Consider the following 111,014-nt stretch of genomic DNA (forward strand, 5'->3'; position numbering starts at 1 on the left):
TGCGGGCGGGGTCGTCCCTGAGGGCCTGGGTGTTGTCGGTGGCGATGTAGCCGGGGGCGAGGGCGTTGACGTTGACGCCGTGCGGGGCCCACTCGTTGGCCAGGGCCTTGGTGAGTCCGGCGATGCCGTGCTTGGCGGCGGTGTAGCCGGGCACGGTGATCCCGCCCTGGAAACTGAGCAGTGACGCGGTGAAGACGACCTTGCCGCTGCCCCGGGCGACCATCGCGGCGCCGACGGCGCGGGTGAGGGCGAACTGCGCGGTCAGATTGACCTGCAGCACCAACTCCCAGTCCTCATCGGGGTGTTGTGCGGCCGGCGCGCGGCGGATGGTGCCCGCGTTGTTCACCAGGATGTCCACCGGGCGCTCCCGTCCGGCGAGATCTTCGCCGAGAGCGCGGACGGCGTCGGGGTCGGCGAAGTCGGTGCGGATCGCTTCGAAGGAGCGGTTCGCGGCGAGGACGTCCTTCTCCACCTCGCTGCCGGACTCCTCCAGCGTGGCGCTGACGCCGATGATGTCCGCGCCGGCCTCGGCCAGCGCCCGTGCCATGGCCCGGCCGATCCCGCGCCGGGCACCGGTGACCACCGCGAGCTTCCCGGTGAGGTCGAAAGAGGAGGGGGTCATGCGGTGGCTCCCTGAGTGGTGTCGTCGGTGGTGTCGGTGCAGTCGACGAGGATCTTCATGACGTCGCCGCCCGCCTCCAGCGCCTCGAACGCGGCGGGAGCCTCGGTGAGGGGCACGACCTTGCTGATCAGCCGGTCGGCCGGGATCGTGCCGTCGGCGACGAGGACGACCGCCCGCTCGAAGTCGGAGCGGGCGTACAACCGGGCCCCGACGAGGGTGAGCTCGCGCCAGAAGAACCGGTGCAGGTTGATCTCGCGCGGCCGGGGATGGATCGCGACCAGGCACAGCCGGCCACGCACCCCCAGCACCTCGACCGCCGTGTCCACGCCGCCCGCCGCGCCGGACACCTCGAAGGCGACCTCGGCACCCGCGCCGCCGGTCCACTCACCGACCAGCGTCGGCACGTCCTCGGCGGCCGGGTCCCAGGTGCTCAGCCCCACCTCCTCGGCTAGGGCTCGGCGGTGGGCGCTCAGCTCCACCACCCGCACCTCGGCCCCGGCCGCCCGCGCGACCAGCGCGATGAGGACACCGACGGGCCCGCCGCCGACCACCACGACCTTCTCCCCCTCGCGTACCGCGGCGCGGCCCACGTCGTGCACGGCGACCGCCGTGGGCTCGACGAGCGCGGCCCGGTCCAGGGGGACGGAGGCGGGCAGCCGGATCAGGGTGGAGGCGGGCACGGTCCAGCGCTGCTGCATCGCGCCGGGGGAATCGATGCCGATGAAGTCGAGGTTCTGGCAGACGTGCCGGTGGCCGGCCCGGCAGGCGGGGCAGGTGTCGTCCCAGCGCAGCGGCATCACGGTCACCGCGTCACCGGGCGCCCAGTCCTCCACACCCGGGCCGACGCGCACGATCCGGCCGGACATCTCGTGCCCGAGGACGGCGGGGGCGGCGACCCGGGCGTCCATGTCGCCGTGAAAGATGTGCAGGTCGGTGCCGCAGATACCGACATAGGCGGGCGCCAGCTCCACCTCACCCGGGCCGGGCGGCACATCGAGCGCGGGAGCCGTGTCCAGGGTGCGGGCGGCCGTGTAACGGACAGCGAGGGTCATCGTGTACTCAGGGTCCCTTCAGCGCGGACGCCGATGGTCAGCAGCAGGTTGGCGTAGGTGCGGGTGTCGGCGGTGACGATCGCCAGCGCCAGGTCGGGGGAGCGGGCGGCGTCGTAGAACTCGAAGCGGCCGAGCGTGTCGACCGGGACGGGCGCCAGCCGGGTGCGGTACTCGGTGATGGCCGGGGGTTCCGGTTCGCCCTCCGGCGGCACCATCACCTGGGCCGACTCGACGGGCAGGGCGTTCAGCAGGACATCGAGGACGGTGGTGACGTCCAGCAGGCCGGGGGTCAGGTTGAGGTGGACGGTCCGCGCGCGGTCCCCGGTGGCGGTGCTCGCGGGGTAGTGGCCGTCGGCGAGCAGGACGCGGGCGCCGTGGCCGGCGCCGGCGAGGGCTTCGAGGATGCCGGGGTGCAGCAGGTCGGTCAGGAGCACGGTGTTTCCTCCTTCCTCTCCAAGGGCTTCAGCGGCTGTCGAAGGGCTTCGAGGGCTTCAAAGGGCTTTCTGGGCAGGGCAGTCGAGGCGGTAGAACTGGGTCGCGGTGCCGGCGAGGACCGCCTCGGTCTCGGCGGCGGAGCTGTCGCCGAGCAGGTCCTCGACGGTGGCGGCCCACTTGTTCCAGCCGCCCGCGAGGACGCAGACCGGCCAGTCCGAGCCGAACATCAGCCGGTCGGCGCCGAAGGCGGAGAGCAGGACGTGCCACACCGGACGGATGTCGTCGGTGGCCCACGTCCGGTGGTCGGCCTCCGTGACCAGCCCCGAGACCTTGCAGCGCACCTGCGGGTGGCCGGCCAGCCGCCGTACCTCCTTCTCCCACGGCTCCAGCCCGCCCGAGGCGATGGGCGGCTTGCCCGCGTGGTCGAGGACGAGCGGCAGACCGGGGAAGCGTTCGGCGAGCAGGACGGCCTGGCCGAGCTGGTGGTCGCGTACCAGTACGTCGTATGCCAGCCCGCGGTCGGCCACGGCCCGCAACCCCCGTTCCACGGACGGGCGTTGCAGCCACCCGGGGTCCGACTCGCCCTGGACGAGGTGCCGTACCGCCCGCAGGTACCGGCCGCCCGGACCGGCCCGCAGCTCGTCGAGGACGTCGCCGGTCGCCGGCGAGGTGAGGTCGGCCCAGCCGACGACCGCCCCGATCAGGGGGTCGTGCTCGGCCAGGGCGAGGAGTTCGCGTGTCTCCGGCACGGAGGCGACACACTGGACGACGACGGTGGTGCCCGGCGTCCGGCCGGCGATCGGCCGGGTCGCGGCCGTGCGCAGGTCGTCCGCGCCGAAGGTGCGGCGGATCGGTTCGTGTCCGGGCTCGTCCAGCCACGGCTGGGGCCGGTGGTCGAGGTCCCACACGTGGTGGTGGGCGTCCACCAGTCGCCGGGCGTCAGACACGGGAGGACCAGACCGGCCCGTCGGGGTAGGTGTACTCCTTCAGGGACTCGGGGTGCATCTCCGCGCTCAGACCGGGAAGCTCGGGCGCCAGATAGTGGCCGCCGGCGATGCGTACCGGGTCGACGAAGTGCTCGTGCAGGTGGTCGACGTATTCGATGACCCGGTCCTCGGTCGTGCCGGACACGGCGATGTAGTCGAACATCGACAGGTGCTGGACCATCTCGCACAGGCCGACCCCGCCCGCGTGCGGGCAGACCGGCACGCCGAACTTCGCGGCGAGCAGCAGGATCGCGAGGTTCTCGTTGACGCCGCCGACCCGGGCGGAGTCGATCTGCACGATGTCCACCGCGCCCGCCTGGAGGAGCTGCTTGAAGACGACCCGGTTGGCGACGTGTTCGCCGGTGGCGACCTTGATGGGGGTCACGGCCCGGCGGACGGCGGCGTGGCCGAGGATGTCGTCGGGGGAGGTGGGCTCCTCGATCCAGTACGGGTCGTACGGGGCGAGGGCGCGCATCCAGTCGATGGCGGGCTGGATGTCCCATCTCTGGTTGGCGTCGACGGCGATGCGGATGGAGTCGCCGACGGTCTCGCGGGCGGTGCGCATACGCCGTACGTCGTCCTCCAGGTCCGCGCCGACCTTCAGCTTGATCTGGGTGAAGCCGTCGGCGACGGCCTCGCGGGCGAGACGGGACAGCTTCTCGTCGGAGTAGCCGAGCCAGCCGGGGGTGGTGGTGTAGGCGGGGTAGCCGCGCTCCAGCAGAGCGGCCATCCGCTCCGGGCGGCCCGGTTCGGCGCGGCGCAGGATCGCCAGCGCCTCCTCGGGGGTGAGGGCGTCGGACAGCCAGCGGAAGTCGACCTGGGCGACCAGGTCCTCGGGCGACATCTCGGCCAGGAAGCGCCAGACGGGCCGGCCCGCACGCTTGGCGGCGAGGTCCCAGGCCGCGTTGACGACCGCGCCGGTCGCCATGTGGATGGCGCCCTTCTCCGGTCCCAGCCAGCGCAGTTGGGGGTCGTGGACCAGGGAGCGGGAGAAGGCGCCGAGGTCGCCGCAGACCTCGTCCACGGAGAGGCCGACCACATGGGGGGCGAGGGCCGCGATGGCGGCGGCCTGCACGTCGTTGCCGCGTCCGGTGGTGAAGGCCAGCGCGTGGCCCTCCAGTCCGTCACCGGCGTCGGTGTGCAGGACGACGTAGGCGGCCGAGTAGTCGGGTTCGGGGTTCATCGCGTCCGACCCGTCCAGATGCTCGGACGTGGGGAAACGTACGTCGAGCACGTCCAGGGCGGTGATGCGGGGGGAGGAGGACTCAGCGGAGGACATGGCAACTCCTGTGCGAGCGGGGGACGATGGGCCCCTGCGACGAGATGGGGGAAGACCGGGGTGCGGCGGCCGGGCCGGCACGGTGGGTCGGGCGACTGCCCGCCCGGAGTCACTCCTGGACCTTGCCGCCGGTGATGCGGGAGATCATGAGCGCGACCAGGATGATCAGGCCGTTGAGGGCGCCGATCCACTGGGCGGGTACACCGGCCAGGGTGAGCACGTTCTGGATCATGAACAGCAGCAGGATGCCGCTGAAGGCGCCGAACATGGTGCCCTTGCCGCCGTTGAGGCTGATGCCGCCGATCACGGCGGCGGCGAAGACGGTGAAGATGTAACCGTTGCCCTGTGCGGAGGCGACGGAGGCGAGGCGTCCGGAGAGCAGCAGTCCGGCGAGGGCGGCGAGCAGGCTGCCGGTGACGATGACGATCCACAGCACCCGGTCGGTACGGATGCCGGCCGCCTTCGCCGCGTCGACGTTGCCCCCGATGGCGTACAGGGAGCGGCCGAAGCTGGTCCAGCCGAGGACGACGATGGCGACGGCGAACAGGGTGAGGCAGAGCCAGATGGAGGCGGGCACCCCCAGCCACTGGGCCGTGCCGAGGTAGAGCATCGACCCCGGCAGTTGGAAGAAGGTCTGGCCGCCGGAGATGCCGGTCAGGACACCGCGCAGCACGATCAGCATGCCGAGCGTGACGATGAACCCGTTGAGGCCGAAGCGGATGATCAGCAGCGCGTTGATCACGCCGATGAGTGCGCCCACGATGAGGGTGACGGGGATCGCCCAGGCGCCGGGGAGGAGGCCGAGACCGTGTCCGGCGCCGGTCGGCACGACCAGCCAGGCCGCGACGCCGGGCGCGAGGCCCATCGTGGACTCCAGCGACAGGTCCATCTTCTTGACGATCAGGATCATCGTCTGGGCGAGGACCAGCAGGGCGATCTCGGACATGGTCTGCAGGACGTTGACGAGGTTGTCGCCCTGGAGGAAGACCGGGTTGACGATCTGGCCGACGATCGCGATGACGACGATCGCGGGGACCAGGGCGAGATCACGCAGCCGGGCCAGCGGGATGCGACCGCCGAGCAGCGCGGCCCCCTTGGCCCGGGCCTTCTCGGCCTTCGGCGCGGGTGTGTCCGCGAGGACGGTTTCAGGCATTGAGGTCCACTCCTTCCATCGCGGCCACGAGGTCGTGGTCGTGCCAGCCGCGGGCGATCTCCGAGGTCACTCGGCCCTGGAACATCACCAGGACCCGGTCGCACATGCGCAGGTCGTCGAGTTCGTCGGAGGCGATGAGCACTCCGGTGCCGTTCTCCGCGGTCTCCTCGACCTTGCCGAGGAGGAACTCCTTGGAGCGCACGTCCACGCCCGCGGTCGGGTTGATCAGGACCAGCAGCCGGGGGTCGTCGGCGAGGGCGCGGGCCATGACGACCTTCTGCTGGTTGCCGCCCGACAGGGAGGAGACGGGCAGTTCGGGTCCGGGGGTCTTGATCGCCAGCTTCTCGATCATGCCGTCGGCGAGCCGGTCCCGGGCGCGGCCGCTGAGGAATCCGTTGTGCCCGATCCGGTGCGGCACGGACAGCGTGGCGTTGTCCGCGATCGACATGTCGGGGACATAGCCCTGGTGGTGCCGGTCCTGGGGCACGAACCCGGCGCCCGCGGCGAGCGCGGCGGGGACGCTTCCCGGACGGGGACGCGTTCCGGCGATCTCGACCCGGCCGCCGTCGGCGGTCCGCAGCCCCACCACGGTCTCGGCGACCTCGGTACGGCCGCTGCCGGCCGCCCCCGCGAGCCCGACGATCTCCCCGGCGCGCACCTGGAGGGTGACCCCGTGATAGGCGTCGCCGTCCAGGTCGCTGATGTCCAGGGCCGCGGTGGTGCGCGTGTTCGGTGAACTCGGCCGTTCCTGGCGGCGGTCGGCGGCCGCCTCGCCGGTCATGGCGGCGACGAGTTCGGTGCGGGGGAGTTCGGTGACCGGTGCGGTCAGGATGTGCCGGGCGTCCCGGAACACCGTCACCATGTCGCAGATCTCGTAGATCTCCTGGAGGTGGTGACTGATGAAGAGGAAGGTGACGCCCTGGCGTTGCAGGTCGCGGATGCGGTCGAAGAGCCGGTTGATCGCCGCGCCGTCGAGCTGCGCGGTCGGTTCGTCGAGGATGATGAACCGTGCGCCGAAGGACAGGGCGCGGGCGATCTCGACGAACTGGCGCTGTTCCACGTCGAGTTCGCCGGCCGGTGTCTGCGGGTCCACGTCCACCGACCAGGTCGACAGCAGTTCCTGCGCACGTCCGCGCACCCCCTGCCAGCTGATCAGCCGGTGCCGGCCGTGATCGTGCCGGTTCAGGAAGAGGTTCTCGGCGACGGTCAGTGTGGGGATGATCGTCGACTTCTGGTAGACGCAGGCCACGTGCCGCCGCCAGGCGTCACGGTCCGAGAGCCGGGGCGCAGGGGCGCCGCCGAAGGTGACCGTGCCCTCGTCCGGGGCCTGGAGTCCGGTGAGGACGGACACCAGGGTCGACTTGCCGGCGCCGTTGCGGCCGACGAGCGCGTGGGTCTCGCCGGGCCTGATGGTGATCCGGGCGCCGTCGAGGGCCACCGTCGGACCGAATCGTTTGACTATGCCCGTCGCCTCGACGACGGCCGGACCCGCCGGGGCCCGTCCGTCGTCCGCCGGGGCGGGCACGGGGGTGACTGTCCGCTCCCCGTCGCTCATCTCAACCGCCTTGTGTTCGTGAGCCGTCGCGTTCGCCGGAGATCCGTCAGCCGAGGTTGTTGCCCCACAGCGACGAGTCGTCGCTCTTGACGCTGGGCACGCCGCCGTAGGTGCCGCCGTCGGCGGTCACGAGCGGTGCGGAGAGCTGGTCCTCCAGCAGACCGTCACGGACCTGGATGATCGTGCTGTCGTGGTCGGTCTTGCCGGGCTTGAACTTCTTCCCGTCGATCGCGGCCTTCAGGTAGTACAGGGCGTACTTGGCGTAGAGGTCGGCCGGCTGGGAGACGGTGGCGTCGATCTTGCCCGCCGCTATCGACTTCAGCTCCTCGGGGATGCCGTCGTTGGAGACGACGAAGACGTGCTTCTTGTTCTTCGGGTCGACCAGCAGGCCCTTCTGCTTGAGGACCTGGAGGGTGCCGGACAGGGCGAAGCTGGACTGCATGTAGATGCCCTTGATGTCCGGGTTGGCGGTCAGGTCCGTCTGCAGCTTCTGCGCGGCGACGGCGCCGTCCCAGTTGGTGGCCTCACCGAACACCTTGATGTCCGGGTAGTCCTTCTTCATGCACTCGTTGAACGCCTCGGTGCGGTCACGGCCGTTGATGGAGTCCAGGCCGCCCTGGAGCATGACGACCTTGCCCTTGCCGCCGAGCTTCGTGCCGAGGTACTGGCACGCCTTCTCGCCGTACGCCCGGTTGTCGGCGCGCACGACCATGTAGACCTTGCCGCTGTCGGGGCGGGTGTCGACGGTGACGACCGGGATCTTCTTGGCCCCCAGCTGCGCCAGGGTGGGCGCGATGGCGGCGGTGTCCTGCGGGGCCATCGCCAGGCCCTTGACGCCCTGGCTGATGAAGGTCTGGGCGTTGGCGGTCAGCTTGGCGACGTCGTTCTGCGAGTTGGTGGTCTTCAGGGAGAGGCCCAGTTCCTTGGCGTACTCCGGCGTGTACTTGATGTACGAGTTCCAGAAGTCGGCGTCGGAGCGCGGGTAGTCGACGCCGACCAGCGGCTCGGAGTCGCTCGACGCGGTGGTGCCGCCGGATCCGCCGCAGGCGGTCAGCAGCGCCAGGGCGGAGAGGGCGGAGGCGGCGGAACAGAGGACGGTTCTGACTCTCATCGGTGATTCCTCACGCTGGTCCCGGAGCGGGAGATGTTTCGTGTGGGCGTCGACTGTGTGTCGACGTCGAGGGAGAGATGGGATGTATTTTTAGGCCGGGAGCGATCCTGTGTCTAGCCCCTCGTATGTTTTGCCGGTAAATGCCGGTTGATCGCGCGCTTCTGCGCCGAGGGGGTCGTGGGGGTGAATGAATCCATCCCATTAATCGTGGTCGGTTCGTGATGTGGCCGAAACAGGCGGGCCCGTCGGCGCGTGCGATGCCCTGACGGGACGAACGCGAGCGGAAGGCACTGGTCGACGCGAGCGGAAGGCACTGGTCAAGCGGGCATGGCGGAGGTGACGCGGGCGCATACCTCTGAGGCTCGCGCGCCCGCCGTCGACCCCGTTCGCTCGCGCCCCCGCCGTCGACCGCCGTTCGCCCGTGTCTCGCCGGCCCCTCGACGTGCGTGCGTGTCGGCGGTCCGGGCGGGGGAGAATGGGTGCCGAACCCTACGGTCGGCCATTGCGGAGGAGCGGGACATGCAGGACGCGCGAGCAGGGCAGGTCGCCGGACCCGAGGATCTCGTCGACGTGGCCCGCCTGGTCACGGCGTACTACGCACTCCACCCCGACCCGGCCGAGCCCGGACAACGGGTGGCGTTCGGCACCTCCGGACACCGCGGCTCGTCCCTCGCGGCGGCGTTCAACGAGGACCACATCGCCGCCACCAGCCAGGCCATCTGCGAGTACCGCACCGCGCAGGGCACCGACGGCCCCCTCTTCCTCGGCGCCGACACCCACGCCCTGTCCGAGCCCGCCCGGATCACGGCACTGGAGGTGTTCGCCGCCAACGACGTGACCGTCCTCATCGACCAGACCGACGGCTACACGCCCACCCCGGCGGTCTCGCACGCCATCCTCACCCACAACCGCGGCCGCGCCTCAGGCCTGGCCGACGGTGTGGTGGTCACCCCCTCGCACAACCCGCCCGCCGACGGCGGCTTCAAGTACAACCCGCCGAGCGGCGGCCCCGCCGGGTCCGAGGCGACCTCCTGGATCCAGGACCGGGCCAACGAGATCATCAGCGGCGGCATGAAGGACGTCCGGCGCATCCCCTGCACCCGCGCCCTGGCCGCGCCCGGCACCGGCCGCCACGACTTCCTCGGCGCCTACGCGGCCGACCTGCCGAACGTCCTGGATCTGGACGCGATCCGGTCCGCCGGCGTTCGCATCGGCGCCGATCCGCTCGGCGGCGCCTCCGTCGCCTACTGGGGCCGGATCGCCGAACAGCACCGACTCGACCTGACGGTGGTGAACCCGCTCACCGACCCCACCTGGCGCTTCATGACGCTGGACTGGGACGGCAAGATCCGTATGGACTGCTCCTCGCCGTACGCCATGGCCTCACTCATCGAGCGGCGCGACCGGTTCGACATCTCCACCGGCAACGACGCCGACGCCGACCGGCACGGCATCGTCACGCCGGACGGGGGCCTGATGAACCCCAACCACTATCTGGCCGTGGCCATCTCCTACCTCTTCTCGCACCGGGAGCGGTGGCCCGAGGGCGCCGGGATCGGCAAGACGCTGGTGTCGTCCTCCATGATCGACCGGGTCGCGGCCGACGTCGGCCGCCCCCTCGTCGAAGTTCCCGTCGGCTTCAAGTGGTTCGTGGACGGACTGGCCGACGGCACCCTCGGCTTCGGCGGCGAGGAGTCGGCCGGCGCGTCCTTCCTGCGCCGCGACGGCTCGGTGTGGACCACCGACAAGGACGGCATCATCCTGGCCCTGCTCGCCTCGGAGATCACGGCGGTCACCGGCAGGACCCCGTCGCAGCACTACGCGCAGCTCACCGACCGTTTCGGTGCCCCCGCCTACGCGCGCGTCGACGCCCCCGCCACCCGTGAGGAGAAGGCGCTCCTCGCCAAGCTCTCCCCGCGCCAGGTCACCGCCGACACCCTGGCCGGCGAGCGGGTCACCACGGTCCTCACCGAGGCCCCCGGCAACGGCGCCGCCCTCGGCGGCATCAAGGTCGTCACCGACAACGCCTGGTTCGCGGCCCGCCCTTCGGGCACCGAGGACGTCTACAAGATCTACGCGGAGTCCTTCCTCGGCCCGGACCATCTGGGACGTATCCAGGAGGAGGCCAGGTCGGTGGTGCTCGCCGCGCTCAGCGCGTGACGCGGACGAGTCCCCCGGTCCGGGCGGCGTCGCCCAGGACGGGTCGACATTCTTTCAAATACCGTCAGGCGCAAGGGTGTTGACGGTCATCTTCCGGTAGCGAACGGGCGCACGCACGTCCTCCCGAGGTGTAGCTTCTCCCCGTCAGTAGGGGCTTGAGCAAGGGTGGACGTGTGGTTGCCTCTCCGCATGCGGACAAGTTTGCCGCCTGCCTTCGGATGCTGAAGGACCGCAGCGGCCGGGGCTACGACCGCCTCGGCAAGGAGGCCGGAGTCAGTGGCTCCAGCCTGCACCGGTACTGCTCCGGCCTCAGCGTCCCGACGGACTACCGGGTGGTGCACGCCTTCGCCAAGGTGTGCGGGGCCAGCGCGGAGGAACTGCGCGAGGTCCACCGGCTGTGGGCGCTGGCGGACACCGACCGGGACACGCCGGCCGTGACCGAGGAGGCGGACCCCGGCCCCGCGGAACCTGCCGGGCCCGAGCCCCTCGCGACGGAGCCCGCGCCGGACGACATCACTCCGCCGGAGCCTGTCCCCGGCGAGCCCGCGCGGCCTCGCCGGTTCCGGGTGCCGGAGACGCTGACGTCCCGTTTCGCGGTCCTGGCCGCGGCGGTCGTGGTCACACTGGTGGCCGGCTTGGTGTGGCTGCCGGCGGGGGCCCCGGCCGGTGCCTCACCGGCGCGCGACGACAGGCTGCTGTACTCACCCGCGTGCGAGTCGGTGAGCATGGGACAGCACGACGCGTGCGTACGCGAGGTCCAGACCCTGCTGACGCGGGCCAAGGGCAGGCTCGCCGTCGACGGCGACTTCGGGCCGGAGACCCTGCGCAGACTGACCGCCTTCCAGGTGCTGGCGGGCGTGCCGGCCAGGAGCGTCGTCGACGACGCCACCAAGAAGGCGCTCTACGGGCACACGGTCAGCATGGCGACCTGGTCGCCGGCCAGGGTGACGAAGCGGATCCGTGCGGTGTTCGTCGAGGATCCCGACACCGCCGTGGCCATCGCCCGCTGTTCGTCGTTCCTCGACCCGCTGTGGGTGCTGCCCAACACCAACGGCAGCCGCAACTGGGGCGTGTTCCAGATCTCCGACGCCAGTCTGCGGGAGCTGGACGGCACACCGCTGCGGGCGTTCGACCCCGAGTGGAACATCGAGGCGGCCCACCGACTGTGGAGCGTGCGGCGCGACTTCCACGACTGGCCCTCCTGCGAGGCGGCGCTGAAGGACACTCCGAAGCACTGAGGCCACAAGGCCCGGGTGCCGCCGCCGCGGCACCCGGACCTCCCTGATCACGGCGGCGACGTCAGACCGTGCCGCTCTCCCACCACCAGTCGCGGCCCAGGTCGGCACGGCTGTCGACGTGCTGGTGGTCCACGGTGTACCGCTCCAGCCCGGAGAACCCGCAGGTCTCCGCCTTCTGGTAGACGGTCTTGGTGGCGACGCCGGGCACGTCGAGATCGGCCGCGGTGCCGTACAGGTGCATGCTGTCGGAGGCTCCGCCGATCTCGGCGTTGTGCGCGATGCTCCGGAAGCCGGAGTCGACCGTGATCGGCTTGTCGCCCAGCTTCTTGCGCAGCGCCTCCAGCTTGTACATGCAGCGGCGGGCGTTCTCCTTCACCTGCGCCGCGCTCGCCTTGCCGCCGTTGAAGGCGCCGCTCGACTGGTCCACGAACTCGCTTCAGTCGAAGTGGGCCGTGGAACCGTCCGACTGCTCCAGCGCGTTGAGCTTCGCCTGCGTGTTGGGGCCGGCGACGCCGTCGGCGGTGAGACTGTACGCCGCCTGGAACCGGCGTACGGCCGCGGCCGTGCCGGGACCGAAGTCCCCGTCGATGCCGACCCGGCTGTGGCTGGGGCTGTCGGCGGCCCAGCCCGCGACCCTGATCTGCACCGGGTGGTGTGTGATCAGTAGGCGATCTGGAACGTGACGTTCTGCGCGTCGGTGTCGTAGGCGTGTACGCGCAGGACGAAGTGGGTGCCGTCCCGGACGTCGGTGGCGACGGTCGCCCAGGCGGTGCCCTGGGTGGAGTACGTGTCGCCGTGGTTGCACCGGGTGGTGTGGTCGACGAACACCACACAGGCGTCCAGGTACACCCCCGGCTCGTCCGTGATCAGACGCATGTTGATGTCCCCGCACCGCGAGGACGTGGTGTAGGTGCCGTACTCCCTGGCCGCAGCGGAGTAGCGGTACGTCAGGGTCTTCGCGCCGCCGTAGCAGCTGACGGCGGCGGTCGAGGACTGCGCGGAGGCGGGTGCGACGCCCGCTCCCAGCAGTGCGGCGGCGGTGCACAGAGCGGTGGCGAAAGCCTTGCTGCGGATCATGGTGGTCTCCGATGGGTGGGGGTGTCAGAAGGCGATCTGCAGGACGGCGTCGTCGCCCTCCAGGGGCACGCCGGCGACGACCGTGCACCTGCTGCCGTCCAGGACGTCGGTGGCGATGGTCGTCCAGCCACGGCCGACCCTGGTCACGCGGTTGCAGGTGCCGGAGTGCGCGAACTTCACGCAGGCGTTCACGTGGTCGGCGGTTCCGCCGGTGACGCGCAGGTTGATGTCCTGGCAGCGGCTCGTGGTCCGGTAGGGGCCGAATTCGAGCGCGTTCCCGTAGCGCACGGTGACGGCGCCGCCGTAGCAGGAGGTCGCCGCGGCGGCCGAGGCGGGAGCGGGAACGGTGAAGCCCAGGGCGACGAGCAGCACGACGAGGAACGCGCGTGCGAAGCGGAGGGTCATGCGGTTCTCCTGTGGGCGAGCGGGCTCAACGATTGGCCAGACGGTCCAGATCGGCCTGGGTGCCGTTGAACACGTCGGCGGTCGCCGGGGCCTGGATGCCGGGGAAGATCGCGGCGTCGGTGTACTGCCACATCGCCCAGGTCGTCGAGCCGTTCGGCAGGGGCGGCTGGGTGATCGACTGGCGGTAGTCCGCGAGCTGCAGCGGATAGCGGGCGAAGGCGGTGGTCGACCCCAGGCAGTCGTCGAGGAAGGACTTCTGGGTGTAGATCATCGGAGTGCGGCCGAAGGCCGCCTCCACCCGGTCGAGCCAGGCCTTGGCGTCGTCCACCGTGCCGTAGGTGGGGCAGTTGCCGCTGCCGTCGTCCATGCGTTCCAGGTCGAAGACCGGCGGCAGGTCGCCGGCCCGCTGCCCGGTGTAGCCGGTCGCCCGCACAGCGGCGATGAACCGGTCGGCCTGCGCGCCGCCCGTGTCGGGCACCGTGCCCGTGTAGAAGTGGTACGGCGCGACGGCCAGTCCCGCCGCCCTGGCTCCCTGGAGGTCGGCGGTGAGGTAGTCGTCCGTCACGTTCATGCCCCGGGTGGCCTTGACCGTCGCGAACTCCACGCCCGAGGCCCGTACGGCCCTCCAGTCGATCGGCGCGCCGGCCGGGTGCTGGTACTTGGCCGTGTCCAGGCCGTCGATCGGGTAGCCGGCCGGGCGCGGCGGCGTGCAGTACGCGCCACGGCTGGACCAGTCCACGAGCTTCGCCCAGGTGTTCGGGCCCACGACGCCGTCGGCGCCGAGGTTGGCACAGTGCTGGAACTCGACGACCCGGGACTCCGTCCCGCCCCCGAAGTCGCCGTCGATCGACAGCTGGGGATAGTGGAACGGCTCCATGGCCAGGTTCAGCCGGCACTGCACCTCTTTGACCTCGACGCCCTTCGCGCCCCGTCGCAGCGACGGCCGCGTGTCGGTGTGGCCGCACAGGGCCGCCTGCGCGGTGCCCGAGGTGCCCTGGTCGGCGCAGGTGCGCGGTTGGGCGGCCCAGGTGTTCAGCGCGGCCCAGGTGTTCGGGCCGAGCACGCCGTCGACGCCCAGCCCGGCGCACCGCTGGAAGTCCTTGACGCGCGTCTCCGTCGCCGCCCCGTACGAGCCGTCCGCCGCGATCGGCGTGTACCGGCTCGGCTTCGTCGCCAGGTTCAGCTCGCACTGCGCCTCGAACGTCGAGGCACCTGTCGATCCCCGCTGCAGCGTGGGCTGTGCGCTCGTGTGCCCGCAGACCGCCACCGCGGTGACTGCGGACGGCGCCGCCTGCACCGCCGTGGGCCCGTACAGGGGCAGGACCGCTGCCACGGCGAGGGTCAGGCCCCGCAGAAGCGTCCTCTGTGCCATCTGGTGTTCCCCTCTGGTGAGAGGCCGGAGGTGCCCGGCCGCCGGTCATGCTGGCAAGGGCCGCCCCGGGGCAGGAGCCCTCGCCGACAGGCTGGGACGCCGGGACGGCCGCGCACCCGTGAGCTGCGACCACGGACTACCGCTGGGACGCACACGGGACACGGGGGGCGTGGTCCCCGGACGCCGGACAGGAAGCCGGCCCGTCCCTTCGGAACCGATCCGGCGGCATGCGGCGACCGCTGCTGAACCGTGTAACCGTTCGAGACGTACTTCTGGGCGAACGGATGGCCGCGATCTTCCGGCGCGGGCGTTGAGCGCGGAGCCGCGGACGGCCGTATCGAGCGTACGGAACAGGGAGGGGACCGGATTTCATGGAAGGTGCTCCCGTGGTGGTGGCTCCGAGTCGCGGAGGAGAGCGCGTGACGCCCGGAACGGATGCCGGCTTCGAGCCGGCCGAGCCCCCGGAGTTCGCTCGGACAGAGCCCCCGGAGTTCGCGCGGACCGAGTCCCTGGACGGCGAACGTGGAGCGGGGGTGCCCTCGGCCGGTGAACTGCTGGCGCTGCACGGCCCGTCCGTCCTGCGCTACGCGACACTGTGCGCGGAGCCGAACCGGGGCGCCGCGGAACGGCTGGCCGGGCTGGCGTTCCGCACCACCTACGGCGACGCGGCGGCACACGCCGGAGCCGACTTTCCCTGGCGGCCGCGACTGCTCGCGGCGGTCCTCGACGCCGCCCGGGAGTGGAGCGCGGACGACAGGCGTTCGTCCCTCCACCCGGACCTGCGGGGCGACGCGGCCGGTGGGACGCGCCGCGCGGTGTCCGGCAAGGACCGGGGGAGCGCCGCCAGGGGCCTGGTTCTGCGCGCCTACCGAGACCTGCCGCACCGCACGCAGGCGCTGCTGTGGCACACCGTGGTCGAGGACGAGGACATCGAGGTGGTGGCGCCCCTGCTCGGCGCGGAACCCTCTCTGCTGAACCCCGAGCGCGCCCGCACGCTCCTGCGCGACGAGTGCGTACGGGTCCACCTCGACCGTGCTCCCGACGAGCGCTGCCGCCGCCTCAACCGGCTCATCGACGTCCACGCCCGCCGGGGGTCCGCCGAGATGATGGCGGAGGTACGCGACCACCTGGACGGCTGCGTCTACTGCGAGGCGGCCGTGGACCAGCTCGACCAGTCCCCCCAACGGCTCCCCGTGCTGCTCGCGGAGGCGGTCCTGGGATTCCGGGCGGCGGACTACTTCGCGACCCGGCCCGGCCGTCAGGCCCGGGCGCGGGCGGCGGTTCGCGTGCCGTCCGAGCCCGTCCCGCGGCCCGAGGAGGCGGAGCCCCGGCCGGCGGGCGCGCGCCAGCCCGTACCGCGACGGCCCCGGTGGCCGTTGCTGGCCGCCCTGGGGGTGGTGCTGTGCGGAGTGATCGCGGCGTCACCCATGGCCCTCAGCGGAACGGAGGGCGACAGCGAGGCGGTGGGCGGCTCGGTGCCCGGACGAACCGCCGGCCCGACCGCGACCGCCTCCGCGCCGTCCGCCCGATCCGTTCCCCCGTCTTCCGGCACCTCCCCGGGCGCCGACGCGGCCCCGGTGACGCGGCTGCGCAACGTGCGGACGGGGCTCTGCCTGGACCTGCGCGCTTCGGCGGCGGCGCAGGGCACGCCCGCGGTGACGGCACGGTGCGCAGCGTCGGCGAGCCAGCTGTGGCGGTTCGACCGGAGCGGACACCTGCGCAACCAGGCGGCTCCCGAACTGTGCCTGAACGCCGAGCCGCAGGGCACCATAGCCCTGCGGCCGTGCGCGGCCACCGACGACGCCGAGGAGTCCGGGGAGACGCGCTACGCGTTCGCGTCCGACGGCCTCCTCACGCTCGTCGCCGAGCCCGGCGTGGCCGTGACGCCCGTCCGCCGGGCCGCGGGGGCGATCATCCTCCTGGAGCCCGTCCCGCTGGACCGGGTCCGCCGATCCCAACGCTGGCTCACCGACGAGGGGTTCACCGGCGCGGTCTCGTGAGCGCGGTCTCGCGAGCGCGCTCTCGTGAGCGTGGACTCGGTGCGCGCTGTGCCTCGTCAGTACACGCCCGGGGCGCGCTCGGATAAGCGACCGGTCTCCCGCGCCCTTAGCGTTCCGGTGTGCCGGGCGGGAGCTTCCGTACCGGCCTCTGATGGTCGCGGTGCGGATGTCACCCGTGCACCCCCGTCACCCCCGGTTCTGAGGAGATCCACATGTCTGCGTTCACCGAGCCGGTCGTACCGGTCCTGGAGCCCGCCGCCGCGGCGTTCGCCGAGGCGACGGCGAATCCGCCGTACCTGTTCGACCTCGGCCCGGTGGAGGGCCGCAAGGCCGTCGACGAGGTGCAGTCCGGAGAGATCGACAAGCCCGCCGTCGACGAGGAGTGGGTCACCGTCTCCGGCGGCCCCACCGGACAGGTGCGCGCCCGCCTCGTCCGGCCGGCCGGCGCCACCGGCACCCTTCCGGTGATCCTCTACATCCACGGCGCCGGCTGGGTGTTCGGCAACGCCCATACGCACGACCGGCTGGTGCGCGAGCTGGCCGTCGGCGCGAACGCCGCGGTCGTGTTCCCCGAGTACGACCTCTCGCCCGAGGCCCGCTATCCCGTGGCCATCGAGCAGAACTACGCGGTGGCCCGCTGGATCGTCACCGAGGGCGCCGGCCACCGGCTGGACGCCGGGCGCATCGCCGTGGCCGGTGACTCCGTGGGCGGCAACATGACCGCCGCGCTGACCCTGATGGCCAAGGAGCGGGGCGATGTCCCGCTGGTCCAGCAGGTGCTCTTCTACCCGGTGACCGACGCCGGGTTCGACACGGCGTCCTACCACCGGTTCGCCGAGGGCTACTTCCTGCGCCGCGACGCGATGCAGTGGTTCTGGGACCAGTACACGACCGACGAGCGGCAGCGGGCGGAGATCACGGCGTCCCCGTTGCGCGCCACGACCGAGCAGCTGACCGGTCTGCCGCCGGCGCTGGTCATCACCGGCGAGGCCGACGTGCTGCGCGACGAGGGCGAGGCGTACGCCAACAAGCTGCGCGAGGCCGGTGTCCCGGTCACCGCGGTCCGCTACCAGGGCGTCATCCACGACTTCGTGATGCTCAACGCCCTGCGCGGTACCCACGCCGCGGAGGCCGCGATCCACCAGGCGGTCACCGCGCTGCGTACCGCCTTCACCGCCTGACCCCGAGAAAACGGGCCCGCATGGGCCTGGCGGCTTTGGCGGCTTTGGCGGCCTTCGCGGACAGCCGCGAAGGCCGCCGGGCGGACGCGTGGTCGTCCCGTGGCGCCGCCGCCCATGCGCTACCGCGCGCTCTTCGACGCGCCCCATCAACGCACCGTTCAAGGAGTTCACCCATGACCCGAATCCCCACCGCCCGGCTCGCGCGGCACAGAGGCCGCACCGCCGTGGCCACCGCGACCGTCGTGGCGGCTCTCACGGGGTTCGTGACGCTCTCCGGGACGGCCGGAGCGACGGCCTCGGCTTCGAAGACGGACCGGCCGAGGCCGACGATCGTGCTGGAGCACGGAGCCTTCGCCGACGCGGCCGGCTGGACCGGTGTCATCAAGCGGCTGACGCGAGCGGGATATCCGGTGGTGGCCGCCGCCAACCCGCTGCGAGGACCGGCGTCCGACGCCGCGTACCTGGGTAGTGTCCTCGACCGCGTCGAGGGATCCGTGGTCCTCGTGGGGCACTCCTACGGCGGCACCGTCATCAGCGAGGCGGCGGTGGGCCGGGAGAAGAAGGTCAAGGCCCTGGTCTACGTCGCCGCGTTCCTCCCGGACCGGGGCGAGACCTCACTGGGGTTGTCGAACAAGTACCCCGGCAGCACGCTCGGCGACGCGGTCGACGCGGTGCCGTACGTCCTGCCGGACGGCGGCCAGGGGCAGGACCTCTGCATCAGGCCCGACAAGTTCCGCGGTCAGTTCGCCGCGGACGTCTCCCGTGACCAGGCGGCGATCATGGCCGCCACACAGCGGCCCATCGCCGCCGCCGCGCTGGAGGAGCCGTCCGTCGGGGCCGCGTGGAAGCGCATCCCGACGTGGTCCCTGATCGCCACGCAGGACTTCAACATCCCGCCGGCCGCGCAGCGATTCATGTCCGAGCGCGCCCACGCCCGTACCGTCGAGGTCAAGGCGTCCCACGCCGTCGCGGTGTCCCACCCTGCCTCGGTCGCCCGCCTCGTCCGCCAGGCGGCCGACGCCACGGCTCGCTGACCCGGTCGGTCGACCTCCCGGCGGGGAAGTCCCCGACTTCCCCCTCGGATTGACGGATTCACTCCCGTCACATCGGGGGAAGGGGCAGATAATGTCATGAGCACGACTGCCCCTTCCCCCACGAGGAGGTCGATCATGCACCTACGTACGCTGACCGGTGGCCTGGCCGCCGCTCTGGTCGTGTCCCTGTCCCTGACGGGTGGCCAGGCCGTGGCCGCTCCCGCCGACACGGCCGAAGTCTCCGCGGCCGCCCGTGTCTTCACCTACGACGCCAGTGGTTCGGCGGAGTTCAGAAGCGCGGTCGACCGGGGCGCGGCGATCTGGAACGAGAGTGTCGACGCCGTCGAACTGCGGCCGGTCACCGCCGGGCAACGCGCGAACATCCGGGTCCTCGCCGACAACGGCTGGCCGCGTGCCCTGCCCACGACCCTGGGCAACGGGACCGTCTACATCGGCCGCCAGGCCGTCGACCAGGGCTACAACACGATCCGCATCTCGTCCCACGAACTCGGGCACATCCTGGGGCTTCCCGACCGCAAGCCCGGGCCGTGTTCGAGCCTGATGTCCGGATCCACCGCGGGTACCGCGTGCACGAACGCGTATCCGAACGCGGCGGAGAAGGCAGAGGTCGAGGGGAACTTCGGCGGACTTCTCGTCGGGCGGGCCCCGGCGGCGCGCACCGGGGTGATCGTGGACTGAGGCGTGCCGCACCACCGCAACCGAGCGACGCCCGGCGCCCGTTGGCGCCGGCAGGCCGAGCCGGACGCCCGCCTGTGTGCCGCAGGCGGGCGTCCGCGCGTCGGGCCTCCCGCAGGGGCAGCGCCTGCCGAGGCCGTCCGGCGAGGCTGACCGGCGGCCCCGCTACGCGACCCAGCAGTACCCGCCCAGGCCCCGCCGTCGGCCGTCGCCGACGAGCGCGGCCACGTCACCCACGATCAGCTCGGCGGTCTCCGCGTCGATGACCTCGCCGTCCGCCGCCCGCAGCCCGGACCACGCGACGGCGACGTCCCGCAGCGCCTCCGGCCCGGCGTCGGCGAGGGCGGCGGACAGGCGTGGCGAGACGACGAGGACGACACACTCACCGTCGTCCCGGTCCGCCACGACGCGCGGTTCGCCGGCCTCGACGAGTTCCTCGAAGGTGCTGCCGGTGAGCAGGCACTCCCACGCGATCACGGCCTCCTCGGGATCGAAGTTGCCGAAGGACAGCGACTCGTACGCCCCGCGCGGCCCGGTCGGCACAACGGCACCCGCCGCGGTGTCGTCCGGTGCCAGGAAGAACTCGACGATGGTGCTCATGACGACATCATCCCCGAGGACCCCCGAGGACCCCCGAGGACCGATGTCGCGGGGCCGTCGGTGGCCGCTCAGCGGGCGAACACGTCCGCGAACTTCCGGCCCGCCACCACCGGGTAGCCGAAGTCCGTCGCGTTGAACGAGGTCGCCGACGTGGTCGTCAGACCGGCGGACGCGCCCCGCAGCACCCAGGCCGCCCCGTCGTCGTAGCCGTCCGGCAGGATGTCCTCGCCGTCCGCGCCGATCGCCAGATCGGCCTTGCCGTTGCCGTTGATGTCGCGCAGGCGGAGCGAGGAACCGAAGTGGTCCCCGGCCTCCGCCGCACCCGGCACCCCCGCCGTGGCCTGGTGGAAGGATTGGGCGCCGGCCGTGGTCAGGCCGTTCGGACCGCCCTTGAGAAGCACGACGTTGCCCACGTAGCGCTTGCCGTTCACGGTCTCGTCCGGGACGCCGACCGCGAGGTCCGCCCGGCCGTCGCCGGTCACGTCGCCCAGGGCGAGCGCCGCGCCGAACCTGTCGTAGACCTCGTCGGTGCCCGGGACACCGGGGCTGTCCTGGTCGTACGTGCGGCCCTTCTTCGGCAGCCCGGACGCCGAGCCGTACCGCACCCTGATCGAACCGCCCTCGGCGCCGGCTGCCTCGGCGGTGACCAGGTCCTCGTATCCGTCGCCGTTGATGTCGCCCGTCGCGACGGACGCCGACCGCCAGGCGGCGGAGCCGGTCGTCCCGTCGTCGCTGAGGACACTGTGGGAGGAGCCGATGTCGCCGGGGCCTCCGCGCAGCACACCCACGTAGTCGGGCAGCGGGAAGCCGTCCTTGTCGTACTGGCGGCCGTGCAGGATGTACTCGAAGCCGTTGCTGCCGTCCTTGGACGAGAAGTGGCCGGCCACGATGCCGTCCAGCTGGACGCCGTCCGGCAGGAAGTCCACCTCGGGGCCGAACGCGCCGTCCTGGGTGGGCCCGCCGTCGCCGTACCACCAGAACGTGTCGTTGCCGACGACGGTGAGCTGGGGGCTGCCGTCCCCGTCGAGGTCGGCGAAGGCCGCACCCTCGCCGAAGCCGGCCGCCTCGCCGCTCGGCGCGGTCAGCGCCATGCCACCGGAGGTGAACGGCTTCGCGCCGCCCCAGACGATCGTCACCGAGCCGCGCGGCTTGCCGGTGACCTCCTCGCCGGGCGCGCCGACGATCAGGTCGGCGTAGCCGTCGCGGTTCACGTCGCCGCTGGTGACGTTCTCGCCGAACCTGTCCACGCTCTCCGAGGCGCCGGGCACGCCGGGGGTGTTCTGGGTGACGTTCACGAACCGGGTGTGGCTGACGCCGGCGGCGGAGCCGAAGAGGACGGTGACCGTGCCACCGCTCGCCTTGGGCGTGCCGATGGCGAGGTCGCGGTAGCCGTCGCCGTTGAAGTCGTCCGCCGGACCGGAGGGCGCCGCCACGGCCGCGGGCACGCCGAGCCCGGTGACGGCAAGGGCGAGGGCGGCGGTGGCCGTGGCCGTGGCCACGGCCAGGGTGCGTCTGCGCAACGTAATGCTCCCGTCTGAGAATCCGACGCCCCTACGACCCTCTCGACGCACAAACGGTTGTACGGGGCGGATGACGAGATGAACGGCGGCGCCCGACCGGAGGATCGGCCGGGCGCCCCCGACTCATGAGCGGGGCCTTGCTCAGCGCACGGTGACCGAGGCCGTGGTCGCCGACCCGTCGGTCCAGCCGTACCGCTTCGCCGTCACCTTCGCGGTGATCTTGTGGCCCTTGTCGGCCTTCGCCGGTACGTACGTGGACCTGGTGGCGCCGGTGATGGTCCGGCCGTCACGCTTCCACACGTACGTGTAGGAGGTGGCCGTCGGCGACCAGGTGCCGTGCGCGGCCGTGAGCCTGTAGCCGGTCCTGTCCGTGCCGGTGATCGCGGGAGCCTTCGTGGCCCTGAGCGCGGGGCCGACCGCGACCGTGGCGGCGGCGGAGGTGGAGCGGACCGACCCGGCGTTGTTGGTGACCGTGGCCCGGCAGGACACCTTGTGCTTGTAGTCGGCGGCGGTCAGGGTGCGGGTCCTGCCGGTGGCGCCGGAGACGACCGTGCCGTCGCGCAGCCAGGACCAGGCGGTCTTGGCGCCGGTACCGGTCCAGGCGGCGTCACAGGTGACCTTGGAGCCCGTACGGACGGTCCCGCTCAGCGTGGCCTTCGAGGTGATCACGGGCTTGGTCAGCAGCGTCTGCCACTGGACCGACACCTGGCTCGTGTAGTCACCGCTGCCCACGGCCTCGCGGGACAGGACGGTGGCCCGGCCGTCGGGACCGGCCGCGACCTCACCGGACAGCGCCTCGGTGCTGGAGACGTCGGGCACAGGCTCGCTGTTGAGGGCCGTCGCCCTGCTCCACGTGCCGTCGGCGCGGACGGCCCACTGGAGGTAGTGGTCGTTCCCGTTGTCGATGCTCGGCACCTGCGGCCAGACGACCTGGACCGTGCCGTCGGCACCGATGGAGGCGTCCACGTCCCAGGTGACGTACCCGGTGGACAGTGTTCTGGGCGCGGACCAGGTGCCGGTGCTCGCGTTGCGGGTGACGGACCGTACGACGGGCTCGCCGTCGGCGCTGCTCCAGCCCACCCATACGTAGGTGAGGTCGCCGTCGGGTGCGGTGAGCGGGTCGCTGCCGTCGTCGTAGGAGAAGCCCGGGACCGCGGTCTGCACACCGCCCCAGTTCGCGGACGAGGAGGTCCGGGTGACGGACTTGAGGTCGGTGCCGGTCCCGGCGGCGTTCGCGCCGCGCCACAGCACGGTGGTGGCGCCCTTGGCGTCCGACGTCACCTGCACGACACCGTCGGTGAGGCCCACGCCGGGCAGCACGGTTCCCTCACTCCAGCTCCCGTCGGCCGTGGCGCGGGTGGCGGTGAAGACGGTGTGCTGGTTGCCGTCGGCCACCTGGTCGTAGACGTCCCACACGGCGGTGGCCGCACCGTTCGGGGTGACGGTGACGGCGAGGTCGTAGACGGACCCGGTGGTGACGGCGGCGAGCGGCTGGGGCGTGGACCAGGTGCCGGCCCCCGGGGCGCGGGTGGCCGTCATGACCTTGTAGTCGTCGAACTCGCCCTGGTCCCATACGGCGGTGAGGGTGCCGTCGGCCGCCGAGGCGAGCCGGGGCAGGCCGAGATAGGTGCCGTTGGGGTAGGTGGCGAGGGGAACCGGCTCCGACCAACTGCCCCCGCTCCAGGTGGCGGCGACGGCGGCCAGGTCCCCGTCCGGGCCCCGGCCCTCCACCCAGGTCACGACGCCCTGCCCGGTGGGTGTCACGGTCAGGACCGCCGGGGAGGTGCTCGCCCGGCCGGTGGCCAGGGTGTGGGAGGCCCCCCAGGTGCCGCTGCCGGCGGCCTTGACAGCGATGTCGAAGTCCCAGTGGGTGCCGTCGGCCGCCCGGTCGCGCCACAGCGCGAACGTGGTGCCGTCCCCGGCCGTCTTGGCGTCGATCAGCGTCTGGCGCCCGTCGGCCCCGGTCAGCGCGGTGGTGGCGCTCCATGGGCCGGCCGTCGTGGCGTAGCCGGCGGCGGCCGCCGGAGTGGCCGTGACCACGGCGGAGACGACGGCCACCGCCGTGCCGAGCGCCAGGGCGACGGCTCTCGGCCGACGCGTGCGAGGTGCCTGGGTGCGGGATGCGTGTGTGCGGGTCGTACGTATGTCGGTCGTACGCGGGGCAGGTGTGCTCGGTGCCACGACGGCTCCTGTGTCGGTGGGTGTCGCTGGTGGAACTCGACGTGGGGGGAAGTCCGTGGTGACGGTACCTGGCCTGGTGGAACGCCCGGCTGTCGGGATGGTCTAGGGATGATCAAGGTTTCACCAGGCGTCGACCGGGTGGCCCGGGGGCCGGCTCGGCGCGTGTTCGCCGGAGGGGCCGGGTGTGGTGGACGGGGACGACGTCGGTGATGGGCGGGAACGTCAGTGGTGGGCGTGGACGACGGCGTGGCCCTTGCCGCGGCCGATCATCCACTTGTTCACGGGCGTGGTGATCAGGAAGGCGACCGCGAACCCGCCGAGGAGCGCCGACCAGAACAGGCCGTCGTCGACATGGGCGTCCATCGCTCCCGGGGTGAGGGCGATGATCACGTTGTCGACCAGCTCCATCACGGCGATCGAGACGGTGTCGGCGGCCAGGGCCACCTTCAGCGCGCTCTTCCAGTCCAGTCCGGCCCGACGCACCGCGAAGAGGGTGAACGAGTAGCCGAACACGAACGCGAGCGCGATGGCCAGGACCATGGTCGGGACATTGCCCCAGCTGAGTGCGGTGCCGATGACCATGCCGAGGATCTCGCCGAGGGCGCACCCGGTCAGACAGTGCAGTGTCGCCTTAGCCGCCATGGGCCAGGAGGCGCCGCCGTGTCCCGGCCCAGGGGGCGCCCCGTGCGTGGAGTGGTCGTGGTGGCCCGCGCCGGCGGTGTGGTCCTGCCCGGCGCCGTCGTGGTGAGCGCTGTGGTCCATACCCGTCATCCCTGTTCTCGTCGGTGTCGACCTGTGCCTCGATCAGCGACAGCATATACCCCTGGGGGGTATATGGCGAGGATGGCGCGACCGCTCTCCCTCCGGATGCCACGCGCACCCCGCTGAGTCGGATCCTGGACCAGCACGTACTAAGTAGATACGTAGTGATCGACGAGCGGTGAGCCGAGATCCGGTACCGCGAAGGGGTGGTGACATGACGGGACATCTTCTTGGCTGGACACTGGCGGTGCTGGGTGCCGGGGTGGCCGTCGGGAACCTTGTCCGCATCCGGCTGGTCAGCGGCCGGGCCCGGTTCGAGGCGGGGACCGAGGTCGTCATGGGCGGCGGCATGGCCGTGATGGCGGCGCCTCCGACGGCGGCCCTCTACGGGACGTACGGCATGTGGTGGGCGACGGTGTTCGCCGTGCTCTGTCTCGTAGGCGTGGCTCTGTCCTTACGGCACGCCGCCCGGAACGGGGCTCGGCATCTCGGGCACGCCGCCCATGTGGTGATCGGCAGCGCCGCCATGGTGCTGATGACACTGGCCATGCCGGGCGCCGCATCGGGGCCCACGCTCGCCCTGGCCGGCTCGTCGGGGCACGGGCACGGCGGTACGGCCGGGACGGAGGCCATGAGCGCCGGCCACGGCGTGACCGGGGCCGCGTCCGGCTCCGCGCTCCTGTGGAGCGTCGCCTTCTGGGCGCTCGCCGCCTACTTCGTGGTCTTCGTGGCTCTGGCCGTACGCGCCCGGATGCGGGACTCGGGCGGACCGTCCGCTCCGGTCGCGGCGAAGCCCCGCCACCGTCGAGCCACCCGCGTCCCCGCCCTGTTCTGCGTACCGAACGCGCGGCTGGCCGGCCATGTCGGTATGGGGGGCTCGATGGCGACGATGCTGATGATGATGGCCGCGTGACGGTGGCCGGGTCATGCCGCCCGCGCGGTGGGGGCACCCCGAGCCGCCCCCACCGGAACTTCATAGGGGGGAACCCGTCAGCCGGCGCCGAGCGGGCAGGCGACGAGCAGGGGTAACAGAACGACGGCCGCGCTCGCGGTGACCATGACGCTCCGGAGGGCGGGATGCGGAGCGGTGCGCGGCCCGAGGATCCGCCGCATCCGGATCAGGACCGTCCGGCCTCCCGCGGCGAACGCGCCCTTCGGGGTCCGGGCCGCCGCCATCTCGTACATCGCGGTGGCCAGGGCGTCGTCGGAGTGGGCACGCAGGGCCCGGTCGTCGGCGACCAACTCCAGCAGGAGCGCCGTCTGTTCGCGGGCGTGGCGGGCCAGGGGGAGCAGGGGAAAGACCGAGTGGAACGCCGCCGTGGCGGCGAGCGCCAGATGATGGCGGCCGGCGATATGGGCCCGCTCGTGCTCCAGTACGGCCGCGAGCTGCTCCGGCGCCAACTCCCGTACGGCCGCCTCGCTGACCACGATCCTGGGCCGGCGGCCGGGCAGGCAGTAGGCGGCGGGAACGTCGTACGGCAGGACGGTGGCACCCAGCCGGGCGGAGCGGCGGCCCACCAGATCCACCGCCTTCCGGTGCCGGGACCTCGCGCGACGCGCTCGTGCGACCTGGAAGGTGAAACTGCCCGCGAGGACGGTCCCCAGCGCTGCGGGAAGGGCGACGGCGAGACGCCCAGCGGTGTCGGGGGCGGGGCCGCCCGCGCCCAGGTCGAAACCGCAGGAATGCAGCAGTCCGAGCAGCCCCTCGTGCGCGTGCCGCATGGGCATGGGCATGAACAGGTGGGAGGCGGTCAGTGCGGACCCGAGCGCGAAGGAGAGTGCGAGAGCGTGCCAGACCGTCAGGGCCAGAGCGGGTGCGCGGTGCGTCCAGCCGGCCCGCAGGAGAAGATACGGGGCGGCGCAACCCACGAGCAGCGTGTAGGTGCCGAGGGCGGCAGCCGCGTTCACGACTTCGCCTGCCGTTGTACCGCCCGCAGGGCCTTGCGCAACGCGGCCTGCTCCTCCTCGGTCATGTTCTCGACGAAGTGGACCAGCGCGGCCGGGCGGTCCTTGCTCGCGCCCAGACCGTCCTCCATCAGCGCGGCGGCGTACGCCTCCCGGCTGCGCACCGGCGAGTACAACCAGGCGCGACCTTGCTTGCCCCGCAGCAACCAGCCTTTGTTGTAGAGGATGTTGGTGACGGTCATCACCGTGGTGTAGGCGACCGGGCGGGTCCTGTTGAGATCGTCCACGACCTCGCGCACCGTCGCCGGACGGTTCCATGTCCAGAGACGGTCCATGATCTCCGCCTCCAGTTCCCCCAGCCGCCGCATGCCCCTGACTCCCTTTCGCCGCCGACACGCGCAGTGAATACGCAAGGGCATAGTAGATGGCTCGGCCGCGAGGGGAATCGTGCGTGTGTACGTGACTCCGGGGTGCGGGGTGCGCGGGCGCGTGGGGGCGGGTGCGCAGGCAGGTCGGAGCGGCGCGAGCCGACCGGAGAAGGCTCGCGCCGCGGGTGCCGTCAGAGCCGGTCGAGGATGCCCTTCAGCTGCTCGACCTCGGCGGACTGGCCCTTCACGATGTCACCGGCCATCGCCGTGGCGTCGGTGTTCTCACCGTTCTTCTGCTCGTCCCGGGCCGTGTCGATGGCGCCGTTGTGGTGCTCGATCATCATCTCGGCGAACATCTTGTCGAACTCGGCGTCCTTCAGGCCCTTGAGGTGTTCCATGTCGGAGGGGGTCATCATGCCGTCGCCCTTGCCGTCGCCGTGTTCCATACCCGGCATCGACTCGACGCCGGTCGGCTCGTTCCAGGACTTCAGCCATCCCTTCATCGTCTTGATCTCGGGGTCCTGGGCCTTCTCGATCGTCCCGGCGAGGTCCCTGATCTCCGCGTCGGAGGCCCGGTCGTCGGCGAGGCGGGCCATCTCCAGGGCCTGCTCGTGATGCGGGATCATCATCTGCGCGAACGCGACATCGGCCGCGTTGAATCCGGCGGATCCAGCCTTGTCGGAGGCGGACGTGGTCGGGGTCGCTGTCGATGCCTCGCCGCTGCCGTGGTCCATGCCGTTCATGTCGTTGCCGCAGGCGGTGAGGAACAGGGCCCCGGCTGCGAAGAGGCCGGCTGTGACGGCGCGTCGGACGTGCTTGCGGTGCCGGGCGTGCGTGAGGGCGGTCATGTCGATTCACCTCGTGGTGTGGGTTCTCTGGCGGTTCGAGAGCAGGCGAAGCCGCGGGTCCGCGCGTGCCGCGCGTTCCGCGGGAGCGGTTCGGCCTACAGCCGCAGAACTGACAGACGGGTGAGATCGGGTGTACGTGGCGGGTGCTCCTGCCGCGCGGCGGCAGCGACCTGGGCGAGGACGCGCGCCACCCGTTCCCGGCGGCGCGCGAGGGCCGACCGGAGAAGCGCGGTCAGCACCCGGACGCCGAGCAGGACCGCCACACAGAGCGACAGCATGTCCATGGCCATGGAGGGCCCGTGCGAGGACGACGGATCCCGCGCGTCCGTGCCGTGGCCGCCCGCGACGCCGCCGACGGCGACCCCCGTCGGATCGTCGCGCGAAGCCGGCACGGTCGACGAGTCCATCGCGGCCGTATGGGGCGCGGCACTCATGGTGGAGTGCGACGGCTCACGGGGATGTCCCATGCCATGCATCGCGAAGACCCCCAGAGCGAGCACGACGACGAGCAACAGCTGCCCGAGGGCACCTCCCGCGCGCACGCACCTGCTCACCCACATACGGGACTCCTCAACTGCAACGGCCGGGTCGACATCTCGCGCTCCGACCGTACCCAGTGGGAGTCGGCTCTGCCGGGGGAGTGGTCGATTTCTACTGATCTACTAAGTGGTTTAGTGAGCAACCTCACTGTGCACGACGCCCGACCGCGCGAGACGAGGCTCAGGATGCCCGACCGTCGTGGTGGTCCAGCAAGCGGAGGAGCAGTGCCACGAGTTGGTCGCGTTCCGTCGGGGTCAGTGGCGCGAGCAGTTCGTCGTGGACGTCGTCGAGGATCTTGTCGAGGCGGAGCAGGTACCGGTGGCCCCGAGGCGAGATGGTGATGATGTTGCGGCGCCGGTCGTCCGGATCGGGTGCCCGTTCGACGAGGTCTCGCCCGGCAAGTTCGTTGAGTACGCCCACCATGTCGCTGCGGTAGACGCCGGTGCGCTCGCTCAGTGCCGCCTGGCTGGCCGGGCCGATGTCCCGCAGTGAGGCGAGTACGGCGTAGTGCCACTTGCGGGCGTCGACGTGGGCCAGCCCCTCGTTCACCAGCCGGTCCGACCGTACCGACATCTGTGACAACAGGCGGCTCGCCCGTCGCCTCAGCCTGTCGGGCGTGTGGGTCGCGCCGGGATGGGGGCTGTCTCCGGTTCGGTCTCTCGTCACGGTCCCCTGCTGTCCGTTGCGTTAGTCCGACTAACGATATACGTTCACCCCGTCCGAGAATGTTAGTGACGCCAACGATCGTCGAGTGAACTCCAGGAAGGAAACCCTTGCCCGTCAGGACATTGCTGATCCCCACCGCGGACGGCCACGCCGACGCGTTCGCCGCCTTCCCCGACCACGGCGGGCGGTCCCCGGGGGTGCTGATGTACCCGGACGGCTTCGGCATCCGGCCCGTACTGCGGGAGATGGCCCGCGAGCTGGCCGGGCACGGGTACTACGTACTCGTGCCCAACCTCTTCCACCGGCACGGCCCGGCACCGGTGATCGAGCTTCCCGAACACATCGGAGCAGACGAACGGCCCGCGCTCATGGCCCGTGTGCCCCTGATCGAGGCACACACCACCGAACGTGTCCTCAGCGACGCCGATTCCTACCTCAGGTTTCTCACCACTCGACCCGAGGTCGGCGCAGGCCCCGTCGCGGTGACCGGTTACTGCATAGGTGGCCTCCTGGCGCTGCGCATCGCCTCGGCCCATCCCGGCCAGGTGGCCGCTGTCGCCGGATTCCACTGCCCCGTGGTCGCCGACGGACCCGACGGCCTGCACCGACTCCTCTCCCCACTCACCGCGCAGGTCCATCTCGGCCACGCGGCAACCGACATGACGCCCGAGGCGCTCGGTGAACTTGACCGGGCACTGGATGCCGCGGGTGTCGATCACACCTCCGAGATCTACCCCGGCACGGTCCACGGCTTCACCATGGCCGACACCGACGCCTTCGACCCCGTCGCGCTCCAGCACCACTGGGATCGCCTCCTTCCCCTCCTCGAAGGAGCCTTGGCCCACGGCTGACGTTCCGCCCTGACCCGGCCTCCGCCCGGTCGTGCCCGGTCCACCGCCCTGACCGGCCAAAATGGACGCATCATGTGATTCTGCGGAGACTCGGGGAAGAAGTTGCGACAGCCGACGGGAGGTTGTCGTGAAGGGTGGAGATCTAGAGCTGGGTGAGTTGTTGGCCGCCGCGGAGGCGGCCCCGCCCGGTGAGTCTGTCGATGTGGTGGCACACGATCTGCAGAAGCGGTTCGGTGCGGAGCGGGTGTCCTTCCTGTTCGTCGACCTCATCGGTCAACGGCTGGTACGGCTTGCCGCGGCAGGCGAGGACACGGTGGACGTCACCGTGCCCCTCGCCCTGCAGGGCAGCGTCTACGACAGCGTCCTGCGCAGTCAGCGGCAGCACGTGGAAGCGGACGGTCAGGGCGGACGGCGTGTCATCACGCCGGTCAGCAACCGCGGCGACTGCATCGGCGTCCTGGAGGTGACCCTGCAGTCCGCCGACGACGACGTACTCCAGCAGGTGCGCGACGCGGCGCACGCGCTCGCCTACATCATCGTCACGGACGGCCGCTTCACCGACCTCTACCACCTGGGCAGGCGCACCACCGAGACCAGCCTGGCCGCCGAGATCCAGCACCAGCTGCTTCCCTCGGCCTCCTGCTGCGAGGCGCGGCAGTTCACCCTCGCGGCCGGACTGATCCCGGCCGACGACATCGGCGGGGACACCTACGACTACACCCTCGACCGTGACACCCTGCATCTGTCCATCACCGACGCCATGGGCCACGACACGAACTCCGCCCTGCTGGCCACGCTGTTGGTCGGCGCGCTCAGACGCGCACGCCGCAGCGGCTGTGACGCTCTCAAGCAGGCGAACTACGCCCACCAGGCCCTGCTGCGCCACAGTCGGGGCCTGGCCACCGGACAACTCCTCTGCGTGGAACTGGAGTCAGGCCTGTGTGAACTGGTCAACGCCGGCCACCCCTGGCCACTGCGACTGCGTGACGGCGTCGTCGAGGAGGTCCGGCTCGCCGTCAACCTGCCCTTCGGCGTGGCGGCACCCACCCCGTACCACGTCCAGGAACTGCAACTGCGCCCCGGCGACCGCCTGATCCTGCTCACCGACGGAATGCAGGACCGTGGCGCCGCGGCCGCCGATCTGGTGTCGATCGTGCACGACACCCGCGCGCTGCATCCGCGAGAGGCCGTCCGGAGCCTGACGAGCGCAGTGCTCGACGCCTGCCACGGCAACCTCAAGGACGATGCCACCGTACTGATACTGGACTGGCACGGCAACCCCGACCGGTCGGCCCCCACCCCACGGGAACCGCGCCGCTGAGCCACCGACCGGCCGGGGCCCACGGGCCCCACAACGGCGTTTCGGCCGCCTCCAGATGCCGGTGAGGCGTCTGGAGGCGGCCGGGCGGGCCAGGGGGTGGCAGAGCAGGGGGCGGCGTCCGCGCGGCCCAGGTGCTGAGCAGGCGCATGGGGGCACAGGACGCCGGAGAACCAGGCGTCCACAGGTCTGCACGGATCGTCACGGGCGGCGCGCGGACGGGCGAGCCGCGAGCGGCGCGTACCGTCTCGGGTCACGGGCGGTGCGTACGGGCGAGGCGCCGGCTCCTCATCAGGGCTGTCACGGTCGTGCCGCGACTGCCGCTGCACCCCGGTCTCGGCGCGCGGCCGACGCCACCGGGGTCACGGGACCCCGGCACCGGGCGCCGGCTAAGGGGAAGGCGTGCGCAGACGAAGGTGCGCGACGACCTGTTTGCCGGTCTTCAGGGCGACGGTCTGCAGGTGGTCGCACAGCCGGGCGACCAGGTACAGCCCGTGGCCGCCGACGCGGCGGGCGTCGTGTGCGCGCAGTTCCGGCGGGCGAGGGGAGCTGTCGCGCACGGCGATGCGCAGCAGGGCGGCGTCGGGCGCCACCTCCAGCGCCAGCCCGCCAGGGCCGGGGGCGTGGCGCAGGGCGTTGGTGACCAGCTCGCTGACGACGAGCTGCGCGTCCTGGCTCGGGCGGTGGCCGGGGTCGTGACCGGCGCGCGCCAGCAGCGTGCGCACGGCCGTGCGGGCGTCGGCGATCGAGGTGTCCGCCGTGTCCCAGGCGGCGCTGTAGCGCAGGGGCACGGTGGATCCCTCTTCGTCCGTTGCCCGATCTTCAAGCGGGGTGACCATAGAACTCTTCCCGTGGGTCGTTCCTTGTCGTTCATCACTGGTTGCCGGTATCGCGTTGTTCGTCTACCCGCTGCAGACCTGTTCATGAGGCACTTCTCTCCATCGGGCACTCACGGGGCACTCCTCGGGACCTGTAAGACTGGCCCGATGGACATCGGCCGCAGGAACAACGTCAGCGTCATCGGCAACCCACAAGGGCGCACGGTGGTGCTGGCTCACGGCTTCGGCTGTGACCAGAACATGTGGCGGCTTACGGTGCCGGCGCTGGTGGACACGTACCGGGTGGTGCTGTTCGACTACGTGGGGTCGGGCCGTGCGGATCCGTCCGCCTTCTCGGAGAGCCGCTACGCCTCGCTCGACGGATACGCCCGGGACGTGGTGGAGGTGTGTGAGGCGTTCGACGTGCGCGACGCGGTGTTCGTGGGCCATTCCGTCAGCGCGATGATCGGGGTACTGGCCGCCGGCATGGCTCCGGAAAGCATCGGGGCGCTCGTGATGGTCGCTCCGTCACCGCGGTACATCGACGACGACGGCTACCGGGGCGGGTTCAGCGCCGAGGACATCGACGAACTGCTGGCGTCGCTGGAGTCGAACTACCTGGGCTGGTCGGCGGCGATGGCGCCGGTGATCATGGGCAACGCGCAGCGGCCCGAGCTGGGTGAGGAGCTGACGAACAGCTTCTGCGCCACCGACCCGGACATGGCGCGCGTCTTCGCGCGGACCACGTTCCTGTCGGATTCGAGGGACGACGTGAAGTCCGTCCGGGTGCCGACGCTGGTGCTGGAATGCACGCAGGACGTCATCGCGCCGCGCGAGGTCGGGGCCTTCGTCCACCAGGTCATCCCCGGCTCGACGCTGGTCACCCTGGACGCGACCGGACACTGCCCCCACCTCTCCGCACCGGAGGCCACCAACGAGGCGATCACCGACTTCCTGGCGGGCCTGCGTTGATGTGCCCAATCGGGCAGCAGCCCGACCCGCGCGGCAGGGGCGACGAGGAATCCACGAACGGGGCGTTCGCCGCGCTGCTGGAGGACAGCGCCGAGGAACTGTACGAGAGCGCGCCGTGCGGTTACCTGTCCACGCTGATGGACGGCACCATCGCGAAGATCAACGCCACACTGCTGGGCTGGCTCGGCCTGGAGCGGGAGGCGGTGGTGGGCCGGCTGCGGTTCACCGACCTGCTGACCATGGGCGGCAAGCTGTACCACGAGACGCACTTCGCGCCGTTGCTGCGCCTGCAGGGCGAGATCGGCGGCATAGCCCTGGAGATCCGGCAGGGCGACGGCGGACGCATGCCCGTCCTGGTCTCCTCCGCGGTCAAGCGCGGCGGCAGCGGCCAGCCGGTGCTCATCCGCACCACCGTCTTCGATGCCCGGGACCGCCGGGCCTACGAGGAGGAACTCCTGCGCGGCCGGAAGGCCGCCGAAGAGGCACGCAAACAGGCGGAGGCCGACCGCGCCCGTCTCCAGGACGCCCTCGCCGTGCTGCAGCAGTCGCTGCTGCCCGCCGCCCTGCCGGCCGTGCCCGGGATGGAGACGGCCGCCTACTACCACACCGCCTCACCCGACCGGCTCGGCGGCGACTTCTACGATGTGTTCCCCGTCGACGGCGAACGCTTCGGATTCTTCCTCGGCGACGTCTGCGGCAAGGGCCCCCAGGCCGCCGCGATCACCTCGCTCACCCGCTACACCCTGCGCGCGGCAGCCCTGCACGACCCCGGTCCCGTCTCCGCCCTGTCGACCCTGAACCGGGTGCTCCACGAGCGGTACGCCGAGGGCGGCGACCCGCGCTACTGCACGGTTGTCTTCGGGACACTCGAACCGGATCCCGCGGCGGGCAAGGTCGCCGTCCGACTCGCCTCGGGCGGTCACCCCCCGGCCCTCGTCCTGCGCGCGGACGGCACGGCGGAGTTCCTGCCCACCCCGGGCGGGCTCCTTGTCGGAGTCGTGCCCTCCGCGCCCTTCGCCGGCGCCACCACGGTCCTCGCCCCGGGCGACACCCTGCTGCTCTACACCGACGGCATCACCGAGGCCCGCACCGGCGCGGACCGCACCACCCTGTTCGGCGACGAGGCGCTCCTGACGTTCGCTGCCGACCATGCCGGTCTGCCCGCGCGAGCCGTCATCGGGGCCCTGACGGACCTGCTTCACGGTTTCGGTGACGGCCTCGACGACGACACCGCCCTGCTCGCCCTCGGCGTTCCCGCCCTCGACCCACACCCGACGAAGCCACGATGAGCCCGCTGAAGATCACTACGCGAAACGCAGCCACCGGTCCCGTCGTGGAGATCGGCGGCGACCTCGACCACACCAGCGCATCCGAACTGCGCGTGCTGTTGAGCACACTCACTCTGCGACCGGGCCGGCGTCTCGTCCTGGACCTGGCCGGCATGGAGTTCTGCGACTCCAGCGGTATCACCGCGCTGCTCGCGGCCCGCAGCCTCGCCCTCGCCGCCCGGGCGGACATCGCGCTCGCCGCCGTCCCGCCGCACACACTGCGTGTGCTGCGCATCGTCGGCCTCGACCAGATCTTTCCGCTCCACCCCGACAGCCACTCCGCCACTCAGCCCTGACCGCGGCGGTGTGCCGCACCGCACACGGCGTTCCGCACCGCACACGCGTCCCGCACCACACACGGCGTTCCGCACCACACACGGCGTTCCGCACCACACACGGTGTCCCGCACACGGTTCGAGGGCCGCCCCGGAAGACTTCCGGGGCGGCCCTCGAACCGTGTGCGAGGCGTCAGTGCTTGAACGCGTCCTTGGTCTTCTCCTTGGCCTCGCGCGCGTCACCCTTGCTCTGCTGCGCCTGGCCCTCGGCAGCCATGCGGTCGTTGCCGAGCGCGCGCCCCAGGGCCTCCTTGGCCTTGCCCTCGGCCTGCTCGGTCTTCGCCTTGGCCTTTTCGCCGGCACTCATGGAACATGCCTCCTCGTGACGTTGGGTGCCGCTGTCGCGGTAGTGCTGCTAGTGCCCTGGGCAGGCCTTCACAAACAAGGAGATTGCGAGGAATGGAGGCGCATAGGCAGGGCAAACGGAGCCGCAGGAGGTTGATAATTATGGTTCCCCTGCTTCTGGTTCTGCTTCTCGCGGTGATCCTTTTCGGCGCGGGCTTCGCGCTGAAGATCCTGTGGTGGGTCGCCCTCGCCGTGCTGGTGCTGTGGCTGCTGGGCTTCGTCATGCGCTCCACCAACGCGGGTGGTGGCCGCGGCCGTTGGTACCGATGGTGATCTGAACCGCACCACACCCACGCGTGGGGCCCGGCCGTCGTGACGGCCGGGCCCCACGCGTGGGCCCACCGCCCACGTTTCCGCCGCACGTTTCGGGTTAAGGGATGTCATGACCAGTACGCATGAACCGTCCGAGCTGATTCCCCGTGTCCCCGGGCAGCCGGACGCACCGTCCGTCGAGTACCGGGTCACGCGGATACGCCGACGTCTGGAACGCCTGATAGGGGTCGCCGCGACCGAGGGCAACGCGCTCGTCCCGTTGCGCAACGGCGACGAGATCTTCACCGCGATGCTGGCCGCGATCCGCCGGGCCGACCACACCGTCGACATGATGACGTTCGTGTACTGGCGGGGAGACATCGCCCGCGAGTTCGCCCACGCCCTCGCGGAACGTGCCCGCGCCGGTGTGCGGGTGCGACTGCTGCTCGACGGGTTCGGCAGCCGGCTCATCGAGACCGAGCAACTGGAGACGATGGAGCGGGCCGGCGTGCAGGTGGCCTGGTTCCGCAAGCCGTTGTATCTCTCCCCGCTCAAGCAGAACCACCGCTGTCACCGCAAGGTCCTCGTCGTCGACGAGGAGATCGCGTTCACCGGCGGGGTGGGCATCGCCCAGGAATGGTGTGGCGACGCGCGCGACGAGAACGAGTGGCGTGACACGCATGTCGAGGTCCGCGGGCCCGCGGTGGACGGCGTGGCCGCGGCGTTCGCGCAGAACTGGGCCGAGTGCCACGACGAACTCTTCGACGAACGCGACCGGTTCGTCGAACACCGCCCGCAGGGCAACGCGATCGTGCAGGTGGTGCGCGGCTCGGCCAGCATCGGCTGGCAGGACATGCAGACTCTGATCCGCGTCATGCTGGAATCCGCCGAGGAGCGCTTCCGCCTGGCCACCGCCTACTTCTCGCCGGACGCGTACTTCGTCGAGCTGCTGTGCGCCGCCGCCCGGCGCGGGGTGCTGGTGGAGATTCTGCTGCCGGGCCCCCACACCGACAAGCGCGTCTGCCAGTTGGCGGGCCAGCACCACTACGAGCAGCTCATCGCCTGCGGAGTGAGGATCTACCAGTACCAGCCGACGATGATGCACGCCAAGGTCATCACCGTCGACGGCGTCGCCGCGCTGATCGGCTCGACCAACTTCAACCGCCGTTCCCTCGACCACGACGAGGAGATCATGCTCGCCGTCCTCGACGAGGAGTTCACCACCACTCTCGACGCCCACTTCGAGGCGGACATCAAGGTGAGCGAACCGATCCGGGCCGGCCGCTGGAAGAGACGTTCCGTACTGCAGAGAACCCGGGAAATGGCGGTGCAACCCATCCGCCGTTTCCTGTGACACCGCCCCGAGCCGGGGTAGAGGGATGCCGATCCGGCTCCGTGGAGGGAGCCGAACCCGTGGAGAGAGAGCCGAGCATGACCGACGACGCCTACCTGTTCCTGCTCGACGACGTGTCCGCGCCGCTCGGTGTGGCCCCCGCCGCCGTCGACGGTCTCGCGTGCATGGAGACTCCGGCGGTACGCGCCTGGCTGGACGCTCAGGAGAGCGCGCCGAACTCCCCGCACCTGCGCCTGCTGCCACCGGAGGAGACGGCCGCCATTCCCGAGGGGGCGCAGCGGCTGCCCGTCCCGTTGAGCGACGAGGAACTGAGCCGGGTACGCCACCTGATGACACCCGAACCGCTCGCCCGGGTCGAGGAGGAACTGCTCGCCTACCGCGACAGCGCGGACGGCCGGGACGGTCTGATCGCACGCGCCCTGGCCGCCGGTGTGCCACCGCACCGCATCGTGGAACTGACCGGGGTCGACCCCGCCACGGTGACGGCCGCGGCGAGCGGCTGACGCGCCGGACCCGAGTGTGGGCCGGGTCGTCCGGACGCCGGGCCACGTTCGTACCCGTGGGAGCCCCGGCGGGCTCTCGTGGCGCGCCGACCGATCCGTGCGCGACCTACGAACCCGCTGGGCAGATGTCTTCGAGCGACAGGTGTACGCGCCCCGCGTCGACTTCGACGGCGACGATCCGCACCGACACGTCCTGGCCCTCGCGGACGGCATCGGCCATGTCCGCGACCCCCCCGCCGACCGGTACGAGCCCCTCCACACAGTCGGCGATGCGCACGAAGCAGCCGATCGACGCGATCTTCGTGACCGTTCCCGCGACGACCTGGCCGACGCGCCCGGCGAACCCGGGAAGCGGGTCCTCGTGCTCGGCCCACTCACGGAGTTCGATGCCCACCTGGTGATGGTGCTCGGCATGCCAGACCACCTCGCCGGTGACGAGTCGACCGACGGGCGGCAGTTCCAGACACCGGGGCATCCTGTCGATGCGGGCCAGACCCATGGCTTCGGGGTGGCCGTCGACGGAGAGGAAGGCACCGAAGGGCTGTCTGCCGATGACCGCACCCGTGACCGGCGTCCCGACGGGCAGGGAACGGACCGTCGCGTTCCAGGCCGCTGCGCCATCGGTCGGCGGGCGCCGACCGTTCTCGGACGGCCAGGAGTACTCGGACATGGGCTGATCATGACACGCGACCGCAGCCCCCGGCGCTCCGCCGACGTCGGGCGCCGCTGCCGAGGGCGGGCTCGCCGTCAGGCGCCGGCTCGGGCGAAGCGGAGTGTCGCCGTGATCGTCGCCTGGCCGCGCATCATGCCCAGTTGGTTCCAGGTGATGCCGAACTGCTCGCGGTCCACGGTGAATTCGGTCTCCAGCGTGAGCCCTTCGGCGGTCGCCTCCGTCAGGCGCGCGGTCAGGGAGCGTGACCTGCTGATGCCGCGCACGGTGAGCTGACCGACGACGTGCACCGTGTCACCGTCCCGGAGTTCGGCGCTGCGGACCGCGAAGGTGATCTCGGGGTGGCGTGCGACGTCGAAGAAGTCGGCGGACCGCAGGTGCTCGTCGCGCTTGGCGTTCTTGGTGTCCAGGGAGGCGGAGTCGAAGGACACGGCACCGACGGCGGAGCCGTCGGGCCGGACCTCGCCCTGCCCGCGGACGGTGCCGAAGACGCCCTTCACGGTGACGAGACCCCACATGGTCCTGTGCTGCACGGCGACGGTCGAGGCGGTGGTGTCGAGCTGCCACAGTCCGGTCTCCACGGCAACGGTCATGGTTCTTCTCCACTCGGTGAGGTCGTCCAAATTTGTATGACTGAAGCTAGCCGGTTATCCAAACCTGGACAACCCATGTTCTCCAAAAATGGACAACAGTTACACTGGGTCCATGGCCGACCTCGACAAGGACCCCTCCCGCCTGCCCGAATGTCCGTCCGCGCGGGGCGAGGGGCTGCTGCCCGCCGAGCTGCACGCCTGGATGCTTCTGCTGGCCGCGACGGGTGCCGTGGAGCAGCGGCTGCGCACGGTCGTGAAAGAGCGGCTCGGGGTCTCGCACGACGAGTTCCTGATCCTCTGCCTGCTGGCCGCGCAGCCCGAGGAGGGGCTGCGGATGACCCGGATCGCGGAACTGCTGGGCCGGCCCAAGACCCGGCTCACCTATCAGATCGCCTGCCTCGGCCATGCCGACCTCGTCACCCGCGAATCGGTGTGCGGCGACAAGCGCGGCATCCAGGTCGCTCTCACCGACAAGGCGCGGCGCCTGCTGAAGGAGGGCTCCGGCCCACTCGCCGAGACCGTCACCGGCGCGCTCGGTCAGTTCATGGGGCCGGCCCAGCGTGAGGCGCTGCGGGGTCTGCTGCCGGACCTCGTCCAAACGCCTTCCGCCGAGCCGTCGGGCCCGGTGCCCGCGTGACCTGAGCCGGCCCGGAAGTTCCCCGCCCCCGGTCACATAGGAAGAACCTGACGGGGAACTCGTATGCTCCCGACCAGTCAAGGGAGAATATTCGTGATCATTGCGGCAGTTGTCGGAGTATGTGTCGTCCTGGCCGTTCTGGCCTTCTTCGTCCCTCGCCTCTCTCGGCACCCCGAGCGCGGCACACAGCGTTCGCTCGGTGCCGGGTCCCGGGTCGGCGGCAAGGCGCCCGGCGTCCTGGGCAGGCTGTTCAGCAAGCCCTTCCAGACGAGTTCCCGCGCCGTCGGCCGCAGTGGCTCGGCGGGTCGTCGTACGCGCGGCCGCATGCCGTTCTGATCTCGGCGGTGCCATGCCGACCGGTGTCACGGAGTACTCGGGCTCACGCGGGAGTGGTGCGATGAACGCTGACCATGCCGACAGGCTGCTGGACGGGCTGACGGTGGACACCAGCCGGGAGGAGCGGCCGGTCCTGCTGGACGGGGCCGGCCGGCCGCTGAAGACGTGGCGCGAGAACCACCCGTACGGCCGCAAGGTCGGCCGCCAGGAGTACGAGCGGCGCAAGCGGGTCCTGCAGATCGAGCTGCTCAAGCTCCAGCGCTGGGTCAAGGACGCCGGCGCCCGGGTGATCGTGGTGTGCGAAGGGCGCGACGCGGCCGGCAAGGGCGGCACGATCCAACGTCTCACCGAGCGGCTCAACCCGCGCGGCGCCAGGGTGGTGGCCCTGGACAAGCCCACCGAACGGGAGACCGGGCAGTGGTACTTCCAGCGGTACATCGCGCACCTGCCGACGGCCGGGGAGATCGTCTTCTTCGACCGCTCCTGGTACAACCGGGCCGGCGTGGAGCGCGTGATGGGCTACTGCTCGAAGGACCAGTACGAGCTGTTCCTCGAACAGTGCCCGGCCTTCGAGCGGATGCTCGTCGACGACGGCTTCCTGCTGTTCAAGTTCTGGTTCTCCGTCTCCCGCGCCGAACAGCGCACCCGTTTCGCCATCCGCCAGGTCGACCCGGTGCGCCAGTGGAAGCTGTCGCCCACGGACCTGGCCTCACTGGACCGGTGGGACGACTACACGGAGGCCAAGGTCGACATGTTCCGGGCCACCGACACCGAACGGGCCCCCTGGACCGTCGTCAAGAGCAACGACAAGCGTCGTGCCCGGCTGGAGACCATGCGCAGCCTGCTGTCGCGCATCGACTACGGCAACAAGGACCCCGAGGCGGTCGGCACCCCCGACCCGCTCGTCGTCGGCGCCGCGAACACCCTCCTGGAACCCGGCGAGGAGGACACGGCCCTCTCGCCGACCCCCCTCTCCCATCGCACCGACGGGCCGGGCAGCCACCCCGAATCCACCTGACGCCGACCGCCGCGGCGGTCGGCGGTACGGTTCTCCGGGCCGCGAGATCACGTTCTCGCCCGGCCGCGGGAACGACAGGAGGAGACGTACTCGATGGGGACCGTGGTGCACGTCCCGCAGACGCGGGACATGATCGGGGAGGAGCTGTCCGGCGACGAGGCGCTCACCGCGCTGCGGCACTACGGAGGCCGCCGGCTGCTCCTGGACGCGTTCGCCCGGTTCCGTTACGCCGACGGCTTCACCAACTCCCGTTCACTCGCGTTCCAAGTGGTCCTCGGACTGGTGCCGTTCACCATCGCGCTGGTCGGCGTGGCCACCACCGTGCACACGGAGAGCGTGGGACGGATCATCGAACTCACCCTGGGCCAGATCGTGCCGGGCGCGAGCGCGCGCCTGGTCGAGGACGCGCTCGACGGCACCGCGCGCAGTGCCGGTTCCGGAATCTGGAGCGCCGTCGCCATGTGGGTGGGACTGGCCTTCGCCGTCCTCAACCTCGCCTCGGCGATGGGGCAGGTCGAACGCGGCGCCAACCGCATCTACGGCATCGAACGCGACCGGCCGTTCCTGGGCAAGTACGGCCGGTCCCTGCTCCTGGCCCTCGCCGCGGGCATGCCGATGGTGCTGGGGTTCCTCGTGCTGGTCGCGGGCGACGCCGTCGGGAACGCGGTGGTGCAGGCGCTCGGCTGGCCCGAGAACCGGCTGGACTGGCTGCGTCCCCTCGAAGTGCCGCTGGGCGTGGTGCTGGCCTGGGTCGCCTCGGCGGTGATCTTCCGCTGGGCACCGCGCCGGGACCAACCGGGCTACACCTGGCTCGCGTTCGGCTCGGCGGTCCACCTGGTCCTGTGGGTCACGGCCACCTGGCTCCTCGCCCTCTACGTCGCCGAGAGCGGATCGTTCGGCACCGTGTACGGACCGCTGACGGCGTTCGTCGCCCTGCTGCTGTGGGCCAACCTGACCGGTGTGGCCCTGTTCCTGGGCATCGCCTTCGCCGCTCAGCTCGAAGCGGCCCGGGCCGGCATCACCGAGGCGGTGCGTCCGGACCCGGGACCGGGGCCGTGACGGGCCCCGGCCACCGGACGCGGCATGCGGCGGTGCCTCAGCCGCGCCGCAAAAACTCCTTGCGCCACTTGGTGATCTGGCGCGAGGGATCGCCGGTGTACGACCACGGCGTACGCGTGGCGCGCTGCCCGACGATGTTGAACAGCGAACCGGCGATGTCCGTCAGCCCGGCCGAACAGGCCGCGTGGGTCAGGTAGTTGAGGTCGCGGACTTCGCCCGGGGGAGGGGGGCCGTCCGGCCGCCCGGTGATCCAGCGCTGCCAGGTGCGCCGTACGTCGCTGGCGGCGCCGTCGTGGCTCCAGTGCTGCCCGATGCCGATACCGGTCTGACGCGCGTTCTCCTCCCGCAGCGCGCGGTACTCCTCGACCCGGGCGTACTGCACCAGCACCGGCAGCGGCGAGCCCGGTGGGGCCACACCGGCCGCGTCCCGGGCGAAGTCGTACATCAGGCCGTGCGAGCCGTGCCAGCGCGAGGAGTAGTAGTGCAGCACCTGGAGGTGGCCCTCCACGCTGAACGGGTCGCGGTCGTACAACTCGTCCCACCAGCGCGCCAGTTCCTGGCGGCGCACCCCTCCGCCGTAGAGCCGGGCCACCGAGATCAGGGAGATCCAGGGCGTCGGGTCGTCGGGGTAGGCCTCGGCCGCCTCGAAGCAGGCCACCGCCGCGCTGTCGATGCGCCGCGGGTCGATGGGGACGCCCCGGCCGGCGGTGATGGCCAGGTTGAAGGCCCGCGCCGTCTCGGTGGCGGCCCGCAGCACCAGGGCGTCGGCGCTGCGGGGCTCGGCGGCCAGCCAGGACTCCACGGTCGAACTGCCCGCGCACGCCTGAGCGAGCATCCGGATCCGGTGGCCCCGGGCCACCCACGCCGGGCCGGTCATGCGCAGCAGCTCGCGAGGGCCCTGCCAGCGGCCGATGACGATGTCCTGCCGGGCCGCGGTCAACGGCGCGTCACCGCAGTCGGAGTCGAAGTCGGGGGTGAAGCGTTCTCGCGCCATCGGGTCCCTCTCAGAAGTCGGTCGGGAGACCCTCATGGGCATGGGAGCGTTGGGCCGCCGCCGCGGCGGCCGCGGCGTCACCCGACGCGGCATCCGTCTCGACGGCCTCGGCGGCGTCGAGCGGGGCGGGCCGGTAGTACTCACTGCCCTTGCGCCAGTACCAGAGCATCGGGATCACACCGACCGCCAGGCCGCCGAGCCCGATCGCCACGGACGCGCTGCTCAGCTCGCCGAGCGACTCGACGAGCACCCAGAACATGAACAGGGCGCCGAGCAGCGGCCACAGCCCGCCGAAGACGAAGTTCGACACGGACTTCAGCAGCATCCTGCGGTAGGCGACGACCACCGCGAGCCCGGCCAGTCCGTAGTAGACGGCGATCTGCAGGCCGATCGCGGAGATGGCGTCCGCGAGGATGTCACCGACCGACCCGAGGGCGTTGGAGGCCACGAACATCACCAGCGCCACACCGCCCACCACGACGATGGCCACGTAGGGGGTGTTCCAGGTGCGGTGGACGCGGCCGAGCGCCTCGGGCATCGTGCGGTCGCGGCCCATCGCGAACAGCGAGCGGGTGACCTGGATGAGGGTGGTCTCCAGGGTCGCGATGGTCGACAGCATCACGGCCACGATGAGCAGCTTGCCGCCCAGCCCGGGCCACACCTCCTCGCCGAGCACCGCCAGGACGTTGGCGTCGTTCTGCTGGATCTGGGTGTCGGTCAGGATGACGTTGACCGCGATGGTGAAGACCTCGAAGAGAAGGAAGACGATGCCGACGCCGATCAGACCGGCGAGACCGGTGGTGCGCCGGCTGTCGCGGGTCTCCTCGCTGAGGTTGCTCGTGACGTCCCAGCCCCAGTAGTAGAAGGCGGCGATCAGCGCACCCGAGGCGAAGCCGCTCACTCCGTCGAAGTGGCTGAAGCCCAGCCAGGACCATTCGAAGGAGCGGGCGCTGTCGCCGTGCAGCAGCGCCAGCACGGCGAACAGGGCCAGGATGACCAGTTCCACGCCCGACATGATGAGCTGGGCGCGGACGGTGAGGCGGGCGCCACCGAGGACGACCACCAGCATGACCACGAACCAGAAGGCGCCGACCGTCGTGGCCAGCGCGGTGTTGTCGGCCAGGTCCTCGTCGAACAGGGACAGCGTCATCGCGCCGGCGGGCAGTGAGCCCGCCACCATGAAGATGGTCGCGGAGATCACCAGGGCCCAGCCGCTGAGGAACCCCAGGAAGGGGTGGAGCGTGCGGCCCACCCACGAGTAGCTGGCGCCCGCGTTGACGTCGATGCGGCTGAGGTAGCTGAAGGCCAGGGCGATGCCCAGCATGGGTATCGCGCAGTACAGCAGTGCCGCCGGGCTCGCGAGGCCCACCGCGCCGACGAGGACGGCGGTGGTCGCGGCGATCGAATAGGCGGGCGCGCTGCCCGCCACCGCCATGACCACCGTGTCGAACGTGCCGAGGACATTGGCCTGCAGCCCTCTGCCCCTGTTGTTGCTCATCGATGCGCTGCCTTCGTGAGGGCACGACGGACGGGCGCCTGGGCCGCCGGCGTGGAGGACTCGGGGGATGATGCTGCCTCGGGCCCGGAGGGGGAGGTCTTCGGGCCCGGGGCGGGAACGGGGGAGCGCATCGTGCACCGGCAAGTCGGCGAGCGAATGATCACACCGTGTGTGCGAGTGATGATATCCGCGCTGTTTGAGGGTTCAAGATTGACTGGTGGGTAATCTTCCGAGTTGGCGAAAATTTACATCGCACCGGCGATCGGCCCGTGCGAGCGGCCACGACGGCCAGGTTCCGCTCCGGCGAAACCAGGGCTTCCGGCTGCTGTGGATCGGTCAGCTGCTGTCCGACACGGGCTCGCAGATCAGCGCGATCGGCTATCCGCTGCTCATCCTGGCCCTGACCCACTCGGCGGTGCTCGCCGGGCTGGTCGGCACGGTACGGGCCGTCGCCCTGCTGTGCCTGCAACTCCCCGCGGGAGCGCTGGCGGACCGTTTCGACCGGCGGCTGACGATGATCGTCTGCGACGCCGCACGCGCCGTCCTGCTCGCTCTGCTCGGCGTCCTGGTCGTGCTGGATCTCGCGTCCTGGCCGGTGATCCTCGCCGTGAGCCTGATCGAGGGGGCCGCCGGTGCCCTCTTCAACCCCTCGGCCGCCGCCGCGCTGCCGGCCGTCGTGCCGGACCGGCAGCTCGAACAGGCCTGGGCCGCCACCGAGGGCCGGACCTACGGGGCCGGCCTCGCGGGCCCGGCGCTCGGCGGCCTGCTGTTCGGGGTGGGCCGGGCCGTCCCGTTCCTGGCCGACGCCCTCTCCTTCGCGGTCTCGTGCGGCATGGTGAGCCGGATCCGCGGGCGGTTCCGGCCGGAGAACGCGGCCGGGCGGACGACGTTGTGGCGTGAGGTGCTGGACGGTCTGCGACTCGTCTGGCAGGTGCCCGTTCTGCGGGCGGCGCTGATCCAGACCCCCTTGGTGAACTTGGCCTTCAGCGGCGTGATCTTCGCTCTCACCCTCACACTGCGACAAGGCGGTGTCTCCACCGCGGTGATCGGTCTGGTGCAGGCCGCCATCGCGGCCGGCGGACTCCTCGGCGCCGTCGTCGCTCCCCGGCTGCAAGGACGCGTGCGGCTGGCGACGCTGGCCACCACCATCACCCTGGCCGGGGCCGGGCTGTTCGGCACCGCGGCCCTGCTCCTGCCGTCACCGCTGGTGGCGGCGCCGGTCGCACTGGCGCTGCTGCTCGCGCCGGCCGCGAACGGCGCGCTGGTCGCCGTGGTGCTGCGCAGCGCGCCGGAGCACATGCGCGGCCGGGTCATCAGCACCGTGGTGACGGCGGCGACCGCCCTGGCGGCCCTGGCGCCGCTGAGCGCCGGCCTGATCGTCCAACACGCCTCCGGGGCCTGGGCGGTGGGCGCCTTCGCCGCCACGACCGCCGTAGCGGCCGTCCTGTGCCTGATCCTGCCGGGTTTCCGGCACGCGGAGTCCGCGGCGACCGCACCGGGCTGAGGACGTGCGAGCGGACCGGGCCGCGTACGTGCGAGCGGACGGCACGGCACGGCACGGTGAGGTGCGGTGCCGTGCTGGGCGCACGTCGCGCCCGGTGGGGACGCCGGCGCGACGCGCGGGGCGGGGCGCGACGGGGCGGTGGATCTCAGGCCGTGTCCGGGAGTGTCACCGGCCCCGGCTGCGGCCGCTTCGCCGAGCGCCCGTCGCCCGACGAACGCCCGCGCAGCCGCCGCCACAGCCACGGCCCGAGGAAGTCCACGGCCCAGCGCACCTCGACACCGACGGCCCGCAGCGCGGGGACCGGCGGCCGGGCAGGCAGCGGCTCGGCCCATCCGTCGTGACCGGGCAGACCGAGGGTGTGGGCCATGCCGGAGGCGATCCGCGCGTGGCCCAGCGGGCTCGCGTGCAGCCGGTCGTCGGCCCACAGGCGCGGATCGGTGGTGACCGGGTGGGCGAAGACGTCCAGGACGAGGACGCCGTGACGCTCCGCGGTGGCGCGCAGGCGGGCGTTGAGGTCGAGGATGCGGGGCAGCACCCGGCGGGCGAGCGGCGAGACCTTCCCCAGGTCCGGGAAGTTCACGGTGGCCACCTGGGCGCCCGACGCCGTGAGGCGGACGAACATCTCCTCGATGTCGGCGACGACCGACGCGGCGTCGAAGCCGGACCGCACCAGGTCGTTCATACCGGCCATCACGGTCACGAGGTCGGGTTTCAACTCCAGTGCCGGCTCCAGCTGTTCGGCCCGGATCTGGGCCGCCGTCCTGCCGCGCACGGCGAGGTTGGCGTAGGACAGGCCCGGCCGCCGCTCCGCCAGGGCCTCGGCCAGCCGGTCGGCCCAGCCGCGGTGCCCGCCGGCCGGATCGGGGTCGCCGAGGCCCTCCGTCATGCTGTCGCCGATCGCCACGTAGCGCAGGTAGGGGTGAGGAGCCGTCATGGCGAGCCACCCTACCCAGGCACCTCGGCCCGGGTGCTGGGGTGGTCGTGGGCGGAGCGCAGGAGGGCGGCGGCGCCGCGGACGGCCGCGGTGTGCGGACCGACGACGGTCCGCACCGGAACACGCAGCCGTTCGGCGAGTCCGGGGCCGACGTGCGGGCGCAGGGCTCCGCCGCCGGCCAGCAGGACGCCCCGTCGCAGCGCGTCGTGGGTCCGGGACGTGTGGTCCTGATCCAGCATCGCCGCCGTCATGGCGGCGATCGCGTCGGTGATCCGGGCCGCCGGGGTGCGCCGGCCCGCGTCGCCGGTGCCCAGGACGGTGCGGCGGGCGTCGGTCACGGCGCCGTCGTCGAGAAGGACGACGTCGGTGACATGGGCCCCTATGTCGGCCACGAGCAGGGGCCGGGTCAGGTCGGCGGCCGCGGCGACGGCCACGGCGCGTGCGGCGGGAACGGTGAGGACGGTGTGCGGCCGCAGGATCTCGGCCGCGGCCCGGGCCTCGGCGCGGAAGGCGACACCCCCCAGCGCGGGTGTGGTCAGGATGAGCAGGGGGTGGGCCGTGCCGGGCAGCCGATGGCCGAGCAGACGGTCGAGCATCCGGGCGGTCGCGGCGGTGTCGACGATGGTGCCGCCCCTGACGGGGTGCACGATGCCGTCGCCGAAGGCCGTCGTGGGCACGTCGAAGAGGGGTCCGCCGCCCGAACTCCAGGCACGCGTACGGGCGCTGCCCAGATCCAGGGCGATGCCGCGGCACTGCCGGCACCAGGGCCATGGCCGGTGCCGGAGGCCGCCGGAGCGGGGGCGGGCCGCGGTCACCGGCCGGCCTCCCTGAGGTGCTGGCAGCGACCGCAGTAGCGGGCCTGCGGCACGACCGTCAGACGCTCACGGTCGATGGGGCCGCGGCACAGATGGCAGGTGCCGTAGCGGCCCTGGTCCATGCGCTCCAGGGCCGCCTCCACGTCGGCGAGGACCATCCGGGCGGACGCGGCGAGCTGGACGCGGACCTCGGTCTGCGACGCGGCCCGGCGGTCGAGCAGTGCCTCGGTACGGGGCACGGCGGGGGCCGTGAGCTGCTGGATCTGTTCGCGGCGGAACGCGCGCTGCTCGTTCAGGCCGTCGCGCAGCGCGGCGAGGTCCTCGGCCGACAGGGCCGTGCCGCGTGCGGGTATGCCGATGGTCTGCTGGTTCACCACTTCACCCCTCGGGCGGTCAGGGAGACGAGAAGGTCCGGCCGGCGGTCGTCAGACCGCGTCGCGCTGGCAGGGAACGCACCACCCCGTGTAGGGCAGGATCTCCAGCCGCTCGACCGGGATGGGCTTGGAACAGCCCTGGCACGTGCCATAGGTGCCGTCCTGGACACGGGAGAGGGCCGCGTCGATCTCCTTGAGGACCCGCTGGATGGTGTCCCGCTGCGCCGACATCAGCTGTTCCTCCGCCGTGTGTCCGGCCTCGGCGAGGGCCCGCAGCTGCGTCAGGCGGGTGTCGCGTTCGTGCGCGAGGCGCTGCCGGGCCTCGTGTGCGGGCAGCCCTCCGGGCCGGGACGCGGTCCGTATGTCGGTCCGGGGCGTATCGAGTGACATCGCGGTTCCTGTCTTCCGCACGGTGGATGGGGGCATGACCCCACCGTGGCCGATGCGCCGCGCGAAACCCATCGGGCGCAATACCCATTCGCCGCCGCGGGGGGTCTACGGTGAAGTGGGCCGACCGGGAGCGGAAATGGGCATCGGAGCCCATCGACGCGGCCCCCCGGGTGCGGGCAGGCTGGCACGAGCCCGGCCCGCGGCGGCGGGACGCGGCACCTGGACCGGGTCGCGCGGCGGCCGTGGAGGAGACACAGGCCGTGTCACGGGCAGGAAGGAGGGCTTCGTCGCCGTGTCCCTGTTCTGGCGGATCTTCGCCCTCAACGCCGTGGTGCTGGGGACCGCGACCGCGCTGCTGCTCTGGGCTCCCGTGACCGTGTCGGTTCCGGTGGTGCTGACCGAGGCGATCATCCTCGTGGCCGGCCTGGTCGTCATGCTGATCGCCAACGCCGCCCTGCTACGGATCGGTCTCGCTCCCCTGGAGCGGCTGACGAGACTCATGACGACGGTCGACCTGCTGCGGCCCGGGCAACGGCTGCCGGAGCACGGCAGGGGCGAGACCGCCGAGCTGATCAGCACCTTCAACGCCATGCTGGACAGGCTCGAACACGAGCGGGCGTCGAGCAGCGCCCGCGCGCTGCTCGCGCAGGAGGACGAGCGGCGCCGTATCGCCCAGGAACTGCACGACGAGGTGGGCCAGAGCATGACCGCGGTCCTGCTGGGGCTCAAGCGCGCGGCGGACGACGCGGAGGAGCCGCTGCGCGGCGAGCTGCACCAGGCACAGGAGATCACCCGTGAGAGCCTGGACGAGGTCCGCCGCCTGGTGCGCCGGCTGCGACCGGGCGTCCTGGACGATCTCGGTCTGGTCAGTGCCCTCACCTCGCTGACCACCGAGTTCGCCACCCACACCGGGCTGCGCGTCGTCCGTCGCTTCGACGCCGGTCTGCCCGCACTCGACCAGGAGACCGAACTGGTGCTGTACCGGGTCGCTCAGGAGGCCCTGACCAACGCGGCCCGCCACGCCGAGGCCGGGCGCGTCGAGGTGAGTCTGGGCCCGGCCGACGGCGCGGTCGTGCTGGCCGTCGAGGACGACGGCCGGGGGACAGGGGTGGCCCGGGAGGGCGCGGGGATCCGCGGGATGCGCGAGCGGGCCCTGCTCATCGGGGCCAGGCTCGACGTCACCTCCCGTCCGAGGGCCGGTACGCACGTCCGGCTGACCGTACCCGTCCCCAGGAAGCAGCCATGACCCCCACCGAGCCGACCGTGATCCGTATCCTCCTCGCCGACGACCACGCGCTGGTGCGACGTGGTGTGCGGCTCATCCTCGACGGCGAACCGGACCTCCGGGTCGTCGCCGAGGCCGGGGACGGCGCGGAGGCCATCACCGAGGCCCGTACCCACGAGGTCGATCTGGCGGTGCTGGACATCGCCATGCCCCGGATGACGGGTCTGCAGGCCGCCCGGGAACTGATCGCGCTGAAGCCGGACCTGCGGGTGCTGATGCTGACCATGCACGACAACGAGCAGTACTTCTTCCAGGCCCTGAAGGCGGGCGCCAGCGGATACGTCCTGAAGTCGGTCGCCGACCGCGACCTGGTCGCCGCCTGCCGGGCCGCCATGCGCGACGAGCCCTTCCTCTACCCGGGGGCGGTCACCGCGCTGGTCCGCAACTACCTCGACCGGGTCCGCCACGGCGAGGAACCACCCGACCAGGTCGTGACACCCCGGGAGGAGGAGGTCCTCAAGCTCGTCGCCGAGGGGCACTCCTCCAAGGAGATCGCCGAGATGCTCTTCATCAGCATCAAGACCGTCCACCGGCACCGGGCGAACCTGCTGCACAAGCTCGGCCTGCGCGACCGCCTGGAACTCACGCGCTACGCCATCCGCGCCGGCCTCATCGAACCCTGACGCCGCCCGACACGCACCCGGCCGGAACTCCCGTACCGGGCAAGCGCGTTGGCACTGACGAGACACTTACTTCAGACACCGGGAACGTGGAGGGGACGGCACATGGCACGCGGCCTGCCCACCGTCCCCCGCGGGGGTGCCCCCGGCCTGGGCCCGGCGACGGTGCTCGCCGTCCTGGTCGCCGTCCTCACCGCCCTGCTCCTGCCGCCTGTGTACGGCGGCGCGCCCCGCGTGCCCGACCGCGTGGCGTCGGCCGTCGAGGGCCGGGTCGTGTCGGCCTTCGAGGTCGCGCGGGCCGACAGCGGGGCACCGGCGGACGACGGGCACCGCGCCGTCCTGCTGCGAAGCCCGCGCGATGTCCCCGGCGAGAGGCCGGCGCCGCCGGTCACGGTCGCCGTCGCCGCGCACCGCGCGACCGTCGGCCCGCCGTGGCTCGTCCGCACGACCTCCCCGGCCGCGGCGACCCCGCCGGCCGCGCCCCCTCCGACAGGCCGCCACCAGGGGCGCGCACCACCTTCGGCACCAGGCACCTGAGCGTCCCTTTCTTTCCGTCGACCGCGGTCATGCCTGGCCGCGGTGTGCCTGCCGGAGGCCTCCGTTGACCCGCGCCCCGCGCATCCGAGGGCTGCTCGCCCTCGCCGCTGTCGCCCTGTCCCTGTACATCGCCCTCACCACACCCGTCCATCTCGGACTCGATCTGCGAGGCGGCACCCAGATCGTGCTGGAAACCCGCCCCACCGACACCGACACCGACACCGACACCGACACCGACACCGCCGCCGACGACGGCGAAGCCACCGACCGCACCCTGGAGGTGCTGCGCGGCCGCATCGACGCCCTGGGCGTCGCCGAACCCACCCTCGCGCGCTCCGGCGACAACCGGATCGTCGTCGAACTGCCCGGAGTGCAGGACCCGGCCGAGGCCGCCGAGGTCCTCGGCCGCACCGCACAGCTCACCTTCCACCGGGTCCTCGGCACGGCGACCGCCACCGGCGACACGGACAAGGACGCGCCGAAGCAGCCGCGCGAGCGGGTCCTCGCCGACGAGTCCGGTCAACTCCTGCGCCTCGAAGCGGCCTCGCTGACCGGTGAGAACGTCGAGGAGGCCGCCGCGCGGATCGACCAGCAGACCGGCGCCGGATGGCATGTGACCGTCGACTTCGAGGGAGCCGGCCGCGACGGCTGGGCCCGCCTGACGGGCGAGGCCGCCTGCGCCCCCGCCGGAGACCCGGCCCGGCGGGTCGCCATCGTCCTCGACGACAAGGTCATCACCTCGCCCCAGATCGATCCCTCGGTCGGCTGCGGCGCCGGCATCAGCGGTGGCTCCACCCAGATCACCGGATCGTTCGACGCCGACGAGGCCAAGGAACTCGCCCTGCTCATCAACGGCGGCGCCCTGCCCGTACCGGTGGAGAACGTCGAGCAGCGCACCGTCGGCCCCACCCTCGGCGCCCAGGCCATCGAGGCCAGCGCTTGGGCCGCAGCGGTGGGCACCGCGCTGACCGCGCTGTTCATCATCGCCGTCTACCGGCTCATGGGCGTCCTCGCCACCGTGGCGCTGCTCTGCTACGGCCTGATCTCCTACGCCGCGCTCGCCGCCCTGGGCGCCACCCTCACCCTTCCCGGCCTCGCCGGATTCGTCCTGGCCATCGGCATGGCGGTCGACGCCAACGTCCTGGTCTTCGAACGGGCCCGCGAAGAGTACGCCTCCCACCACCGGCCCAGCCCACGGTCGGCCCTGACGGCGGGATTCCGGGGCGCTTTCAGCGCGATCACCGACTCCAACGTCACCACCCTCATCGCCGCCGGGCTGCTGTTCTTCCTCGCCTCCGGACCCGTACGCGGCTTCGGTGTCACCCTGGGCATCGGCGTCCTCGCCTCCATGTTCAGCGCCCTGGTCATCACCCGGGTGCTCGCCGAACACGCCGCCTCCCGGCCCGGGATACGCCGCCGCCCCCGCCTGACGGGCATCGACCGGACCGGTGCCGTCCGCGACCGCCTCACCCGCACCCCACCGCAGCTGATGCGCAGGCCCCGGCGGTGGCTGGCCGCCTCCGCCGTGCTCCTGGCCGTCGCCGTGGCCGGGATCGGCGTACGCGGCCTGGACTTCGGGATCGAGTTCACCGGAGGCCGCCTCGTCGAGTACTCCACCGCCACACCCGTCGACGCCGACCGGGCGCGCGCCGCGCTCGCCGACGCCGGATTCCCCCGAGCCGTCGTCCAGATCTCCGGCGACAGCCGACTCACCGTCCGCACCGACCGGCTGACCGACGCGCAGGCGGCAGCCGTCACCGACACCATCGGCACGCTGACCGACCGCGCCGACAAGGTCCGCGACGAGGCCATCGGCCCCAGCCTCGGCAAGGAACTGCGCAACGGCGCCCTGATCGCCCTCGTCGTCGCCCTCGGCGCCCAACTCCTCTACCTCGCCGCCCGCTTCCGCTGGCTGTTCGGCACCTCCGCCGTCGCCGCGCTCGCCCACGACGTGGTGATCCTCATCGGCGTCTTCGCCTGGCTGGGCAAGCCCGTGGACAGCGTCTTCCTCGCCGCCCTGCTCACCGTCATCGGCTACTCGGTCAACGACTCCGTGGTCGTCTTCGACCGCGTCAGGGACCTGAGCCGCGCCGACCGGACCTCACCCTTCGCGGCCGTCGCCAACCGGGCTCTGCTGCAGACGCTGCCCCGCACCGTCAACACCGGCATGGGAGCCGCCTTCATCCTCACCGCCCTGGCCGTCCTCGGCGGTGACTCCCTCGCCGACTTCGCCCTCGCCCTGCTGATCGGCCTCGCCGTGGGCACGTACTCCTCCATGTTCACCGCCACCCCACTCGCCATCGAACTCCACCGACGCCGCTGACACGATGGGCGCGCGGTCGACGACCTGTCGGCCGCCGTCGGGCACGCGCTCACGCCGGGGGCGAGCGTGGCGGAGTTCCGGAGGGAGGGGACGCAGGCCCCCAGGGGTGAGCCGGGGGCCTGCGTCGGCTTCAGCGGGTCGTGGTGTGCGACCCGGGTGCGATCAGTGGCCCACGGACCGGGGCGATGGTGTCTTGTCCCCCTTCGTCGCGAGCGAGCCGCCCATCGTGGTGAGCGCAGCCTGGTAGGCCGCCTTCTTGTTGCCGTTGCGGTCGAACAGCAAGGGGTTCTCCCCGCTGCGCCAGGAGTCGCTGTCGCGGATGCCCCACACGGTGATGCCGGTGCAGCGCGCCACGTTCATACACGCCCGGACCGTGTTCGCGTACGCGGACCCCGGAGCCTGCGCGATGTCCAGCTCGGTGATCTGCACGTCCACACCGAGCGCGGCGAAGCTCGACAGCGTGGTCTGGAAGCTGCCGGGGGGACCGCCCGCGCCGAAGTGTGCCTGGAGGCCGACGCAGTCGATGGGCACACCCCGTGACTTGAAGTCGCGGACCATGCGGTAGACGCCCTGGGTCTTGGCGGCGTTCCAGTCCTCGATGTTGTAGTCGTTGTAGCAGAGCTTGGCCGCCGGATCGGCCGTGCGGGCGGTGCGGAACGCCTGCTCGATGAAGCCGGTGCCCAGCACGTCCCGGAAGACCGAGCTGCGCATCTGGCCGCTGTTGCCGTCGGCGAAGGCCTCGTTGACCACGTCCCAGGAGTGGATCCTGCCCTTGTAGTGGTTCATCACCGTGGTGATGTGGTTGTTCATCACGCCGCGCAGGGTGTTCGCGTCCCGGATGGAGCTGACCCAGCCGGGGAGCTGCTGGTGCCACACCAGCGTGTGGCCGCGCACACGCTGGCCCCGGGAGGCCGCGCGGTTCATGATCTGGTCGCCGCTGCCGAAGGTGAACTGGCCACGGTTCCGCTCGGTCGAATCCCATTTCATCTCGTTCTCGGCCGTGACCGAGTTGAACTCGCGGTCCAGGATGCCGGTGTACTGGCCGTCACCGAGCCGTCCGGCGGCGACGGCGGTTCCGAAGTACCGCCCGGACTGGGCGGCCTGGGCGCCCAGGGTGGAGGCCTTGACCGCCTTCGGCGCCGCGTCGGTGGCGGCGCCCGGTACCGTCTCCGGCGCACCGGTGGCGATGCCGGGTGTGACCAGGGCCATGACGGCTGCCAGGCCCAGTACCGACGCCTGGCGTCGGCCGAGCCGTTTCATCGGGTTCATCGTTCTCCTCGTACGGTCGGGTGCGAGTGATGGTGTGCTCGTGATGCGGGTGCGGAGGCTTCAGGGAGTGCAGGCTTCAGGAGGTGGAGGCTTCAGGGGGTGGTCAGCTCGAACCGTGTGACGCGGACCGAGCCGCCGAGTGCCTGCGTGGCGTGGTTGAAGAGGGCGAACCGGTAGCCCATGAAGAAGCGCCAGTCGTTGCCCAGGGAGAAGGCGGGCCCGAGGCGGGTGAAGCGGATGCCGTCGGTGCTGTAGGAGAAGGTGCCCGGCCGGGGTGATCCGGGGCGGATGTCGGCGTTCGCCCGCAGCCAGACGCGACCGCCCGGCACGCTCGCGCTCGCCCGTTCGACGCCGGTGCCGGTGGTGTTCCAGCTGCCGTCCATGGTCAAACCGTCGACCATGACCAGCCGTGTCGCACCGCCGTCGCGCTTGAGACCGATCCACGCGGAGGAGTCACGCAGCAGCGCCAGTCCCGCCCGGTCGCCGTCCCGCATGGCCGAGGGGTCCAGCTGGACCGTGGCCGTGGAGGTGGGGCCCTGGATGCGGTGGGTGAGGGTGTTGCGGGCCCAGTACAGGTCGCCCGTGACGGTCGCGGTGCGCAGGGTCAGGCCGTTGTTCACCGACCACTTGGTGTTGTCCGGGTTGTGGTTCCACTCCCACTTCGGCTTGAGGGCCGTACCGTCGAAGGTGTCGACCCCGGTCATGGGCGTGGTCGGGCGGGGTGGGGCGGGCACTGCCGGCGCGGGGTACGAGGCGCCCCAGGCGCCGTTCACGAGCTGCACTACGGGCCAGCCGTCCGAGGTCCAGGTGACCGGTGCCAGGGCGGGTACCCGGCCGCCGGGGTACGCGTCCACGAAGGCCAGGTAGTACCAGGCCCCGCTCTGCGTCTGCACCAGTCCGCCCTGGTGCGGGACACCGCCGCCGGCGATCGGCCCGCGCAGGTCGAGCAGGACCTGCCGCATCGTGTACGGACCGAAGGGGCCGCTCGACGACTTCAGGATGTACTGGCCGTTCGCGGGACGGGTCAGGAAGATGTAGTACTGCCCGTTGATCCGGTAGAAGCGGGAGCCCTCCAGGGTGCCGACGCTCGGCGGTGTGGTGAACACCTGCTGGGTGCGGACCTGGGTGCGGCCGTCCGGCGAGAGCTGGGCCACGCTGATGGTGGAGTTGCCGTACGCCACGTACAGGGTGTCGTCGTTGTCGACGAGCAACCCCGCGTCGTAGTAAGGCGTGTTGATCGTGGTGAGCCTGTTCCACGGGCCCTCGACGGCGGTGGCGGTGTAGACGTACGTCCGGGCGAAGTCGATCTGGCCGAGCCAGTAGAAGCTCCCGTTGCTCGGGCGATGGGCCAGTGACGACGCCCAGATGCCGCGGACGTAGCCACGGCCGCCGTTCAGGTCGTACTTGGCGCCGAAGTCGAGGGTGGGCACCGCGTGACCGGCGATCTCCCAGTTCACCAGGTCGTACGAGCGCAGCACGGGAGCGCCCGGCGAGTAGTGCATCGTGGAGGCCGAGGCGTAGTAGGTGGCGCCGACGCGGATGATGTCGAGGTCCGCGAAGTCCTGCCAGACGACCGGGTTGGTGAAGTCCGCGGCGGCCGGGACGGCCGGCCCCTGTGCCGGACCGGGGGCCGCGACGCCACGCGACGCTCCGGCCAGGGGGAGCAGGGTGCCCGTCACCAGACCGGTGGCTGCGGTCAGCGCGCGACGGCGATCCCAGAAATGATCAGGCCATGACATATCCATGTCGTTCTCCTTGCGCGGCCGGGCCGTCGTGGGTGGCGCGTGGAGCCGCCGTGCCTCGGGACCGAGGGGCGGGTGCTGGTGCCGACGTACGTCGTAGGGGGTGCCGTGACTCGGCGCGGTCCGCCGTGCCAGGGCCTGCCTGTCCTGCCTGGTTCGTGATGTCGGACACCGATCGGCGCATCGAGCACTTTGGATGATAGGAGCCCGGTGTGCCCCGTCAATACCTCTCGCATGATTCGGCGTTCAGGTCGAAAGATTTCGTTCGCATCGTGCGTCGGGATCTCTCGCTTTCGCCGAGTTCCGAAGGCTCCCATGCCTGGTCCACGCCAACTCCGGTGTCAGTCGCGGCCGTCGGAACCGGTGGAACGCCGTGTGTTGACATGTTCGCCTGCCTCTCTATAGTCCGGGACTACCTGGCGACCGGGTGGAGTTCGATCGTGAACGTGGCCGAATCTTGCGTTACGGCTGGGTGTCAGGTGCACGACATTCATGGGATCGGGTTGCCGGAAAGGGAGTCACATGATCACGAGGACCAGAACCCTCTTATGGCCCGCTATCGTCGCGCTGCTCGTCCTGGCCCTGGGGGGCACGACGCTCGCGGCCTCGGGCACGGCCGTCGCCTCCGGGCGTGCCCCCGCCGCCACGACCCCCGGCTGCGGCAAGGCGCCCGCGCTGACGAGCGGTACGCACACGATCCAGAGCGGCGGCAAGAACCGGAGCTTCATCCTGCGCGTCCCGGACGGCTATGACCGCAACCGTGCCTACCGGCTGGTGTTCGGTTTCCACTGGCTGGGCGGCACCTCCACCGACGTGTCCACGGGCCGCACCGTGGAGACGGGCACCTGGGCCTACTACGGGCTCCAGCGGCTGGCCAACAACAGTGCCGTCTTCGTCGCACCCCAGGGCCTCAACAACGGCTGGGGCAACGCGGGCGGCGAGGACATCACCTTCGTCGACGACATGATCCGGCGGCTCGACGCGAGTCTGTGCATCGACACGACCCAGCGCTTCGCTCTGGGATTCAGCTACGGCGCCGCCATGTCGTACTCGCTCGCATGCTCGCGGGCGACGGTCTTCCGCGCGGTCGCCGTCCAGAGCGGCGGGCAGCTCAGCGGCTGCAGCGGCGGTACGCAGCCCATCGCCTACTTCGGGGTGCACGGGCTGCGGGACAACGTCCTCGGAATCTCCGGTGGCCGGTCGATGCGGGACAGGTTCGTCAGGAACAACGGCTGCACCCCCCAGAACCCGCCCGAGCCGGCGCAGGGCAGCCTGTCGCACCGGGTCACCACCTACTCCGGGTGCTCGGCCGGGCACCCGGTCGCCTGGGCGGCGTTCGACGCGGGACACATCGCGGCTCCCCAGGACGGAGCCACCGGCGACAGCGGCTCCAGGACCTGGCTGCCGGCCGAGGTGTGGCGGTTCTTCAACCAGGTGTAGCACGCCTGGAACTCCGTCGTGCCGCACGGAACCTCGGCCGTCCGGGCAGGGCCGGCCCGTGGCGGGGCGGCTGACAGTGCAAGCGGTTCACCCCGGCGGTTGCACCGCCGGGGTGCTGCCGTGCCCGCGCCCGCGGCGTACCGCGCGCCGGCGGGACGGGACCTGCCGGTCACCTCGACCGGCAGGCGGAAAGCGGCAGTTGCCCGATGGCGGGGCGCCGTCGGGCACTACGCTGCCGTGTCGTGCAGGAGACACGTCTCGACATCGCCCGGATCAGGGCTGCCCGCCAGGTCATCGACCCGGTCTTCCTCGACACCCCGCTCTACCGCTGCGAGGCCTTGGAGCCCCACCTCGGATGCGCGGTGAGCGTCAAGCTCGAAACCGCGAACCCGGTGCGCAGCTTCAAGGGCCGCGGCACCGAGGTCGTCGCGACCCGGCTCGCCGGCGGTGGTCATGGCCCGCGAGCCGTGGTGTGCGCCAGCGCGGGCAATCTCGGCCAGGCCCTCGCCTGGTCCGGTCGCGGCCGGGGCCTCGAAGTGACCGTCGTGGCCTCCCGCTTCGCGACCGTGGCCAAGCTCGACCGGATCCGCGCGCTGGGCGCCCGGCTCGAACTGGTCGACGGCGACCACGAGTCGGCCCGGGAGCGGGCGGCGGCCGTCGCCCGCCGCGAGGGCATCAGGCTGGTCGAGGACAGCCTGGACATCGAGACCTGCGAGGGCGCGGCGACCATCGGCCTGGAACTGGTCGACACCGCACCGGAGTTCGACACGGTTCTGCTCGCTCTCGGCGGCGGGGCGCTCGCCACCGGCGTGGGGCATGTGCTCAAGACCCTGGCACCCGAGGTCGAGGTGATCTGCGTCCAGCCGCTGGGCGCACCGGCGATGACGCACTCGTGGCATCAGCGGCGGGTCGTCACCACCGACGCGACCGACACGATCGCCGACGGGGTCGCCGGCCGGTACCCCCTCCCGGAAGTCCTGAACGACCTCCTCCTGGTCGCCGACGACGCCGTCCTGGTCCGGGAGGCGTCGATCATCGCCGGTGTGCGGTTGCTCCACGACCACGCCGGCCTCGTCGTCGAACCGGCGGCCGCGCTCGGTATCGCGGCGGTCCTCGAAGACCATGACCGCTTCGCCGGCCGTCACGTCGTCACGGTCGTGTGCGGCGGCAACGTCGACAGGGACGCTCATCACCGCTGGATCGGTGCGGTTCCCCCTCGCGGTCCCTGACGGCCGAGGGGCCCTGGTCGGCGCACCACGTCGTCAACCGGTGCCGGGCGCCCGTGCGGCGCCCGGCACCGGTCGCGCGCGTCACGCCCGGGTGCAGGCGGTCCCGTTGAGGCTGAACCCGCCCGGCGCGGTGAAGGCGCCGCTGTAGGTGCCCTGGAAGCCGAACGTCTGGCTTCCACCGGGGGAGATGCTCGCGTTGTGCGCCAGGGCGCTCGCCGTGACCGATCCCGAGGACGGGGAGAGGGAGGCGTTCCAGGCGCTGGTGACGCTCTGACCGGAGGGCAGGGCGAAGGCGAGGCGCCAGGCGTCGACGGGTGCGGAACCGGTGTTGGCGACGGTGACGTTCGCGGTGAAGCCGCCCTGCCACACGTTCGTGGTGTACGCCACCTGGCAGGCGGCGCCGCCGGGACCACCGGGGCCACCGCCACCGGTGTTGACGCTGGACGAGAACGAGTTCACGGTCAGCCCCGTACCGTTCTGCCAGGGCTCGAAGCCGGCCTGGACGCTCGTCAGATACCAGTTGTTCTGCGCCAGTCCGCGGGCCACGGCCTGGCGGACGAAGTCCATCACGTCGAAGCTCCAGCCGGTGATCGCCGACGGGGCCACGAAGGACAGCACGTCGTTGGTGCCGTTGCCGCCCGACCACACCTGCCAGGAGCGTCCGCCCACGGTGGCCGTGCCGACCTGCGAGCCGATGGGCTGGATCGGGCCCACCTTGTTGAACCAGATCATGATCTCGGTCCGGTTCACACCGTCGGTACGGGGCGTCGGGTCCAGCCAGATGTCGTACGAGGCGTTGTAGACGGCGTCGCCGACGTAGCCGTACGAGATGCTGCTCGGCGCGCTGGAGATGTTCGACAGCTGGGCCGGGAGGCTGGTTCCCGGGGAGCAGTTGGTGTAGTGGCAGCCGTTGAACACGGACGGGTAGGACTTGGGCGCGCCGTTGGTGGGGACGGAACCGTCGGCCCGGCCGAGCCGGAAGCCGGTGTCGGTGGCGGTGACGCACTGGGGGTCGTTGGTGCCCCAGCGGTTGTTCTGGACGACATAGCGCCCCTGGACGACGGTCGAGCCGAACTGTTCGCAGACGGTCGTGTCGGCCTGGGCGGGTGGCGTGGCGGCGAAGAGTGCCGCGATGGTCGCGAGCGCGGTGAGGAGCGCGCCCAGCGCGCCGCGCACGGAACGCGACAGAGGTGGATACGGCGACGGTCGCATGGGGGCCTCTTTCGGAGGTACGGCCGGGAGGTGGGGGGTGGTGCCAGGCGCTCCCTGCATCCTCCGCCTTGGGAGCGCTCCCATTTCCGTTCTGCCTTGGACTGTAGAAGCGCGAGCATGCCCCTGACAACCCTGCTGCGGTGACCGCGGCGCCGTGCGGAACGGGGGCCCGGCGCGATGCGGGACGGCGCCGGAGCGTCGTCCACAGCCCGCGCGGCGCCCGTCCGGCACACCGCCCACGATCTGGCCCGCGGCCCCGGCCTGTGCCGGACGTCCGGTCATGCGCCGCGGCTCTGTGTTGGCGGTGCTCGCGTGGATGTCGGCGGTCCGCGGTCCGCTTGTCGTGGTCGACGTCTAGCCCGACCGGCGCTGTTCGCCACCCTGCGCGCGGCGCGGCAAACGCCGGCGTCCGCCGCACAGGGCTGAGCGGACGGTCCCGGGTCGTCGCGGCGACTTCGGGCGGGCCGGGGGAGAAGGCTTCGGACGGGCAGAGGGAGAGGACCGGACCCACACCCACACCCACACCCTCGGCCGCTGACCGCTGACCGCTGACCGCTGACCGCTGACCGCTGACCGCTGACCGCTGACCGCCGTCCGCCGTCCGCCGTCCGCCAGTCGTCCGAGCCGGGCACGGTCACCAACCCGCGCCGCCCTACCTCGGGCGCACCGATCACCGGCTCCCGGGCGTGATCACCGGCTTCCGGGCGCCGGGTGCCCCATGGCAGGATCCCAGGACCCGCACACCACGGCCCGCGCGGCCGGCACTCCAGGCCACACCGGAGGAACCCGTCATGACCGCCTCGTTCCACGTCCTGACCACCGGCTACGCCGACACACGGGTGGCGGGCACCGTCACCCTGCTCGTCGACGGAGCGACCGTCGCGGTCGTCGATCCCGGGATGGTCGCGGACCGCCGGCTCATCCTCGACCCGCTGACGGACCACGGGCTGACCCCCGAGGACGTCACCGACGTGGTCTTCAGCCACCACCACCCGGACCACACACTGAACGCGGCCCTGTTCCCCGAGGCCCGCTTCCACGACCACATGGCCGTCTACCGCGACGACATCTGGGAGGACCGGGACGCCGACGGCTACCGGCTCTCCTCGTCGATCACGCTGATGACCACCCCGGGCCACACCGACGAGGACGTCAGCACCCTGGTGACCGCGGCGGAGGGCCTGGTGGTCCTGACCCATCTCTGGTGGACCGCCGAGGGACCGGCCGACGACCCCTTCGCGCCCGACCGCGACCGGCTCCGGGCGGCCAGGGAGAAGGTCCTGGCCCTGAGCCCGGCCCTGATCATCCCGGGTCACGGGGCCCCCTTCGTGCCGTCGGCCTCGACTCCTCTCTGAGCCCGCCGCACGCGCGGGCCCGTCCGGGGCCGGTTGAGCGGGCCGGGCCGCAGCGGGATGCTGGAGTCAGCGCCCCGCGAGGGGCGACCCAACGCCCGTGCCCGGGCGACGCAGGGGACGAGGTCGGTACACGCCCATGGACAACGAGCCCGACACCACCACAGCGGTACCCGACGACTTCGCGGTGGTCATCGACGCCCGCGGTGCCGTCATGGTGTGGAGCGCGGGAGCCGGACGGCTCCTCGGGTACGGGCCCGAGGACGTGGTGGGCCGGCCCGCCTCGGCCCTGCTCGCCGGAACGCTGCCCTTCGCGACCCGGCGCCACCTGGCCGCCGCCGAGTCGTGGACGAGCGATCTGGCGCTGCGCGGGCGCGACGGGGACCGCGTCACCGTGCGGCTCCGGGGCACCCCGCTGACCGACACGGGCGACAGCACGTACTGGGTCCTCACGCCGGCGGTGGTGACCCATGCCTCCGGACCGACGGATGTGGCATCCGCGCAGCTGTGGGACCTCACGCTGGCACAGCTCCCGCTGCCCGTGGCCATCTACGACAGCGAGGCGCGGTTCGTCACCTGCAACCAGGTCATGACCCAGGCCATGGGGCTGAAACCCGACGAGATGCGGGGGCGGACCCTGTGGGAGATCTACCCCGCCCCGCCCCTGGACGAGATCGACCGCCTGCAGCACCAGGTGGTGCGCACCGGCGAGATGGTCTTCCGCGAGGAGCAGCCCTTTCGAGCCTCGGGCGAGGTCCGCGATCACGCGTGGTCCGTGTTCCTCTCCCCGCTGAAGGACCCGGCCGGCGGGGTGCTGGGGGTGTCCGCGCTGGTCATCGACATCACGGAGCAGTACTGGGCCCGGCGCCGACTGGCGGTGCTGAACGACGCCAGCGTGCGCATCGGCAGCACCCTCGACGTGACCCGCACGGCCGAGGAACTGGCCGAGGTCGCGGTGACGGGGTTCGCCGACTTCGCCACCGTCGACCTGCTGGAGTCCGTAGTCCAGGGGCATGAGCCGCAACCGGTGCCGCCCGACACGCCGGTCGTCTGCCGCCGCACCGCGCAACGGTCGGTGCTCGCGGGCTGCCCCGAGTCCGTGGTTCCCACGGGTGACACCGACGTCTACCCTTCCGGCTCACCCCCTGCGCAGGCCCTGATCACCGGGCGGGGGACCCAGTACCGCGCGGGCGACCCGCAGTTGCGCGCGTGGTCGACGGCCTCCCCGGCCCGGGCCGTGAGCATGCGCCGGTTCAAGATCCATTCGGTGCTGATGGTGCCCCTGCGCGCGCGGGGGGTCACGCTCGGCGTCATGCACCTCATGCGGCACCGGACCGCGGACGCCTTCGGCCCGGACGACCTGGTCCTCGCCGAGGAGATCGCCGCCAGGGCCGCGGTGAGCATCGACAACGCCCGCCGCTACACCCGTGAGCGCCGTACCGCGCTCACGCTCCAGCGCAGCCTGCTGCCCGAACGGCTGCCGGAGGTGGCCGCCGTGGACCTCGCCTACCGCTACCTGCCCGCCGGGCCCGGGGACGAGATCGGCGGGGACTGGTTCGACGTCATCGAGCTGTCGGGGGGACGCGTCGCGCTGGCCGTGGGCGACGTGGTGGGACATGGCGTGCGTGCCTCGGCCACGATGGGCCGACTGCGCTCCGCGGTACGGACCCTCGCCGACGCCGACTTCACGCCCGACGAGCTGCTCACCCGTCTGGACGACCTGGTCATCCGCCTCGACCGGGAGGAGGGCCCGGACGCGCGCGGGCAGGCGGAGGAGGCCTCGGGGGAGGTAGGGGCCACCTGCCTCTACGCTGTCTACGACCCCGTCGCCGGCCACTGCGACCTGGCTCGGGCGGGGCATCCGCCGCCCCTGCTGATGACGCCCGACGGCACGGTGCGGGTACTGGACCTGCCCGCCGGGCCTCCGCTCGGCCTCGGTGGACTGCCCTTCGAGGCCACCCGGATCGACATGGCCGAGGGCAGCGTGCTCGCTCTCTACACCGACGGTCTGATCGAGGCCCCGGGCCGTGACGTCGACGTCGGGCTGGACCTGCTGGGTGAGGCACTGCGCCACCCCGCCGCCGGCCTGGAGGAGACGTGCGAGGAGGTGATGCGCAAGGTGCGGCCCGACCCCCCGGCCGACGACATCGTCCTGCTCCTGGCCCGCACCTTCACCCTCGGCGCGGAGCAGGTGCGCACCTGGCAGCTGCCCGCCGATCCGGCCGCCGTCGCCGGAGCCCGCCGGTCGGCGAGCGAGCAGCTGACCGCCTGGGGACTGACCGAGCTGGAGTTCGCCACCGAGCTGATCGTCAGCGAACTGGTCACCAACGCCATCCGCTACGGCACCCCGCCCATCCAGCTGCGACTCGTCCGCGCCGACGCGCTCATCTGCGAGGTCTCCGACGGCAGCAGTACCGCCCCGCATCTGCGGCGGGCCCGGACCTTCGACGAGGGCGGACGCGGACTGCTCCTCGTCGCCCAGGTGGCCGAGCGCTGGGGCAGCCGTCACACGTCCGCGGGCAAGACGATCTGGGCCGAGCAGGCCCTGCCGGACGAGGCCGCCGGCGCGGGGGACCGCCGTCCGGCGTGAGCCCCTGAGGGCGCCGGCGGGACGCGCGGACACCCGTCGGCCTTCGTCCACGCCACCCCGCAACCGCGAGGGCTCCCGCCGCGTGTCGCGCCCCGGCGGGTCGTTCAGGGGGAGGCGAGCCTGCGGAGCACCGCGGCGGAGACGGATGCGGGCAGGGTGCGCAGTGTGCGGACCAACGCGGCCGTGGGCCAGGGGAAGTACGCCTGGGCCGGTTCGCGCTCCAGAGCGCGCACGACGTGCCGCGCGGCCCGCTCCCGACTGATCTGGAAGGGCTTCGGCAGGCCGTCCCCGCTGATGCGGTCGGTGGCGACGAACCCCGGGTGGATCGAGGTGAACCGGATGCCGCGGGGCGCCAGTTCGACGCGCGCCGCGTCGATCAGGGTGCGCGCGGCGGCCTTCGCCGCCGAGTACGGGCCCTGACGGGGGATGCCCATCAGCCCGGCGAGGGAGTTGGTGTGGGCGATCAGGCCGCCGTGCCGCTGGGAGCCCATCCGGTCGATCAGCGGGACGAGGTAGTTGACGACCGTGTCGTAGTTCAGCGCCATGATCCGGGCCACGTCCGCCACGCTCACCCGGTCCATGGACATGTCCGGTCCCTGGCCCGCGTTGAGCAGCGCCACGTCGATCGCCCCGAACTCCGCGACCCCGGCCGCGACCACCTCGGCCGCCGCCCGGGGATCGAGGGCGTCGGCGACGAGATCCAGGCAGGCGCTTCCCGCCGCCCGCACCTCCTCGGCCACGCGCGCCAGTTCGGGGGCGCGCCGTGCCGTGAGGACGAGGCGGTTGCCGTCACCGGCGAGTTGGCGTGCCACCTCGGCGCCGATGCCCGAAGAGGCGCCGACGATCAGAATCGTGCGGTCGGTGATGCGCGCCATGGTCCTCCTTCGCTGCGAGCGGGACCTTCACAGCACGTCCCGATGCCGGTCACCCTACGGGGGCGTCCCACGGCGCCGAACTCCGGCCGGTGGGGTGCGCGCGGGTGGCCCGGCCGTGCCGGACGACCGCTTCTTCCGGCCGCCGCAGACAGGGACGGTTCCCCTCCCTCACTGGTTCCCGCATCCGACTGTGTCACCCAACACAATCGCTCGACATTGTCAGTCGACAATGTCGGTCGTATGGTGGTGCCCGTCCGTGATCCCGGTCAGCGCGGGGACGGGGCTCGCGCCCTTCCGGGGCGCGGTCCTCGCCCGTCACCACGCGCGCTCCACCGGAACGCTGCTGTGCTACTTCGGCTGCGACCACCCGGACGTCGACTACCTGCACCGTGCGGAGTTCGAGGCGGCCGAGGCCGCCGGGGCCGTCAGCATGCGGCCCACCTTCTCCTGCGCCCCCGAGGACGGAGTCCGCTTCGTGCAGGACCGGATCAGGAGGGAGAGCGACGAGGTGCGGGCGGTGCTGGAAGCGGGCGGACGCGTCCACGTCTGCGGTGACGGCCGCCGGATGGCCCCGGCGGTGCGCGAGGCGTTCATGGCGATCCACCGCGAGCACACCGGCGCCGACGAAGCCGGGGCCACCGCGTGGCTGTCCGCCCTGACCGAGTCCGGCCACCACGTCGAGGACGTCTGGGCCGGCTGACCGAGCACGGCGGTGCGGCGACGACACAGCGCCGCACCCGCCTCCGGCGGGGCCTCGGACGTCCCCGCGTCCGAGGCCCGCTTCGAGAACCCCTCCCTCCCGCCCCGAACTCGTGAGGTTCGCATGTCTGTTGCACGCTCGGCGCTCCGCCGAGGACCGACCGTCCCGCCCGGACACCACCGGAGCGGACGGTGAACGCGCGAGGGGGCTCCGCCCTCACCCTCGACGTGGCGGTGGCACTCGTCGCCGGAGTGACCCTGGGCAACGGCGGAGCGAACGTGATGCCGATCTTCGTCGACGACTTCTCCTCGCGCTTCGCGTTGTCGGACGCCGGCGCGGGACTCGTCGCGGCGGCCCAACTGACGGCGACCGCGCTCGTGACCCTGCTGCTCGCCGGGCGAGCCGCGCGGCCGGGGCGTGTGCGGATGGCACGGCTGGGCCTGGCCGCAGCGGGGGCGGGCTTCGTGGGAGCACTGGTGGCTTCCGGACCGGTGGTCCTGATCCTGGCCAACCTCGTCGTCGGAGCCGGACTCGGGGCGGTCTACGCCTCGGCCACCGCGGCCCTCGCCGCGACCGACGACGCCGACAGGACCTCGGCGGTCGCCGTCTCCGGCACCGTCTGCGCCACGGCGCTGCTGCTCATGGGCGTCGCCGCCGCCAACCACGACGTGGGGGAGGGTACCGGCTTCCTGCTCATGGCCCTGGGCTGTCTGCTCGCCTGGCCGCTGCTGCGCGGACTCCCCGACGGTCCCGGGGCGTCCGGCGGTGGACCGCCCGCCGGGCCCGAGCCCGCTTCGGCGAGGCCGTCGCTGGTGCTGCTCGGCGGAACCGCCCTGTTGTGGTCCGTCACCCAGGGGGCATGGTCGTACACCTCCGTCCTGGGGCGCGAGCACACCGGAATGTCCCCCTCGCTCGTGTCGGCCGTCCTCGCGGCGGCCAGTGTGGTGGCGCTCGTCGGCGCGGTGGTGGGCCCACCCGCCGCCCGGTGCTTCGGGCGCATGCGGTCGATGGCGTTCTTCGTCACCCTCCAGGCCCTGGCGATGGCGGTCCTGATCGTCACGCACGACCCGGTGCTCTTCGTCGTCGCGGCCGTCCTCTGGCAGACCTGCCAACTGGCGGTCCTCGTCCAGATGCTGGCCGCCGCGGCGCTCATCGACGCGAGCGGACGGCTGGTGGCCTCGCTCAGCGGGGCGGGTGCGCTGGGCACGGGTGTCGGACCGCTGGCCGTCGGTGCCCTCCTCGACGGCGCCGGGGCGGGCGTCCTGGGCACCGTCCTCGCCGTCGGCACGTTCGTCGCCTCCGTGCCTCTGCTGCGGATGACGGTGGACGGCGCGAGGGCTTTCGGCGATCGCCGGCCCGCCCCTGCGGCCACGGTCTGATACGGCCACGGTCCGATACGGCCACGCACTGACCCGTCCGTGGTCGCACCACGGTCGCCGTCCCTGCCCGACGAGGGAGGACGGCGACCGTTTCGGCGTGCGGAGCCGCCGTGGAGGGGGCGGCTCCGGCCCTCGCCCGTCAGCTCGCCGGTACCGTGACGAGCTCCAGTCGCCCGCCCGCGAGGGCCACGACGGCCGAGACCAGCGCGGTCAGGCCGACGCGCTCGGCTTCCTCGTCGGGCAGGGCGAGGTGCTGCACGGACAGCCCGTCGAAACCGGCGAGGAAGAACCGCGCCAGGTTCTCCGCCGGCTGGGCCAGGTGGTGGCCGGTGCGTTCGGCCGCCTCGGTCACCAGCTTCGTCGTCGAGGCCGTCACCTCGGCGTAGTGGCTCTGGAGGGCCTCCTGCAGCCGGGGCGTCCGCAGGGCGAACATGGACAGCTCGGTGAGCAGCTGATGGGTGGTCGGCTGTTCGCGCAGGGTCTTCCACAGGGCGGCGGCGAGGCAGGCGATCGTCTCCTCGAAGCCGCCGTCCGACGGGGCTGCCTGCCGGACCTGGGTGATCAGGTCATGGGTGAGCTGCTCCATGACGGCGCGGTACAGATCCTCCTTCGTGCCGAAGGTGTAGTGCACGGTCGCCTGCGCCACCCCCAGCTCGGCGGCGATGGCACGGGTGCTCCCGGCGGCGACGCCCTCCCTGGTCATGAGGTCGATGGCGGCCTTGATCAACTGGGGGCGGCGCTCGGCCGCGGACACATGAGCCATACGTCCATCATATGACTCAGTCGAGCGATCAAGTCGGTCGGTTGCGACACTCCCGGCGGGCGGGTGCCGACCCGCTCAGGCCCCGAGGCCCCCGAAGAAGGTACGGACGTCGGTGACGAACGCCTCGGGCTGCTCCAGCGACAGGAAGTTGCCCCCGCGCTCCAGTTCGCTCCAGTGGGTGATGTTGTGGTCCCGCTCCGCGAAGCGGCGGATGGCGACATCCGTGCTCAGGGCCACGGCCACGCCGGTCGGGACGGTACCCCGCTCCTTCGGCGCCCAGGCGGCGGCGTCGTGGGACGTCTCGTAGTACAGGTTGGCCGAGGAGCCGGCCGTCCCGCTGAACCAGTAGACGCTCACGTTCGTCAGCAGGCGGTCACGGCCCACGGCGTCCTCGGGGAGTTCCGCGGCCGCGTCCGTCCACTCCTTGAACTTCTCCACGATCCAGGCGAGTTGACCGACCGGTGAGTCGTGCAGACCGTAGGAGAGGGTCTGCGGGCGGGTGGACTGGATGGCGTTGAAGCCCATCTTGTCCTGCTGGAATTCCTCCAGCCGCGCCAGCCGCTCCTGCTCCGCCGGGGTCAGCCCCTCGAACTCGGCAGGGTCCCCGGAGGGGAAGGTGATCAGGCCGTTGACGTGCACACCGACGACCCGGTCGGGTGCCTGCCGTCCGATCTCGCCGGCGATCCAGGCGCCACCGCCCGTCCCCTGGACCCCGTAGCTGCCGTACCCGAGCCGCCCCATCAGCTCGACGAACGCGCCCGCTATACGGCCCGTGTTCCAGCCGGCCTCGCCGAGCGGACCGGAGAACCCGGTGCCGGGCGTCGAGGCCACCACCACGTGGAAGTCCTCCGCCAGCGGCCGGACGACCTCCACGAACTGGACGAAGGAGCACGGCCAGTCGTGCAGCAGAAGCAGCGGTACGGCCGCAGGGTTCTGCGAACGGACGTGCAGGAAGTGGATGTTCTGCCCGTCGATCTCGGTGGTGAACTGGGGGAACTCGTTCAGCTCCGCCTCCGCCTCGCGCCAGTCGAAACCGTCCGCCCAGTACGCGGCCAGGCCCTTGAGGTAGTCCGTGGGCACCCCCCGGCTCCAGCCGGTGCCGGGGATCTCGCCGCCCCAGCGCGTACGGGCCAGCCGGTCGCGCAGGTCGTCCAGTTCCTCCTGCGGGACGTCGATGCGGTACGGGCGGATCCGGGCGTCGGTGCTGCTGCTGGTCTCCATGAGGAAAACACTATGCTCCATATAGGCACGCTCTCTTCCTAATGGCACCACAGGCTGGATTCCATGCCGGACACTTCCGCGCGCATGCTGCGTCTGCTCTCCCTGCTGCAGACCCGGCGAGCCTGGCCGGGATCCGAACTGGCCGAACGGCTCGGGGTGAGCGGCCGCACCGTGCGCAACGACATCGACCGCCTGCGCGAACTCGGTTATCCCGTGGACGCCACCCGCGGCGCGGCCGGCGGCTACCGGCTGGGCGCCGGAGCGGCGATGCCTCCGCTGCTCCTGGACGACGAGGAGGCCGTGGCGGTGACGATCGCGCTGCGCACCGCCACGCAGGGCGCCGTCCCCGGCACCGAGGAGACCGCGGTGCGGGCGCTGACCAAACTGGAGCAGGTGCTGCCGTCGCGGCTGCGCCGCCGGGTGCGGGCCCTGCAGACGTTCACGGTGGCGGTGCCGGCCGACCGGCCCGCCCCGGCCGTCTCCGCCGACGTGCTCACCACCTTGGTGTCCGCCTGCCGCGACCGGGAACGGCTGCGCTTCGACTACCTGGACCACGCGGGCTCTCCCACCAGGCGCCTCGTGGAGCCCTACCGCGCGGTCAACTGGGGACGGCGCTGGTATCTGGTGGCCTGGGACGTCGAGCGCGAGGACTGGCGTACGTTCCGGGTCGACCGGATGCGGCCACGGACCCCCACCGGACCGCGCTTCACACCGCGCGAACCGCCCGGCGGCGACATCACCGCGTACGTCTCCCTGCGGGTGTCCAGCGCCGCGTGGCGCCACCACGCGCGCGTGACCGTGCACGCCCCGGCCACGGCGGTGATCGAGCGGATCAACCCCGCGGTCGGCACGGTCCAGCCGCTCGACGCCGACACCTGCGTCCTGACCACCGGCGCCGACACGGTACAGACGCTCGCCGCCCACCTCGGCATGCTCGACTTCGACTTCGACGTCACCGAGCCCGTGGAACTCGTCGACCACCTGCGCCGGCTCGCCGACCGCTACGCCCGCTCGACACCCCGGCGCCCCCCTTCCCCGGACGACGGAGAGTGCGTCTGAATCCGGCCCGGTGGTGCCGGACGGGCGTCCCTCCTCCGGTCGCGGTTTCCCCGTGGCACTGCGGTCACACTCCGGTCACGGCGTCCGGATGGCCACCTGCAGGGGCCGTCGCGGCGTGGCGTTCGAGGACGAGGCGGGCCGTGACGGCCATGGCCTCGTCGACCATCTCGCCCTCGAACGTCACGGCGCCCCTCCCGTCCCTCTGCGCCGCTTCGACCGCCGCGACCAGCTCCGCGCAGCGCGCGAGTTCGGCGGGGCCGGGGGAGAACACCTCGTTGATCACCGGGACATGGGAGGGATGGATCGCCATCATGCCCTCGTAGCCGAGGGAGCGGTTCTGCTCGGCGAAGGCACGCAGGCCCGGCAGGTCACCGACGCGCGTCCACACCCCGCTGACCGGGCACGGGACTCCGGCCGCCCTGACGTCCAGCAGAACGCGGGAGCGCAGGGCCGTCGTCTCGGTTCCCTCGGGGCTCCAGCGGTAGCCGACGGCGCGTTCCACGTCACCGCCGGGCGCGCTGAGAGCGCCCAGGTAGGCGATGCGCGGGGCGGCTCGCGCGATGTCGTAGGCCTCGCGCAGGCCACGCGCCGTCTCCAGCAGCGGCACCAGGGCGACCTGTCCCGGCGGCAGTCCGTGTTCCCGTTCGCACCAGCCCAGCAGCCGGTCGGCGAGCCGCACGTCCTGGGCGGAGCGGACCTTGGGAAGGACGACGCCGGCGAGTCCGGGCCGTACGACCGCCCGCAACTCCTCGGCCCCCGCCCAGCCGTCCAGCGGGTTGACCCGCACGAACAGGGCCATCCGGTCCGCCTGGTCCGCCGGCGTGGCGGCGGCCCGTGCGACGGCCTCGGACACCTCGGCACGTGCGCGGAGCCTGTGCGCGGCGGGTACCGCGTCCTCCAGGTCCAGGACGGCGGCATCGGCGCCCGCCGCCCGTGCCTTGGGCAGCCAGTCCGTTCGGGTGCCGGGGACGAAGAGCAGGGAGCGCAGCGGGGGACGGCCGGCCACTCCCGCGCCGGCCCCGGCAGGAGCCCGCGGGGACACCTCAGATGACATCGTTCTTCTCCAGGTCGGCCAGTTCGTCCTCGCCGAGCCCGAGCCATGTCCCGTAGACCAGGCGGTTGTCCTGTCCGAGGGCGGGGCCCGTCCGCCAGATCCGGCCGGGGCGTCGGCGGAAGTGGGGGAGCGCCGCCTGCATACGCACCGGGCCGAGGTCGGGGTCGTCGACGGTGACGATGTCCTCGCGTTCGGCGTACACGGGGTCGGTCGCGATGTCCGCCGCGTCGAACACCCGCGATGCCACGACCTCGGTACGGGCGAACTCCTCCAGACACGCGCCGCTGTCGCGCCGCGCCACCCAGTTCCGCAGGCCCTCGTCCAACTGCTCGCGGCGGTCGTACTGTTGCCGGGCCGTGGTGAACTCCTCCTCGGGGAGTCCCAGCAGGCGGGCGATGTTGCGGACCGAGCGCAGCGTCGCGGAGGTCACCGTGATCCACTCGCCGTCGCGGGAGCGGTAGGTGTTGATCACGGCTCCGGGTGCGACGGCCAACCGGTTGCCGGAGCGTGCGGGGACCTGGCCCAACTGGTCGTGGACGATGACCTGCCACTCGACCAGACGGAACAGGGACTCGAAGAGGGCGAGGTCGATCCACTCGCCGTCGAAGCCGGGGTCGTGGTCGCGGCGGTGGAGGGCGGCGAGGACGGCGTAGGCACCCATCAGGCCCGTCACGGCGTCACCGTGCGAGAAGCCGGTGTGGACGGGCGGGCCGTCGGGGAAGCCGGTCAGATGGACGACTCCGCTGCGCGCCTCACCGACCTTGCCGAAGCCGGGGGCGTCCGCCTGCGAGGAGGTGGCGCCGAAGCCGGAGATCTGCAGCAGCACGGCCCGGGGGTTGAGCCGGTGCACGGAGTCCCAGTCGAGCCCCCAGTCCCGCAGGCGTCCGGCGCGCAGGGTGACGATGACGACGTCCGCCCAGGCGACGAGCCGGTGGGCGACGCGCCGACCGGGCTCGCGGTGCAGATCGAGGGTGACCGAGCGCTTGTTGCGGCCGGCGACCTTGAACCACAGGGGCACGCCGTCGCGTCGGGGCCCCATGCCGCGGGCCGCGTCCCCGGCGCCGGGGGGTTCCACGTGCACGACGTCGGCCCCCTGGTCGGCGAGCATCGAGCCCGCCAGCGGGCCGGCCACCACATGGGCGAACTCGACCACCTTGAGCCCGCGCAACTGTCCGCTTCCCGTGGGGTTCCGCTCCTCGTCCGACACCGATCGCGCTCCCTCGCCCGTGCGGTTCGCGTAGGCCACCGACCGAGTCGCCCCGCATGGGGTGCGGCACGGGCGTCGCCGTCCGGGTCCTCAGAGTGCCGGAGTCGGTAAATGCCTGTCGAGCAACAGAAGGCCATGAATCCATGCGGAAAACGCATCAATCGATCGAACGAAGGCCGGCCGTCGACTCAGGCCCAGGAGACCCCGGGTGGGAGGGGGTCCCGGCGGAGGCGGAACTCCTCCAGCGTCTCCAGGAACCGTTCCGTCACCGCCGGGAGCGTGCGCCGCGCGCGCAGCGCGATGTCCAGCCGCCGGTCCACCACGGGGTCCACCAGCGGACGGCAGACCACGGGCCCGGCACCCATCAGCGGCAGCACGAGCGCCGGCATGGCCGAGACGCCGAGGCCGGCGGTCACCAGTCCGCCCACGGTCGCGATGCTGCCCGCCTCGGCCGCCGGCGCCGCGTGCGCGTCGATCTGGGCGAACGCCGCGTCGGTGAGCCGCCGCACGCTCGAGTCGCGTCCCACGGCCAGGAACGGCTGCCGGGCCAGATCGTCCCAGGTGATCTCGTGGCGGTCGGCGAGCGGGTGGCCCTCCGGCAGCACCGCGACGAAGCGGTCCCTGACCAGGGGGCGGTGCTCCAACTGTTCCGGAGGGTTCCCGACGGTGGTGAGCGCGAAGTCGGCGTCGCCGGACAGGACCCGTTCCAACACCCGGCGCTCCAGGCCGTCCAGGAGGCGTACCGCGACCTGGGGCCGGCGCTCGCGGAAGGCGGAGATCACCCGGGGCAGCAGCACGGCGGCGACCGAGGGGAGGGTGGCCACGGCGACCGTTCCCGACTCCCCGAGCAGGTAGCGCCTGAGCTCCTGCATGCCCGCGCGATGAGCGGTGACGATCTGCTCGGCGACCCGCAGGGCCTCCACGCCCGCCGCGGTCAACTGCACGTTGCGGGTGTCGCGTTCCAGGAGCTGGACACCGAGCTGCCGCTCCAGATCCGCGACCGCGCGACTGAGCGAGGACTGCGACACGTGCATCTCCGCGGCCGCCGCGGTGAAGCTCGCGGCCCGGGCGACGGCGGTGTACGCCGCCAGTTGACGCAGGGTGGGGGCCTCCATGGCCGACGAGCATAGGACGTGCCCCCAGCATTGATGCGCTTATCGCATGGACAGATCTCGGTTTGATGCTGGACACCGCTTCCCCGGTGCTCCGAAACTCTCGCGTAACACCTCGGCCCGCCTCCGCCCGCCCAGCACACCGCCGCCGAGGGCCGTCCCCGAGAAAGGGAGCGCCGCCATGCTGGCAGCCCTGGGCTTCGCCACGATCGCCGTCCTGCTGTTGCTCACCATGACCAGACGCGCCTCGGTCCTGGTGGCCCTGATCCTGCTGCCGGTGTCGGCGGCGCTCATCGGCGGCTTCGCGGGCGAACTGGGCGAGTTGACACTGCAAGGACTGTCCAGGGTGGCCCCCACCGGCATCATGATCGCCTTCGCCGTCCTGTACTTCAGTCTGATGGTGGACGCAGGGCTCTTCGACCCGCTCATCCGGGGTCTGTTGCGCGTGGCACGCGGCGACCCCTTACGGATCACCGTCGCCACGGCCGTGCTCACCCTGTGCGTGGCCCTGGACGGAGACGGTGCCTCCACCTTCCTCATCACGGTCTCCGCACTGCTCCCGGTCTACCGAAGACTCGGCATGGACCCCCTGGTGCTGTCGGGGGTGGTCTGTCTGGGCGCGGGCGTGATGAACATGGTTCCCTGGGGCGGTCCCACCGTACGGGCCATGGCGGCGCTGAAGCTGGACAGTTCCGAGGTCTTCACCCCCGTGCTGCCCGCGATGGGCTTCGGCGTCGCCTGGGTGCTGCTGGCCTCCTTCCTGCTCGGCCGCCGCGAACGCAGACGCCTGGCCGCGCTGTCCCCGTCCGGCTCCGCCCCGGACGGCGGTGGGAGCGAGGACGAGCGGGGCGACCTCGAACCCACCGCCGCGAAGACGGCCGACGGGGAGCGCCACGTCCTGTCGTCGCCCGGCGACGGGCCCGGCACCGTCCGGGTCCCGCCGCTGCCGCGGACCTGGCTGACCGTCTTCAACCTCGTCCTCACCCTCGCCCTCCTGGTCTGTCTGGTCCGGGAGGTCCTGCCGCTGCCGGTGCTGTTCGTCCTCGGGTTCGCGATCGCGCTGCCAGCCAACCATCCCACCTGGGAACAGCAACAGGCGCTGCTCGACCAGCACGCCAGGAGCGTGGTCCTGGTCACCACGATGATCTTCGCGGCCGGTGTCCTCACCGGCATCCTCACCGGCACCGGCATGATCGACGAGATGGCGGAGGCACTCGTCTCCGTCGTCCCCGACTCCTTCGGTGCGCACCTGCCCGTCGTGGTGGCCGTCACCGGTATGCCGCTCAGCCTGGTCTTCACCCCGGACGCCTACTACTTCGGGGTGCTGCCCGTCCTCGCCGAGACCGCGAACGGGTTCGGCACGGACCCGGCCGAGGTCGCCAGGGCCGCCGTCCTCGGCCAGATGACCACGGGGTTCCCGCTCAGTCCGCTCACCGCGTCCACGTTCATCCTGGTCGGCATGAGCGGTGTGTCGCTCGGCGACCACCAGCGCTTCATCTTCCGCTGGGCCTTCGCCACCACCCTGGTCATGACCGCCGGAGCCCTGCTGACCGGCGCGATCCCCCTGTGACCCGTCGACATGCCACGCCCTTACGGGAGTTCGGAGCAGCGCCACACGTTCAGGCACCTGATCCGGGTGCCCCCGCCGACCGAGACGAGGACGCATGAGAAGGATCAGCAGACGCACGGTGCTCGCGGGCACCGCGGGCGCGGTCGTCGCACCGGCCGTGAGCACGGCACCCGCGGCGGCCGACGACACCCCGGCCGTCACGGCGGAAGGACGACGGCCGGCGCCCGGACGACCCGAAGTCCTGCGGACCGACCTGGTCACCCGGGTGACACCGAGGAACAACTGGCTGGTCACGGCCGTCGCCCTCCAGTACGCCCATCGCATCGACCTCGGCGGTACGGTGATCCCGCCCTCGGCCTTCCAGGTGACGGCCACCGTGGGCGGACGGACAGCGGCCCGTACGGTGCTGCGGGTCTACTCCCACACCGCCGCCGACGTGGACCACCGGTCCCGCCCGGGGCGGCCGGGCGACCGCCTGATCCTGGAACTGGACCCGAACGACCCCAACGCGCGGGCGGCGGCCACCGACCCTCTTCCGCTCGACCGTGCCTACTCGGTCCGACAGATGGCGGACGTGCACACCCCGCAGGGCGAACCGGTGCTCAGGGCCGGCCCGTTCGCGAGCCGGAACGACGGCGTCATCACTCCCGTGGTCGACGACTTCGCCGCGGGTTCCTTCACCGACTCGACGGGTTTCGAACTCGACTTCCGGCTGTACCGGCCCGCCCGCTTCGTACGGAACCCGCGGGCGCGCACCCGGTACCCGCTCGTCGTCACCCTGCACGGCGGCGGTGAGGTGGCCGACAACAACATGACCCAGCTGACCTCCAACCGGATCGCGGTCACCTTCGCGGAGCCGGAACGACAGCGCCGCGACCCCGCGTTCGTCCTCTCGCCGCAGATCCCCCTGCCACGGCCCATGGACGGGCCCGACGGCACGGACTGGACCGACGCCAGGGTGCAGGCCGCACTGATCGAACTCGTCGACACCTTCGTGAGCGAGCACTCCCGCAACGTCGACACGGACCGCCTCTACGTTGTCGGCCTCTCCTCGGGCGGGCGCGGCATCTACAGCCTGCTGGCGAAGCGGCCCGACCTGTTCGCGGCGGCTCTGCCCACGGCCGGGTGGGGCGAGACGGCGGCCATGGAGAGGATCACGCACATCCCGATCTGGGCCGACCACTCCGTCGACGACCCGGTCGTCCCCTATCGCGAGGGCCGGTTCGGCAGGCCCGGCACCTGGACACTGATGAACGCGCTGGAGACCGCCGGCGCACCGGTCACCCGCGGGGAGTGGGCCAACGACCTGCCGAAGGCGGAGTTCGAAGCCCGGTCCCGGGAACTCCTGCGGCAGGCCCGCGCCACGCGCAGCCACGTCCTGTTCACGAGCTACCCGCCCGGCACGACACCCGTGAACCCCCACCTCGCCTGGGCCCAGACCTACGAGAACGACGTGGTCATCGACTGGTTGTTCGCCCAGACCCGCTAGCGGCGGCGCCGGTCGCTCTCCCGGCCCTGTCCGCCCGGTCCCGGCTCCACATCTCTCCCGCCACATCCCTCCTTCCGGCTCCTTCCTTCCGCGCTGGGAAAGCTCACCATCCGGCGGACTCCCGCCGCTCCCACAGCGCGGGCGCACCTCGCTGTCCGGTTACCGCGCTCACCGCTATCCGGAGGTAAAGCAATGCGTCCATCCAGTCGTTCCCCCCACCCGACCGCCCCCTCGCGGTCCCGATCCCGTGCCATGACGTCACTGACCGCCCTCGCGACCACCCTCGGCCTGGCACTGGCCCTGCTGACGGTCGCCGCCCCGCCCGCGGCCGCCGCCGACCTGCTGTCCCAGGGCAGACCCGTCACCTCCTCGTCCACCGAGAACGCGTCCACCCCCGCGTCGGCGGCGGTCGACGGCGACACCCGGACGCGCTGGTCGAGCACGTTCGGCGATCCGCAGTGGCTGGAGGTCGACCTGGGCGTCACCGCCACCGTCAGCCGCGTCGTCCTGCGCTGGGAGGCCGCGTACGCCCGCGCGTTCCGGATCCAGATCTCCGACGACGGCACCGCCTGGACCACCCTCCACTCGACCACGACCGGTACCGGCGGCGTACAGACGCTCGACGTGAACGGCACGGGACGGTACGTCCGCCTGCACGGCACCCAGCGGGGGACCCCCTACGGCTACTCGCTGTGGGAGTTCCAGGTGTACGGCTCCGGGGGCGGCACCCCTCCGGGCAGCGGGATCCCCGACCCGACCACCGCCTCACTGGAAGCCGCGAACGGGCCGCTGACCACCGCCACCTACACGGTCCCCGACCCCAGCGGATACGGCTCCGGCACGGTCACCTACCCCACGGGCAGCGGCTCCTACCCGGGCGTCGTCCTGATGCCGGGCTACCAGGGCACGCAGCAGAACCTGCAGTGGCTCGCACCCCGCCTCGCCTCCTGGGGCTTCGTCGTCATCAACGTCGGGACCACCACCCTCATCGACGATCCCGCATCACGCGGCCGGCAGATCTCGGCCGCCGCCACCCAGTTGCTCGCGCTGGGCGAGGCCACCGGAAACCCGCTGTCCGGGAAGGTCGACGGCGCGCTCGGCGCGGTCGGGCACTCGATGGGCGGCGGTGGTGTCATGGCCGCCCTCCGCGACGACGCACGCTTCCGGGCGGGGGTGCCCACGGCCCCGTACTACCCGAACATGAACTTCTCCCAGGTCACCGATCCCACGTTCTTCCTGACCTGCCAGAGCGACCCCGTCGCCCACGGCAACACCTACGCGGTGCCCTGGTACACCTCCATGTCCCAGGCCGAGAAGCTGTACATCGAGGTGCCGGGCGACCATCTGTGCCCGATGACGGGCTCCGGCGACAAAGCCAGGCAGGGCAAGTGGATCGTGTCGTTCCTCAGTCTCTGGCTGCGCGGGGACACCCGGTTCGGCCCGTTCCTGTGCGGTCCCGTACGGGACGCCGACAAGAACAACACCTCCCTGGTCACCCGCTGGATGGACACCTGCCCGTTCTGACCGGCCGCCGGGCCGCGGGCCCGACATGGACGAGGCACGAGGTCACGGTGTGGCGTTCGCGCGCCGCACCGTGCGTCGTGTGGACCGGCGAGGGGTGAGGACCGGCTGCACGAGCCGGTGCCGGTCCACACCGCCGCGGCCGTTGATGAGAGCGATCAGCAGATCGACCGCTTCGTCGCCCACCAGGTCCGGGCGCAGGCTCAGCGTGGTGACGGGCGGGGCCGTCGCCGCGTAGTCCGGGTCCTCGCTGACGCAGGCCACCAGAAGGTCCTGCGGTACCCGGAGCCCGTGCTGTCGCGCGGCGGCGAGGATGTTGTGACCGGAGTCGGAGTAGACGCCGATGACGGCATCCGGCCGAGGACCGCGTACGAGCAGGCGCGTGACCGCCTCGCGTTCGGCGGTGAAGTAGTCGGGGAGCACGGCGTACTCCTCGACCAGGACGGGAAGGTCGCGTTCGGCGCACCAGGACGTGTAGGCGTGCCGGACCAGGCGCGGGTACGCGTCGTCGTGCAGCGGCAGGGAGAGCCCGATCCGTCGGGCGCCCGCCCCGGCGAGATGACCGAGCAGGAGCCGCAGTCCCGCGTCGTAGTCCGTTTCGACCCAGGCGTCGCACCAGTGCGCCTGGGGCGGCCGGCCGTCGCAGACCATCGGGATGCCCCGTTCCCGCAGCAGGGAATGCACGGGGTCGTCGGCGCGCGGCTCGACATGGATGACGCCGTCCATCGGCGTGTTGAGCCACATCCACGGTGACAGCGAACTCGGCATCACCATGAGCAGGTAGCCGCGCTCGTGCGCCGCGGCGATGCCGCTCAGCGCCAGCTGCGCGTAGTACGGGATCTCGGTGTAGGGCACGGGAAGGTCGCCGTACGTCGTCATGGTCAGGCCGAGCACTCCGGTGCCGCCGCGGGCCAGGGCGCGGGCCGTGCCGGCCGGGGCGTATCCGATTTCGCGTGCCGAGGCGAGCACGCGCTGCCTGGTCGTCTCGGACAGCCGCCCGGTGCCGTTGAGGGCGTTCGACACCGTGGCCGTGGACACCCCGGCCCGCGCGGCCACGTCGTCGAGCGTGGGGCGTTGCCAGACACGCGAGCTTCTCATATGTGCACCCCAGCAGCGCCTGTCGTTCCCCAACAACCCTGTGACGGCTTGTGGTTAAGAGCTTAATCACGCAGCGTACTCGCGACGGCGGCCGGGACGGCCGCCGGGTGCGGAGCGTCCCGAACGTCGCGGAACAAGAACAGTCGCGGCCGAACATGGGCCACTTCTCGCCAGGTTCCGTATTCTTGCCCCGCCCAGGGGGCCCTGCCGGATCCGGACGCCCGGGTCCGCGCGGCCTCGCGGGCACAGGGCTCCAGCGCGTCACATGAACCGACACGGCACATGCACCATCGCGGCACACGAACAAGCGCGTCACATGAACAAAAGGGGAAACGGTGGAGGCGACAACTACACGGGTGCGACAGGGCACCATACCTCCGGTGGTGGCGGCGCGGTGGGCGCTGTGGACGTTCGTCCTCGTCAACCTGGTGATCGTCGAGGTGCTGTTCCTCACCGCCGGGACCGGGAAGAACGGCGTGCTCACGGTCGCCAAGTTCTTCGGCCTGCACGCCGCCGTACTGATGCTGTTCCAGTTGCTGCTGGTGGCCCGGCTGCCGTGGCTGGACCGCCGTATCGGCATGGACCGGCTGACGGTGTGGCACCGGTGGATCGGCTTCACCCTGCTGTGGACGATCCTCACCCACGCCGCGCTGGTGGTGCTCGGATACGCGAAGCTCAGCGACACGTCGATGACGAAGACGTTCTCCGCGCTGGCCGGAGTCCCGGCCTCCCTGCTCGGCATGCTGGCCGCGGCGATCGTCGTCGTGGTCGCCGCGGTCTCCGCCCGACAGATCCGGAGGCGGCTGCGCTACGAGACCTGGCACGCCCTGCACCTGCTGCTGTACGTGGCGTTGGGGCTGGCGTTCGTCCACCAGCTGCAGGAGACCACGACCTTCACCTCCTCCGCGCCCGCGCAGATCTACTGGTGGGTCCTGTGGCTGTTCGCGTTCGGCTCCCTGATCGCCGGGCGGATCGTGCTGCCCGTGTGGCGCAACGCCTATCACCGCTTCGAGGTCGTGGCCGTGGTGCCGGAGTCGGACGACGTCGTGTCGGTCCACGTCACCGGCCGTCACCTCGACAGGCTGCCCGCCCGGGCCGGCCAGTTCTGCTTCTGGCGCTTCCCCGGCCACAACCCCTGGTGGACGGCCAACCCCTTCTCGCTGTCGGCGGCGCCCGACGGCCGCACGCTGCGCCTGACGGCGAAGGCCTCCGGCACCACCAGCGCCGGCCTGCGCCACCTCCCCATCGGGACCCGCGCGTTCGTCGAGGGCCCGTACGGCGCCTTCACCTCACTGCATCGCACCCGGCCCGGCGCCCTGCTGATCGCCGGGGGAGTGGGGATCACACCCGTCCGGGCCATGCTGGAGGAAAAGCCGGCCGGCGATGTCGTCGTCCTCTACCGGGTGCGCAGCGAGGACGACGCCGTACTGATCGACGAGGTGCGCACGCTCGTGGAGGATCTCGGTGGGCAGCTGCACCTGCTCACCGGCCGCCGGGGCGAGGGCAGCCCCCCGTTCGAGCCGCAGAACCTCCGTGCCCTGGTCCCCGACATCGCCGAGCGCGATGTGTACGTCTGTGGCCCGGCCGCGATGACCTCGGCCGTGCTCGGTGCCCTGCAGAGGCTGCAGGTTCCCCGCTCGCAGGTGCACGCCGAGCGCTTCGGCCTGGCCTGATCGGGCCGGTCCGGTCCCGCCACTCGCCCCGACGGCCCCCGCACCCGGTTGTTCCACGCACCGGGGGCGGGGGCCCCGGTGTTCGTCCAGGCGTCCACAACGGCCCAGTGCGTCCCATGCGGCGCCTATGGACGGTCTACCGGTCATCGCTGGTCGCAACTGGGGCGGAACTGCGGCAATTTCGGGCCCGCTCGTTCAGTACCGGTACATCAGGCGTCCCGGCCGTGCGTGCTTCGTAGGGTCCTTGCACCCGGCGGCGGAAGGCGACGCCCGAGCCGCGCACCGACCAGGAGGAGACGCTGTCATGAGCAATGTGGAGATTTCCCTGAAGGAGATCATGACGTCGATCGAGGGCGCCTTGGGGACCGCGTTGGTCGACTACACCAGTGGCATGGCGCTGGGCACGTTGGGGGGCGGCAAGGACCTCGACCTGACCGTCGCGGCAGCGGGCAACACGGACGTGATCCGCGCCAAGACCCGCACCATGGAACACCTCGGTCTCAAGGGTGCGATCGAGGACGTACTGATCACCCTCGGCGGCCAGTACCACATCATCCAGCCGCTCAAGGGCCGTGCCGGCAACGGGCTGTTCCTCTATCTCGTGCTCGACCGGACGAGGTCCAACCTGGCGATGGCCCGCCATCAGCTCAAGCGCATCGGGGCCGAACTCGACGTGTAGACATCTCCGGGACAAGCGGCGTCGCACGCCCATGACTTGAAGACTTCTTCAACTGGGCATATCCAGATCAGGTCAATCCCCTGGGTGTGCGGCGCCGGATCCAGGAGGATTGACCGCACCACCGACTTCCGCACCACCGATCTCCGCACCACCGACCGCACGGCGGCACCGACGGCCCGCCGTGCGGTCGGGAAGAGCCCGTCACGCGCCAGGGAGTGAGCGATTCTCATGCAGGTCCCCCTCTACCAGGCCAAGGCCGAGTTCTTCCGCATGCTCGGCCACCCGGTCCGTATCCGGGTCCTGGAACTGCTGCAGGGCGGCCCCCTTGCCGTACGCGACCTGCTGAGCGAGATCGACATCGAACCCTCCAGCCTCTCGCAGCAGTTGGCGGTACTGCGCCGCTCGGGGATCGTCATCTCCATCCGGGAGGGCTCCACCGTCAGCTACGCGCTCGCCGGTGGCGACGTGGCCGACCTGCTCCGCGCGGCCCGCCGGATCCTGACCGAACTCCTCGCCGGACAGCGGGAACTGCTGGCCGAACTCCAGCAGGCGGAAACCCAGCCGGCCCTCACCCCGGGCGGAGGCGAACGGCGCCCCTGACCCGCGGCGGGGCTCTACGGAGGCCACGGCAACAGGCCCCCGACAGCGGGAAGTCGCCAGGTGTCCGGTCTCGCCGGTCGTGAGCCCGTGCATGCGTGGCTTGTACACGCAGTGTCGTCGTCGTGCACTGCGGCTGGGGCCGTTGGGGCGGGTTGACAGCACGACGTGGTGCTTGCATGGGCCCGGCCTTGCTGCTGGCGCTGGGCACGATGATCGCGTACCCCTTCGAGATGGACACCATCGTGCGGCTCTCGGGTGACCGTCTCGCCGCCACCCACTACGGCCAGCACAACACCATCTGCGGTGTGGGCATCACCTTGGGGAACCTGCTCACCGGCGCGGCCCTCGACGCCGCCGGAGCGGCCGGCGTGTCCGCCCTGCCCTGGGCTGGCGCTGCCGGCCCTGGGGCTGGTCTGTGCCGGGGCCCTGTACGGGCTGCATCGCGCCGGACGGCTGACCCGGGCGGCTCCTGAGCCGACGCCCGCCGTGGTCCGACTCCGACCCGGAGTCCGCTGCCGGGGCGAGGAGAGGGGCTCATACCGCCCGCCTCGCCCCGGTTCGCCGCCGGTGCACCGGGGCGTAGGCCTCAGAGCGGGTTGAGGCGGGCCTTGAGCAGGCAGAACTCGTTGCCCTCGGGGTCGGTCAGGACGTGCCACTGCTCGTCGCCGGTCTGGCCGATGTCGGCCCGGCGCGCACCGAGCCTCAGCAGGCGTTCCAGTTCGGCGTCCTGGTCGCGGTCGGTGGCGTTGACGTCGATGTGCAGCCGGGACTTCCCCGGCTCCGGCTCCTCCCGGTAACTGAGGATGATCGTCGGCTGGGGGCCGCCGAATCCCTCGCGCGGCCCGATCTCCAGCGTGCCGTCGTCCTCGCGGTCGAGTACGACGAAGTCCAGGACCTCGCACCAGAACCGCGCCAGCACCTCGGGTTCGCGGCAGCCGAGCACGAGTTCACTGATACGGCATGCCATGGAAGCGACCTTCTCTCAGCCGGGGGACCGCCGGGGAGGCCATCCAGCGCATCGCACGGCCTCCGGCAGTGGAGATCAACCCGGCGACCGTACCGGACGAGACGATCAAGGGCGAGAGGATTTCGGCGCCACGCCTGCCGGCCCGTCAGCTGTCCGCCGGGTACACGCGGGTCACCTTGCCCTTGGGGTCGGCCTCCAGATAGCCGGACTGGCTGTACTCGTCGCTGAAGTAGATGGCCATCCCGGCCGGGGTGTCGAAGATGTCGTTGGGCTGCCGCACCAGCAGGTAACGGTTCTCCGGGTCGGGGACGTTGAGCTTCTTCTCCGCCTCCTTCAGGAGTGCGGGGACCTTGTCCCAGTCGAAGTCGTCGAGACTGAGAGGCTGTTCGCCACCGGAGAGGGTGCCCTTGATGATGCCCTTCTCCACGCCCTGTCCCGGGCGGTAGGTGTAGGAGTCGTACTTCTTGTCACTGCCCTCGACCATGAGCTGCGCCGACACGAAGTCCGGGTAGACCGAGAAGTCGCCGAACGTGTCCCGGCCGGTCTCCTTCTTGAACGCCTTGATCGCGGTGCGGATGCCGTCCGGAGTCAGCATGTCGCCGGTCTCCGGGGTGTCCTCGGTCTCCGAGGTGTCCTTCTGCTTCGCGTCCGTCGGGTCGGCGTCGGCCGGTGAGGCGGTCGACTTCGGGGCGGACGTGGTGGCCGAGGCGGTCGGCGAGGCACCCGCGTCCGAGTCGCCGTTGTCGTCCAGGGGCAGCAGCCACCACAGCAGGCCCAGAACGCCGGCGAGCGAGGCTCCAGTCACGCCCAGCAGCACGCCGCCACGCCGTCCACGCCTCGGCGGCGGGCCCACGGGCGCGGTCACCGGCTGGTACGGGCCCTGTGGGGGGTGCCCCTGGGGCGAGTGTCCTTGTGGTGAGTGGTACGACGACGGCGGCGGGCCGAAACCGGCGGTCGTGGCGCGCGCCGGATCGGACGTGCTCTTGGCGATGCCGACGGAAGGCGGCGGGGAGGCGGTGGCGCCGGAGGCAGTGAACGCGGTCGGCGAGGTGAGGCCGCCCGGGTGGGGAGAGACCGGGCTGGTGGTGGGCGGCGGGGTCAGCGGGTACGAGGTGGGCTCGGCCCATGCCGCCGGAGTCGCCGGGCCGGACTCGACCTCGGCGAGCCGTTGGTCGAACACGGCTGCCGACGGCCGTGCGGCGGGATCCCGTACGAGCACGCTCATCAGCACGTCGCCCAGGGCTCCGGCGCGCACCGGGGGCACGACGTCGTCGTTGAGGACCGCGGCGAGGGTGGCCAGGGTGCTGCCGCGGCGCAGCGGGTGGTGGCCCTCCACCGCGGTGTACAGCATCATCGCCAGTGACCAGAGGTCGGAGGCGGAGCCGCCCTCGTGCCCGGAGATGCGTTCCGGTGCCATGAAGTCGGGCGTACCGATGACCGAGCCGGTGGCGGTGAGACCGGTCGTCTCACGGATCGCGGCGATACCGAAGTCGGTGAGGACGGGGCGCCCGTCGGGGCGCATCAGCACGTTGGCGGGCTTGACGTCCCGGTGCTGGATACCGGCGTCGTGTGCGGCCGTCAGCGCGGCCAGCACCTGCCGGCCGATCCGCGTCGCCTCGGTCGGCGCCATCGGGCCCTGGGCCAGCCGGTCGGCCAGCGAGCCGCCGCTGACCAGTTCCATCACGAGCCACGGATAGGTGCCCTCACCGCCGTCGACTATGTGGTGGATGGTGACGACGTTCGGATGATCGATGCGAGCCAGGGCCCTGGCCTCGCGCAACACCCGTTCGCGCAGCTGCCGCGCGCCGTCGGGGTCGTACTCGGCGAGGTCCCGGTCGGGCGGGCGGACCTCCTTGACGGCCACCAGACGGTGCAGCACCAGGTCCCTGGCCCGCCAGACCGTCCCCATCCCGCCGCCACCGAGGCGGGTCTCCAACTCGAAGCGCCCGTCGACGACTCGTCTTTCGGGCCCTCTGTCGTCCTCGTTCATGGGCGGGAGCATAGTTGCCTTTACCGCCAGCTTTCGCCGCTTCGTGCCGCGACGACTCGGCACGGCTGCCAACTCGGCCGGAGGGCCGCCGACTTGTGGTCACGCCGTGGCCGCGCAGGCCCGAGGCCAGGCCTCGACAATCGGTGATCCCTCCCTCTAGACATCCGATCTATTCAGCGGCGACGATGATCGCGCCTCTGGCGGAAGCCGATATGGCTGTCAGGTTTTAGCGAAAGAGCCGATGAATGGGCTGGGAGATCTTACTGTGATCAATGAATCCGACCCGCAGCGACGCAGCGTCCTCAAGTTCGGCAGTGCGCTCGCCTTCGCACCGTTGATCACACAGCTGACCGGAGGCACCCCCGTGGACCGAGCCGTCGCCGCCGGGAGCGCCGCCCCGGCCGCCGTCCAGTCACCGACCCTCTCCCGTACGGGGCTGAAGTACCGCGTCCCCGCCACGGCCTGGCAGTCGCAGGCGCTGCCGATCGGCAACGGCCGACTCGGTGCCATGCTCTTCGCCGATCCCGACGAGGAGCGCGTCCAGTTCAACGAACAGAGCCTGTGGGGCGGGGTCAACAACTACGACAACGCCCTCGCGGGCAGGCCCGACAGCGACTTCGACACCGGCATGACCGGCTTCGGCTCGTACCGGAACTTCGGCGACGTCGTCATCACCTTCGCCTCGCGCGCGCGTCCGAAGGTCACCGCCCCGCAGGGACCGTACAACAGCTCCGCGGAGGAAGGTGTCGACAAGTCCTGCGACGGTGCCTCGACCACCAAGTGGTGCATCGACGGGCCCGGTGCGAAGGTGCTGTGGCAGGTCGAGCTGCCCGACCCGGTCGCGGTCGCCTCGTACCGTCTGACGAGCGCCAACGACGTGCCGCAGCGCGACCCTCGGCAGTGGACCTTCTCGGGTTCCGCCGACGGCGACACCTGGATCACGCTGGACCGCCGCACGCTGGACGCGCCCTTCGAGAGCCGCCTGCAGACCAAGGAGTTCACCTGCGCCGACAGCGCCGCCTACCGCTTCTACCGGTTCGACTTCGTCCCCGCGGCAGGCGTCAGCCACTTCCAGGTGAGCGAGATCGGCCTGGCCGGCGTCGATCTCGGCGGCGCCGGTTCGACGTACCTGTCCTCGCCCAGCGGACACTCCCAGGGGTCCGGATCGGGCGCCGGGTCCCGGGCCGCGGACATCTCCCGTTCGGTGGACGGCGATCCGGCCACGGTCTGGCGGGTCGGCTCCGCCGCGCCGGCGGTCCTCTGGCAGGCCGACCTGCCACGCGCCGCCGTCGTCACCTCGTACACGCTGACCTCGGCCCCCGACCGTCCCCACGAGGACCCCCGGCGATGGCTCCTGGAGGCGTCGCAGGACGGGCAGGCCTGGACGACCCTCGACACACAGGACCCGCAAAGGCCGTTCGCCGACCGTGGCGAGCGGCGGACCTTCCCGATCACCAACAGCACGGCCTACCGCGTCTACCGGCTCACCCTGGTCCCCGGCAGGTCCGCGACCGGCCTGCAGATCGCGGAGATCGCGCTGACGGGCCCGACCTTCGACACCCGCACCCAGCGGACGGTCGTCGAGTACGAGCGCAGCCTCGACTTCGTCCAGGGCCTCCACGTCACCCGCTTCGGCCCGCCGGGGCGGCGCGTCCTGCGCGAGGCCTTCGCCAGCCGCTCGGCGGACGTCATGGTCTTCCGCTACACCTCCGACAGCGCCCGGGGGCTCTCCGGCGCGATCGCGCTGACGTCCGGACAGGACAAGGCCCCGACCTCCGTCGACCCCGACACCCGGCGGATCGCCTTCAGCGGTGTCATGGGCAACGGCCTCCGGCACGCGTGCACCATCCAGGTCGTGGACACCGACGGCGACTTCGACGCCGACGGCTCGACGCTCAGGTTCAGCGACTGCACGACGCTGACACTGCTCCTCGACGCCCGTACCGACTACAAGCTCGACGCCGCGGCCGGATGGCGGGGAGGCGATCCGCGGGCGGCCATCGACCGGGCGCTCGACAAGGCGGCCGCCCGGCCCTACCGCAAGCTGCGCGACCAGCACACCGCCCGGACCAGCGCTCTCATGAAGCGGGTCTCCGTCGCCTGGGGCACCTCCGCCGCCGATGTCGTCGCCCTGCCGACCGACGCCAGGCTGGCACGCTACGCGGCAGGGAAGACGGACCCCACCCTCGAACAGGCGATGTTCGACTACGGCCGGTACCTGCTCATCAGCTCCTCCCGCCCCGGCGGCCTGCCCGCCAACCTCCAGGGCCTGTGGAACGACAGCAACCAGGCGGCGTGGGCCTCCGACTACCACACCAACATCAACATCCAGATGAACTACTGGGGAGCGGAGACGACGAACCTCGCGGAGTGCCACGAGGCACTCGTCGGCTTCATCCGGCAGGTGGCGGTGCCCAGCCGCGTGGCGACCCGCAACGCCTTCGGCGCCGGCACCCGGGGCTGGACCGCCCGCACCAGCCAGAGCGTCTTCGGCGGCAACGCCTGGGAGTGGAACACCGTCGCGAGCGCCTGGTACGCCCAACACCTCTACGAACACTGGGCGTTCACCCAGGACCTGGACTACCTCCGCTCGGTCGCCCATCCGATGATCAAGGAGATCTGCGAGTTCTGGGAGGACCACCTCAAGGAGCGTGAGGACGGACTCCTCGTCGCGCCGGACGGCTGGTCACCCGAGCACGGGCCGCGCGAGGACGGGGTCATGTACGACCAGCAGATCATCTGGGACCTGTTCCAGAACTACCTCGACTGTGAGGCCGTCCTCGGCGCGGACCCCGCCTACCGGGCCAAGGTCGCGGACCTGCAGGCGCGCCTCGCACCGAACAAGATCGGCAAGTGGGGCCAACTGCAGGAGTGGCAGAGGGACATCGACAGCCCCACCGACATCCACCGCCACACCTCACACCTCTTCGCGGTCTACCCGGGCCGCCAGATCACCCCGAGGAACCGCGATTTCGCGGCCGCCGCCCTCGTCTCGCTCAAGGCCCGGTGCGGGGAGAAGGACGGCGTCCCGTTCACCGCGGCGACGGTGTCGGGCGACAGTCGCCGCTCCTGGACCTGGCCCTGGCGGGCGGCCCTCTTCGCCCGCCTCGGCGACGGGCAGCGCGCCCAGGTCATGCTGCGGGGACTGCTCACCTACAACACGCTGCCCAACCTGTTCTGCGACCACCCGCCCTTCCAGATGGACGGCAACTTCGGCATCTCCGGGGCCGTGGCGGAGATGCTCCTGCAGAGTCACGACGGCGTCATCCACCTCCTTCCCGCACTCCCGGACGACTGGAAGGCCGAAGGGTCGTTCACCGGCCTGCGCGCTCGCGGTGGCTACGAGGTGAGCTGCGCGTGGCGCGACGGCAGGGTCACGTCGTACGACATCGTCGCCGACCGGGCGCGGGACCGGAGGAAGGTCACCGTGCGGGTGAACGGCACCGAGAAGAAGGTGAAGCCGACCACACCCTGACGGAGCCGCCGTCTCGCCGACGCCACGCCGGCCGGGCCGACGACGACTTCCCCGCCCCGAACGCGGCGGCCCACCTCGTCGGCCCGTCGGGCACGCCCGCCCGGTCCGGGGAGGAGGTCACCCGACGGCGTTGTCCAGATGGGCGATGACGGCCGGCACGTCGTCACTCTCGGTGCCGCGGATCAGCTGCAGGGCCGGCCGGACCAGGCCACCCGGCCGTGCCACCAACCGCGCGAGCACGGCCGCCCGCACGTCGAGTCGTTCGATGGTGGCCTCGCGCTCCTCCTCGTTCTGGCGGGCGAGCAGGACGGCGTTGTGCCAGGCCTCGGCACGGGACTGGCGGACACTGAAGTCGAGGATCCGCTCGTCCGTGCGGGCGCCCAGCCGGTCCAGCAGCGACATGAGCGGTGACAGGGCGCCGACCGAGGCCTGCACCGCCAGCGCCACCCGCGCGATGATGTCGTTGATGAGCAGGAAGTCGTGCCGTAGCGCGTGGATGGCCTCGCCCGGGCCGGTGCGCGCCGCCGCGACGGCCAGGTCGAGGTTGACGTGCGCGTTCACGCCGAGCAGCAGGTGCTGGACGATGATCGTGTCGCCGTCGTCGAGCAGCCCGAACGCCTGACGCCAGCAGCGGGGCCCGCCCCGGTCGCGGCGCCAGGTGTCGTACGCGTCGAAGTAGCGGTTGCCGAAGAACGTGTCGAAACGGTCCATGCGGGCGCCGTCGTCGAACAGCCCGGCGTGGATGCCTGCCCGGACCTCGGCGGTCACCTGTCGGTACAGCGCCGCGAAATATCCGACGCGGTCACCGGAGCGGACGGCCTCCCGCACGATCCCGGCAAGCCCGTCCACGACCTCGTCGATGTTCTCCGCGTTCTTCGCAGCCATGACCAACTCCCCTTCAGAGGACCCTGGTTGAGCCCGCCGCCCGAGTGGTGTCCGCCGTGCCGAGCACAGCCCCGTTGTACCACCGCACGGCCGGAACGGACCCGCCCCGCGGCGAAGTCCGGGCGGGAGCCCACCGTGCTTCCCGCCATGGCGGGGCCGGACCGGTGTGCCTCCGTTCGGTGCCCTTCGGCATGCGGGCCGGGAGGAAGCCGCGTACATGTGTCGGTGTGTCCCTGACCCCTCCGATCCAGCCGATGCTCGCCGAAGCGCGACGGGTCCTTCCCCCGGAAGGGGCCCTGCCCGGAGGACTGGTCGCGGAACAGAAGGCGGACGGGTTTCGCGCCCTCCTCTTCACCCGTCCGGGACACGCGCTGATCCAGTCCCGCAGGGGCTCGGACCTGACCGGTGCCTTCCCGGACATCGCCGTGGCGGCCGCGGGCCTGGGGGAGACGCTCGTCCTGGACGGTGAGCTGGTCGTGCCCCACCAGGGCCGGCTGGACTTCCCCAGACTCCAGAGCCGCGCGAGCCGCCGGGGCGCCGGTGCCGTACAGGCCGCCGCCCGCCATCCGGCGTACCTGATCGTCTTCGACGTCCTGGAGGCGGCGGGCGGGGAGCAGTTGGCCCGGCCGTACCGCGAGCGACGAGCCGTGCTGGAGGACCTCTTCGCCCGGGGTGTGCTCGCCGCCCCCTTCACGCTGTGCCCGAACACGACCGACCGCGCCACGGCACGGGACTGGCTGGACCCCGCCTGGGGCACGGCCGGCATCGAAGGGGTCGTGTGCAAGGGGCTCGCGCAGCCCTACCTCCCCGGCCGACGGGCCTGGATCAAGGTGCGCGCCCAGCTCACCTCCGAAGCCGTGATCGGCGCGGTCACCGGCTCCCCGACGAACCCGCTCACCCTCGTGCTGGGCCGTTACGACGACGCCGGTGATCTGCGCATGGTCGCCCTCACCACGCCGCTGGACACCGCGACCCGGCAGGACCTGGGCCGGCGGCTGACCCGAGCGGGCGCGGAACACCCCTGGCACGGACAGCGCTTCGGCGCGGGATGGGGAACCCGTAGCCAGTTGGACCACCGCCCCGTCCTGCCGGACCTGGTCGCCGAGTTCGTCGCGGACGCGGCTCTCGACGCGGGCCGCTACCGCCACCCGGTCCGCTTCGTACGGGTCCGCGACGACATGGCCCCGGACGAGGTGGTGTCGTTCGGGGAGAACGCCTGACCCCGGTGTGCCCGGGGCGGATGCCGCGGGGCATTCCGGACGCGGTGTCAGGGGCCGGCCCGGTCAGCGCAGGATCTGCGCGGCGTACAGGGCGCCGACGCCCGTGGCGAGGGCGCCGAGCAGGAGCCGGAGCGCGGTCTCGGGCAGCAGCGGCTGGAGGCGGGCGCCGACGTAGCCGCCGACCAGGCCGCCGGCGCCGCAGGACACGCCCAGCAGCCAGTCGGGGGCGACGTCCCCGGTGGTGGTCAGGGAGAGCAGCCCGTAGGTGATCGCACCGATGACGGACGTCACGAACGTGGCGGCCAGAGCGGCGGGCGCGACCGTGGCCACGGGTGTTCCGCGGCCGACGAGGACGGGACCGAGCAGGGAGCCGCCGCCGATCCCGTAGATGCCGCCCGCGACACCCACGGCCAGGGCCAGCGAGGTCGTCGCGCGGGGCGAGGGCGGACGGGCGGCCCGGTTCGACGCCGGCCGGAGGGTCCGCAGGCACAGCCACAGCCCGAGCGGCAGCAGCAGTGCGGAGATGAGCAGGCGGAAGACCCGGGGGCCCGGCACCGCGAACACACGGATCACCGCGCCGATGATCACGCCGGGCACGGAACCCGCGACGAGCAGCCGGGTCAGCGGGCCGCCCAGCCGCCCGGCACGCCAGTAGCGCATGAGGGCGCCCGGCCCGGCCACGACGTTGTACAGCAGGTTCGTCGGGGTCACCGCCGGGCTCGGCACTCCCAGGACGCTGACCTGCACCGGCAGCAGGAAGACCGCGCCGGAGACACCCACGGGCGAGGTGGCCACCGAGATCAGGAGCCCGGCGACGAATCCGAGCAACCCCGTCGACCACGCCACCCGGACTCCCTGGACAGATCACCGTTCACCTGAACCCGATCCAACCTCCACCGGAGGCGACGGACAACCGCCGTCCACTGTGCGAAACGGTGGTGACACCGCGTCAGCTCGGGGCGAGGACGGCCTGGATGGCCGGCGCGAGGCCGGCTTCGATCTCGTCCGGCGTCAGTGCGGTCACCGCGGGCAGCCGCAGCAGGTAACGGGTGAGTCCGAGGCCGAGCAGCTGGGCGGAGACCAGTCCGGCGCGGTGGGCGGCGAGCCCCGGGCCCAGGGCGGCGGCCAGCGCCGGGGCGACCTGGGCCGCGAAGATCTCGTGCATGCGGGCCGCGGCCTGTTCGTTGGTGACGGCGGAGCGGAGCAGGACCAGCAGCGCGTCGTCGGCGGGGTCGCCCTCCCAGCGGGCGAGGAAGTGGCGCACCAGCGCCTGTGCCGTCTCGTCGGCCGGAACGCTCGTCAGGTCCGGCAGCCGCAGGTCGATGGCGAGGGTCGCGTCGAAGAGGTGGGCCTTGCTGCCGAAGTAGCGCATGACCATCGAGGGGTCGATGCCCGCGTCGGAGGCGACGGCCCGGATCGTGGTGCGTTCGTAGCCCTGGGCGGCGAATCGTTCCCGTGCGGCGCGCAGGATCGCGGCCTTCGTGCGGTCGGAACGCCTGTCCGTGCCGGTGGTCTCGGTGCCTCGCGTCATGCCAACGACTGCAGGCCAACACGTGTTGACTTTCCAGTCCGAGCCTGAGCGTAACGGAAGACCCCGTCATGGACACCACCGCCCTGCCCGCCCGCACCGAGGTAGCCGTCGTCGGCGGCGGCCCCACCGGACTCGCGCTCGCCGTCACCCTCGCCTCGGCCGGCATCGACTTCGTCGTCCTGGACCGTCTGACCGAGGGCGCGCCGACGCCCTCTTCGGACTCCTCGCCTCGAAGGGACGGGACTCGCGGGGCCCGATCGGAACAGAACAGGGCACCGGGGAGTCGCTGAACCGGGTGGCTTGCTGAAACCGGTGTGTCCCACGACGTGTTGCCGAGCGTGCTCCAACGCCTTTGTCCGGTGGGGCGGATGAGGCGTGGGGGGAGGAGGATTCGCCCAGCGTGCGGATGTCCGGGATGCCCTCGCCGTGAGGCGACTCCACGGCGGACGGCCGACGGCCGACGGGAGTTCCGTGGAATAGCGCCGGGACTCCGGGGCACTCGGACGACCGGAAAGCGCAGGGCGCTGAGCGCTCCGACAAGCGGAGCGCCCTCAGCACATACGCCTACAACAGAGGAATGTGATGACGAGTTACGGTAGCTCTTCCGCCACTTCCGGGTCGCGCACCAACAGTCTGGCCATCGCCAGCCTGGTCAGCGGAATCATCGGTATCTTCCTCTTCAACGTGATCCTCGGCCCCGTGGCCATCGTGCTGGGTGCCGTCGGAATGCGGCAGGCAGCCACGAAGGGGGGCGGCGGCATGGCCAAGGCCGGTGTCATCCTCGGGGTGGTGGACCTGGTCATCTTCGCGGTCCTGCTGGCCGTGGCCGCGTCCAACGGCGGTGTCACCTGGTACGTCGGAGGCTGATCACCGCATCGTGCGGCATGGGAACGGCTCGGTCCACACCGAGCCGTTCACGCGTTCCTCGGCCGGCCGCGAACGCCTGTCGCACGGCATGCCGAGGCGCTTCCGTCCTGCATCACTCCTCCGACTCCAGAATCCCGTCGAGTGTCCGGCGCCCCAGTCTGCTCATCGTCGGATTGCTCTCGACGTAGTACCAGACGAGCCCCATCGCCTGTTCGAACGCCCATGCCTTGCCGCGCTCCCACTCCAGATCGTCGCAGCCCAGTGTGCGCCGGAGCACGTCCCGCGGACCTGGCCGCAAGAGGTGCCAGGCACTGATCAGGTCCAGCGCGGGGTCGGCCGGGCCGAAGCCGCCGGTGTCGATCACGCCGCTGAGCCGGCCTCCCGCGACCAGTACGTTGCCGGGGATCAGGTCACGATGGCTCATCACGTCGGCACCCGTGCGTGGCAGCTCCCGAAGGCGGTTCCACACCCGGCGCAGCCGGGGCACGTCGAGCAGGCCCTCACTCTCCTCGAAGCACTGCTCCATCCATCCGTCATGGTGAACGAGAACGCCGCCCCGCCCCCCGCCGCTGAAGATCCGCCCCCGTGTCTCGGCTCCCCGGAGGGCTCCGACGAAGGCCGCGAGGTCCTCGGCGAAAGCGTCCGACCCACTCGCGTCGGCATCCGAGGCGACCGTTCCCGGCAGCCATGTCTGGACCGACCACGGCATGGGGTAACCCCCTCCCGGACGTCCCAGGGCGACGGGTTCCGGGACGGGGAACCGGGACACCCGCGCAAGTTCCGCGCTCGCCCGAGCCTCCTCCTGCAAGGCCGTCAGTGCCTCGGCGGCATCGGCCGGACGCAGCGGGAAACGCGCCGAGAGGTCGTCCCCGATGCGGAAGATGGCGTTGACCGTCCCGGTCGACGGCAGGAGCCGGATCGCCTTGCCGCTCCACTGCGGGAACTGTTCCCGGATCAACATCGCGACCGTCTCGACGGTCACGTCCACCTGGTCGTCGTGCATGGCCATCTCTCGCAGGCTCCTCCGCCGGTCCACCTCGACGCAGGGCGCGGACGAGATCATCTGAGACGACAGCCAGTATTCAGACGCCAGGACTTGGATCAAACCGAATTTGACGAACGGACCTCGTGGGCCGCCGGCGGAATTCCCACCCGGGTACGGGAGTTGATCACCACATGACCCAGAAACCAGGCCCTCGCCCACTGAGTGACGAAGCCCTCTCCGGCCTCCTCGGCGCCCAGCAGTTCGGCACGCTCGCCACCGTCAAGCGCGACGGGCACCCCCACCTGACCACCATGCTGTACAGCTGGGATCCCGCGGCCCGCGTCGTGCGGTTCTCGACGACGGCCGACCGGGTCAAGGTCGGGCATCTGCGGCGCGACCCGCGTGCGGCGCTGCATGTACAGGGCGGCGACGTGTGGTCGTTCGCGGTCGCCGAGGGCGAGGCCGAAGTCTCCGGGACCACCACGGTCCCCGGCGACGCGGTGGGGCGGGAACTGCTCGCCATGGTCCCGAAGTCCGCGGAGCCCGAGGACGAGGACGCTTTCCTGGAGCAGTTGGTCGCCGAGCGCCGCGTGGTCGTCCGGCTGAGGGTGACCCGGCTCTACGGCACCGCGCTGGACATCGACGGATAGGGGACCGGTCCCGCCGGGTGCCGCGAGGCGCGGCACGAACGGAACTCGTGCCCGCGGCGTCTGAGGGAACATGAAGGTATCGCGTCGATCAGCCGTCCTGCTCCTGAGCGCCGGGGTGTTGCTCACCGCCTGCTCTACCGCGTCCGACGATCCGGGGAGCGAGGGGTACACCGGCCCCACCCTGCCTGCCCGCACCGTCAAGGAGGGCACCTGGCAGGAAGGGCCGGCCGAGCCCAGGAAGCACAGGCCGTACCCGTACGACATCAACACGCACTGCGGGATCAAGTGGGTGCGCTTCGGCGGCCGTTGGTGGGTCCTCGACACGGTGTTCCCCGGTGTCGAGCAGGTGCAGGGGGAGCCGCCCTCGCCGGGGCGCGAGAGGGTCGCCGGCTACATGACCCTGATCGGCGCGGACACCGCCAACTTCGACGCCGCCGGAATGCCCACCCTGCAGTTCGTACCCACCGAGGAGGAACCGCCGGGCTGCGCCTAGCGTTCGCAGCTGTCGCACACCGGTCGCGGCGTGCGTCTGTCCGGCCGACAGCACCGTCGCCGCACCCAGTGCCACGGTGGTCACACCGACCTGTACCGCGCTGCGCATCGAGGTCTTCAACGCTCCCCCTGTCCCGTGACGGCCATGGTGGGTCATGTCCCGAGTCATGCTGGACGCGGAGCGGTGCCGGCACATGGGGGAGCACCCCAAGTACCGGACGTCGTGTCGGGGGCGGGCACGGGGTCCGGGACGGCGGGCGGCCGACCTGCGATGTCGGTCGACGGGGTTCGGTCACGGGCTCCACGGATCATGTCCGGGCCGGGTCGCCGCCGAGGTCCTCCGTGAGGACGACCGCGGCGGTCGTGCTCTTGCCGACCGGTTCCCGGCGCACCGCGTAGCTCTCGCACGCGGCCATGACGATCTCCAGCCCGTGCTGCCCGACCCGGTCCGGTTCCGCGGGCGAGGCCACCGGCAGCGTCGGGTCGCTGTCCCAGACCGTGACCTGCACCGAGCCGCCGGACACCTCCAGGTCCAGCAGACAGGGGCCGGGCGCGTACTTGCAGGCGTTGGTCAGCAGCTCGCTGACGACCAGCTGCACGGTGCCCATGGCTCTGGCGGAGACCGGAAGATCGAGGACGGACTGCAGGCGGACCAGGAAGGCCCGGGCCATGGCACGGCCCTGAGCGATGTCGCCGGGGTTGCCGTGGTACATCGCCGAGCTTTTGATCAACCCGTCGTGCAGCAGAGGGCTGTCGTCGTGGGCAGCCTCGTCCATGCGATCCGCCCGCTTCCTGAGCCTTGATCGGTACACGGGCCCGTCTACCCCCAAAATCCCGGGAACATCAGACTCGGCCGTACGTCTCCGCTCTCCACCCGTCTGCCGCAGGCCGGGGCATGGCCCGCTCGGCCGGACGGGTGGCGGAGAACACCACCGCCTACTGGCTGCGCAGGAGGAGCAGGGCGATGTCGTCCGTACGGGCGTGATGCGGCCCCGCGTGGTGGAGGAGGCTGTCGGCGAGGTCGTCGAGGGGCAGGTCGCCGTCGCCGGTGAGATGACGGGCGAGGGCCGTGATGGAGTCGGTGATGTCGGTGTCGGGGGTTTCCACGAGGCCGTCGGTGTAGAGGGCGAGCACCGCTCCCGCGGGCAGCGGGAGAGTGGTGACCGGATAGTCGGCCGCCCGACCCACCGCGATGCCCAGCAGGGGGCCTGGCTCCACCGTGAGCGCGACGGTCCGCGGCGCCGGCGCGGGCTCGCGCAGCAGCGGGGGCGGATGCCCCGCACTGGCGAGGTGCAGGCGCCGCTCGGCGAGGTCGATGTGGACGTAGAGGCAGGAGACGAAGAGGTCGGTCTCCAGGTCCGTCAGGACGCGGTTGGTGCGGGCCAGGACCTCACCGGGCAGCGCGCCGGCGGTGGCGTGGACGGCGGTGCGGACCTGGCCCATGAGGGCCGCGGCGTGCATGCTGTGGCCCTGCACGTCGCCGATGACGGCGGCGGCGGTCGTCTCGCTCAGGCGGATCAGGTCGTAGAAGTCGCCGCCGACCCCCATGCCGTGGGCGGCCGGCAGATAGCGGGCGGCGACGGCGAGCGTGGGGAAGTCCGGCAGGGCCGCCGGGAGCAGGGCCTGCTGCAGGCCATGGGCGAGGTCGTGTTTGGCGTCGTACAGCAGTGCCCGGTCCATGGCCTGGGCGATGAGTCCCGCCAGGGACACGAGGACGGCGCGGTCGCTCGCGCCGAAGGAGTGCGGGTCGTCGTAGGACAGGACGCAGCAGCCGACGCGGCGGTCGGAGACCAGCAGGGGCAGGAACGCCCAGGCCTGCTTGCCGCTGAGGTCTGCCGCCCTGGGGTGGACGCGGGTCATTTCCGCGCGGTCGGCGTAGAAGGCGGGGATGCCGCTGCGCAGGACATGCCCGGCGGGGGTGAGATCGGTGTCCAGGGGCAGACCGTCCAGGCGGGCGACGTTACGCGGGTCGTAGCCCCGGTGTCCGGTGATCCTCAGGCGGCCGGCGTCGGCGGCGGACAGGACCATGCCCTGGGCGCCGAACGCGGGCAGGATCTGGTCGGCCACCACGTTGACGACGTCGGCCACGGTGACGGTCTGGCTCAGGGCCGCCGCCAGATGGATCAGCTGGTGGACCCGTCCGGTGCCGGTTCCGGCGGGTGGGCCGGCCAGGTTCGGAGTGACGCGGGGCGGTGCCGTGTCCGCCGGCTGCCGGTCGACGTGCGGGGAGACGAGGGCGCTGATGCCGCTGTCGTCCGGGTAGAGCCGGATGTCGAGCCAGTGGTCGGGCGGGTGCAGCGCGGTGTAGGCGACGGGCTCGCGGGTGAAGACGGCGGTGCGGTAGTGGTCCTCGTGGACCGGGTCGTCGAGCCAGGGCACGGACTGCCACGGCAGGGTTCCCAGGAGGCGGTCGGCCCGGCGCCCGAGCAGCTGCGCGGCGGCGTCGTTGAGGTAGGTGATGCGGCCCTGGAGGTCGAAGCCGAGGGCGCCGACGGGCATCCGCTGCAGCAGGTCGGCGGCGGCGAGCCCGCTCTGGGCCGGGTCCGGGCCGGACCTGTGCAGTGGCACGGCGCGCGGCTGGTCCGGAATGTCCCGGAGGGCCGGCTCCTCGTCCAGCACCTGGGTGAGGCGGCTCGCGCTGGACAGGATGTTCCCGCGTTCGCGCCGGGTCAGCGAGGGCGGGTGGCTTTTGGGCCACACCAGAACCAGGGCTCCCCACCGGCGGACGCCGTGCAGGGGAGCGAAGGCCAGCGCGAACTGGTAGGGCAGCCCGGCCGCCGCGTTCGGGTACAGGCGGGCCATGTCCTCCTGCCGGCCCACCCACACGAGGCGGTCCTCGCGCACCGCCTCGGACAGCGGGCCCGCGGCCGACACCGCCACCCGTCGCCAAGGCGCCACGGCCATCACCGGCACCCCGCACACCGCTGCCAGGCACAACACCGACTCCGCGGGCGCCAGCAGGTACACGCCCGCCGCCAGAGCCCCCGTCCGTCGCACCGTGCCACTGAGCACCTCGTCCAAGGGCGCCTCGTCATCGAGTGCGACAGAACTCGCATCACTCACATCTTCGACAGTAGCCGCCGGAAGCCCGAACGGGGTCCGTGGGTGCGCACGCGGCCGTGCGCGGTGTGCGGGCTCGTACCCCCAGGACACGACGCCGCCCCGACACCGCCGCGCCACGCCGCCGCACCACGGCGTTCGCACGACGGCGTCGCACGACGGCGTCGACCGATTCGTGTTCGGCCGGATGACGTCTGTTCACCGGTGGGTGAACGCCAATAGCGTGTGCGGCCTTCGCGTCCTGGGGGGTCTCATGAACGGTCTCCGTGCGGTCGTCGTCTGCCTGGTGATCGCGTGTGCCGCGCTGGTGTCACCGGCCGCGGCCGCGACGCCCACGAACTGGTCGGCGCTGCCGGTACCGGCGGCGGCCCCACCGGTGACCGTGACCGATCTCGCCGCGCGTGGGCCGGGCGAGGCGTGGGCGACCGGCCACGAGACCGCCGCCGACGGGCTGAGACCGGTGCTGTACCGGTGGAACGGCACGACGTGGAGCCGGGACACGACCTTCCCCGGCGCCGGTGAGCCGGGTGGACTCGGCAAGGTGCAGTTCGTCGGCCAGGAGGTGTGGATCTTCCGTCGTCAGAGCGCGGGGGAGGCCGAGATCCTGCGCCGGTCGGCGGGAGGGTGGACCGTCCTCCCGGTGCCGCGGACCCTGTGGACCTACCAGGACTTCACCGCCGTACCGGGGGCCGCGTGGGTGGTCGGCGAGGACGACACCGGACTGAAGATCCTGCGCTACGACGGCTCCGGCTGGACCGAGCAGTCCGCCCCCGACGGCGTGCTGTACCTGATGGGGATCACCGCGCGTACGGCCACCGACGCCTGGGCCTGGGCGGACACCAGCACCGGGGCCGCCATCCTGCGCTGGGACGGTACGGCGTGGCGGGACGCGGACGTGCCGCTGCCACCCGACAGCAACGTGCACAGCGTCCTGCCCGAACCGTCCGGCCGGGTCACGATCGGCGGCAGCCAGTACACGGACGGCGTGGCCCGCACCTACCTGATGACCTGGAACCGCCACACCTGGCGCACCACCCATCCGCCGCTGGGCGACGCGTCCGCCGAGGCCCTGGTGCGCGGCCCGGACGGCGCGCTGTGGCTGCCGGTGCGCAGCGACCGCGCCTTCCAGTCGAAGTACGCACGGGTGGACGGCGCACGCACCAGCTTCTCCTACGGCCCCGAGCGCCGGAACGCGATCGACGTCAAGCCGCGAGCCCTGGCGAAGGCCGGGTCCTCGCTGCTGTCCTTCGGGACGGCCGAGATCTACGGCTCGAAACCGAACCTGATGAGCGAGCGGCTGGGAGGCTGACCATGGCACGCCGACTTCTGGTCGCGGCCCTCGCCGCCGTCCTGACCCTCATCACCCTCATGACCTCGGCGGCCGCGGACGCCCGGTCCTGGCAGCACGTTCCCGTCCCGACCCAGGTACGCCCACAGGCCGGGCTGAACGAGGCCGTGGCCCTCGGACCGGACCGGGCATGGGCCGTGGGCACCGACGCCGTCGGACGCGAGGCGCCCGGATTCCCGCTGATGCTGCGCTGGGACGGGACCGCGTGGCAGCGCCGGGCGCTGCCCGGGATCGGCTGGCAGGGAGAACTGCTGTCCATCGCCGCGACCTCGCCGACCGAGGTCTGGACGGTCGGCCGTGACGCGGCGGGCGCCACCCACCTGCTCCGGCTCGACGGCGGAACCTGGTCCGAGAGCCGGGCGCCGCGCGGTGTCGTACTGACGAAGGTCGTGGCCGGTGGCGGTGAGATCTGGCTGATCGGTTCGCGTGACGGCGTACAGGCACTGCTGCGCTGGGACGGACGTGCCTGGCGGGACGTGCCGGTGCCGCCGGGGGCCGTGTACGGCCTGCACATCCTGGCGGCCGACGACGTCTGGGCCGCGGGCGCCACCGGCTCGGGCGCGGCCGTGTCGCACTGGGACGGGCAGGCGTGGCAGCAGACGATCGTGGACGGATTCCCCCGCTCGGCCGTGGGCAGCGTGCTCGCGGTCTCGCCCACGGAGGTGTGGGCGGGCGGTACGGCCGGATTCGTCGGCGGCCCGGTGGGGCGGCCGATTCCGCCCCTGCTGGTCCGCTTCGACGGACAGGCGTGGAGCCATGTGAGCGTGCCCACCGACTTCGGCTCGGTCACGTCCCTGACGCCCACCACCTCCGGTGCGCTGGGCTGGGTCTCGGTGGCCCGCTCGCAGAAGTGGGGTACGCCGGGCAGCATCCCGCCGTTCGTCCCCGGGCCGGACTTCCTCGCCTGGAACGGGCAGTCGTTCACCGAGTACGGCGAACCGGCGGTGGCGGGGGAGGGCGACTCCTCGCGGCTGACGCTGACGCCGGTGCCGGGCACCGGGACGGTGTGGTCGGTCGGCCGCGCCGACGGCCCGGAGGGCACCTTCGCCCCACGCATCCTGCGCTTCGACTGAGAGGACGCGCTTCGGCCGAGAGAGCGAGCTTCGCCGGACAGGACGCCCTGGCCCGGCCCCGATCGTCCCGCTGCATCATGGAGACATGATCACTGTGCATCTGAAGTACGAGATCGACGCCGACAAGCTGGCGGACTTCGAGGAGTACGGCCGCCGCTGGGTCGGGCTCGTCAACCGTTTCGGCGGGACGCACCACGGCTACTTCCTGCCGAGCGAGGGCGACAGCGACATCGCCTACGCTCTCTTCTCCTTCCCCAGCCTCGCCGCGTACGAGCGGTACCGCACCGACAGCATGTCCGACCCCGAGTGCCAGGACGCCTTCGAGCTGGCGCGCCGGACCGGCTGCATCAAGCGGTACGAACGCCGCTTCCTCCGGCCGCTCGACGCGGTGGCCTAGTCCGGGTACGGGTCCGGGTCGGCGTCGGGGCGCGTGGCGCGACCGTCCCGCGCGGCCGCGCGCAGCGCGGCGACGACGGCGGTGGCCGTGGGGTCGGGGACGTCGGTGTGCCGCGTCGCGGCGAACAGCAGGCGGCGGATCGGGTGTTCCTGGATGGGGGCGGTGCGGATGCCGGGCGCGGTCGGGTCGATGGCGGTCCGGGGGACGAGCGCGGTGGCGAGTCCGGCACCGGCGAGGGCGAGTTGGGCCGCGATGTCGGCGGTGACGTACGGCGTCGACGGCGTGAACCCGGCCTGCCGGACTCGCCGCCGCGCGCTACGCCGAGGCCGTCCGGCACTGGGGCCGCGCGCACATCCCCGGCGACGTCGACGTGGAGCACGTCAACCGGCTGGCGCAGCGGCTGATCGACGCCGCCGACGCGGACGCGCTGCCCCTCTTCGCCGGCTGGCGCGCCCAGCCCTGCCCCGCCGATGACCCGGTCGGCGCCGCCATGCAGCGCCTGCACGTCCTACGAGAGCACCGCGGCGCCTGCCACCTGGTCGCGGTTCGCCTGTGCGGACTGACCGCCCAGGAGGCCATGGTCGTCAACCTCGGCATCGAACAGGCGGCCCACTACGGCTGGGACCGGCCACGCCCCGCAGCCGCCGGCCTGCTTCCCCGATGGCGGCGCGCCGAGCGGCTCACCACCGCACTGCAAGCGCCGCTCTACGCCACTCTGACCCCTGGGCAACGTACCGAATTCGCCCGACTAGTCGGAGAGTTGACCGCCTCGGCGCCGACTCTTGTCATGGACGGCTGCTCCTCTGCCGACGCCGGCCCGACAGAGGGAGCCGCCGGGAAGGGAGCCGCCGGTCACAGCACCGCCACCGGATCGACCGGCGAACCGGTGCCGCCCGGCACGTTCGGGGGCGCCACGACCATCAGGACGGCATAGGGGACCCCCTCGGCACAGGCGGCGGCGAGTGCCGCAGGTCGAGGTTGTCCAGCAGGGGTACGCCCCTCTCGGTGACGGCCAGAGCGTGCACGGGGGAGGACACGCCCTCCACGGGCGTGGGCCGGACGTCGCTGTCGCTGCCGCCGCCCGGCAGCGCGATGCCGCGCTCGGCGAGCAACGGCATGGCAAGTCGCCCGCCGAGAGTCGATGGGGGTCGAGAGTCACCCGCCAAAAGAGCCGCCCGTCGATTTCCTCGGGCACCCGTGGGCATGCTGCTACCCCGACCCGGCTGGGGTCCGTTCCCGCCCGACCTGACTGCACCCGACCCGATCACACCGATTTGCCACCCCCGACCCCCCAACAGACGAGGACGCCGCATGAGGATCGTCATCACGGGTGGCTTCGGCTTCCTGGGACGACAGGTCACCACCGCACTGCTCGGGGCCCGGACCTTCCGAGGAGCGCCCATCGACCGTCTGGTGCTCGTCGACCGGGTCGTGCCGACCGGGCCGCCGCCGCCCCTGTCCGACCCCCTCGTGGAGATCGTGCACGGCGACCTGACCGACCATCTCGACGACGTGTTCGCACAGCCGGTGGACGTCCTGATCCACCTCGCGGCCGCCGTCTCGGCCGCATGCGAGGCCGACTTCGACCTCGGGATGGGCGCCAACCTCGACACCACCCGGGCGCTCCTCGACGCCGCGCGCGCCCAGTCGGCGACCGGCGGGCCGACGCCGTGCCTGGTCTTCAGCAGCAGCGTCGCGGTCTACGGTTCCGACCCGGCGCTCCCGCTCCCGCCCGTCGTCAGCGAGTCGACCCTGCCCACGCCGCGATCCAGCTACGGCATCCAGAAGCTGATCTGTGAACAGCTGATCGCGGACTACACCCGGCGCGGTTTCGTCGACGGCCGGGTCGCCCGCCTGATGACCGTGGTGGTACGGCCCGGCAAGCCCAACGCGGCAGCGTCGGGTTTCCTGTCCGGCATCATCCGCGAACCCCTCGCGGGCCGTCCCGCGATCTGTCCGGTCCACCCCGGCCTACGGGTCGCGCTGGCCTCCCCCCGGCGCACCGTCGACGCGATCCTGCGCATCGCCCAGGCGGAGCGGGGGGTGGGCAGGGGGCGACTCGTCGGCGCGCTGCCGGTCAACCTTCCGGCGCTCACCGTCTCGGTCGCCGAGATGCTGGCCACCCTGCGGCAGGTCGCCGGCGACACCGTCGCCGACCTGGTGACGGTCAGGCCCGACCCCGCCGTCGAGGCCATCGTCGGCTCATGGCCCGCCGCCTTCGACCCCACGCGCGCCGCCGCACTCGGGCTGGCTCCCGACCCGGACTTCGCGTCGGTGCTGCGGGCCTACCTCACGGACCACGCCGACGCCGTCCTGACCGACCCGGGACGCACCCCCGTACAGCCCGATCAGGGCGTACCGCCCGACCGGTAGGACCCCGACAGATGTTCCCGGCAGGCCCGTCCGGGCACACGGCGGGTGCGGGGACGCACAATGGCAGGAGAGGGGAGGCCGACCGTGTTGACCGCAGTTCGTGAACAGCTGGGCCAGGCCCTGTTCCGTCGCGTCGCCGGGCCCGACGGTCCCGCGACGCGCGCCCGCATCCATGACACCCCCGGCCCGCGGTGGTTCGGTCCGGACCGGCCGATCCGCACGGTGCACGGCGACGCCTCGATGTTCATCGGCGGGCTGAGCGCACTGCTGCTGCAGTCCCTGCATCCGCTCGCCATGGCGGCCGTGGCCGGTCACTCCGGGTACCGGGGCGACCCCTGGGGCCGACTCCAGCGCACCAGCACCTTCCTCGCCGTGACCACCTACGGCAACGCGGCGGACGCCGAGCGGGCGGTCGACCACGTCCGTGGCATCCACGACCGGATCCGCGGGACGACCACCGAAGGGGTGCCGTACCACGCGGCCGATCCGCATCTGCTGGGCTGGGTGCACGCCGCCGAGACGGACAGCTTCCTGCGCGCCCACGCCCGCTTCGGCGCCCGCCCGTTGGAGGCCGCCGACTACGACGCCTACGTGGCCGACACCGCGCGCGTCGCCGCCGCGCTGGGGGTGAGGGACCCGCCACGCGACCGCCGAGAGCTGTCCGAGCGTCTGGCGGCCTACCGGCACGAGCTGACGGCCACCCCCGAGGCGCGGGCAGCCGCCCGCTTCCTGCTGTTCCAGCCGCCCCTGCCCCTGGCCGTACGGCCCTTCTACGGCGGGCTGGCCGCGAACGCCGTCATGCTCCTGCCGCCCTGGGCCCGCCGGATGCTCTGGCTGCCCCGGGTACCGGTCGTCGAGGCCCTCGCCGTACGCCCCACCGGGCAGGCCCTGACCCGGACCATCCGTTGGGCCATGACCCCGCCCGGCCGGTCCGGGACGACATGAACCGACGAGCGCGGCGGCGTCAGGGGTTCAGGGCCTGCTCGGTGGTGGGGTGACAGGGGATGAAGGTGTCGATGCCGACCAGTTGCATCACCCGCAGGACGGACTCCTGGGCGGCGGCGATACGCAGCCACCCCCGCTCGCCGCTGACCCGCCGGTGGGCGGCGACGAGGACGTTGATGCCACTGGAGTCCATGAACGTCACGCCGCCGAGATCCACCACGATCCGCGGCGGTGGCACCGCGCCGGCCTCGAACAGCAGGGCGTCGTCGAAGACACCCTTGACGTCGTGGTCGATCTCACCGCGCACGGTCACGACCTGGACGTCGTCGACCACGTGGTGTTCGAAGGAGAGCCGGCCTGGCCGGTCCGCTTTCTCGATGGCGGTCACCGTCTTCTCGACTCGCTTAGGCTGGCCCCCGGGTCAGGGCATGCACCGATGATTCTGCCCCACCGTCCGGGCCGGACACACCCGGGCAGCTGTGTCGAGCGGCGCCTGAGTGGCATAAGTGTCGGTATGGCGGGTACTGGCGTGCGTGTGTACGGGGAATGAGGGCGAGGCTCGTGGGGTCCCATGCCGATGACGACGGCTCGACCGAGCCGGGTGAGAAGTTGCTGCGCGCCGGTTTCGCCCTGGGCGGGGACGACGCGTGCATCGCCGACGCCCGGCATCATGCCATCGCCTTCCTCGATCAGGCCCACACCGACCGGCAGGTGCTCGTGAGCCCTCGCGCGAGGGATCTCACACAGCTGGTCGTCAGTGAGTTGGTCACCAACGCACGCAAGTACGCTCCCGGACCTGTCCTGATGGAACTCCGTATCGATGCCGACAGCGTCGAGATCGTCGTGTGGGACAGCGATCCCACCGTCCCCGCGGCCCGCGCCTCCGACCCGGACCGGGTCGGCCAGCACGGCCTGGAGATCGTCAAGGCCGTCACCGAGGACCTGCTCATCGAGCAGGCGCCGGTCGGCAAGCGCATCACGGCCCGTATAGCCTTGTCCGACCCGCCCGCCAACGGCAGCTCCGCCCGCGGCTGACGTAACGGTTCGCCCGGCCCCGGGTCTTCCCCGTGTGCGCCGTGAACGTCAGCTGTGATGCATGGCGCGTCAGCGGGAAGGAGGGTTCGTAACCCCGGGAGGCCTTCGTGGCGCAGGATCGGATCGGACCGGCGCAGGACCGCATGGGACTGGCCGAGGTGCTGGCGGCGGCGGAGAACGCCGCGCCGGTGCGCTCACTCGATGTCGTCGCGCGCAATCTGCGCGACCGGTTCGGCGCGCGTTACGTGTCGTTCCTGTTCGTCGACGTCGTCGGCCGACGCCTGCTGCGGGTCAACGACACGGCGGGCACGCGGGAGGGGCAGCGGACCGCACAGGTGCCGCTCGCCGACAGCGGTGCCTACGACGAGGTCCTGCGCACCCAGAAGGTGGTGCGGACGCAGGAGGACGAGGAGGGGCAGCGGGTGCTGGCACCGGTCAGCAACCGCGGCGACATCATCGGTGTTCTGGAACTGTTCCTCACCCGGGTCACCCCGGACGTGTTGCTGCAGGTCGAAGAGGCCGCGCACGCGCTGGCGTACATCATCGTCACCGACCGCCGCTTCACGGACCTCTACCACTGGGGCAACCGCACCACCTCGGTCAGCCTGGCCGCGGAGATCCAGCGCCAGCTCCTGCCCTCCGCGCCGTCCTGCGAAGCCGCCGAGTTCGCGCTCGCCGGCGCCCTGGTCCCGGCCTCCGACATCGCCGGTGACACCTACGACTACTCCCTGGACCAGGACACCCTGCACCTGTCCATCACCGATGCCATGGGGCACGACGTCGACGCCTCGCTGATGGCCACCCTCCTGGTCAACGCCTCCCGGGGGGCCCGCCGCGCCGGGGCCGACCTCGCCGAACAGGCCCGCCAGATCCATCATGCCCTGCTCGATCACGGCCGTCGGACCTTCGCCACCGGCCAGCTGCTGCGCATCGCCCTGGACGGGACCGGCGCCCGGCTCGTCAACGCGGGCCATCCCTGGCCGCTGCGTCTGCGCGACGGCGCGGTCGACGAACTGAGCCTGGGCATCAACCTGCCCTTCGGTGTCGCCGCGCACACGGGCCCGTACCGGGTGCAGGAGATCGATCTGCGTCCCGGTGACCGCCTCGTGCTCTACACCGACGGTGTGCAGGAACGCCAGGCGGCATCGGTCGACCTGCTCGGCCTGCTCCGCAAGACCGCGACGGAACACCCGCGCGAGGTCGTACGCACGCTGGTCTCCGCCGTCACGAACGCCTGCGGCGGCCAGGTGCGCGACGACGCCACCGTCCTGTGCCTGGACTGGTACGGGCCCGAGGCCGACGACCCGCGGACGAACGCGTGACCTGGCCGCCGCCGGACTGCCGGGCCCGTGCCGGGATTCGTGTGCCGTGAGACCTACGGAACCCTGAACTCGATCTGGGTGATGGCCGGCCCGTCACCGGTGACCTGGCCTTCACCGATGGTCTCCGTCCAGGAGCCGTCCTGCTGCAGCTTCGCCAGCACGGCGGGGGAGAGGCTGACCGTGATCTGAATGCCGCCCCCGGAGGACGGGGCGCGGTCGATGCGGATGTCTTCGCTCATGCCGACGAAGCTACCCCCGACGGGTGGGCCGTCATGGGCCGTTGCCGTTTTACCCGAGGTCATGAGGTTACGAGCCGATCGGTCCCTGTCCGGCTGTCGCGCTGCGGCACGGGTGGACCGATCGGGCCTGGCGGCGGCGGACCGCTCCGGGCGAGCGGGACGGGGCGCGGCCGCCGGACCTGTTCGGTGTCGGAGCCGCCCGGAGCCGTCAGCCCGCGTTCGCGTCCAGGCCCGGGCCCGGCGCGCCATCATCGCCTGTTCACGCACCAGTTGGGCGTTGTGCCGACGCAGCGACCAGCGACGCGTGGCGTGGGCGCGGTACCGGCCGGCGAGACCCGCCACGACCGCCGGTGGACAACACGAGCGGCACCGTGCCCGGAGCCGAGCGCCGGGGCGGAGACAGAACCGTCACCGCCAGGACCACCGCGCTGCCCCGCGCGCTCCAACCGCTCTCCAGTACGTCGAGGAGACCCGCGAGCCCGTAGAGCCCCCACGGCCGACGCGGCCTCCCCGAGGATCCGGCCCATGCCCTCCGGTCCCGCCGGCCGGGCCTCTCAGTCCGTGCTGAGGGGGACCCGAAGCCGCACCCGGTAGCCGCCCTCCGGGGCCGGGCCGGACTCCAGGGTTCCGTGCAGGATGTCGGCGCGTTCCCGCAGGCCCACCAGGCCGTGCTGGGAGCTGGGGAGGGCCAGGGAGGGGCGGGTGGGCGGGGTGTTGGTGACGGTCACTCCGACGTGGATCCCGTCGTGCCACAGTTCCACGGCGGCGGTGGCCCCGGGGGCGTGTTTCCGGACGTTGGTCAGCGCCTCCTGGACGGTGCGGTACAGGGCCCGTTGGGCGGGGGTGCTCACGCCGGGCGGGAGCGCACCCGTCAACTCCGCCTGTATGCCGCTCGATTCGACCAGGGTGTGCAGGTCGGCGAGAGTGGGCTGGGGGGTCAGCTCCGTGGCGCGGCCGCCGGACGCGCGCAGCAGGGTGACCATGGTGCGCAGTTCGTCCAGCGTGGTGACGCTCAGCGAACGGATCGTGCGGGCGGCCTCCCTGGAGTCCGTGTCCTTGGTGGAGACCTGGAGGGCACCGGCCTGTATGGCGATGAGGCTGACCTGGTGGGAGACCACGTCGTGCATCTCGCGGGCGAGCTGGGCGCGTTCGCGGGCGAGCGCGGCCTGGGCGTGCAGGACCCGCTCGTGCCCCCTGGCCTCCTCGACCTCGGCCAGCCGGCGTGCCAGATCCCGGTGTGCCTGGACGAGTTGACCGACGAGGACCGGGACGACGGCGGTGGCCAGGTTGTACACGAAGTCGATCAACGTCATGGCCCGGCCGACCTCGGCGAGCCCGGCCCAGGGCCACGGGGTGGTGCCCGCGACGGCGACCAGGGCGACGCACCCGGCGAGGAGCGGGCGGTTGCGGGAGCGTTCGGCCAGGGCGTACAGGGCCAGGAGAGGCGCGAGGGCGATTTCCTGGGTGAGTGCTATCGGCAGGGTGAGCAGGAGGACAGCGAGCGGGAACCTGCGCCGGAGCACCAGCGCCCCGCACCCGAGCATGGCCAGTCCGAGATCGGTCTGCGTACTGTCCCACTCGATCAGCCGTACATCGACGGCGGCCACCACCACGAGGACGACGTCGACGACCGGCGCCGGCACCCGCTCCCACAGCGCGCGTGCCCGGCTCATCGTCCGGTCCCCGGCCGCCGGCCCTCGTCCAGGAGTCCGGCGCGCTGAGCCAGCAGCGCTGCCTGCACGCGGCTCGTCACCCGCAGCTTCGTGAGGATCGCGCTGACATGGTCCTTGACCGTGCCGGCACCGAGGTGGATGCGCGCCCCGATGTCGGCGTTGGACAACCCCTCCGCCACCAGCCGGAGCACATCGCGTTCGCGGACGGTGAGCAGCCGGACGCGGGCGGCGTCCTCGTCGACGGCCGTCCCGCTGCCGGGATGGCTGTGCAGCAGCGTCCGGGACGCCTTGGGGGACAGCACCACGCCGCCCGCGGCCAGGGTGCGTACCAGCTGGGCCAGTTGGTCGGGTTCGGTGTCCTTGAGCAGGAAACCGGCCGCGCCCGAGTGCAGCGCGGTGAGGATGTACTCGTCGGCGTCGAAGGTCGTCAGCATCGCCACGACCGGAGCGTCCGGCCTCGTCCGCAGCTCACGCAGCACGGTGAGCCCGTCGACGTCCGGCATCCGGATGTCCAGCAGCACCACGTCGGGCCGCTCCCGCCGCACGGTCGCCACGGCCTCGCCGCCGCTCGCGGTCGCGACGACCTCGATGTCCTCGGACGCGCCCAGGATCAGCCCGAAACCCGACCGGACCAGAGCCTCGTCGTCCACCACCACAACCCGGATCACGCGCGCTCACTCTCACCGTCGTCCCTGCCGCCCCACCGTGCCGACACGACCCTAGAGCCCCGAACAGCTCTGGTCGCGCACGGAGCCGCAGGTCCAGCCACCCGGCGGGGTATCGCCCACCGATCGGCAGAGGCGATCGGCAGGGGCGGAGATCGCTAAAGTGCTCACCGTGAAGGTGGGCACCGAACGAACCCGGCTGATCGTGCTGCGCGGCAACAGCGCCTCGGGAAAGTCGTCCGTCGCGGACGGGCTGCGCGAGAGGTTCGGCCGGGGTCTGGCCCTGGTCGGTCAGGACAACCTCCGCCGCACCGTGCTCCGCGAGCACGACCGGCCGGGAGCGGCGAACATCGGCCTGATCGACCTGACAGCCCGCTACGCGCTCGACGCCGAGTATCACGTCGTGGTCGAGGGCATCCTGTACGCCGACCGATACGGCGACATGCTCGCCCGGCTTCGCGCCGACCACCGCGGCCCGACCCACGCCTACTACCTGGACGTGCCGTTCGCCGAAACCGTCGCCCGCCACGCCACCAAGCCGATCGCCGACGAGATCGACGAGAGGAGCCTGCGCGACTGGTACCGGCCCCGTGATCTGCTGCCCGACGGCAGCGAGACCGTCATCGGCGCCCACAGCGCCCTGCACGAGACCGTCGACCGCGTCCTGCGCGACACCGGCCTGGCCCACCTGCCGCCACGGGACCTCTGACCTGCGGGACGGACCACAGGTCCGCGTGGGAGGAGCAGCGGACGCCGACGTCGGACGACGTCTACCGCGCGCTGCGTGCCGCCCTCCGAACGCCCGGGAGACCGAATGCGGTCCTACCGCAGCGCCGACCACGCCAGGCGTCGGCCGACCATGTCCCGTCGGCATCGCCGAAGGCCTCGGACGCACCGCGTTCTGCGGCCTTGACCTCAAGTCCGCTTGAGGTCGCAGAGTGATCCGCATGAACACCGAAACCGCGGAACTCTCAGACATCAAGGCCATCGAAGAGGTCGTGGCCACCGTCGAACGTACCCAGCGCGCGAAGGACGCCGAGGGCTTCCTCGCGCTCTTTCACCCCGAGGCCCTGTGGACGACCGGCCACGGCAAGGTCCTGATCGGCTTCGAGGCCATCGCCGAGTTCACCCGCGCCGTGCTGCCGACTGCCGACTGGGACGGCGCGGTCACCTACGAGGCGGTGCACATCCAGTTCCTGCGCCCCGACGTGGCGGCCGTCAAGGTCCGGCAGGTCTACCACTCGGCGAAGGGGGACACGGAGGGCGCCCCGCTCTACGTCATGACCAGGCAGACTGACGGAACCTGGCTGCTGCACGCCTGCCAGAACACCGAAGTCCGCTTCGAGCAGGCCTAGTCGGGCCGGTCGGGCGCTCGCGAAGCGGATCACACGTCTTCTCCGGGCTGCTTCGCATCCTCGTCGTCACCCGATGACTTCGGCGGACGCCCCCGGCGGGGGAGCGGCCCCGCCGCACCGGGCAGCCGTCCGGCATCGGACAACGCCCTGCGCAGCAGGAACTCGATCTGCGCGTTGGTGGACCGCAGTTCGTCTCCGGCCCACCGGGCCAGCGCGTCATGGACCAGCGGGTCGAGCCGCAACAGCACCTGCTTGCGCTGTGCGGCCGACCGCTTCGGGGCCTGGCCGTCACCCGGCCCACCCTCGGGGGAAGGGGGCGTCACTGGTAGAGCGACCCGGTGTTGAGCACGGGCTGCGCGGCCCGGTCCCCGCACAGCACCACCATCAGGTTCGACACCATCGCGGCCTTCCGCTCCGAGTCGAGTTCGACGATGCCCTGTTCGGCGATCCGGGCGAGCGCGGCCTCGACCATGCCGACCGCCCCGTCGACGATCTGCCGCCGGGCCGCCACGACGGCACCGGCCTGTTGCCGCTGCAGCATCGCCGAGGCGATCTCGGGTGCGTACGCGAGGTGGGTGAAGCGGGACTCGATGATCTGTACCCCCGCAGCCTCCACCCGTGCGTGGAGCTCGACGGCGAGCTTCTCGGTGATCTCCTCCGCGTTGCCGCGCAGCGAGAGACCCTCCTCGTCGTGCGCGTCGTAGGGGTACTCGATGGCGATGTGCCGTACGGCCGCCTCGGTCTGGGTCGAGACGAACTCCAGGAAGTCGTCCACCTCGAAGGACGCCTGCGCGGTGTCCTCGACCTTCCAGACCACGACCGCGGCGAGTTCGATCGGGTTGCCATAGGCGTCGTTCACCTTGAGGACTGCGGTCTCGTGGTTGCGGACCCGTGTCGAGATCTTGACCCGGGACGTGAACGGGTTGACCCAGCGCAGGCCGTCGGTGCGGATCGTCCCCCGGTAGCGTCCGAACAGCTGGACGACGCGGGCTTCGCCCGGGGCCACCGTGTTGAGGCCGCACATGGCCAGGAACGCGGCGAGGCCCAGCAGAATGCCGCCGACGATCAGCGCCGCCTTCGCGCCGGACGCGGTGGTCACCGCTCCGAGCACCACGAGGCCGACGCCGGCGGCCAGGCCCACCAGTCCGAGCAGCAGCGCGAGCCCGCCGCCGATGGAGCGGGCGGCGAACTCGCGCACGCGCGGCGCTGGCATGTCGGGGAGGT

Annotated in this window: 106 protein-coding genes and 6 pseudogenes (2 of these 112 cut by a window edge); 54 read left to right on the forward strand and 58 right to left on the reverse strand. The window is 71.8% G+C overall.

Annotated elements, in window-relative coordinates; translation table 11 throughout:
* From H4687_RS42240 to H4687_RS42275, 8 genes are all read right to left on the reverse strand, one after another.
* Positions 1–622, reverse strand: partial view of an SDR family oxidoreductase gene (locus H4687_RS42240; RefSeq protein ID WP_046916370.1) — the 5' portion only. The gene continues 146 nt to the left of window position 1, outside the view; the window shows 622 of its 768 coding nt (coding positions 1–622); its start codon is at positions 620–622; its stop codon lies off the left edge, out of view.
* Complete coding sequence (locus tag H4687_RS42245) at positions 619–1,674, reverse strand: (R,R)-butanediol dehydrogenase (protein ID WP_046916369.1); 1,056 nt, start codon at positions 1,672–1,674, stop codon at positions 619–621. Before H4687_RS42245 ends, H4687_RS42240 begins: the two co-directional genes overlap by 4 nt.
* A complete protein-coding gene (locus tag H4687_RS42250) occupies positions 1,671–2,108 on the reverse strand; it encodes an RbsD/FucU domain-containing protein (protein WP_046916368.1) in 438 nt (145 codons plus the stop codon). The genes H4687_RS42245 and H4687_RS42250 overlap by 4 nt, the downstream gene beginning before the upstream one ends.
* A gap of 57 nt (positions 2,109–2,165) precedes the next feature.
* Positions 2,166–3,056, reverse strand: a complete 891-nt coding sequence (locus H4687_RS42255) for an amidohydrolase family protein (protein WP_046916367.1) — start codon at positions 3,054–3,056, stop codon at positions 2,166–2,168.
* Positions 3,049–4,374, reverse strand: coding sequence for an L-fuconate dehydratase (locus H4687_RS42260; protein ID WP_050398910.1), 1,326 nt, complete (start codon positions 4,372–4,374; stop codon positions 3,049–3,051). The genes H4687_RS42255 and H4687_RS42260 overlap by 8 nt, the downstream gene beginning before the upstream one ends.
* A gap of 109 nt (positions 4,375–4,483) precedes the next feature.
* Positions 4,484–5,527, reverse strand: coding sequence for an ABC transporter permease (locus H4687_RS42265; protein WP_046916365.1), 1,044 nt, complete (start codon positions 5,525–5,527; stop codon positions 4,484–4,486).
* Positions 5,520–7,082: a sugar ABC transporter ATP-binding protein gene (locus H4687_RS42270; protein ID WP_046916364.1), complete on the reverse strand. Its 1,563-nt coding sequence runs from the start codon at positions 7,080–7,082 to the stop codon at positions 5,520–5,522. Before H4687_RS42270 ends, H4687_RS42265 begins: the two co-directional genes overlap by 8 nt.
* A gap of 46 nt (positions 7,083–7,128) precedes the next feature.
* Positions 7,129–8,193, reverse strand: coding sequence for a sugar ABC transporter substrate-binding protein (locus tag H4687_RS42275; RefSeq protein ID WP_046916363.1), 1,065 nt, complete (start codon positions 8,191–8,193; stop codon positions 7,129–7,131).
* A gap of 519 nt (positions 8,194–8,712) precedes the next feature.
* On the opposite strand from H4687_RS42275, the gene pgm reads away from it, so the two are divergent.
* Together pgm and H4687_RS42285 are read left to right on the forward strand one after the other, a co-directional pair.
* The gene (gene pgm, locus H4687_RS42280) at positions 8,713–10,353 is read left to right on the forward strand and encodes a phosphoglucomutase (alpha-D-glucose-1,6-bisphosphate-dependent) (RefSeq protein ID WP_046916362.1); all 1,641 of its coding nucleotides are present in this window, start codon (positions 8,713–8,715) and stop codon (positions 10,351–10,353) included.
* A 173-nt stretch (positions 10,354–10,526) separates the two neighbouring features.
* Positions 10,527–11,591: a helix-turn-helix domain-containing protein gene (locus H4687_RS42285; RefSeq protein WP_078907396.1), complete on the forward strand. Its 1,065-nt coding sequence runs from the start codon at positions 10,527–10,529 to the stop codon at positions 11,589–11,591.
* A gap of 61 nt (positions 11,592–11,652) precedes the next feature.
* Here the strand turns inward: H4687_RS42285 and H4687_RS47035 are convergent, their stop codons facing one another.
* Genes H4687_RS47035 through H4687_RS42305 form a run of 5 tightly spaced genes read right to left on the reverse strand, consistent with a single transcriptional unit; the run spans position 11,653 to position 14,445 of the window.
* Positions 11,653–12,018, reverse strand: a complete 366-nt coding sequence (locus H4687_RS47035) for a D-Ala-D-Ala carboxypeptidase family metallohydrolase (protein ID WP_233443540.1) — start codon at positions 12,016–12,018, stop codon at positions 11,653–11,655.
* Positions 12,019–12,027: 9 nt separating this feature from the next.
* Positions 12,028–12,237 carry a peptidoglycan-binding domain-containing protein gene (locus H4687_RS47040; protein ID WP_318787728.1) on the reverse strand — a complete coding sequence of 70 codons (210 nt, stop codon included), beginning with the start codon at positions 12,235–12,237 and terminating at the stop codon, positions 12,028–12,030.
* A 14-nt stretch (positions 12,238–12,251) separates the two neighbouring features.
* On the reverse strand, positions 12,252–12,668 hold the full coding sequence (locus H4687_RS42295) for a hypothetical protein (protein WP_046916360.1): 417 nt from the start codon (positions 12,666–12,668) through the stop codon (positions 12,252–12,254).
* Positions 12,669–12,692: 24 nt separating this feature from the next.
* Entirely contained in the window at positions 12,693–13,073 is a 381-nt protein-coding gene (locus H4687_RS42300) for a hypothetical protein (RefSeq protein ID WP_046916359.1), read from the reverse strand.
* Between the two features lie 25 nt (positions 13,074–13,098).
* Positions 13,099–14,445, reverse strand: a complete 1,347-nt coding sequence (locus H4687_RS42305; RefSeq protein WP_097248749.1) for a GH25 family lysozyme — start codon at positions 14,443–14,445, stop codon at positions 13,099–13,101.
* Between the two features lie 419 nt (positions 14,446–14,864).
* Between H4687_RS42305 and H4687_RS42310 the strand changes: the two genes are divergently transcribed.
* The 4 genes from H4687_RS42310 (at position 14,865) to H4687_RS42325 (ending at position 19,359) form a co-directional block, all read left to right on the forward strand.
* Complete coding sequence (locus H4687_RS42310) at positions 14,865–16,445, forward strand: RICIN domain-containing protein (RefSeq protein WP_233443541.1); 1,581 nt, start codon at positions 14,865–14,867, stop codon at positions 16,443–16,445.
* A gap of 212 nt (positions 16,446–16,657) precedes the next feature.
* Positions 16,658–17,626 carry an alpha/beta hydrolase gene (locus tag H4687_RS42315; protein ID WP_050398911.1) on the forward strand — a complete coding sequence of 323 codons (969 nt, stop codon included), beginning with the start codon at positions 16,658–16,660 and terminating at the stop codon, positions 17,624–17,626.
* Between the two features lie 173 nt (positions 17,627–17,799).
* Complete coding sequence (locus H4687_RS42320) at positions 17,800–18,660, forward strand: alpha/beta fold hydrolase (protein ID WP_046915352.1); 861 nt, start codon at positions 17,800–17,802, stop codon at positions 18,658–18,660.
* Between the two features lie 135 nt (positions 18,661–18,795).
* Positions 18,796–19,359: a snapalysin family zinc-dependent metalloprotease gene (locus tag H4687_RS42325; protein ID WP_046915351.1), complete on the forward strand. Its 564-nt coding sequence runs from the start codon at positions 18,796–18,798 to the stop codon at positions 19,357–19,359.
* A 162-nt stretch (positions 19,360–19,521) separates the two neighbouring features.
* Here H4687_RS42325 and H4687_RS42330 read toward each other — a convergent pair whose 3' ends face one another.
* The 4 genes from H4687_RS42330 to H4687_RS42345 form a co-directional block, all read right to left on the reverse strand.
* Positions 19,522–19,956 carry a hypothetical protein gene (locus H4687_RS42330; RefSeq protein ID WP_046915350.1) on the reverse strand — a complete coding sequence of 145 codons (435 nt, stop codon included), beginning with the start codon at positions 19,954–19,956 and terminating at the stop codon, positions 19,522–19,524.
* 68 nt (positions 19,957–20,024) lie between these two features.
* On the reverse strand, positions 20,025–21,476 hold the full coding sequence (locus H4687_RS42335; RefSeq protein ID WP_046915349.1) for an FG-GAP and VCBS repeat-containing protein: 1,452 nt from the start codon (positions 21,474–21,476) through the stop codon (positions 20,025–20,027).
* A 141-nt stretch (positions 21,477–21,617) separates the two neighbouring features.
* Positions 21,618–23,657: a hypothetical protein gene (locus H4687_RS42340; protein WP_159026142.1), complete on the reverse strand. Its 2,040-nt coding sequence runs from the start codon at positions 23,655–23,657 to the stop codon at positions 21,618–21,620.
* Between the two features lie 222 nt (positions 23,658–23,879).
* Positions 23,880–24,419, reverse strand: a complete 540-nt coding sequence (locus H4687_RS42345) for a DUF4396 domain-containing protein (protein WP_046915356.1) — start codon at positions 24,417–24,419, stop codon at positions 23,880–23,882.
* Between the two features lie 214 nt (positions 24,420–24,633).
* Between H4687_RS42345 and H4687_RS42350 the strand changes: the two genes are divergently transcribed.
* A complete protein-coding gene (locus H4687_RS42350; RefSeq protein WP_078907397.1) occupies positions 24,634–25,332 on the forward strand; it encodes a DUF5134 domain-containing protein in 699 nt (232 codons plus the stop codon).
* Positions 25,333–25,409: 77 nt separating this feature from the next.
* Here the strand turns inward: H4687_RS42350 and H4687_RS42355 are convergent, their stop codons facing one another.
* The 5 genes from H4687_RS42355 to H4687_RS42375 all read right to left on the reverse strand — a co-directional run bounded on the left by H4687_RS42355 (position 25,410) and on the right by H4687_RS42375 (position 28,746).
* Positions 25,410–26,327, reverse strand: a complete 918-nt coding sequence (locus tag H4687_RS42355) for a M56 family metallopeptidase (RefSeq protein WP_046915347.1) — start codon at positions 26,325–26,327, stop codon at positions 25,410–25,412.
* Positions 26,324–26,692: a BlaI/MecI/CopY family transcriptional regulator gene (locus H4687_RS42360; protein WP_046915346.1), complete on the reverse strand. Its 369-nt coding sequence runs from the start codon at positions 26,690–26,692 to the stop codon at positions 26,324–26,326. The genes H4687_RS42355 and H4687_RS42360 overlap by 4 nt, the downstream gene beginning before the upstream one ends.
* Before the next feature lie 191 nt (positions 26,693–26,883).
* A complete protein-coding gene (locus H4687_RS42365) occupies positions 26,884–27,540 on the reverse strand; it encodes a DUF305 domain-containing protein (RefSeq protein WP_046915345.1) in 657 nt (218 codons plus the stop codon).
* A gap of 95 nt (positions 27,541–27,635) precedes the next feature.
* On the reverse strand, positions 27,636–28,100 hold the full coding sequence (locus H4687_RS42370; RefSeq protein ID WP_046915344.1) for a DUF6153 family protein: 465 nt from the start codon (positions 28,098–28,100) through the stop codon (positions 27,636–27,638).
* 160 nt (positions 28,101–28,260) lie between these two features.
* Positions 28,261–28,746, reverse strand: a complete 486-nt coding sequence (locus tag H4687_RS42375) for a MarR family winged helix-turn-helix transcriptional regulator (RefSeq protein WP_046915343.1) — start codon at positions 28,744–28,746, stop codon at positions 28,261–28,263.
* Between the two features lie 107 nt (positions 28,747–28,853).
* Here H4687_RS42375 and H4687_RS42380 point away from each other — a divergent pair, with 107 nt between their 5' ends.
* Positions 28,854–29,597 carry a dienelactone hydrolase family protein gene (locus H4687_RS42380; protein ID WP_046915342.1) on the forward strand — a complete coding sequence of 248 codons (744 nt, stop codon included), beginning with the start codon at positions 28,854–28,856 and terminating at the stop codon, positions 29,595–29,597.
* Positions 29,598–29,724: 127 nt separating this feature from the next.
* Entirely contained in the window at positions 29,725–30,918 is a 1,194-nt protein-coding gene (locus tag H4687_RS42385; RefSeq protein WP_046915341.1) for a PP2C family protein-serine/threonine phosphatase, read from the forward strand.
* 386 nt (positions 30,919–31,304) lie between these two features.
* Here the strand turns inward: H4687_RS42385 and H4687_RS42390 are convergent, their stop codons facing one another.
* The gene (locus tag H4687_RS42390) at positions 31,305–31,754 is read right to left on the reverse strand and encodes an ATP-binding protein (protein WP_046915340.1); all 450 of its coding nucleotides are present in this window, start codon (positions 31,752–31,754) and stop codon (positions 31,305–31,307) included.
* 147 nt (positions 31,755–31,901) lie between these two features.
* Here H4687_RS42390 and H4687_RS42395 point away from each other — a divergent pair, with 147 nt between their 5' ends.
* The 3 genes from H4687_RS42395 to H4687_RS42405 are packed head-to-tail and all read left to right on the forward strand — an operon-like array spanning position 31,902 to position 34,329.
* Positions 31,902–32,705: an alpha/beta fold hydrolase gene (locus tag H4687_RS42395; protein WP_046915339.1), complete on the forward strand. Its 804-nt coding sequence runs from the start codon at positions 31,902–31,904 to the stop codon at positions 32,703–32,705.
* Positions 32,705–33,994 carry a PP2C family protein-serine/threonine phosphatase gene (locus H4687_RS42400; protein ID WP_046915338.1) on the forward strand — a complete coding sequence of 430 codons (1,290 nt, stop codon included), beginning with the start codon at positions 32,705–32,707 and terminating at the stop codon, positions 33,992–33,994. Before H4687_RS42395 ends, H4687_RS42400 begins: the two co-directional genes overlap by 1 nt.
* Positions 33,991–34,329 carry an STAS domain-containing protein gene (locus H4687_RS42405; RefSeq protein ID WP_046915337.1) on the forward strand — a complete coding sequence of 113 codons (339 nt, stop codon included), beginning with the start codon at positions 33,991–33,993 and terminating at the stop codon, positions 34,327–34,329. The genes H4687_RS42400 and H4687_RS42405 overlap by 4 nt, the downstream gene beginning before the upstream one ends.
* Positions 34,330–34,501: 172 nt before the next feature.
* Here H4687_RS42405 and H4687_RS42410 read toward each other — a convergent pair whose 3' ends face one another.
* Positions 34,502–34,675: a CsbD family protein gene (locus tag H4687_RS42410; protein ID WP_078580046.1), complete on the reverse strand. Its 174-nt coding sequence runs from the start codon at positions 34,673–34,675 to the stop codon at positions 34,502–34,504.
* A gap of 140 nt (positions 34,676–34,815) precedes the next feature.
* Here H4687_RS42410 and H4687_RS42415 point away from each other — a divergent pair, with 140 nt between their 5' ends.
* The 3 genes from H4687_RS42415 (at position 34,816) to H4687_RS42425 (ending at position 36,822) form a co-directional block, all read left to right on the forward strand.
* Positions 34,816–34,986: a hypothetical protein gene (locus tag H4687_RS42415; protein ID WP_012998553.1), complete on the forward strand. Its 171-nt coding sequence runs from the start codon at positions 34,816–34,818 to the stop codon at positions 34,984–34,986.
* Positions 34,987–35,095: 109 nt separating this feature from the next.
* Entirely contained in the window at positions 35,096–36,319 is a 1,224-nt protein-coding gene (locus H4687_RS42420; RefSeq protein ID WP_046915336.1) for a phospholipase D-like domain-containing protein, read from the forward strand.
* A gap of 77 nt (positions 36,320–36,396) precedes the next feature.
* Positions 36,397–36,822 (forward strand): DUF6003 family protein, encoded by a 426-nt coding sequence (locus H4687_RS42425; RefSeq protein ID WP_046915335.1) that lies wholly within the window; start codon positions 36,397–36,399, stop codon positions 36,820–36,822.
* A gap of 106 nt (positions 36,823–36,928) precedes the next feature.
* On the opposite strand, the gene H4687_RS42430 is transcribed toward H4687_RS42425, so the two are convergent.
* Together H4687_RS42430 and H4687_RS42435 are read right to left on the reverse strand one after the other, a co-directional pair.
* On the reverse strand, positions 36,929–37,492 hold the full coding sequence (locus H4687_RS42430; protein WP_046915334.1) for a S1 RNA-binding domain-containing protein: 564 nt from the start codon (positions 37,490–37,492) through the stop codon (positions 36,929–36,931).
* 77 nt (positions 37,493–37,569) lie between these two features.
* Positions 37,570–38,085, reverse strand: a complete 516-nt coding sequence (locus tag H4687_RS42435) for a YceI family protein (protein ID WP_046915333.1) — start codon at positions 38,083–38,085, stop codon at positions 37,570–37,572.
* Positions 38,086–38,197: 112 nt separating this feature from the next.
* Between H4687_RS42435 and H4687_RS42440 the strand changes: the two genes are divergently transcribed.
* From H4687_RS42440 to H4687_RS42455, 4 genes are all read left to right on the forward strand, one after another.
* Positions 38,198–38,722 carry a MarR family winged helix-turn-helix transcriptional regulator gene (locus tag H4687_RS42440; protein ID WP_046915332.1) on the forward strand — a complete coding sequence of 175 codons (525 nt, stop codon included), beginning with the start codon at positions 38,198–38,200 and terminating at the stop codon, positions 38,720–38,722.
* Positions 38,723–38,785: 63 nt separating this feature from the next.
* The gene (locus H4687_RS42445) at positions 38,786–39,058 is read left to right on the forward strand and encodes a DUF6411 family protein (protein WP_225966982.1); all 273 of its coding nucleotides are present in this window, start codon (positions 38,786–38,788) and stop codon (positions 39,056–39,058) included.
* Positions 39,059–39,119: 61 nt separating this feature from the next.
* Positions 39,120–40,076, forward strand: coding sequence for a polyphosphate kinase 2 (ppk2, locus tag H4687_RS42450; protein WP_046915331.1), 957 nt, complete (start codon positions 39,120–39,122; stop codon positions 40,074–40,076).
* 93 nt (positions 40,077–40,169) lie between these two features.
* The gene (locus H4687_RS42455; RefSeq protein ID WP_046915330.1) at positions 40,170–41,135 is read left to right on the forward strand and encodes a YihY/virulence factor BrkB family protein; all 966 of its coding nucleotides are present in this window, start codon (positions 40,170–40,172) and stop codon (positions 41,133–41,135) included.
* Between the two features lie 37 nt (positions 41,136–41,172).
* Here the strand turns inward: H4687_RS42455 and H4687_RS42460 are convergent, their stop codons facing one another.
* Both H4687_RS42460 and H4687_RS42465 read right to left on the reverse strand, forming a co-directional pair.
* Positions 41,173–42,129 (reverse strand): hypothetical protein, encoded by a 957-nt coding sequence (locus H4687_RS42460; protein WP_046915329.1) that lies wholly within the window; start codon positions 42,127–42,129, stop codon positions 41,173–41,175.
* A gap of 10 nt (positions 42,130–42,139) precedes the next feature.
* A complete protein-coding gene (locus tag H4687_RS42465) occupies positions 42,140–43,627 on the reverse strand; it encodes an APC family permease (RefSeq protein WP_046915328.1) in 1,488 nt (495 codons plus the stop codon).
* Between the two features lie 217 nt (positions 43,628–43,844).
* Between H4687_RS42465 and H4687_RS42470 the strand changes: the two genes are divergently transcribed.
* Positions 43,845–45,131, forward strand: a complete 1,287-nt coding sequence (locus tag H4687_RS42470; protein WP_078907317.1) for an MFS transporter — start codon at positions 43,845–43,847, stop codon at positions 45,129–45,131.
* A gap of 145 nt (positions 45,132–45,276) precedes the next feature.
* Here the strand turns inward: H4687_RS42470 and H4687_RS42475 are convergent, their stop codons facing one another.
* Genes H4687_RS42475 through H4687_RS42490 form a run of 4 tightly spaced genes read right to left on the reverse strand, consistent with a single transcriptional unit; the run spans position 45,277 to position 47,644 of the window.
* Positions 45,277–46,065, reverse strand: coding sequence for an SGNH/GDSL hydrolase family protein (locus tag H4687_RS42475; protein WP_046915327.1), 789 nt, complete (start codon positions 46,063–46,065; stop codon positions 45,277–45,279).
* A gap of 11 nt (positions 46,066–46,076) precedes the next feature.
* Positions 46,077–46,880 carry a rod shape-determining protein gene (locus tag H4687_RS42480; RefSeq protein ID WP_046915326.1) on the reverse strand — a complete coding sequence of 268 codons (804 nt, stop codon included), beginning with the start codon at positions 46,878–46,880 and terminating at the stop codon, positions 46,077–46,079.
* The gene (locus tag H4687_RS42485) at positions 46,877–47,257 is read right to left on the reverse strand and encodes a TraR/DksA family transcriptional regulator (RefSeq protein WP_046915325.1); all 381 of its coding nucleotides are present in this window, start codon (positions 47,255–47,257) and stop codon (positions 46,877–46,879) included. The genes H4687_RS42480 and H4687_RS42485 overlap by 4 nt, the downstream gene beginning before the upstream one ends.
* A gap of 48 nt (positions 47,258–47,305) precedes the next feature.
* Positions 47,306–47,644 (reverse strand): TraR/DksA family transcriptional regulator, encoded by a 339-nt coding sequence (locus H4687_RS42490; RefSeq protein ID WP_046915324.1) that lies wholly within the window; start codon positions 47,642–47,644, stop codon positions 47,306–47,308.
* Between the two features lie 292 nt (positions 47,645–47,936).
* Here H4687_RS42490 and H4687_RS42495 point away from each other — a divergent pair, with 292 nt between their 5' ends.
* The 4 genes from H4687_RS42495 (at position 47,937) to secD (ending at position 52,409) form a co-directional block, all read left to right on the forward strand.
* Positions 47,937–48,890 (forward strand): HAMP domain-containing sensor histidine kinase, encoded by a 954-nt coding sequence (locus tag H4687_RS42495; protein ID WP_046915323.1) that lies wholly within the window; start codon positions 47,937–47,939, stop codon positions 48,888–48,890.
* Positions 48,887–49,552 carry a response regulator gene (locus H4687_RS42500; RefSeq protein ID WP_046915322.1) on the forward strand — a complete coding sequence of 222 codons (666 nt, stop codon included), beginning with the start codon at positions 48,887–48,889 and terminating at the stop codon, positions 49,550–49,552. Before H4687_RS42495 ends, H4687_RS42500 begins: the two co-directional genes overlap by 4 nt.
* Before the next feature lie 102 nt (positions 49,553–49,654).
* Positions 49,655–50,086 carry a hypothetical protein gene (locus tag H4687_RS42505; protein ID WP_046915321.1) on the forward strand — a complete coding sequence of 144 codons (432 nt, stop codon included), beginning with the start codon at positions 49,655–49,657 and terminating at the stop codon, positions 50,084–50,086.
* A gap of 64 nt (positions 50,087–50,150) precedes the next feature.
* The gene (gene secD / locus H4687_RS42510) at positions 50,151–52,409 is read left to right on the forward strand and encodes a protein translocase subunit SecD (protein ID WP_046915320.1); all 2,259 of its coding nucleotides are present in this window, start codon (positions 50,151–50,153) and stop codon (positions 52,407–52,409) included.
* Between the two features lie 186 nt (positions 52,410–52,595).
* Here secD and H4687_RS42515 read toward each other — a convergent pair.
* Together H4687_RS42515 and H4687_RS42520 are read right to left on the reverse strand one after the other, a co-directional pair.
* A pseudogene (locus H4687_RS42515) lies at positions 52,596–53,678 on the reverse strand (endo-1,4-beta-xylanase); the annotation flags it as partial.
* Between the two features lie 92 nt (positions 53,679–53,770).
* Positions 53,771–55,423, reverse strand: a complete 1,653-nt coding sequence (locus H4687_RS42520; protein WP_046915318.1) for a glycoside hydrolase family 43 protein — start codon at positions 55,421–55,423, stop codon at positions 53,771–53,773.
* Between the two features lie 519 nt (positions 55,424–55,942).
* On the opposite strand from H4687_RS42520, the gene H4687_RS42525 reads away from it, so the two are divergent.
* Together H4687_RS42525 and H4687_RS42530 are read left to right on the forward strand one after the other, a co-directional pair.
* Positions 55,943–56,860 carry an alpha/beta hydrolase family esterase gene (locus H4687_RS42525; RefSeq protein ID WP_225966983.1) on the forward strand — a complete coding sequence of 306 codons (918 nt, stop codon included), beginning with the start codon at positions 55,943–55,945 and terminating at the stop codon, positions 56,858–56,860.
* A 242-nt stretch (positions 56,861–57,102) separates the two neighbouring features.
* Positions 57,103–58,089, forward strand: coding sequence for a threonine ammonia-lyase (locus H4687_RS42530; protein ID WP_046915317.1), 987 nt, complete (start codon positions 57,103–57,105; stop codon positions 58,087–58,089).
* Positions 58,090–58,170: 81 nt separating this feature from the next.
* Here H4687_RS42530 and H4687_RS42535 read toward each other — a convergent pair whose 3' ends face one another.
* The gene (locus H4687_RS42535) at positions 58,171–59,301 is read right to left on the reverse strand and encodes a GH12 family glycosyl hydrolase domain-containing protein (protein ID WP_046915316.1); all 1,131 of its coding nucleotides are present in this window, start codon (positions 59,299–59,301) and stop codon (positions 58,171–58,173) included.
* 791 nt (positions 59,302–60,092) lie between these two features.
* On the opposite strand from H4687_RS42535, the gene H4687_RS42540 reads away from it, so the two are divergent.
* Together H4687_RS42540 and H4687_RS42545 are read left to right on the forward strand one after the other, a co-directional pair.
* Positions 60,093–60,656, forward strand: coding sequence for an MBL fold metallo-hydrolase (locus tag H4687_RS42540; RefSeq protein ID WP_046915315.1), 564 nt, complete (start codon positions 60,093–60,095; stop codon positions 60,654–60,656).
* Positions 60,657–60,792: 136 nt separating this feature from the next.
* On the forward strand, positions 60,793–63,243 hold the full coding sequence (locus H4687_RS42545; protein WP_046915314.1) for a SpoIIE family protein phosphatase: 2,451 nt from the start codon (positions 60,793–60,795) through the stop codon (positions 63,241–63,243).
* A 104-nt stretch (positions 63,244–63,347) separates the two neighbouring features.
* On the opposite strand, the gene H4687_RS42550 is transcribed toward H4687_RS42545, so the two are convergent.
* Positions 63,348–64,118, reverse strand: coding sequence for an SDR family NAD(P)-dependent oxidoreductase (locus tag H4687_RS42550; protein ID WP_046915313.1), 771 nt, complete (start codon positions 64,116–64,118; stop codon positions 63,348–63,350).
* Between the two features lie 256 nt (positions 64,119–64,374).
* On the opposite strand from H4687_RS42550, the pseudogene H4687_RS42555 reads away from it, so the two are divergent.
* Positions 64,375–64,818, forward strand: a pseudogene (locus tag H4687_RS42555) (reductase); the annotation flags it as partial.
* A 191-nt stretch (positions 64,819–65,009) separates the two neighbouring features.
* Positions 65,010–66,197, forward strand: a complete 1,188-nt coding sequence (locus H4687_RS42560) for an MFS transporter (RefSeq protein ID WP_046913585.1) — start codon at positions 65,010–65,012, stop codon at positions 66,195–66,197.
* Between the two features lie 139 nt (positions 66,198–66,336).
* Here H4687_RS42560 and H4687_RS42565 read toward each other — a convergent pair whose 3' ends face one another.
* Both H4687_RS42565 and H4687_RS42570 read right to left on the reverse strand, forming a co-directional pair.
* The gene (locus tag H4687_RS42565; protein ID WP_046913586.1) at positions 66,337–66,960 is read right to left on the reverse strand and encodes a TetR/AcrR family transcriptional regulator; all 624 of its coding nucleotides are present in this window, start codon (positions 66,958–66,960) and stop codon (positions 66,337–66,339) included.
* 75 nt (positions 66,961–67,035) lie between these two features.
* Entirely contained in the window at positions 67,036–68,181 is a 1,146-nt protein-coding gene (locus tag H4687_RS42570) for an epoxide hydrolase family protein (protein ID WP_046913587.1), read from the reverse strand.
* 63 nt (positions 68,182–68,244) lie between these two features.
* Here H4687_RS42570 and H4687_RS42575 point away from each other — a divergent pair, with 63 nt between their 5' ends.
* The gene (locus tag H4687_RS42575) at positions 68,245–69,240 is read left to right on the forward strand and encodes a helix-turn-helix transcriptional regulator (RefSeq protein WP_046913588.1); all 996 of its coding nucleotides are present in this window, start codon (positions 68,245–68,247) and stop codon (positions 69,238–69,240) included.
* A gap of 64 nt (positions 69,241–69,304) precedes the next feature.
* Here H4687_RS42575 and H4687_RS42580 read toward each other — a convergent pair whose 3' ends face one another.
* The 3 genes from H4687_RS42580 to H4687_RS42590 all read right to left on the reverse strand — a co-directional run bounded on the left by H4687_RS42580 (position 69,305) and on the right by H4687_RS42590 (position 72,616).
* Positions 69,305–70,294 (reverse strand): HpcH/HpaI aldolase/citrate lyase family protein, encoded by a 990-nt coding sequence (locus H4687_RS42580; RefSeq protein WP_050398594.1) that lies wholly within the window; start codon positions 70,292–70,294, stop codon positions 69,305–69,307.
* A complete protein-coding gene (locus H4687_RS42585) occupies positions 70,284–71,501 on the reverse strand; it encodes a CaiB/BaiF CoA transferase family protein (protein WP_046913590.1) in 1,218 nt (405 codons plus the stop codon). The genes H4687_RS42580 and H4687_RS42585 overlap by 11 nt, the downstream gene beginning before the upstream one ends.
* Before the next feature lie 188 nt (positions 71,502–71,689).
* Positions 71,690–72,616, reverse strand: coding sequence for a LysR family transcriptional regulator (locus H4687_RS42590; RefSeq protein ID WP_046913591.1), 927 nt, complete (start codon positions 72,614–72,616; stop codon positions 71,690–71,692).
* Positions 72,617–72,794: 178 nt separating this feature from the next.
* Here H4687_RS42590 and H4687_RS42595 point away from each other — a divergent pair, with 178 nt between their 5' ends.
* From H4687_RS42595 to H4687_RS48300, 3 genes are all read left to right on the forward strand, one after another.
* Complete coding sequence (locus tag H4687_RS42595; protein WP_046913592.1) at positions 72,795–74,183, forward strand: CitMHS family transporter; 1,389 nt, start codon at positions 72,795–72,797, stop codon at positions 74,181–74,183.
* A gap of 94 nt (positions 74,184–74,277) precedes the next feature.
* Positions 74,278–75,672, forward strand: a complete 1,395-nt coding sequence (locus H4687_RS42600; RefSeq protein WP_046913593.1) for a prolyl oligopeptidase family serine peptidase — start codon at positions 74,278–74,280, stop codon at positions 75,670–75,672.
* A gap of 252 nt (positions 75,673–75,924) precedes the next feature.
* Positions 75,925–77,196: a poly(ethylene terephthalate) hydrolase family protein gene (locus H4687_RS48300; protein WP_050398593.1), complete on the forward strand. Its 1,272-nt coding sequence runs from the start codon at positions 75,925–75,927 to the stop codon at positions 77,194–77,196.
* 42 nt (positions 77,197–77,238) lie between these two features.
* Here the strand turns inward: H4687_RS48300 and H4687_RS42610 are convergent, their stop codons facing one another.
* Positions 77,239–78,291: a LacI family DNA-binding transcriptional regulator gene (locus H4687_RS42610; RefSeq protein WP_046913595.1), complete on the reverse strand. Its 1,053-nt coding sequence runs from the start codon at positions 78,289–78,291 to the stop codon at positions 77,239–77,241.
* A gap of 380 nt (positions 78,292–78,671) precedes the next feature.
* Here H4687_RS42610 and H4687_RS42615 point away from each other — a divergent pair, with 380 nt between their 5' ends.
* The 4 genes and pseudogenes from H4687_RS42615 to H4687_RS42630 all read left to right on the forward strand — a co-directional run.
* Complete coding sequence (locus H4687_RS42615) at positions 78,672–79,964, forward strand: ferredoxin reductase family protein (protein ID WP_373560601.1); 1,293 nt, start codon at positions 78,672–78,674, stop codon at positions 79,962–79,964.
* 304 nt (positions 79,965–80,268) lie between these two features.
* Positions 80,269–80,643, forward strand: coding sequence for a roadblock/LC7 domain-containing protein (locus H4687_RS42620; protein ID WP_046913597.1), 375 nt, complete (start codon positions 80,269–80,271; stop codon positions 80,641–80,643).
* A gap of 228 nt (positions 80,644–80,871) precedes the next feature.
* Entirely contained in the window at positions 80,872–81,243 is a 372-nt protein-coding gene (locus tag H4687_RS42625; RefSeq protein WP_046913598.1) for an ArsR/SmtB family transcription factor, read from the forward strand.
* Between the two features lie 185 nt (positions 81,244–81,428).
* Positions 81,429–81,729: pseudogene (locus H4687_RS42630) on the forward strand (MFS transporter); the annotation flags it as partial.
* Between the two features lie 100 nt (positions 81,730–81,829).
* Here H4687_RS42630 and H4687_RS42635 read toward each other — a convergent pair.
* Together H4687_RS42635 and H4687_RS42640 are read right to left on the reverse strand one after the other, a co-directional pair.
* Positions 81,830–82,210: a VOC family protein gene (locus H4687_RS42635; protein WP_046913600.1), complete on the reverse strand. Its 381-nt coding sequence runs from the start codon at positions 82,208–82,210 to the stop codon at positions 81,830–81,832.
* Between the two features lie 145 nt (positions 82,211–82,355).
* Positions 82,356–84,200 (reverse strand): serine/threonine-protein kinase, encoded by a 1,845-nt coding sequence (locus tag H4687_RS42640; RefSeq protein ID WP_046913622.1) that lies wholly within the window; start codon positions 84,198–84,200, stop codon positions 82,356–82,358.
* 265 nt (positions 84,201–84,465) lie between these two features.
* Here H4687_RS42640 and H4687_RS42645 point away from each other — a divergent pair, with 265 nt between their 5' ends.
* The gene (locus tag H4687_RS42645; RefSeq protein ID WP_046913601.1) at positions 84,466–87,675 is read left to right on the forward strand and encodes a glycosyl hydrolase family 95 catalytic domain-containing protein; all 3,210 of its coding nucleotides are present in this window, start codon (positions 84,466–84,468) and stop codon (positions 87,673–87,675) included.
* Positions 87,676–87,792: 117 nt separating this feature from the next.
* Here H4687_RS42645 and H4687_RS42650 read toward each other — a convergent pair whose 3' ends face one another.
* Complete coding sequence (locus tag H4687_RS42650) at positions 87,793–88,560, reverse strand: DUF5995 family protein (RefSeq protein ID WP_046913602.1); 768 nt, start codon at positions 88,558–88,560, stop codon at positions 87,793–87,795.
* Positions 88,561–88,787: 227 nt separating this feature from the next.
* Here H4687_RS42650 and H4687_RS42655 point away from each other — a divergent pair, with 227 nt between their 5' ends.
* Positions 88,788–89,780 carry an ATP-dependent DNA ligase gene (locus H4687_RS42655; RefSeq protein ID WP_046913603.1) on the forward strand — a complete coding sequence of 331 codons (993 nt, stop codon included), beginning with the start codon at positions 88,788–88,790 and terminating at the stop codon, positions 89,778–89,780.
* A gap of 63 nt (positions 89,781–89,843) precedes the next feature.
* Here the strand turns inward: H4687_RS42655 and H4687_RS42660 are convergent, their stop codons facing one another.
* Positions 89,844–90,626, reverse strand: a complete 783-nt coding sequence (locus tag H4687_RS42660) for a sulfite exporter TauE/SafE family protein (protein WP_046913604.1) — start codon at positions 90,624–90,626, stop codon at positions 89,844–89,846.
* Between the two features lie 103 nt (positions 90,627–90,729).
* Positions 90,730–91,311 carry a TetR/AcrR family transcriptional regulator gene (locus H4687_RS42665; RefSeq protein WP_046913605.1) on the reverse strand — a complete coding sequence of 194 codons (582 nt, stop codon included), beginning with the start codon at positions 91,309–91,311 and terminating at the stop codon, positions 90,730–90,732.
* A gap of 68 nt (positions 91,312–91,379) precedes the next feature.
* Between H4687_RS42665 and H4687_RS47775 the strand changes: the two genes are divergently transcribed.
* The gene (locus tag H4687_RS47775) at positions 91,380–91,601 is read left to right on the forward strand and encodes an FAD-dependent monooxygenase (protein ID WP_046913606.1); all 222 of its coding nucleotides are present in this window, start codon (positions 91,380–91,382) and stop codon (positions 91,599–91,601) included.
* Positions 91,602–91,893: 292 nt separating this feature from the next.
* Positions 91,894–92,178, forward strand: a complete 285-nt coding sequence (locus H4687_RS42675) for a DUF4190 domain-containing protein (RefSeq protein WP_046913607.1) — start codon at positions 91,894–91,896, stop codon at positions 92,176–92,178.
* A gap of 112 nt (positions 92,179–92,290) precedes the next feature.
* On the opposite strand, the gene H4687_RS42680 is transcribed toward H4687_RS42675, so the two are convergent.
* On the reverse strand, positions 92,291–93,187 hold the full coding sequence (locus H4687_RS42680; protein ID WP_046913608.1) for an aminoglycoside phosphotransferase family protein: 897 nt from the start codon (positions 93,185–93,187) through the stop codon (positions 92,291–92,293).
* A gap of 167 nt (positions 93,188–93,354) precedes the next feature.
* Here H4687_RS42680 and H4687_RS42685 point away from each other — a divergent pair, with 167 nt between their 5' ends.
* Both H4687_RS42685 and H4687_RS42690 read left to right on the forward strand, forming a co-directional pair.
* Positions 93,355–93,813 (forward strand): pyridoxamine 5'-phosphate oxidase family protein, encoded by a 459-nt coding sequence (locus H4687_RS42685; protein WP_046913609.1) that lies wholly within the window; start codon positions 93,355–93,357, stop codon positions 93,811–93,813.
* 70 nt (positions 93,814–93,883) lie between these two features.
* A complete protein-coding gene (locus tag H4687_RS42690) occupies positions 93,884–94,306 on the forward strand; it encodes a hypothetical protein (RefSeq protein ID WP_046913610.1) in 423 nt (140 codons plus the stop codon).
* A 307-nt stretch (positions 94,307–94,613) separates the two neighbouring features.
* On the opposite strand, the gene H4687_RS42695 is transcribed toward H4687_RS42690, so the two are convergent.
* A complete protein-coding gene (locus H4687_RS42695; RefSeq protein WP_046913611.1) occupies positions 94,614–95,081 on the reverse strand; it encodes an ATP-binding protein in 468 nt (155 codons plus the stop codon).
* Between the two features lie 160 nt (positions 95,082–95,241).
* A complete protein-coding gene (locus H4687_RS42700; protein ID WP_234317437.1) occupies positions 95,242–97,368 on the reverse strand; it encodes a SpoIIE family protein phosphatase in 2,127 nt (708 codons plus the stop codon).
* 250 nt (positions 97,369–97,618) lie between these two features.
* Between H4687_RS42700 and H4687_RS42705 the strand changes: the two genes are divergently transcribed.
* From H4687_RS42705 to H4687_RS42715, 3 genes are all read left to right on the forward strand, one after another.
* A complete protein-coding gene (locus tag H4687_RS42705; protein WP_046913613.1) occupies positions 97,619–98,674 on the forward strand; it encodes a hypothetical protein in 1,056 nt (351 codons plus the stop codon).
* Positions 98,675–98,676: 2 nt separating this feature from the next.
* The gene (locus H4687_RS42710) at positions 98,677–99,786 is read left to right on the forward strand and encodes a hypothetical protein (protein WP_046913614.1); all 1,110 of its coding nucleotides are present in this window, start codon (positions 98,677–98,679) and stop codon (positions 99,784–99,786) included.
* Positions 99,787–99,871: 85 nt separating this feature from the next.
* The gene (locus tag H4687_RS42715) at positions 99,872–100,183 is read left to right on the forward strand and encodes an NIPSNAP family protein (protein WP_046913615.1); all 312 of its coding nucleotides are present in this window, start codon (positions 99,872–99,874) and stop codon (positions 100,181–100,183) included.
* Here the strand turns inward: H4687_RS42715 and H4687_RS48585 are convergent.
* Positions 100,180–100,503: pseudogene (locus H4687_RS48585) on the reverse strand (LysR substrate-binding domain-containing protein); the annotation flags it as partial. The gene H4687_RS42715 and the pseudogene H4687_RS48585 overlap by 4 nt on opposite strands.
* Between H4687_RS48585 and H4687_RS42725 the strand changes: the two are divergent.
* Positions 100,491–101,117, forward strand: a pseudogene (locus H4687_RS42725) (helix-turn-helix domain-containing protein); the annotation flags it as partial. The pseudogenes H4687_RS48585 and H4687_RS42725 overlap by 13 nt on opposite strands.
* Here H4687_RS42725 and H4687_RS42730 read toward each other — a convergent pair.
* A pseudogene (locus H4687_RS42730) lies at positions 101,036–101,304 on the reverse strand (cyclase family protein); the annotation flags it as partial. The pseudogenes H4687_RS42725 and H4687_RS42730 overlap by 82 nt on opposite strands.
* Before the next feature lie 190 nt (positions 101,305–101,494).
* Here H4687_RS42730 and denD point away from each other — a divergent pair.
* Both denD and H4687_RS42740 read left to right on the forward strand, forming a co-directional pair.
* Positions 101,495–102,556: a D-erythronate dehydrogenase gene (gene denD / locus H4687_RS42735; protein WP_046913617.1), complete on the forward strand. Its 1,062-nt coding sequence runs from the start codon at positions 101,495–101,497 to the stop codon at positions 102,554–102,556.
* Positions 102,557–102,640: 84 nt separating this feature from the next.
* Positions 102,641–103,501, forward strand: coding sequence for an oxygenase MpaB family protein (locus tag H4687_RS42740; RefSeq protein ID WP_079028217.1), 861 nt, complete (start codon positions 102,641–102,643; stop codon positions 103,499–103,501).
* Between the two features lie 19 nt (positions 103,502–103,520).
* On the opposite strand, the gene H4687_RS42745 is transcribed toward H4687_RS42740, so the two are convergent.
* The gene (locus H4687_RS42745) at positions 103,521–103,889 is read right to left on the reverse strand and encodes an STAS domain-containing protein (RefSeq protein ID WP_046913619.1); all 369 of its coding nucleotides are present in this window, start codon (positions 103,887–103,889) and stop codon (positions 103,521–103,523) included.
* A gap of 173 nt (positions 103,890–104,062) precedes the next feature.
* Between H4687_RS42745 and H4687_RS42750 the strand changes: the two genes are divergently transcribed.
* Both H4687_RS42750 and H4687_RS42755 read left to right on the forward strand, forming a co-directional pair.
* Positions 104,063–104,536, forward strand: a complete 474-nt coding sequence (locus H4687_RS42750; protein WP_046913620.1) for an ATP-binding protein — start codon at positions 104,063–104,065, stop codon at positions 104,534–104,536.
* Between the two features lie 143 nt (positions 104,537–104,679).
* Positions 104,680–105,858 carry a PP2C family protein-serine/threonine phosphatase gene (locus H4687_RS42755; protein ID WP_046913624.1) on the forward strand — a complete coding sequence of 393 codons (1,179 nt, stop codon included), beginning with the start codon at positions 104,680–104,682 and terminating at the stop codon, positions 105,856–105,858.
* 53 nt (positions 105,859–105,911) lie between these two features.
* Here the strand turns inward: H4687_RS42755 and H4687_RS42760 are convergent, their stop codons facing one another.
* From H4687_RS42760 to H4687_RS42770, 3 genes are all read right to left on the reverse strand, one after another.
* Complete coding sequence (locus H4687_RS42760; protein ID WP_046913621.1) at positions 105,912–106,097, reverse strand: hypothetical protein; 186 nt, start codon at positions 106,095–106,097, stop codon at positions 105,912–105,914.
* Positions 106,098–106,651: 554 nt separating this feature from the next.
* Complete coding sequence (locus tag H4687_RS42765; RefSeq protein WP_050398590.1) at positions 106,652–107,770, reverse strand: sensor histidine kinase; 1,119 nt, start codon at positions 107,768–107,770, stop codon at positions 106,652–106,654.
* Complete coding sequence (locus tag H4687_RS42770) at positions 107,767–108,438, reverse strand: response regulator (RefSeq protein WP_046917868.1); 672 nt, start codon at positions 108,436–108,438, stop codon at positions 107,767–107,769. Before H4687_RS42770 ends, H4687_RS42765 begins: the two co-directional genes overlap by 4 nt.
* Positions 108,439–108,598: 160 nt before the next feature.
* On the opposite strand from H4687_RS42770, the gene H4687_RS42775 reads away from it, so the two are divergent.
* Together H4687_RS42775 and H4687_RS42780 are read left to right on the forward strand one after the other, a co-directional pair.
* Positions 108,599–109,144, forward strand: a complete 546-nt coding sequence (locus H4687_RS42775; protein WP_046917867.1) for an AAA family ATPase — start codon at positions 108,599–108,601, stop codon at positions 109,142–109,144.
* A 238-nt stretch (positions 109,145–109,382) separates the two neighbouring features.
* Complete coding sequence (locus H4687_RS42780; RefSeq protein ID WP_078907325.1) at positions 109,383–109,790, forward strand: SgcJ/EcaC family oxidoreductase; 408 nt, start codon at positions 109,383–109,385, stop codon at positions 109,788–109,790.
* Between the two features lie 29 nt (positions 109,791–109,819).
* Here the strand turns inward: H4687_RS42780 and H4687_RS42785 are convergent, their stop codons facing one another.
* Both H4687_RS42785 and H4687_RS42790 read right to left on the reverse strand, forming a co-directional pair.
* On the reverse strand, positions 109,820–110,113 hold the full coding sequence (locus H4687_RS42785) for a hypothetical protein (protein ID WP_046917865.1): 294 nt from the start codon (positions 110,111–110,113) through the stop codon (positions 109,820–109,822).
* Positions 110,110–111,014, reverse strand: the 3' portion of a protein-coding gene (locus H4687_RS42790) for an SPFH domain-containing protein (RefSeq protein WP_046917864.1). 43 nt of this gene lie beyond the right edge of the window; 905 of the gene's 948 nt are visible here — the last part of the coding sequence; the start codon falls outside the window, past its right edge — the gene reads right to left on this strand; its stop codon occupies positions 110,110–110,112. Before H4687_RS42790 ends, H4687_RS42785 begins: the two co-directional genes overlap by 4 nt.

Origin of the sequence: Streptomyces stelliscabiei (assembly GCF_014873495.1) — a bacterium.
GTDB classification, from domain to species: domain Bacteria; phylum Actinomycetota; class Actinomycetes; order Streptomycetales; family Streptomycetaceae; genus Streptomyces; species Streptomyces bottropensis.

Excerpts from the sequence above, each read along its gene's own strand:
- H4687_RS42430 (WP_046915334.1), bottom strand. The coding sequence starts at position 37,492 with ATGTCCGAGTACTCCTGGCCGTCCGAGAACGGTCGGCGCCCGCCGACC.
- H4687_RS42500 (WP_046915322.1), top strand. The coding sequence starts at position 48,887 with ATGACCCCCACCGAGCCGACCGTGATCCGTATCCTCCTCGCCGACGAC.
- H4687_RS42520 (WP_046915318.1), bottom strand. The coding sequence starts at position 55,423 with ATGGATATGTCATGGCCTGATCATTTCTGGGATCGCCGTCGCGCGCTG.
- H4687_RS42395 (WP_046915339.1), top strand. The coding sequence starts at position 31,902 with ATGGACATCGGCCGCAGGAACAACGTCAGCGTCATCGGCAACCCACAA.
- H4687_RS42695 (WP_046913611.1), bottom strand. The coding sequence starts at position 95,081 with ATGGACGAGGCTGCCCACGACGACAGCCCTCTGCTGCACGACGGGTTG.
- H4687_RS42535 (WP_046915316.1), bottom strand. The coding sequence starts at position 59,301 with ATGCGACCGTCGCCGTATCCACCTCTGTCGCGTTCCGTGCGCGGCGCG.
- H4687_RS42405 (WP_046915337.1), top strand. The coding sequence starts at position 33,991 with ATGAGCCCGCTGAAGATCACTACGCGAAACGCAGCCACCGGTCCCGTC.
- H4687_RS42320 (WP_046915352.1), top strand. The coding sequence starts at position 17,800 with ATGACCCGAATCCCCACCGCCCGGCTCGCGCGGCACAGAGGCCGCACC.
- H4687_RS42325 (WP_046915351.1), top strand. The coding sequence starts at position 18,796 with ATGCACCTACGTACGCTGACCGGTGGCCTGGCCGCCGCTCTGGTCGTG.
- H4687_RS42435 (WP_046915333.1), bottom strand. The coding sequence starts at position 38,085 with ATGACCGTTGCCGTGGAGACCGGACTGTGGCAGCTCGACACCACCGCC.
- H4687_RS42550 (WP_046915313.1), bottom strand. The coding sequence starts at position 64,118 with ATGGCGCGCATCACCGACCGCACGATTCTGATCGTCGGCGCCTCTTCG.
- H4687_RS42245 (WP_046916369.1), bottom strand. The coding sequence starts at position 1,674 with ATGACCCTCGCTGTCCGTTACACGGCCGCCCGCACCCTGGACACGGCT.
- H4687_RS42410 (WP_078580046.1), bottom strand. The coding sequence starts at position 34,675 with ATGAGTGCCGGCGAAAAGGCCAAGGCGAAGACCGAGCAGGCCGAGGGC.
- H4687_RS42525 (WP_225966983.1), top strand. The coding sequence starts at position 55,943 with ATGATCACGAGGACCAGAACCCTCTTATGGCCCGCTATCGTCGCGCTG.
- H4687_RS42425 (WP_046915335.1), top strand. The coding sequence starts at position 36,397 with ATGACCGACGACGCCTACCTGTTCCTGCTCGACGACGTGTCCGCGCCG.
- H4687_RS42680 (WP_046913608.1), bottom strand. The coding sequence starts at position 93,187 with ATGGCCATGCACGACGACCAGGTGGACGTGACCGTCGAGACGGTCGCG.
- H4687_RS42275 (WP_046916363.1), bottom strand. The coding sequence starts at position 8,193 with ATGAGAGTCAGAACCGTCCTCTGTTCCGCCGCCTCCGCCCTCTCCGCC.
- H4687_RS42665 (WP_046913605.1), bottom strand. The coding sequence starts at position 91,311 with ATGACGCGAGGCACCGAGACCACCGGCACGGACAGGCGTTCCGACCGC.
- H4687_RS42260 (WP_050398910.1), bottom strand. The coding sequence starts at position 4,374 with ATGTCCTCCGCTGAGTCCTCCTCCCCCCGCATCACCGCCCTGGACGTG.
- H4687_RS42595 (WP_046913592.1), top strand. The coding sequence starts at position 72,795 with ATGCTGGCAGCCCTGGGCTTCGCCACGATCGCCGTCCTGCTGTTGCTC.
- H4687_RS42475 (WP_046915327.1), bottom strand. The coding sequence starts at position 46,065 with ATGACGGCTCCTCACCCCTACCTGCGCTACGTGGCGATCGGCGACAGC.
- H4687_RS42365 (WP_046915345.1), bottom strand. The coding sequence starts at position 27,540 with ATGACCGCCCTCACGCACGCCCGGCACCGCAAGCACGTCCGACGCGCC.
- H4687_RS42580 (WP_050398594.1), bottom strand. The coding sequence starts at position 70,294 with ATGTCATCTGAGGTGTCCCCGCGGGCTCCTGCCGGGGCCGGCGCGGGA.
- H4687_RS42265 (WP_046916365.1), bottom strand. The coding sequence starts at position 5,527 with ATGCCTGAAACCGTCCTCGCGGACACACCCGCGCCGAAGGCCGAGAAG.
- H4687_RS47775 (WP_046913606.1), top strand. The coding sequence starts at position 91,380 with ATGGACACCACCGCCCTGCCCGCCCGCACCGAGGTAGCCGTCGTCGGC.
- H4687_RS42570 (WP_046913587.1), bottom strand. The coding sequence starts at position 68,181 with ATGGAGACCAGCAGCAGCACCGACGCCCGGATCCGCCCGTACCGCATC.
- H4687_RS42345 (WP_046915356.1), bottom strand. The coding sequence starts at position 24,419 with ATGGACCACAGCGCTCACCACGACGGCGCCGGGCAGGACCACACCGCC.
- H4687_RS42650 (WP_046913602.1), bottom strand. The coding sequence starts at position 88,560 with ATGGCTGCGAAGAACGCGGAGAACATCGACGAGGTCGTGGACGGGCTT.
- H4687_RS42715 (WP_046913615.1), top strand. The coding sequence starts at position 99,872 with ATGATCACTGTGCATCTGAAGTACGAGATCGACGCCGACAAGCTGGCG.
- H4687_RS42505 (WP_046915321.1), top strand. The coding sequence starts at position 49,655 with ATGGCACGCGGCCTGCCCACCGTCCCCCGCGGGGGTGCCCCCGGCCTG.
- H4687_RS42755 (WP_046913624.1), top strand. The coding sequence starts at position 104,680 with ATGGGACTGGCCGAGGTGCTGGCGGCGGCGGAGAACGCCGCGCCGGTG.
- H4687_RS42705 (WP_046913613.1), top strand. The coding sequence starts at position 97,619 with ATGAACGGTCTCCGTGCGGTCGTCGTCTGCCTGGTGATCGCGTGTGCC.
- H4687_RS42690 (WP_046913610.1), top strand. The coding sequence starts at position 93,884 with ATGAAGGTATCGCGTCGATCAGCCGTCCTGCTCCTGAGCGCCGGGGTG.
- H4687_RS42440 (WP_046915332.1), top strand. The coding sequence starts at position 38,198 with ATGGCCGACCTCGACAAGGACCCCTCCCGCCTGCCCGAATGTCCGTCC.
- H4687_RS42640 (WP_046913622.1), bottom strand. The coding sequence starts at position 84,200 with ATGAACGAGGACGACAGAGGGCCCGAAAGACGAGTCGTCGACGGGCGC.
- H4687_RS42610 (WP_046913595.1), bottom strand. The coding sequence starts at position 78,291 with ATGAGAAGCTCGCGTGTCTGGCAACGCCCCACGCTCGACGACGTGGCC.
- H4687_RS48300 (WP_050398593.1), top strand. The coding sequence starts at position 75,925 with ATGACGTCACTGACCGCCCTCGCGACCACCCTCGGCCTGGCACTGGCC.
- H4687_RS42760 (WP_046913621.1), bottom strand. The coding sequence starts at position 106,097 with ATGAGCGAAGACATCCGCATCGACCGCGCCCCGTCCTCCGGGGGCGGC.
- H4687_RS42625 (WP_046913598.1), top strand. The coding sequence starts at position 80,872 with ATGCAGGTCCCCCTCTACCAGGCCAAGGCCGAGTTCTTCCGCATGCTC.
- H4687_RS42315 (WP_050398911.1), top strand. The coding sequence starts at position 16,658 with ATGTCTGCGTTCACCGAGCCGGTCGTACCGGTCCTGGAGCCCGCCGCC.
- H4687_RS42540 (WP_046915315.1), top strand. The coding sequence starts at position 60,093 with ATGACCGCCTCGTTCCACGTCCTGACCACCGGCTACGCCGACACACGG.
- H4687_RS42270 (WP_046916364.1), bottom strand. The coding sequence starts at position 7,082 with ATGAGCGACGGGGAGCGGACAGTCACCCCCGTGCCCGCCCCGGCGGAC.
- pgm (WP_046916362.1), top strand. The coding sequence starts at position 8,713 with ATGCAGGACGCGCGAGCAGGGCAGGTCGCCGGACCCGAGGATCTCGTC.
- H4687_RS42635 (WP_046913600.1), bottom strand. The coding sequence starts at position 82,210 with ATGGCATGCCGTATCAGTGAACTCGTGCTCGGCTGCCGCGAACCCGAG.
- H4687_RS42685 (WP_046913609.1), top strand. The coding sequence starts at position 93,355 with ATGACCCAGAAACCAGGCCCTCGCCCACTGAGTGACGAAGCCCTCTCC.
- H4687_RS42590 (WP_046913591.1), bottom strand. The coding sequence starts at position 72,616 with ATGGAGGCCCCCACCCTGCGTCAACTGGCGGCGTACACCGCCGTCGCC.
- denD (WP_046913617.1), top strand. The coding sequence starts at position 101,495 with ATGAGGATCGTCATCACGGGTGGCTTCGGCTTCCTGGGACGACAGGTC.
- H4687_RS42620 (WP_046913597.1), top strand. The coding sequence starts at position 80,269 with ATGAGCAATGTGGAGATTTCCCTGAAGGAGATCATGACGTCGATCGAG.
- H4687_RS42545 (WP_046915314.1), top strand. The coding sequence starts at position 60,793 with ATGGACAACGAGCCCGACACCACCACAGCGGTACCCGACGACTTCGCG.
- H4687_RS42465 (WP_046915328.1), bottom strand. The coding sequence starts at position 43,627 with ATGAGCAACAACAGGGGCAGAGGGCTGCAGGCCAATGTCCTCGGCACG.
- H4687_RS42295 (WP_046916360.1), bottom strand. The coding sequence starts at position 12,668 with ATGATCCGCAGCAAGGCTTTCGCCACCGCTCTGTGCACCGCCGCCGCA.
- H4687_RS42600 (WP_046913593.1), top strand. The coding sequence starts at position 74,278 with ATGAGAAGGATCAGCAGACGCACGGTGCTCGCGGGCACCGCGGGCGCG.
- H4687_RS42330 (WP_046915350.1), bottom strand. The coding sequence starts at position 19,956 with ATGAGCACCATCGTCGAGTTCTTCCTGGCACCGGACGACACCGCGGCG.
- ppk2 (WP_046915331.1), top strand. The coding sequence starts at position 39,120 with ATGAACGCTGACCATGCCGACAGGCTGCTGGACGGGCTGACGGTGGAC.
- H4687_RS42415 (WP_012998553.1), top strand. The coding sequence starts at position 34,816 with ATGGTTCCCCTGCTTCTGGTTCTGCTTCTCGCGGTGATCCTTTTCGGC.
- H4687_RS42300 (WP_046916359.1), bottom strand. The coding sequence starts at position 13,073 with ATGACCCTCCGCTTCGCACGCGCGTTCCTCGTCGTGCTGCTCGTCGCC.
- H4687_RS42370 (WP_046915344.1), bottom strand. The coding sequence starts at position 28,100 with ATGTGGGTGAGCAGGTGCGTGCGCGCGGGAGGTGCCCTCGGGCAGCTG.
- H4687_RS42305 (WP_097248749.1), bottom strand. The coding sequence starts at position 14,445 with ATGGCACAGAGGACGCTTCTGCGGGGCCTGACCCTCGCCGTGGCAGCG.
- H4687_RS42420 (WP_046915336.1), top strand. The coding sequence starts at position 35,096 with ATGACCAGTACGCATGAACCGTCCGAGCTGATTCCCCGTGTCCCCGGG.
- H4687_RS42350 (WP_078907397.1), top strand. The coding sequence starts at position 24,634 with ATGACGGGACATCTTCTTGGCTGGACACTGGCGGTGCTGGGTGCCGGG.
- H4687_RS42390 (WP_046915340.1), bottom strand. The coding sequence starts at position 31,754 with ATGGTCACCCCGCTTGAAGATCGGGCAACGGACGAAGAGGGATCCACC.
- H4687_RS42490 (WP_046915324.1), bottom strand. The coding sequence starts at position 47,644 with ATGTCACTCGATACGCCCCGGACCGACATACGGACCGCGTCCCGGCCC.
- H4687_RS42765 (WP_050398590.1), bottom strand. The coding sequence starts at position 107,770 with ATGAGCCGGGCACGCGCGCTGTGGGAGCGGGTGCCGGCGCCGGTCGTC.
- H4687_RS42360 (WP_046915346.1), bottom strand. The coding sequence starts at position 26,692 with ATGCGGCGGCTGGGGGAACTGGAGGCGGAGATCATGGACCGTCTCTGG.
- H4687_RS42455 (WP_046915330.1), top strand. The coding sequence starts at position 40,170 with ATGGGGACCGTGGTGCACGTCCCGCAGACGCGGGACATGATCGGGGAG.
- H4687_RS42710 (WP_046913614.1), top strand. The coding sequence starts at position 98,677 with ATGGCACGCCGACTTCTGGTCGCGGCCCTCGCCGCCGTCCTGACCCTC.
- H4687_RS42675 (WP_046913607.1), top strand. The coding sequence starts at position 91,894 with ATGACGAGTTACGGTAGCTCTTCCGCCACTTCCGGGTCGCGCACCAAC.
- H4687_RS42575 (WP_046913588.1), top strand. The coding sequence starts at position 68,245 with ATGCCGGACACTTCCGCGCGCATGCTGCGTCTGCTCTCCCTGCTGCAG.
- H4687_RS42780 (WP_078907325.1), top strand. The coding sequence starts at position 109,383 with ATGAACACCGAAACCGCGGAACTCTCAGACATCAAGGCCATCGAAGAG.
- H4687_RS42460 (WP_046915329.1), bottom strand. The coding sequence starts at position 42,129 with ATGGCGCGAGAACGCTTCACCCCCGACTTCGACTCCGACTGCGGTGAC.
- H4687_RS42565 (WP_046913586.1), bottom strand. The coding sequence starts at position 66,960 with ATGGCTCATGTGTCCGCGGCCGAGCGCCGCCCCCAGTTGATCAAGGCC.
- H4687_RS42445 (WP_225966982.1), top strand. The coding sequence starts at position 38,786 with ATGCTCCCGACCAGTCAAGGGAGAATATTCGTGATCATTGCGGCAGTT.
- H4687_RS42400 (WP_046915338.1), top strand. The coding sequence starts at position 32,705 with ATGTGCCCAATCGGGCAGCAGCCCGACCCGCGCGGCAGGGGCGACGAG.